This window comes from Streptococcus jiangjianxini (assembly GCF_040225085.1).
In the GTDB taxonomy this organism is placed as follows: Bacteria; Bacillota; Bacilli; order Lactobacillales; family Streptococcaceae; genus Streptococcus; species Streptococcus jiangjianxini.
Genome location: NZ_JBEHGL010000010.1, coordinates 1 through 84,554, shown reverse-complemented (window position 1 = coordinate 84,554; position 84,554 = coordinate 1). Strand labels below are relative to the sequence as shown.

Sequence of the window (84,554 nt, the reverse complement as noted above, 5' to 3'; positions counted from 1 at the left end):
ACTCAGACGAGTTAAGTGACGATAGCCTAGGAGATACACCTGTACCCATGCCGAACACAGAAGTTAAGCCCTAGTACGCCTGAAGTAGTTGGGGGTTGCCCCCTGTTAGATAAGGTAGTTGCTTAGCGCAAAGGGAGTTTAGCTCAGCTGGGAGAGCATCTGCCTTACAAGCAGAGGGTCAGCGGTTCGATCCCGTTAACTCCCATAGATAAGGGAAAACCTTATTAGGTCCCGTGGTGTAGCGGTTATCACGTCGCCCTGTCACGGCGAAGATCGCGGGTTCGATTCCCGTCGGGACCGTCGGAACAATGTTTCGAAAGACAGACTCGTTAGCTCAGTTGGTAGAGCAATTGACTTTTAATCAATGGGTCACTGGTTCGAGCCCAGTACGGGTCATATAGGCGGGTTTGGCGGAATTGGCAGACGCACCAGATTTAGGATCTGGCGCTTAACGGCGTGGGGGTTCAAGTCCCTTAACCCGCATATAGGCAATAGCCGGCTTAGCTCAGTTGGTAGAGCATCTGATTTGTAATCAGAGGGTCGCGTGTTCAAGTCATGTAGCCGGCATAGAATTTAATAATTCTAAATTGGGCGCGTAGCTCAGGTGGTTAGAGCGCACGCCTGATAAGCGTGAGGTCGGTGGTTCGAGTCCACTCGTGCCCATTATGTAATATGGTCCGTTGGTCAAGGGGTTAAGACACCGCCTTTTCACGGCGGTAACACGGGTTCGAATCCCGTACGGACTATTATTATACAGGTTAGTGTTTCTAGCCTGTTTTGTTAGTATCTTTGCCGCTATAGTTAAATGGTATAATAGAGCAATGGTAATGCTCAGTTCCGAGTTCAATTCTCGGTGGTGGCAGAATAATTTAAGAGTGTTGCTTAGCGACATTCTTTTTTCGTTTTTGTCAATTGTAGGCTCATTGTCAACTGTAGTGGGTTGACTTATAACTAACACCGAGAGAGAATCAGATTGGTTCTCTCTTTTGTTGTGTTCAAAGCGAGATAAATCCGTTTTTTGAAGTTTTCATCTTCCTAAAGCCAAAAGCATTTCGCTTAATGACTTTAATAAGGTTGTTGGTCGCCTCTAGTCTGGCGTTGGAATAAGGTAGTTTCAGGTCATTGATAATCTTGTCTTTGTCTTTTAGAAAGGTTGAAAAGACGGTCTTAAATATAGGATGAACTTGTTTGATGGTATCAGAAATGAGATCAAAGAAGTGTTTCTCCTGCTTTTCTTGGAAATGAAAGAGAGGGCATTGGAAGAGGTCATAGTGGTGGCGTAGTTCATCAGAGTAGCCCAAAAGACGTTGCACAATCTCCTGATTGGTCAAGTGCATGCGAAAAGTCGGGCGATAAAATCGTTTATCACTGAGTTTTCGACTGTCTTGTTGGATGAGTTTCCAGTAACGTTTTAAGGCCTTATATTCATGAGATTGACGCTCAAATTGGTTCATGATTTGGATACGGAAACGGTTCATGGCGCGAGATAGGTTTTGAACAATGTGGAACCTATCGAGCACAATCTTCGCCTTAGGAAACAGTGTCTTAGCGATGTCATAATAGGGGCTAAACATATCCATGGTGATGACTTTGACACGACTGCGCACCTTGTGAGAATACCGCATGAAATGATTTTTGATGACAGCTTGCGTCCGACCATCAAGGATAGCAATAATCTTGCTAGCATCGAAATCTTGGGCAATAAAGCTCATCTTTCCCTTCTTGAAAGCATACTTATCCCACGACATATTTTCGGGTAACCAGGTTAACTCTGTCCTACACTCAAAGCGGTTGAGTTGCCGATAGACGGTTGACACAGAGACGGAGAGGTCTTCGGCGATTTTTGACATTGTCTCACGGCTCATGAGTTTGTCGGTGATTTTGAGGTTAATGATGTTGGGAATCTGATGATTTTCTCTGACCAGAGAGGTCTTAGCGACAGCCATTTTCCCACACGATTGACATTTGAAGCGCCCTTTTTGAGACGAATCAGTACTTTACAGCCAGCCATTTCCAGATAGGGAATTTTACACGGCTTTTGGAAATCATACTTTGCCATTTTTCCTTGACAAGCAGGGCATTGTGGGGCATCATAATCTAACTTGGCATGATACTCTCTGTGAGTGAAGAACTTGTCAAATTGCTTTTCAAAAGTGATGTTAGGGTCTTTAATGTTGAGTGAACCTTTGATATCATCTAGTTGTTCCATATGAGTCCTTCTAATGAGTGGTTTAGTCGCTTTTCATTATAGGTCATATGGGATTTTTTATATACTAGACTTGTTCGGAAACTAATCCCTTTCGTCATTGATAATAGCACAAATCAATTCAGCCCTTAATTCAAATCTCTTTTTTCGGTTACGATAAGGTTGTGACATCACTTGGAAAGTCTTAAACGTCGCATTAAAATGCTCTACTTCAATTCTTATCGCTGTCATCTCTTTATTTAGCTTTATCTCTTCATCTGTTAAACAATGATACTTGGAATTTTTACTGGAATAAAAGTATTCTTATGAAAATTCGCTATTCCCAAATATCCCAAATCAATAAATGCGACAGTCTCCTCTGGTAAAGTAGGGCCTATACTTTCTTTAAATAGAGTAAAGTCATGTGTATGTCCATCCGAAAAAGCTAATTGACACACACGATGAGTGCTTAAATCAAGCACAATCTGTGTTTTTAAAGTGTGTCGTTTCTTTTTACCAGAATAATTTGGGATTTGGTTTTTTGGGGACGTTGAATCGGACTTTCTGTGACATCAATGGCAACAGATGTCCTTGGAGCTTCTAAGTGGTCTAAGTCAAAACTACCAGAAGCGCGTAGAATATCCTACGCCCATGTTATTATGGCATTAACAGTAGCGACACCAATCCCAAAGTCAAAAGCTAATAACTGCTGAGTAGAGGAGTATCGCAAATAGCGCAAGGTCATGATAAGTTGGTCTTCCATACTAAGAGCACGTGGGCGGCTACCTTTTTGGTGTTGGGGTTGATAGGCTGAATTGAGGTGCTCAAGCATTAATTGGAAGGTTGATTTTTTGACACCAATCAATAATTTAAAATGTTCTGGATCAAGCTTTTCAGCATTTTCATATACACTTTTCATGATCTTATGATACTACTTTGGGGTTACTGAACAAGTCTCTACTCAAAAACCTATCATCTCTGTGGTCAAGTTAGTCATTACAGAAATGATAGAGCCCATTTTATCATTAGTCGATTAATCATGATATAATAGTTTTATTAATTTAACAGTTTGAGGTAGTTTATGTCTAGGGAAGAACAATTTTTAAATGATTTTAAAGAATGGGTTAACACTCAGGTAATCATTAATGAAGGAGCTATGAAAGCTAGTCAACAGGTTTGGGAAGAAGATGAAGATCTTCGTGCTAAGGAAGCCGTTATTCGATATGAGAGTCGCTTAGATGCTTACCGTTTTCTTCAAGGGAAATTTCAAAATTTTGAAGAAGGTAAAGGTTTCCATGATATTCCTGATGATATTTTTGGGAAACGGTCTTATTAGGAGTTATTAAATGGATGACGAGAACATCATTTGTGAGGCAGAATCTTTTGTGAAAACTGTTTTAGGTGCTGATTCTTCAGGGCATGATTGGTGGCATATTGATCGGGTTCGCAAATTGGCTGTGAGGATTGCTAAAAAGGAAAAGGCTAATCTGTATATTTGTGAATTAGCAGCATTACTGCATGATATAGCGGATGGCAAACTCAATGAGTCAGAGTTTGCTGGCTTGGAAAAAGTTTTGGCCTGGTTAGACGATCATGGGGTTTCGGAAGATGATAAAAAGTCTATTTTAGACATCATTCAATATATGTCATTCAAGGGTGGACTAAATCGTGGTAAGGTTTTATCATTAGAAGGTCAAGTGGTTCAAGATGCTGATCGTTTAGATGCAATTGGTGCCATTGGAATTGCAAGAACAATGGCTTATGCTGGGAGTAGAGGGCATCTTATTCATGTTCCTGGAACTAACATTCGTAGCGAGATGACTTTAGAAGAATACCGTGATCAGGAATCAACAGCTATTGCCCATTTTTATGAGAAGTTATTGTTGCTAAAGGATTTAATGAATACAGCGACTGGTAAGCAATTGGCAGAAAAGCGACATGCTTTTATGGAGGAGTTTTTAAAAGAGTTTTATGCTGAATGGGATGGGCTATTTTAGTTGGTAAAATGAAAATACTCTAGTGACGATGTGAACTGCTGCTTCTTAAGTGGACAATAATAAAATAATTGACGCCGCCTTGCATGCTGAAGGGTAACAGAAAAAAGCTATTTATCTGATGTACTCAAGGGTATATAACTAAGGCAAGGTATGGAAAACTTTGATAAGCATGTCTCTATTGTTAAAACAAGAATGGTCTAGAACTGAAATTATTCGCCAATTTGGTGATTACCGTTCGGCAATTGCACGTAAAATGAAATGAAGTTGCGTTAAACACACGAAAAAGATCAACGAGTGATCATTTATTATCAAGCATACGTTACTGAGATGGTTCAAAGATTTGCCGAAAGGAGATGTAAAAGCTAGTCCTTTGAGACACTTGATGAAGTAATCAACTAACCCTAAGAGATCATACGAGGGTTGGATGTTATTTTAAAATCAATGGTCAACAGACGCTGGTTAAGGAAAGTTTTTTAATTTTGATAGAGATTTAAAATGTGTCTCTGAGGACTTTGTAATAGCTTAGTGAATCTATAATCAACTGAAATAAGAATAAGACAAAAATACCTCAATGAAAGTACCACCAAATGGCAATACTTTCATTGAGGTATTTGGCGAAAATTCAGTGAATACACTATTTCTATGTTATATCAGAGTTGTACTGTTTTTGTTTCATTCTAGTTATGAGGTGAGTTTAATAAAACAGAATGTAATAAAGCCAGTGTAAAGCAATCAAGAAAGAGTAGGAAAACTCAAGCATTGCAGTGAACAAACTGAGCGTCAAAGAAAGTGAGCTTTGTTTTATAATCCTTGGCTAACTTCTTAGTTAAACGGAGAGTCGTGATTTATAAATCAATTTCTAGAACAATTGGTGTATGGTCTTGGCGAGCACCGGAAGAAATCATTTCTGACTTGGTTACTTTATCAGTGATTCTATTGGATGTCAACCAGTAGTCAATTCTCCAACCTGTGTTATTGATTTTACTAGTTTTACTGCGTTGGGCCCACCAGCTATAAACGTTAGGAATATCACCATGGATGTGCCGGAAGGTATCTGTGAAGCCACGGTCGAGGAGATTAGTAAAGCCCTGACGTTCCTCATCTGTAAAGCCAGGCGAGCGCCGGTTTGAAGCTGGGTTGGCAAGGTCGATTTCTTTATGAGCAACATTATAGTCGCCTGTGGCGAGAACGGGTTTTTGGGTGTCCAGCTCTGCCAAATAATCAGCATATTTTTCGTCCCAGATTTGTCTGTCCCCTAGACGCTTTAAGCCATCACCAGCATTGGGTGTATAGACTTGTGTGACAAAAAAGTCATCGAATTCAAGCGTAATAATACGTCCTTCAATATCCATCGTGGTTGGTGCCCCGATTTGAGGAAAACTGATGATTGGGTTCAAGTTATTTTTATAAAGAAACATGGTCCCAGCATACCCTTTACGGGCAGGTTCTTCTGAAGAACGCCAAATATTATGATAGTTGGGAAAATAACTCAGTAAAATGTCTAAATGCTTTTTGGTAGGTCCTTTTGCCGATAATTTAGTTTCTTGAATCGCAATGACGTCGGCATCTTCTTTGACAAGTGTTTCAATAACAGCTCGAGATAGAAGTGCGCGGCTCGAGTCACTAGTTAAGGCAGCATTGAGTGAATCGATATTCCAGGAAATCAGTTTCATGAAGGGGATCCTTTTCTATAAGTAGATTGCTTTTTCTACGAAAATAAATAGTTAGTTTGGTTAGCATGATTGCTTAAGAAGTTAATAATGCTTACTATTGGTTTTCAATGCCTATTATTATAACAAAAATGCTCTGGTATGGCGAGAAGTGAGATTTAGCCTATGGTGCTAACTATTGGAAAAGATACATGTCATTTTATGAAATCTTAACATTTTTTAAAAGGATTTGACATGTAGCTTAAATTATTGACAAGGTCCATTATTATGTTTGAATCGTGTGGATGTCTTAAAAAGCTAGTGAAAAATGAATCGAGACTTTTTACGGATTTAAAAACGAGTAGAGAGATTTGGCATTTTAGGCACTGGCTCTAATTCTATGATTCATCTATTTTATAGTCTTTTGAATTAACTGTGATACATCGTCACTTTCGACTTGCCTTACGCTAGTACTGTCTGCGTCTTTTTTGTTCCTTGTCTGAAAGCTAATTCATTTGACCATATTAAACTAAACGGAAAGTAAATGAGTAACTAGATAAATCACTTTTGGAATCTGATTATAAGATCAGACTTTTGGTGTATTGACGAATAGAGAGACTTTTGGTAAAACTATTAAGGGTAATAATTGTCTTTGATCGATTCATTTGAAGATGATTATGGCCTTAAATTTTGATGGAGGATTACCCAAGTTAGGCTGAAGGGAACAGTTTCGAAAACTGTCAGACGTGTCAAAGCGTGCGTGGGTTCGAATCCCACATCCTCCGTATCTTAGAATGAGTGGAACAATGTTTCGACAGAAACCTTATCATATCTACGAAAGTATATTCTGTGCTTTTTTAGTAACCTTTATTAGTGGTTTTATAAATGCTTTTACCTATCTAACTCAGGGCGGTCGTTTTGCAGGTGTCCAAACTGGAAATCTTTTGATGATGGGAATCAGGCTAGCAGAAGGTAGCTTGATTGAAGCCATTAAGTTTTTAATACCCATTATTGTTTTTATGGCTGGACAAGTCTTAACTTACTTTTTTAAATCTTGGATTCTTAAAAATCGATTTCATTGGCATTTGTTTTCGAGTTTAACATTGACGGTTCTAGGTTTGATTGCTGTGCTGGGATTGGAATTCTTCCATCCTTATGTTATCGTTGGCATCCTGGCACTTTTTATGTCTTTACAGGTTGATACGTTTAAATCGATCCGTGGGACCCCATTTGCAACGGTCATGATGACTGGTAATATCAAAAATGCTGCTTATTACTGGGTTAAAGGATTTATTGAAAAAGACACTAAGGTCAGAAAAGACGGTCGTAATATTCTATTCATCTTAGTTACTTTTTCATTAGGAGCCATGTGTTCAACGATCCTAAGCAAGCAATTTGGGGAATTATCTTTGGTGTTTATCTTAGTTCCTCTCGTTGTTTTAAATGGTTACTTGATGATAGGTGTGAGAAAAGGGCCACTTTATAATCCAAAGAATATTTTAAAAAAATTGTAAGATGTTTAAGTCCTCGCTGAGGACTTTTTTGCCGTCAGCTTAAGTATATCAACACTTACTCCAAAAATTATTTTTAATATAGCAGTTACTTACTGGCTGCTGCCTTATTCGCGATGATTTGATGGTTTAAAAGGTTTGTAGAAACAACACCTCATTTAGCGAATTTTTGATAAGGTATCAAGTGATGGAGCATGGCCAACTTTATCGATTTGGGGTAGACGTATAATCGTAACGTTTGTGATGAATTAAGAGATAATATATTGTCCTGGTGAAGTGGTGCTTGGAGGCAATTGTAGGTGGCTTCGTTGAAGTTACCTGCGGTTGCTTTTTTATGTCTCATACTACGATAGGGATTGGTATGACTTACTGAAGTTATGGATGGCTACGCTTGAGTAGGATCTTTCTAGTATAAGCGTTACCACGCTTAGTACTGTGTTCCAGAACTAGATAGTTTCCTGATTCATAGTGTCTCAAACTAATCGTGATAAAGTCATTGATTGGTGAACTGAAAACGGTGACTGTCTCTGAGATCGTCAAAATTACTTATCGCTGTGGTTTTCGATATTCCAGTAAAAGAGAGATTTCTCAGAGGTTGGGGTGAACTCGTCATCCGTTTAGAGTAGGTTGAAGATGACGTGTATAGAGGTTTCTTGTTTCAAAGGGAGCTCAGAATTTGAGATATTTTTCAAATTACCTAGTCTAATAACTGAGTGAAACCGATGGCATCGTTGACCATGATGGCGTCATGAACCCTTTCGATATTAACCAAAATCGCTACTTTTGAATTTGCCTTATTGATATCAATTCCAAATACTGCGTCTTGAATGCTGCTTTTTAGTGATGTTATTTTCAATACTTGACGTTTAGCGCTTCACATACTTTGATAGGATCTTATCTGAAACAGATGAAACGAAAGGATGTTTCGCTTGCAAACATTTCTGTAGAAAGTAGGTAAATAGTCACAGCTACTTATTTCTAGAAAGGCTTGCTTTTCTTCACAAGAAAGCAGCGATGTGTTCTAAAATAAGTGTCTGGTTAGTTTTGTGATGCCTTCTAGCGTCAAAAATTCTAACGGCTTAACAAGATACCCCACTTTAACATAACGGAAAAGTAGTCAGGAAATCTTAGTATCTTTGCTGTCTTCTAGTGGCAAAGATTGATACGGACAAGTTATAGTACTCAATGACAATCACAAGCGGACTAGGTGACGCCGATTCAGATAGAACTGAAGACATCAAAACAAGTCGACAAGGTCTCCTTTTGATTTCAGAAGAGTATAAGGTAACAGTGAAACAGCCTGCTCAAAGTGATTTTGTGATATAATTTACTCAATTCTATTTGGGAGGTTGTGCAATGCAAAAGAAGTTATTAGGTTTGTGTTGGCTATTGTTTATGGCGGTTTGGTACTGGTTTTATTTACCGCCCTTGTCCATTTTTAGTCAAGCGTTTTGGTTATTTTTAATATTAGGCGCTTGGTTAGCTATTGCTTTGGCTTATCTTTCCAAATTTCCCAAAGATAATTGGCTAAAAAGAGCAAAAATTGGCCAAAAGTCATTTAAAGAAGGTGTGAGATTTGCCATAACGCCAATTCCTAAATTAACCAAGGCATTTAAATGGTTGCTGATTGGGACTATTGGTATCTTGGCTGGTATTTTTCTTTTAAATATGACCCAGTCACGTGTTTTTAGAGCACGAAGTTATGCCAATGTGATTTCTGTTAAAAATGCTTCTTTTGAGAAGGATTTTCCCGAGACAGATTTATCAACCTTGGCTCTTTTGGATCGTAAATCTGCTAAGAAAATTGGGGATACTTATCTTGGAACGATTGACAAGGTATCGCAGTTTGGCATTTCAGATGCTTACCGTCAGATTACGATTGGTAATCAGCCGTTTCGTGTCTCACCACTGGAGTACAAGAGCTTTTGGAAGTGGCTGTCTAATCGGAAGCAAGGGATTGATTACTATGTCAAGGTCAACCAGACAACAGGCAAGGCGCAATTGGTTCGTTTAGATGAAGCCATGCGTTATTCAGACTCAGAATTTCTTTTTAGGGATACCAAGCGTCATTTAAGATTGCAGTTTCCAACGAAAATTTTTGCAGATCCTTCTTTCGAGGTTAATGACGAAGGTCACCCTTATTATGTAGCGACGACTTTTAAACCTAGGTTTGGTTTGACGTTCCAAGACCCTAGCGGTATGGTACTTATGGATGCGGTGACCGGTAAGAGCCGTTTTTATGAATTGAAAGATATTCCTAAATGGGTTGATAGGGTTTATTCAGCTGAAAATGTTATGATGCGTGTTGATGATCATTACACTTATCAGGATGGCTTCTTCAATACCTTGTTTAGTCAGACAGGTGTTAAGGAGACGACTGATTTGTATAATTATATCGCTATTGACGGTGATATTTACCTTTATACGGGTATTACTTCCGTAACAGCCGATTCATCAAATCTAGGCTTTATCTTAGTCAACATGCGCACGCGCCAAGTAACTAACTACAAGTTAGCTTCTGCAACGGAATCAGCTGCTCAAGCTTCTGCTGAAGGTGAGGTACAGGAGAAAAAATATCAGGCGACAGCACCAACTTTAGTAAAACTTGATGGCAAAGCTTTCTATCTAGTGTCTCTCAAAGATGACGCTGGTTTAGTGAAATCCTATGCTTTGGTAGATGCTGAGGATTACCAACAGGTGACGGTCAACAATGATATGGTCAGCCTATTATCACAATTTACAGATGTGAATACAGACCGACTTGCCACTATTGGAAATACTGGAAAGAATGTCAAATTAATCTCGGGTCAGGTGGATCACCTCGCGAGTCAAATCATTTCAGGGACAACCGTTTATTATATATCTTCAGATGCTAATATCTATAAAATCAAGGCCTCTAGCAAAAACTTAGATGATTTACCTTTCTTAACCGTAGGGGATAGCTTTAAAGGCGAGCTTGGAAAAGACAATTACCTTAATCGTGTTGAGATAAATCCTAAAGAAGTAGAAGAAACTAAGGAATAGTCTTATCGTAAGGTTCAGATGTGATTGACCAATGATTAGTGGTTTGAGATTGGTTCAGTTTTTGATGAGGAACTTTATTTATCAAACATTGCTTATATGATAATGCTTGACATCTTTTTTAACTAGTTGTGTCAGTGACAGCATCGAAAAAGTCCTACTTTTCATGAACTCGCATGGCAGAAGCAGGCCGCTCTTACGGATTTTAACTCTGACTGACAGTTGTCATTTCTTTGAAATCTGATACGAAAATATGCTATAATCAAGTGTTACTATAGTCGTGTTTCATTTGCACGGAAAGGATATTAAATAATGACCAAATCATTTTATATTACAACGCCGATATATTACCCATCTGGGAAACTGCATATCGGCTCTGCTTATACAACCATTGCTTGTGATGTTTTAGCACGTTACAAACGCATGATGAACAATGATGTATTTTACCTAACAGGTCTGGATGAGCATGGCCAAAAAATTCAGTCTAAGGCTGAAGAAGCAGGCATTACTCCTCAAGATTATGTTGATGGCATGGCTGTCGGCGTTAAAGAATTGTGGCATTTACTTGATATTTCGTATGATAAATTCATCCGTACAACTGACGATTATCACGAGGAAGTGGTGGCGCAGGTTTTTGAACGCCTTTTAGAACAAGGAGATATTTATCTTGGAGAATATCAAGGGTGGTACTCTGTTTCTGATGAGGAGTTCTTTACAGAAAGTCAATTAGCAGAAGTTTATCGTGATGATGAAGGCAATGTTATCGGTGGTGTGGCACCATCTGGGCATGAAGTAGAGCTAGTTTCTGAAGAATCATATTTTTTCAAACTTAGCAAATATGCTGATAAATTGGTTGCTTTCTATAAGGCTAATCCTGATTTTATCAGTCCCAATGGTCGCATGAATGAAATGTTAAAAAACTTTATCGAACCTGGTTTGGAAGATCTTGCCGTTTCGCGTACAACCTTTACTTGGGGAGTTCAAGTGCCTTCAAATCCTAAACATGTTGTTTACGTTTGGATTGATGCTCTTCTCAACTATGCAACAGCTCTTGGCTATGGGCAAGCTGATTCAGCGAACTTTGAGCAATTCTGGCTGGCGGATACTGTCACCAAATCATGGACGGATGAGGCAGGTAAGACTTGGAACTTTACAGTAAATCCAGAAGTTAATCACATGGTTGGTAAGGATATCTTACGTTTCCACTCTATTTACTGGCCAATCATTCTAATGGCACTAGAGCTACCATTGCCAAATCGTCTAGTAGCTCATGGTTGGTTTGTCATGCAAGATGGGAAAATGTCTAAATCAAAAGGTAATGTCGTTTATCCAGAAATGTTGGTAGAACGTTTTGGCCTTGATCCATTGCGCTACTATCTCATGCGCAGTCTCCCTGTTGGATCTGATGGAACGTTCACACCAGAGGATTATGTTGGACGGATTAACTATGAATTGGCAAATGACCTTGGTAATCTCCTTAACCGCACAGTTGCTATGATTAACAAGTACTGTGGTGGTAGCATTCCTGATTACAAAGAAAATGTGACAGCATTTGATGCTGATTTGGCTGACTTTGTAGCTAACAACATCAAACTCTATCATCAACATATGGACGCAGTGGATTACCCAAGAGCCTTAGAAGCCGTTTGGAATATTATTTCTCGTACCAACAAGTATATCGATGAAACAGCCCCTTGGGTCTTGGCTAAAGAAGATGGGGATAAGGCACGTTTGGCAGCTGTTATGTCACATCTGGCAGCTAGCTTACGTGTGGTTGCTCATCTCCTCCAACCATTTATGATGCAAACATCGAATGCTATTATGGAACAACTTGGATTGGGAAATGATTTTGACCTTGAAAATCTTGAACTTTCAGGGTTGCCAAGCGGTGTTCAAGTTATTGCAAAAGGAACACCAATTTTCCCACGTCTTGATATGGAAATGGAGATTAACTATATCAAGGATCAAATGAATGCTGGCAAACCGATAGCAGAAAAAGAATGGATTCCAGAAGAGGTGGAACTCAAATCTCAAAAGGGCGAGATCAAGTTTGACATTTTTGAGGCGATTGAAATTCGTGTCGCTGAAGTAAAAGAAGTGGAAAAGGTAGAGGGATCTGATAAATTGCTTCGCTTCCGCTTGGATGCTGGAGATGGTGAAGATCGTCAAATTCTTTCTGGTATCGCTAAATATTATCCGAATGAACAAGAACTCGTTGGTAAGAAGTTGCAAATTGTCGCTAACTTAAAACCACGCAAAATGATGAAAAAATACATTAGTCAAGGTATGATTCTCTCAGCTGAGTATGATAACCAGTTGACTGTCTTGACCGTTGATGACAGTGTGCCAAATGGTAGTGTTATTGGGTAATAATTAAAAAATAAGAGGAAGCACCTCTTATTTTTTATTGCTAATGATCGTAAGTATTTTCAAAGGTTCATACCAATAATAAGATAACGTCTGTGCCGTGGTAAAAGCATTGATTTATTAGCCTCTGGGATCCCTATACCCCTTTTTATTGGAATGAGATCATTGCTGACTAAAGACAACAAGAGGAATGCCAAAGGAATAGTTCTTGCTGCTCTTGGAAAATGGGAAGATGCTGTTTTTTCTAACGGTTTGGTTAATTTTACCAAATCATAACAGCTTTTACGGACTTTGTGGGAGTGATTATAAGAGGTTTGGGAGTTTTCAGTTGATTAGAAGTCTTGTCTCGGTCTCATTTTTGTTATAATAATAAAGAGACATTCTAGAAAAGGATTTAAAATGGTATTAGTAGAATTAAGTAAAGAACAATATGGCGATGCTCTATCGCATTTTACAGAGATTTCATTTACGCAGTCTTTGGAAATGGCAGAGCTACTTAGTAAGCGGGGATTTTCAACTCGTTTTATGGGATTTGAAGCTGACGGAGGTATTCAAGTCGCAGGAATTTTATACAGCAAAGCTATGGCTGGCGGTCAGCACATGGAGATGAATACAGGACCAGCAAGTAGTGACTGGACCTATTTGAAACCCTTCTACAAAGAATTACAAGACTTTGCTAAGAAAAATGGTGCGCTGGAATTGATTATCAAACCTTATGATACCTACCAAACTTTTACCAGTGATGGGGAGCCTCTTGGAGAAGAGCGTAAGGATTTGCTAGAAACTTTGACAAGTCTAGGATTTACCCATGATGGTTTACAGACAGGTTATTCTGGTGGTGAACCAGATTGGCTATACGTAAAGAGTTTAGAAGGCATTACACCACAGACTCTACGCAAATCTTTTTCTAAAAAAGGAAAACCCTTAGCTAATAAAGTAGCATCATTTGGTATTAAATTGCGTCAGTTAGAGCGTTCAGAGCTCTCCATTTTTAAAGAGATTACATCGGCAACATCTGAGCGTCGTGAGTATTCGGATAAGCCGCTGGACTATTACAAAGATTTTTATGATGCTTTCGGTGGTAATTGCGAATTCATGGTGGCAGAAATTAATTTTCAAGATTATTTGGCAAATCTTCAAAAAGATTTAGGCGATTTATCAGCTAAGTTAGCAGATTTAGAAGACAAATTAACTACTAACCCTGATTCTCGAAAATACCAAAATATGAAAAAAGAGTATCAGGCACAAGCTGAGACTTTTGAAAAGCGGATTTTAGAAGCTAAAGATTTGATTGCAGAGCATGGATCAGAAGATGTTGTTATGGCAGGAAGTCTCTTTGTATATACGGAGCGTGAAGCCATTTATCTTTTCAGTGGTTCTTATACTGAGTTTAATAAATTTTACGCTCCCGTAGCTCTGCAAGAACATGTTATGTTGGAAGCTATTAAACGTGGTATTACAACTTACAATTTTCTTGGTATTCAGGGAGTGTTTGATGGCAGCGACGGTGTCCTTCGTTTCAAACAAAATTTTAACGGTTACGTCGTTCGTAAAATGGGGACATTCAGGTATTATCCAAATCCATTCAAGAAGAAGGCTATTGATGCTGTCAAAAAACTGTTAGGGCGGTCATAAGCTATAGATACTGGGACGATAAAATCGCATTCTTCCAAATGACTGATTTTTGTTCTAGTCTCTTTTTTTAGAAAATAGTAGTTTGCTTTGCAAAGTAGTTAAAAAGTATTATACTTAAATTGTTAACTAGTAGGTAAAACAAACTAGTGGACCTTTATGAAAACAAATCAAACAATTGGGATAGTTTTTGTGGTGAATGCTATTGTTTTAGGAGTTATCATTAAGATGTGGTTTATTGGTTTACCAATGGCAATCATAGGTCTAAGTTACCTAACAGGAGTAATTTCAGATGATAATGAGTAAAAGTGGAGAATGTATGTGAGAGAAACGCAGTTATTAAAAGGGGTTTTGGAAGGCTGTGTCTTAGAAATCATTGCTCAAAAAGAAATTTACGGCTATGAATTAGTACAAAAGTTGAGGCAATCAGGCTTTGAAAACATGGTTGGAGGAACAGTTTACCCACTCCTTCAAAAATTGGAAAAAAAAGGTTATATCATAGGTCGGATAAAGCCCTCGTCAGATGGACCGGATCGTAAGTATTTTACCATTACACGAGACGGAGAAAGTTATCTGACAGAGTTTTGGCAGGAGTGGTCTAGTCTTTTAGAGAAAGTAGAGCAGCTTCAGAAAGGAGCGCATGATGAAAAATGATACACAGGTATTAAGGGATAAAACGAATAGCATAATAGATAGCTTGAAACCTGAAAATAAAGATTATTTTGAGACTATTCAAGAATACATGATCTTAAAATCTTTTTTTAAAGATGAAAAAGCTATTCTGGAGCAGCTTTATGCTATGGCTAGTGATCTTAGAGTGGCAGAAGGAGATGGTTTATCTGCGATTGACTTTTTTGGTACTGATTCTAAGGAAATGGCGGACCAGCTTTTAGAGAATGCTCCAAAAGTCACCATTAAGGAAATAGTAAGCATTTATTTTAGTGTGGTATTTGTCTTATTTGGTATTGAAATTCTTGTTTTATTTTCTAAGACAGGTCACTTTCAATTGGAATTGTTTATGTTCATGGCGTCTTGTATCAATGCTTCACTGATTTGCTGGATTGTGTTTACAGTGTTACCAAAATTTCTTTTCAATGAGAAGCAGTCTAAGATGCTTGTTGGCTTGGCTGTTGTTGGATCAATTATACTCTTTAATGTTGTTTTCAGCTTGCCTGATATGATTGGAGATAGGGGAATTTATCTTACATTTCCAGAAGCAGTTGATTGGATATTTGTTATCGTGACAAGTATAGTGATGCTCGTTTTATTCGTTAAGAAAAGCGTGTTCAGAGCTTCAGTCTTTCCGATTTTAGCATTTTTACTATTAGGTGTGGTTAAGAAATTAATAACCATGAGAATACTTAGTGGCGAACTGTGGACCACTTGGATACCTATTTGCGCCTTAGGTTTAGGAATATTGATTTTCTATGTGATAAGCTATAGGACTATCAAAGAGTCTGGCAAGTGATAAGATATTTGATACGTTTTGAAAATGCAACTCAAATCTAATTAGTTTGATGATTTTCAGTTCTATCTCTATCGATGTTGACTGCTATGATTATGATTTTCATTGATTATGAGTCATTTATTTGGCACAGTTAAAAGGCTGGGGGTTCCTCAGCCTTTTATTCTTTATTAAAAACAATCCTTTGCACATGGTGCTTGGAGTTAAACACTAACTGTTGACCATGATCCACAACTTTATAAGTGAGGGTGTCTCCTTTTTGAAATTGATTATTTGTTACTTTAGGCGTATTTACCTTGGTAATGGACATGTTATGAAACAAAGGGTCAAGATGTGTTTGAAAGAGTGGTATGGTTAGTTGAGCTGACTGTGGGTTATAAGTGCCATCTAATGAGGTGACGTTTTTAGCGATCGTTTGATCAACTAGTTGATACCAATCATTTATACTTTGATGTTGACTGCTTTGTTGGGATAACTTTTTTGCCAGAACTTTACGATCGAGTTCACAGGTGACGGTAAAACGCCCCTGCGTATTGGAGATAGTAAGGACTGTAGAAATGTCAGTGATGTAGTCATTACCCTGCTCATCATGTGCCCATTTGGATAAATTTTGGTTAAGTTTTTTTTCTAACATTTGACTGATGTAAGGGCTGGACCAGGTTCCCTGGAGATTGTTTTTGGAATAACGAAGGATAAAGATAGAAGCGAGTGATAGGAATAAAAAAGTACTTGCAATAAAGAATTTCTTTTTGAGTTGTTTGTGGGTAAACTTGTTTAAACGCTTATTTTTCCTAGTCATTGAACCTTCCCTTTTTAACCATTAAATCTTATTTAGCATTCCTATCTTATCATAGAATAAATAGAAATTCATGATAAAAATATGATGCTAATACAAAGAATTGTGGTCTTACTTGGAAATTATGATAGAATGACATTAGCTTATTGTAAGGAGAAAAACCATGACATTTGAAGAAATTTTACCAGGATTAAAAGCAAAGAAAAAATACGTTCGCATCGGTTGGGGAGGTGCTGAAAATTATGTGCAACTCTTTGATACCATTGAAGTGAACGGTCAAAAGCTAGAAGCGACACCTTATTTTCTCATCAATGTGACCGGTGACGGAGAAGGTTTTAGCATGTGGAGTCCGACGCCTTGTGATGTTCTTGCTGAAGACTGGGTCGAAGTCCATGACTAAAACCGTTCTTGTCACAGGTGTAGCATCAGGCATTGGTCAAGCCCAAGCAGGTCTTTTTTTGGAAAAGGGCTACGCGGTTTATGGTGTCGATAAGTCAGGAAAGCCTGATTTATCTCATCATCGTTTTCAGTTTTTCCAAATGGACTTGAGGGGTAATCTGGCTGCGCTCTATGAGCAGGTTCCACAAGTGGATATCCTATGTAACACAGCTGGAATATTAGATGACTACAAACCTTTGCTAGATACTTCTGAAGAGGAGTTGCACGAGGTTATGGAGACTAATTTTTTTGCAACGGTTACCCTAACCCGCCACTATTTGAAAAAAATGGTTGAAAGAAAATCAGGGATTATCATTAATATGTGCTCCATCGCTAGTTTTATGGCCGGTGGTGGCGGTGCTGCCTATACCTCCTCAAAACATGCCCTGGCTGGCTTTACTCGTCAACTGGCTTTGGATTATGCCAAAGATGGTATTCAGATTTTTGGGATAGCCCCTGGTGCAGTGAAAACGGCAATGACGGCGGCAGATTTTAAATCTGGCGGCTTGGCTGATTGGGTTGCTCAAGAAACCCCTATTGGAAGATGGACACAACCAGCTGAAATTGCCGAATTAACTCTCATGCTAGCCTCAGGAAAACTGGCTTCCATGCAGGGCGAAATCGTCAAAATCGACGGTGGCTGGAGTTTGAAATAGACTGTCACTTGGAGCTGTTTCTAGTGTTACAGTTTCGGAGTAATCTTTTTTATCATTTTGGGTAGAGGAAGGATTTGACAACTGCTGTTAAGAAAGCCTAGTGGGACCGTGGTATCAAAAGGCATGGTTTTTTTATCTAATGGAGGTAAAGAAACAAGTAGAAGGTATCGAGCAACTTGATATACCACATGTTAAACTATGAAATGGAAACATTGGTAAGAGAAGAGGCTATTGAGTTTTTTGAGAGATAACTAAAACTATATTGGCCAATTAAAAAGGAGATCAAAATGGAAGCATTGGAAATGTGGCAAAAATACCAACAAATAAATCCCAATATTGGTAATGAAATGGATTCTTGGGCCTTTGGGGATGAACCAGACTTACTCGCAAACTTGGTTTTGGAAGGTACAAAAACAGCGACAGCATCGGCTTTTGATTTGTATGAAGTGGATAATGAGCCACTTCCAGAAGCTCGAACTTATGATATTATCTTAGATAGTCAGGATGAGGCGGTTTGTATCATCAAGATCACTAAAGTTTCAGTTCTTCCCTTTAAAGATGTCTCTAAAGAGCATGCTTTCAAAGAAGGTGAAGGCGATAGAAGTTTAGCCTACTGGCGGAAAGTCCATGAGGCCTTATTTAGCGAATGGTTAGCCGAAGCGAACCTAGCATTCAATGAAAACTCCAAAATCGTTCTAGAGGAATTTAAAGTCGTTTATCCTAAATAGTAAGGAAAAACTGTATAGGAATGTTCACCCCAAAGACAATCATCAGTTTTGATGCTTGTTTTTTTGTAGTTTTGACAAAATGGTCAAAAAAGGTCATTAACTGATACTCAATGAAAGTCCAAAGCAGACTAGGCGACGACAATGTAGATAGAACTGAAGGTCATCAAATCAAGTCAACATGGTCTACTTTTGAGTTTTGAAGGGTATCATTTGCTTATCCTAAAGTACAAAGACTTGTATCGGCTAGCTTACTTGTTTTTTGAGTTTGAGGCTTAGCAATGTTGGACGCTACCTCCTTTTCTTTTTTGGACTTTCTTGTTTTCTGGTGTAACGTCAATGATAATCTTTTTTAGAGGCTGGTCTACGATTTCTTATGCCACTTGTAGAAGAGTTTTAATATTTGTCTGGTGCTTAATAACCTCACTAGTCCTCTAATAAGACTTTCAAAGGTGTTGCATGACAACCTTTCGGAGATTTTTTCTTCTGCACACAGCTAGCTTTCCCTTCTTTAACAATTTTGTTGATTTGATTGACTGACTTTCCAGTTTACTTGCATCGACGTGGCCTATCCTAATGTTAATTTTCACGACGTATTGATAAGCAATAAGCGACTCAGATGTTTAAGGCGTCCTTGTTCTTCCAATGGTTATCTCGTGTAGTAGAGGTAAGGTTCCTGTTGATCGATCTGGTTTTTGCCTTTACCGAACTTGTTTTTGGATCGTGTAAGACAGGTGGATTTATGGGGAAAATACTGGTAGAATGAAAAGAAGAAAAGGTTTACAGAAAGGGTAGTATTGTTTTATGAAATTAGCATTATTAGGCACCGGTATGATTGTTAAGGAGGTTTTACCAGTCTTAACAGAGATTGAGGGGATTAGCTTGAAAGCAATTATGTCGACACCGAGGTCTATTGAAACAGCGCGTGATTTAGCAAAAACCTATGATATTCCTCAGGCAAGTAGTGATTACGATGATATACTGAAGAATTCAGACGTGGATACGGTTTATGTCGGACTTCCTAATCATTTGCATTATGACTATGCCAAAAAAGCACTTGAAGCGGGTAAACATGTTATCTGTGAAAAGCCATTTACCTTGCGGTTAGCAGAGTTAGAAGACTTGATTGCTCTAGCAGAAGAGAAAGGACTTTTCTTACTGGAAGCTATTACGAATCAATATTTAGAGAATTTCACCTATATCAAAAATGAGCTCGATCAGCTAGGTGAGATCAAGATTGTGACTTGTAATTACTCTCAATATTCGTCACGTTATGACGCCTTTAAACGCGGAGAAATCGCTCCGGCATTTGATCCAGCCAAAGGTGGCGGGGCTCTACGTGATCTCAATATCTACAACATTCACTTTGTTGTCGGTCTATTTGGACAACCCAAGCGAGTTGAGTACTTGCCAAATATGGAGAGAGGTGTTGATACCTCGGGCATTTTGGTGCTTGATTATGGGAAATTCAAGGCAGTTTGTATTGGTGCTAAAGATTGTAGTGCCGACATTAAGTCGACTATCCAAGGAAATCAAGGTTCTATGGCGGTACTTGGTGCTACAAACACCATGCCAGAGATTAGTCTTACCCTAAATGGGCAAGAGCCAAAAGTGATGGATCATAATAGCAATCATCACCGCATGTATGCAGAATTTGTCGCTTTTGAAGACATGCTAGCAAATGGGAAGGTGGATCAGGCGAAAAAAGCCTTAGCTCACAGCCTATCCGTGATGACAGTTCTAGAAGCTGCAGCAGAAAGCATGACGTCATCGTATTAATAATAGCCTAATTAGCCAAGACTAGTAGCTTGGCTTTTGTATATCCTTTAATTATGCTATAATAATTATCGTTTAAAGATGTATGAAAGGCTGTCAGACGATAGGTCTGATGAGAAAAAATAAAATGACAAATTATGCGATAATTCTGGCTGCGGGTAAAGGAACTCGTATGAAGTCTGATCTTCCAAAGGTCATGCACAAGGTTGCAGGTATTACCATGCTAGAACATGTTTTTCGTGCTGTTTCAGCTATTAATCCTGAAAAAAATGTGACTGTTATTGGGCACAAGGCGGAACTAGTTAAAGAGGTTCTTGGAGAACAATCGCAATTTGCTATGCAGACTGAACAATTAGGAACAGGTCATGCAGTAATGATGGCTGAAGACGAACTGGCAGATCTTGAAGGGCAAACCTTGGTTATCGCCGGTGATACTCCCTTGATTACAGGAGATAGTCTTCAAAGTCTGATTGAGTATCATATCAGTCATAAAAATGTGGCAACGATTCTAACGGCAGAAGCTTATAATCCATTTGGCTATGGACGCATTGTTCGCAACAAAGATCAAGAAGTGACCAAAATTGTTGAACAAAAAGATGCCAATGATTATGAGCAAGCCATCACAGAAATCAATACAGGGACCTATCTCTTTGATAACAGACGTCTTTTTGAAGCCCTTAAAAATATCGATACTGACAACGCTCAAGGGGAATACTACCTAACAGATGTCATCGGTATTTTCAAAGAAGCTGGTGAGAAAGTGGGTGCCTACAAACTTCGTGATTTTGATGAAAGTTTGGGCGTTAATGATCGTGTTGCTCTTGCGACAGCTGAAGGTGTGATGCGCCGTCGTATCAACCACATGCACATGGTTAACGGGGTGTCTTTCCAAAATCCTGATACCACTTATATTGATATTGATGTTGACATCGCTGAAGAAGTTGTTGTAGAAGCTAATGTTACGCTTAAAGGCCACACTAAAATTGGCCGCGGAACAGTTCTAACTAATGGTACTTATATTGTCGATTCAGAAATTGGCGCAAATGCTGTGATAACGAATGCGATGATTGAAGAAAGTGTCCTAGCTGACGGTGTGACAGTTGGTCCGTATGCGCATATCCGTCCAGGTTCTGAGTTAGCCAATAATGTGCACATCGGAAATTTTGTAGAAGTTAAAGGATCGAAACTTGGTGAAAATACTAAATCTGGTCATTTAACCTATCTTGGTAACGCTGAGATTGGCAAGGATGTTAATATTGGTGCAGGTACTATTACGGTCAATTACGATGGTCGCAATAAATACAAGACAGTTATTGGTGACAGCGCCTTTGTTGGTAGTCAATCAACCCTAATTGCGCCACTTGAAGTGGGAGACAATGCTTTGACTGCTGCTGGTTCAACCATCACCAAGGATGTTCCTAAAGATAGTGTTGCTATTGGACGTAGTCGTCAGGAAAACAAAGAGTTTTACGCTCTTAAATTACCACATCACCCAAGCAAAAAATAAGTTATAGTCGTTTGAATTAACTGTGATAGAGCGTCACTTTCGACTTGCCCTACTCAAGTGCTGGTCTCATCTTAGTTCCTTATCTAAAAGTTAATTCATTTGATTATAGAAAGTGGTTTTGAGGATTTATTATGGATTTTGAAGAAAAAACGCTAAGGCGTGAAATGATTTTTGAAGGAAATATCTTTACCGTAGCGGTTGATGATGTCGCCTTGCCCAATGATTTAGGACAGTCTAAACGTGAATTGGTATTTCACAAGGGAGCCGTTGCGACGCTGGCAGTCACCCCAGAAGACAAGATTATCTTGGTCAAACAATATCGCAAGGCGATTGAAAGTATTTCTTATGAGATTCCAGCTGGAAAATTAGAAATTGGCGAAGCAAGTTCTGAAAAAGAAGCTGCTGCGCGTGAGTTGGAAGAAGAAACTGGTTATGCCGGTGACTTAACTTTCTTGTACGAATTTTACACAGCGATTGGTTTTTGTAACGAAAAAATCAAACTGTATTTGGCAAATCATTTAACAAAGGTACCAAATCCACTTCCTCAAGATGATGATGAAGTTCTTGAGGTTTTGGAATTCAGTTACGATGAGTGTATGGCGATGGTAGCTTCTGGTCAAATCCAAGATGCTAAAACCATTATTGCTTTGCAATATTATGGACTTCATATGAGGAAATAATCAGTTATGGGAAAACCGTTATTAACAGATGAAATCATTGATCGTGCCAACCGTGGTGAAGATTTTGATGATCTTTATGATGATGACTTTGATGGTCAGGAGACAAGGGTGATGTCGACAGAGAAGATTATTGAGTCTCCTACAAAAAGGGGGGTCTTTTCCTCCAAGAAGGATAAGCCAGTTATCAAGAGTCGTCGGATTGAGAATGCCAAGAGAAATGCTTTTCAAGCTAAAATCAATCGCATTCTTTTGATTGTCATTTTACTCTTTGCCCTCTTGCTGGCAGCTATCTTTTATTTATAGAAAGTATTTATGAAAATTGGAATTATTGCCGCTATGGAGCAGGAACTGCGTCTTTTAGTGGAAAAACTTGTGGATAGATCTGAAGAAGACGTTCTAGGAAACACCTATTACACTGGATGTCTTGGAAATCACGACCTAGTCTTGGTTCAATCAGGTGTTGGAAAAGTCATGTCAGCTATGTCAGTGGCTATCTTGGTGGATCACTTTCAGGTAGATGCTGTCATTAATACAGGGTCAGCTGGGGCAGTGGCACATGGTCTAGCTATTGGCGATGTGGTTGTAGCTGACAGGTTGAGTTATCATGATGTCGATTTGACAGCTTTTGGCTATGATTATGGGCAAATGTCCATGCAGCCCCTTTATTATGAGTCTGATAGTCAATTTGTGTCGGTTTTTAAAGATGTCTTAAAGCAAGCTGACGTTAATGCTCAAGTTGGCTTGATTGCTACTGGTGATAGCTTTATTGCTGGCAAAGATAAGGTGGATGTTATTAAAGGTCACTTTCCTGAAGTGTTAGCTGTTGAGATGGAAGGGGCTGCCATTGCTCAAGCTGCCGCAGCCTGTGGAAAACCTTTTATTGTCGTTCGTTCTATGAGCGATACAGCGGCACACGATGCCAACATCACTTTTGATGAGTTTATCATTGAAGCAGGAAAGAAATCAGCTGAGGTATTAATGTCATTTCTTGAGAAATTGTAAATTAAAGAGGTTGAGCTTTAAGCCATCCTCTTTAATTTATTTTAGTACAATCAAGTTGACGCAGTATTTGCTTGTTATGACATTCGCTTTTCAAGCTCCGAAGATAGCATCATCAACTGAACCTAGGCTAAAAGAATCTAGTAGATTACTTTAGCCTAGGTTCAGCAATCAAAGAACGAAAAGGCAGGACTATTTTGCACAACTTTCATAAAGTGTTTTCTCAAGTGAGAACTCGCTTGGCACACCAGTTGATTCATCTTTTATTTGCCAATTTACCCGTTGAAATAATGTAAATAAAAAATTTACATCGTTTTGGTCTTTTGGAATAGCATCAAAAAGTGTATCAACTGTCCAAAATGGGGCTTTTAAGATATAAGGTTTGTCTATGGTGCCTTTACGGCCTATTCCAATAGCATCCTTATCTTGCGATAGTGCTTCATTTACACTTAGCATATAGCCACCAGTGCCATATACGGGAATATTACCATCTTCTAAATGTTTATAATCACGCCCTGATTTAACTTGGGTTATCTCCCCCAACTTCCACTGTTCCCAAGCGTTTGTCTAGTCGTCGCTGGTGTAATGTTTTTTACTTTCTAGATTGGTGGCAGCTGTTTTTCTAGGATTGTCAAATGGTAAAAAGACTCGTCCAATTATCAACACTTCCTCGCATGCGCATTTGGTAGTTTTTAGGTATAATGGGCAACAAAATGACGTGGCTATAGGCCCATAATAAGAAATGAAAAATGACGATGTATTGTTCTTTTAATTAGCTGCTTTGACTTCTAAAAAAAACTTTGAACGGCAAAATGTTCAAAGTTTTTTTAATAGTATCAAGTGCCTCATGTAGTCAATGGGCATGGAGCGTAAGTGGTCTAGGTAATTCCTACAATACTAGTTAGTTGGGTTTTGCTGAATCGAGATGCTTCTCGACAAAAAGTTCCTGACAAACGATGTGGGGAAGTGTTAAGGACCATTTTTCAGATATGATGGTCATCGTTTTGGTATAATCATCAATTTCAATCAGTTCGAATGAATCTAATAAGTGAAAGTTATGTTCTTCTAAGTAATTTAATAAGTCAGCATGATCATGATAACGTTTTAAACTATAGCAGCCAAGTTCTGTGACATCTGTTAAACAGTTGGTATAGGTTTCATTAAGGCATTCATTTTTTCGAGGAATACTTCCTCCATGAGGGCAGGTCTCAGGAAAATTAAGAATTTTCTCTAAACGATCGATAAACTTATCAGAAACGCTGTGTTCTAAAATTTCAGCTTCTTCATGCACTTCTTTTTCAGAGTAGCCTAAATCCTTAATCAAAAATAACTCGATTAAGCGATGCTTTCGATAGAGACTAGAAATCAAAACCATCCCTTTTTCAGTAATGAGGTACCCTTTTTGTTTGTCTTTTGTGATCCAGTTTTCATGGATCATTTTTTTTATCATTTCAGATACAGCAGGCGGCGAAACATCCATCTGTGCGGCAATTTCTTTGTTGGTAATCTTGGCGTTGTGCTCACTCAATTCATAAATACGTTTGAGGTAATCTTCTTTATTTGGAGTCATAGTATTACTTTCTTAATTCATATCCTAGATTAAGTATAGCAAAATTTACGGAAAATTGTTGACAAGATAAAAATAAAAGGTTAGTCTATTTATAAAATTAAGTATACCTAATTTATTTTATAAACCTATTTAAGGAGTTTTCAAATGAAGAAAATACTAAAATGCCTATCACTTTTACTTTTAGTTCTTGTTGGTTTGACAGCTTGTGGCTCAAAAGAGACTAGTCAAGCGTCAAACGCTAAGCATGATAAGCCAGTTGTTACCGTTACCACGTCATTTCTAAATGATATGGTCAAACAGTTAGCTGGTGATTATGTCAAACGTGAGTTAATTATACCGGCCGGTGAAGACCCACATCTTTATGTTGCCAAGTCAAGTGATTTAAAAAAATTACAAAAAGCTGATTTGGTCTTGTATCATGGGTTACACTTTGAAGGAAAAATGGTGGATGCCCTAGAACGAAAAGGAACAGCTGTGACGAAAAACTTTACTAAAAAAGACATTGGTACCATGGATGAAGATGGTAAAGAAGTCGTGGATCCTCACTTCTGGTTTGATATTAACTTGTACCAAAAAGCAGTTAAGGAAGCTTCCAAAGAACTGAAGTCATTGCTACCAGAGCATCAAAAAGAAATTGCTAAAAATACTAAAAAATACCTTGCTGACTTAGACAAGTTGGATCAATGGAATAAGGATGCCTTGTCTGTTATTCCAAAAGAAAGTCGCTACCTGGTTACACCACACGATGCCTTTAACTATTTTGCCCGTCGTTACGACTTTACCTTGTATGCGCCACAGGGGGTTAGCACTGATTCTGAAGTCGCTAACAGTGACATGATGGAAACAGTCAACTTGATCAATAAACATCATATCAAAGCTATTTTCACCGAATCAACAACAAATCCAGAACGTATGAAAAAACTACAAGAAGCAGTTGCTGCTAAAGGTGGTAAAGTAGATGTTGTTTCAGGTGAAGGTAAAGAACTATTTTCAGATTCATTAGCACCAGAAGGTCAAGATGGGGACAGCTATATTGACATGTACAAGCACAATACTAAGCTTATTGTTGACTCACTGAAATAAAAAGCGATTGAGGGGAAAAATTAACGTTTCCTCTCAAATTGTCATGACACTTGGGGTATATCTCCCAACGATAAGTGGTACAATTCTCTTATCTCAATAACACTTTGGAAAGGAAGGGCGCTCTGAAAAAGAGTAACTAACTACTATGGAAACAGCTATTCAAATTAAGGATTTATCCGTATCTTATCAATCAAATCAAGCCCTATCTCATCTAAATTTAGAGATTCCTAAGGGGAGTCGTACGGCTATTGTTGGTCCCAATGGGGCTGGGAAGTCCACTTTATTTAAAAGCCTTCTCCAATTGGAGAAGGCTCAAGATGGTCATATTTCCCTACTTGGCAATGACCAACCTTCTCCCCAGTGGTTGGCTCGAAAGGTAGCTTATATTCCTCAGGCGAGTCAAGTGAACTGGCAATTTCCAGCAAGGGTTTTTGATATTGTTTTGATGGGACGCTACTCCTTGATTGACAATTGGCTTAAGAAACCGGGAAAAAAAGATAAGGAAGCTACCTTAGCTGCTCTAGATAAAATGGATTTGCTAGATTTTCAAAAACGCCAAATTGACCAATTATCTGGTGGGCAGAGACAACGGGTTTTTTTAGCTAGAGCGTTAGCTCAAGAGGCTGAATTGTATCTGATGGACGAGCCATTGGCTGGTGTAGATATTAAGACAGAACAGAAGATTATGGATATTCTTCGCGATTTTCAAAAGGAGAAAAAGACTTCGGTCGTTATTCACCATGATCTTCAAAGTGTGGCGACTTATTTTGATTATCTTGTTTGGCTAAACAAAAGAATAGTTGCTCAAGGGACTATCGACCAAGTCTTGACAGAGGAAAACTATCAAGCAACTTACCAAGTTTTGTCACAATCACCATTCTTGACAACGCGTAAGGAGGATTGAGATGTTAGCTGTTTTGACGGACTATTCTTTTTTGACCGTGGCCTTGGGAACATCGGTTTTTGCACTCGCCTCTTGCTTGTTGGGCTCACTTAGCGTCCTGAAGCGCCAAAGTCTTATTGGAGATGCCATTGGTCACGCCTCTTACCCAGGGGTCATCTTAGCCTTTATGGTTTTTGAATCGCGCAATCCTTTGCTTCTGATGCTGGGAGCCATGCTGACAGGTCTTCTCTCTTACAGTTTGATTTATGTTATTAATACTTATGGTGGGCAGAGCTTCGTTAATGCTTTATCCTTGGTATCAGCCTCGTTTTTCGGATTAGGGATGGTCCTGAAGAACCTTCTTCAGGGGAATCATCATTACCAGAATGCTTCTCAAGCTGGACTTCAGACTTATTTATTTGGACAGGCTGCCTTTATTCAAAAATCAGATATTTATTTGATTCTAGGAGTATCTCTTGTGTCATTAGGACTATTTGCTTGTTTTTTCCAACGTCTCACGCTTTATCTTTTCGATGAAGGATTTGCCCAAGTAAGTGGCCTGCCTCTATCCTTGATCAAAGGAGGTCAGGTTATTTTGATGACAGCTTTGATTGCTGTTGGCTTGAAAGTAGTCGGTGCTATCTTGATGAGCAGTTTCCTCATTGCACCGAGTATTTTTGGTCTACTTTTAGGCAAAACCTATAAACAAACCTTAGTTTTAGGCAGCCTGATGGCAATGGCTTCCGCCTTTATGGGGAGTTTAATGAGTTCTAGCATTCGTGGGATGTCTACGGGACCGGCCATTATTGTTTGCATGATGTGTTGTTTAGGGCTCGCTTTTTTCTGGTCTACTTATATTCGAAAGGAGAATCGGCGTGTCTGAAGTACTTTTAATAATGATTGTTATTGCTATGTCTTGTAGTTTGATTGGGAACATTTTAGTGATCAGCAATCAAAGTATGCTTGCAGATGCTTTGTCACACTCAGTTCTTTTGGGAATTGTGTTGGGATTCTTTCTGACACAAGATTTAAATTCTCCCTTACTATTGATTGGTGCTAGTGTATTTGGGGTCCTGACAATTGTCATGATTGAAGGCATTTATAGTCAAAAAATCGCTCAAGATGCAGCGACAGGTTTAGTGTTTACATTCTTTTTCGCACTGGGAGTTATGCTGATTTCTTTATTTGCTAGAAATGTTCATTTGGATTTAGATGTGGTCTTGATGGGAGAAGTTCTTTTTACGCCATTTGTGAGGAGCCAACTTTTGGGAGTTGATTTACCGGTTGCTCTGTTGAGGGGGATTTTACTTTTACTGTTTCTAGCACTCTTTTATTTCCTATATTTTAGACGTTTGTCTCTTTATTTATTCGATAAAACTCAGGCTAGATTGGTTGGAGTCAATCTTGGGCTGCTGAAAATGTCTCTGACCTTTCTAGTTTCTTTGACGATTGTGGCTGCCTTTGATAGCTTGGGCTCAATCACTGTCATTAGTTTTTTGGTTGCCCCTGCCATGATAGCTAGCCTATGGTCACAGACTTTTCTGAGTTTTACGATGCTTAGTCTCCTTTCATCCATTCTATTAGCTAGTTTGGGATATTACTTGGGAATGTTGTTTGATGTGACCGTTTCTGGTATGTCGGCAGTAGTAGCTCTGATCAGTTTTCTAGTTCTTTTGTTAGTTAAAAATATCGTAGGCCTCATTTCAAAGAGAAAGCCAATCTAAAAAACACAGGCAGAAGATGATGTTAGTGCATCTTCTGCCTGTGTTTTTTGATGAAAACCTATTTCAAAGGTAAAAAGTTTGATACTCTTGATGATCTTGACTTATATCTGGATCTAGTGGACCAATCCTGTATTGGGTTTATACTCTTCGAAAATCAAAAGCAGATATTGTCGACTTGTTTTGATAAACGTCACAGTTCTATCTGCATGTCTGCCTCTGATTTTCATTGACTATTAACAACTATTACTTGGTTTTGGCTTCTTGTTTAACCGTAATTTTTTTAATGGTGATATCTTCTTTTGGCTTGTCGCCATCGCCAGTTTCGACGGCAGCGATTTTGTCCACAACATCCATACCAGAAATGACTTGACCAAAGACGGTATAGCCACCATCTAAATTCAAATTCCCCCCCTCTTTGTAGGCGTCAATGATTGGAGCAGGATAGTCTCCCTCTTTGATCTGATTGGCTTGGTTCTTAGGATTTTGATTGATGAAAAATTGGCTGCCGTTAGTACGATCTGACCCTGCATTAGCCATAGAAAGCGCACCTCTGAGATTGTAGAGGAAGGGTGTGATTTCATTTTTAAAACCAGTACCTGAGTCAATGTTAGAATCTTTCCCATTCCAAATAGATTGGCCTCCAGTACCATCGCCATTTGGATCACCGGCTTGGATCATAAATTCTTTAATAACCCTGTGGAAGGTTAAGCCATCATAGTAACCTTCTTTAGCGTGAGTGATAAAGTTTTCCACAGCTAGTGGAGCGTATTTAGGGAAAAGTTTGATGTTAATATCTCCCATACTTGTGGATAAAATAACTTGACTCTCATCTTTGGCTACCTTATTAGATAGCTGAGGAAAGGCCTCTTGACCTGATTTCAAGGCTTTTTGAATATCTTTTTGATAGTTAGCATCGGTTTCTTTGGCTTGTTGAAGTGACTTTTTTTGATTGACGTAATCATCGCCTTTGAGGGTTCGCTCCACCTTGTCACAACCTGTTAAAAAAACAAGACCAACTAAACTGATTAGCAATATTTTTTTCATAGTAACCTCTATTTAACAAATGAATTAGTGAAATTATACCATAATTGCGCTTGAATGTGATGAAAAACCTATGAAAACGATTTTAATCATGGTAGAATGTATGAAAATGGTAAAGGAGGCTCTCATGGCTACAAAAGAAGAGTGGGTAAGACTATTTGAGACGGTTGTGGGACGTAAACCAAGGGCGGATGAGTTTAGGGCAGCGAAAGAAGTGGGATTTGACCCTTCTCAGATACTGCGCATTGCTGGTTATCATCAGGACCAATCGGATGCAACGAAAGCAACTTCTGTTCAGAACAAGGAAGTAGAGACAGAACCTGTAACTGGTCCTGGTTGGCAAGTTCCAGAAGCAAGTCAAGCAACAAATGAGACCACGCAATCAACTGTTAAACTTGGCATCATTTTAGCGATTGTGTCATTAGTCTTGTCATTGGGTTTGCTATTGGCAGCTTGGCTGACGCCGCTTGCTGTTAGTTTCTTGGTGCTCTCTGTTTTAAATCTTAGTTTTGCTGGGGTGCTTCTCTTCTTAAATCTTAAGAAACCAGGAAAACTCTTATCTATTGTAGCAGCAGTGGTAGCTGGGCTTGTTCTTCTATCTTCATTGGGGGCATTAGCGTTTCAACAGTATCAAGAAAAGCAACTTGCTGTTCTTGACCAAAAAAACAGCCAAGAAATGAGTAAAGATGACGCTCTTGATCATTCTGATAAGGGCGATAAGGCAGATAGCACAGACGTTAATGATTATATTGATAAAAAGGCGGCGTTTGCTTGGACTGAAAAGGATTTTACAGCCTTAACATTTGCTGGTTATGATAATAAAGAAGCTACTAGCCTAAAGGAAATCATCAAAGAACATGGTAAAGCAAATGATGCTGAAATTTCAGGAGATGCTCTGACTCTGACTTACAAATCAGGAAGTGGCGTTAACCGTAAGGAAACACGTCTTCGTTTTGAAAAACAATATGATGGGCGCTTTATGTTATTCAGTGGTAGTGCTTATGGTATCAGCGAAGCGATTAACCTTAATCACAATTACAAATCAAATTGGCCTAAAGCAGAGTATGACAAGTTAATGCTGGGGGATTATGAAACAGGTAAAGGTGGAAGCAAGTGGAGCCATATTCAGAAGAACTATGGAGATCCAAAAGATGCCTTTGTTCATCTCTCTAACTATGGAGATGGTGTTTCAAAAATGTTAGATGTCACTTATAGTGATTATGACTCGAAGGATGATAAGCTAAGCTATGTGGCTCTCGATTTTATAGAAAATGACGGAGAATACTACCTTGTTCATAAATACTCAGATCAAGATGACTTTTAGTAAAAGCAGGCTGCGGTCTGCTTTTTTATGGTGTGTCAGGAGATACAAACAAAGTTAAATAGTGTATAATAGAAAGGATTACATAAACAGAGAAATAGCTAAAAAGGGTTACAAAAACCCAACTTGGCTGATAACAAGAAAGGACTTGCCTTGCGAAAAGAAGTGTCACCAGAGCAACTTAATTATAATAAATTTCCAGGACCTAGTTTTCTTCATTTTGGGGATATAGTCAAGAGTGAAGACGGCGCTATTCATTTTAAGCTGGTTCAAAATAAGAAGGATGCTTTTAACCCAGAAACGTTTGGGCAACGTTTCTCAGAGATTCTTTTAAAATATGATTACCTTGTTGGTGATTGGGCGAGTGATCAGTTACGGATTAAAGGTTTTTTTAGAGATAATCATAATATCCGAAGATCCAGTCGATTGTCTAGAATTGATGATTATTTGAAAGAATACTGTGCCTTTGGGTGTGCTTACTTCATATTGGAAAATGAACAACCTGTGGAAATAGCTTTTGAAGAAGAAAAACCTTCTAAACGAAAACGTAGTCGTAGACGCAAATCAACTAAAGCCACAATGACTAATTCTGCTTCCCAAAAAGAGACCGAGAAATCTCGAAAAGTAAAAACATCTAAAAATAAGTCTAAACAATCAGAACTTTCCAATGACAATGAGCATTTTTCAAGTCGAAAACGTCGACCAAAAACGCAAAGTCAAAAGCAAAAAAGAGACAATCCAGCTAAGGCTTCTGGCAAGTCAGGCGGACAAAATCAGCATTTTACTATCCGCAAGAAAAGTTAGGGTGATAGAATAGTGTTAGGACATGTGTTTAACGAAAAAACCCAATTACATGAAAACTATCGTAAGCCTATTTATGTTGCATTATTGATTTACGCAGGCTTAATTGGTGTTATGTGTTTTGGGCCTCAATCATCAGTATCTGGCGTTACAACCCCTAATATCATTTATCTTGGTCGCCTGAGGTTACTCCTTGTTCCCTTTAACTCTTTTGTGAATTTTAATGAGTTGGAAACGCTGCGAGAAAAGGTTTGGGTTGTTGGGCAAAATGTGGCCAATGTTTTCTTGCTCTATCCTTTGGGGATTTGTATTCATCTGCTTTGGGATAAATGGTCAACGTCACGAAAAGCCCTGTTATTAGGTTTTTGTGTGAGCGTCTTTATTGAAACAACCCAGCTTGTTCTAGACCTGTTATTTGATGCCAATCGCGTATTTGAAGTGGATGATTTGTGGACAAATGCCTTAGGAGTATTTTTAGCCTACCATACTGTAAAGTGGGTAAAACAAAAATGGTTGTCAACCAAGTATCATATAGATTGACTTGCTATCATTAAAAAGCTAAAAAAGCTATAATGATGGTAAAAGGAAAGTTGCTTCTCACTAAGAGCCTATGCTTGGAGAAAGTGTGATCGTTATCAAAAGGATTTGTGCTATCGTTGTCTTCGGTTATTAGGAAAAATGGAAAGTGCTTGTCAAAAGATTTCTGAAATAGAATCAAATCTAACGTAAAAATGGGAAGTGGAGATCTGCTCAGCATTACTGAGATCAATCCACTCCCTTTTCCTATGGATGAAAAGGAGAGTTATGAAAAATAAAGAGAAAAAAGCTAGACCAAAGAATATCTTGGTTAGGTTAGGCTGGTTTTTTAAGCTTGAGAAAAAAGCCTATCTAATTGGAATTACTTCTTTGATGTTGGTTTCAGTGCTTAACTTAATTCCCCCAATGATTATGGGGAAGGTCATTGATAGCATTACAACGCAGAGCTTAGAAGAGTCTGCACTTTTGTGGAATCTCTTTCTACTCGTTTTAGCGGCGGTTGGTATGTATGCTTTACGCTATGTTTGGCGCATGTACATTTTGGGAACTTCCTACCGTTTAGGACAAATTATGCGGTCACGCCTTTTTGAGCATTTCACACGTATGTCGCCATCTTTTTACCAAAAACACCGTACAGGGGATTTGATGGCTCATGCAACCAATGATATCAACGCCTTAACACGTTTAGCAGGTCCTGGGGTTATGTCTGCTGTGGATGCTTCTGTTACAGCGGCAGTGACCCTTTTAACCATGTTTTTAAGTATCTCATGGCAAATGACCCTAGTGGCGATTATCCCCTTACCATTCATGGCTTATGCAACTAGTCGACTTGGTCGAAAAACGCATAAAGCTTTTGGGCAATCCCAAGCAGCTTTTTCAGAACTCAATAACAAGGTCCAAGAAAGTGTCTCGGGGATCAAAGTAACCAAGTCTTTTGGCTATCAGGCTGAAGAGTTAGCGTCATTCCAAGAAACTAATGAAATGACCTTTAAAAAGAACATGTACACTAAAAAGTACGATGTCCTCTTTGATCCACTAGTTCTTTTGTTTATTGGAGCCTCCTACACCCTTACTTTGGTTATGGGATCTGTTATGGTATCGAAAGGGCAGGTGACGGTTGGTAATTTGGTGACCTTTATCACTTATCTTGATATGCTAGTATGGCCTTTGATGGCGATTGGTTTTTTGTTTAATATGGTACAACGTGGAACAGTGTCTTACGATCGTATTGAACATCTCTTGAATCAACAATCAGATGTTCAAAATCCAGAAAATCCTCTCCCCAGTATTCAGAACGGGGATATTACCTTCGAGATCGATCATTTTGATTATGACGACTCTTCTTATACAACCTTAGAAGATATTCATTTCACTTTGAAAAAAGGTCAAACTTTAGGTTTAGTAGGTCAGACGGGTTCAGGTAAGACAACTCTTATTAAGTTACTTCTGCGAGAGCATGATGTTACAGAAGGTCGGATTATCTTGGATGGAAATGATATCAAGGATTATAATTTAGCTGATCTGCGTCAATTGACAGGATATGTTCCCCAAGATCAGATGTTGTTTGCGACAAGTATTATCAACAATGTTCGCTTTGGGGATATCAAATTAGGCATTGATAGTGTAGAGCGTGCCACACAACTATCACATGTTTACGACGATATTAAAGCCATGCCAGAAGGCTTTGACACTCTAATCGGAGAAAAGGGCGTATCACTTTCAGGAGGTCAAAGGCAGCGTATTGCCATGAGTCGTGCGATGATTTTGGATCCTGAGATTTTGATTTTGGATGATTCCCTATCAGCAGTGGATGCTCGAACAGAACATAGCATTATCGAAAATCTGAAAGCCAGTCGTCAGGATAAGACAACTATTATCTCTGCCCATCGTCTCTCAGCAGTGGTGCATGCGGATCTTATCTTGGTAATGCAGGATGGGCATATCATTGAGCGAGGAAATCATGAAGAACTCTTGGCACAAAATGGTTGGTATGCAAGAACTTATGAATCACAACAATTAGCTGAAGCAGTAGAAGAGGAGGTGGGGTATGACATCTAAAGGCCAACAATGGCAAGTTTTTAAACGATTAATCGGTTATTTGAAGCCTTATAAATTATGGACAATCTTAGCGCTAGCCTTACTCTTACTCACTTCAGTGGTTAAGAGCTTGATTCCTTTGGTTGCTTCGCATTTTATTGACCAGTACCTTTCCAATGTAACAGGTGTTGCTGTTATGGTTTTGGTTGGTTATTATGGTATGTATCTTTTGCAGACGGTTATTCAGTATTTGGGGAACTACTTCTTTGCGCGGGTATCATATAGTATTGTACGCGATATTCGTCGCGATGCTTTTTCTAATATGGAAAGATTAGGCATGTCTTATTTTGATCAGACGCCAGCAGGTACTATTGTATCTCGTATCACCAATGATACTGAAGCTGTCAGCGAGATGTTCTCAGGCATCCTGTCTAGCTTTATTTCTGCCATTTTCATTTTTACCGTAACACTTTACACCATGTTAACGCTGGATATGCGTTTGACAGGGTTTGTCATTCTTTTTTTACCACTCATCTTTATTTTGGTGAATCTTTACCGTAAGCGTTCGGTAGTCATTATTGCTAAAACACGTGCCTTTTTGGGTGAAATTAATTCTAAGTTATCTGAGAGCATTGAAGGTATTCGCATCATCCAAGCTTTTGGTCAAGAAGTGCGCTTGCAAGAAGAATTCGATGCTATCAACGACCAACATTTTGAATATTCAAGACGGTCAATGTCGCTAGATAGTCTCTTTCTGCGCCCAGCGATGAGTCTTTTAAAACTCTTGGCCTACGCTGTTTTGATGGCTTACTTTGGCTACCGAGGTAATGAAATTGGTATTACAGCTGGTATGATGTATGCCTTTATACAATATATTAATCGTCTCTTTGATCCGCTAATCGAAGTGACACAAAATTTCTCAGTCCTCCAGACTTCCATGGTATCTGCTAGTCGTGTCTTCGAACTCATTGATGAGAATGGCTATGAACCCAAGCAGAATGCGCACGATATTCAGATGGTTGACGGAAATATTGAATTTAAGAATGTCTCTTTCTCATACGATGGGAAACATCAGATTCTTAAAGATATTTCCTTTAAAGTGAACAAGGGGGAAACCATTGCTTTTGTTGGTCCGACTGGTTCTGGCAAATCGTCAATTATTAACGTTTTTATGCGTTTTTATGAGTTTCAATCCGGTCAGGTATTGATTGATGGCATTGACATTCGCAATTACCCAGCTCATGAGTTAAGAAATAATGTTGGTCTCGTTTTACAGGATCCTTTCTTATACCATGGGGATATCAATTCCAATATTGCTATGTATAAGGATCTAACAGATGAAGAAATTAAAGCGGCGGCAGAGTTTGTGGATGCGGACCACTTTATTCAGAAACTACCAGACAAATATGACCACGCTGTTGCTGAACGTGGCTCTGGCTTTTCAACAGGCCAACGCCAGCTTCTGGCATTTGCAAGGACAGTTGCCGCCCAACCTAAAGTGCTAATCTTAGATGAAGCCACTGCCAATATTGACTCTGAAACTGAAATCCTAGTGCAACGTTCTCTTGAGAAGATGCGACAAGGTCGAACGACCATTGCTATCGCTCACCGTCTATCAACTATCCAAGATGCCGATTGCATCTATGTTTTAGACAAGGGTCATATCATTGAAAGTGGTCGTCACGAAGAGCTCCTTGCTCTTGGAGGAACCTACCAGAAAATGTATCAATTACAAGCTGGTAAAATGGAAGAATAACAAAATCACATAAGACAAGCTGAGGTAGGGGACAAATGCTAGTTCCCTATCTTTTTTAGTCATCAATATCAAGATCCCTAAAAGCGAGGCGATTTGAATAATCCATAAAATAGCTTGAAAAGATATCGTTAAAGAGAGGAGAGCAAGGTAGAGAAAATCACCGCTACCCATTTTAATATCTTGGATGTCTGCCAAAACACCTAGAAGAATAAAGACAGTTGTCACAGGCTGCCAATGGTTTGTGACTGCCATAGGAACAAAAACCATCAACCAGATGACTAAAGGAAAAGAATGTGATTTGATATCGTAAAGAGACAAACAGATGCTGGTCGCCAATAACATAGCTTGACTAGCAGTTAGGATTTGCCAAAAAAACAATAAGGCCAATAGACCGTAGCTTGCTTCGATAACAGCATAATGGATGGGGAGCCTTGTCTGACAATAGCGGCAGCGACTCTTGGTGAGAAGTTGAGAGAGGATAGGAAAGAGATCGTACCACCTTAGGCGGGTATGGCAAGAAAAGCAGTGACTGGAAGGTGAGATAATAGATTGTTCAGGAAAACGGTCAAGGACAAGTCCTATAAAAGAACCGATTGTAGCACCGATAAAAAAGATTAAGATAGTCATACTTTATTATTCGAAAATAAAAAAAGTAATTGCTTGACTTTTATTTAGAATGATTCTAAAATAGAATTATAATTAATAAAGGAGGCCTTTTAGATGGTATACGAAAAAACACAAGCAGTTCTTAATCAAGCCGTTGCAGATCTTTCAAAAGCAGCATCAATTATTCACCAAACACACTGGTACATGCGTGGACCTGGTTTTCTCCATTTACATCCTAAAATGGATGAATTGATGGATGACTTGAATGACATCCTTGATATTATGAGCGAACGCTTGATCACTATTGGTGGTGCCCCATACTCTACTTTGAAAGAATTTGATGACCATTCTAAATTAACAGAAGAAGTGGGATCTTACGATAAGTCAATGGCAGAACGTCTAGAGAAGTTAGCTGATGTTTATTCTTATCTTTCAGACCTCTTCCAAGAAGGTTTAGATGCTAGCGACAAAGAAGGGGACGACCCATCAAATGGCATTTTTTCAGATGCTCAGGATACTGTTCAAAAAACTTTATGGATGTTACAAGCAGAACTTGGTCGTCCTACTGGATTGTAAGAGCAGACGGTAATATCATCCAGTTTTAAGATGTGGTCCTGTGTCCCGATTTTAGAGGTGTTAGCCTGTTATGGTTTTCTTGAATCTCTTGATGATGTTAAGCGCATTTGAAACAAGCATAGAACAGAAGTACTCAGAAAAGTATGACCAATTGGTTATGCTTTTCTTGAGGTGTTTTTTTCTAGGTTTAGATAGATGAAAGCAGGTCTTATGGATGGAATGAATACGATTTTCTCATTGTTTGTTAAAAGGAGAATCGGTTAGTAATGTTTTTTGCGACTGAAAGTGCAAACGATTGCAAAAAAACTTGAAAAAAGCACCTAATTTTGCTAAAATTTTTCTATGAAAACTCTCTACGATGTTCAACAATTACTTAAACAATTTGGGATATATGTTTATGTCGGCAAGCGTCTTTTTGATATCGAACTCATGAAATTAGAATTGGCTAGACTTCATGATAATGGTCTGATTGAACGCGACCAATATTTGCAAGCTGAGTTGGTTTTAAGGCGAGAGCATCGTTTAGAACTAGAAAAGGAAGAGAAAAATGAGTAAAAAATTATTAGGTATTGACCTTGGTGGAACAACTATCAAATTTGGCATTTTGACAGAAGCGGGAGAAGTCCAAGAAAAATGGGCGATTGAAACCAATGTTCTTGAAGACGGAAAACACATCGTTCCAGATATCGTGGCTTCAATCAAGCACCGTTTGGACCTGTATGGGCTAACGAGTGAGGATTTTGTTGGTATTGGCATGGGTTCACCTGGTGCGGTTGATCGCGATAAAAAAACAGTTACAGGAGCCTTTAATCTTAACTGGAAGGAAACTCAAGAAGTGGGTTCTGTTATCGAAAAAGAAACCGGTATTCCCTTTGCCATTGATAATGATGCTAACGTTGCTGCTCTTGGGGAACGGTGGGTAGGTGCTGGTGCTAACCATCCAGATGTGGTTTTTGTGACACTAGGAACTGGCGTCGGTGGTGGCGTTATTGCTGATGGCAATCTTATCCACGGTGTCGCAGGTGCCGGTGGTGAAATTGGTCACATGGTTGTTGAGCCTGATACTGGTTTTGAGTGCACTTGTGGCACTATTGGCTGTCTTGAAACGGTTGCGTCAGCTACTGGTGTGGTTCGTGTGGCTCGCCGTTTAGCAGAAGGCTATGAGGGTGACTCATCTATTAAGGCAGCTATTGATAATGGGGATAGCGTGTCAAGTAAAGATATTTTTGAAGCGGCTCAAAACGGTGATAACTTTGCCAATAGTGTTGTTGATAAAGTTTGCTTCTACCTTGGACTAGCAGCTGCTAATATTGCCAACCTTTTGAATCCCGATTCAATCGTTATTGGAGGTGGCGTTTCTGCGGCTGGAGAATTCTTACGTAGTCGTGTCGAAGCTAACTTCAAGAAATACACTTTCCCTCAAGTTCGTCAATCAACACAAATTAAATTGGCTGAGTTGGGAAATGATGCAGGGATTATTGGAGCAGCCAGCTTAGCAAGAAGTGAGAATTAAGAAAGAGGTTGTTTAAATAATGTTTTGGATTAGTTTAATTACCGTCAGCCTGGTGATTCTTGCTTACTCAGCCTGGAATTATTTCCGTTTAAAAAAAGCAGCCACTTTTGTGGATAATGCAGAATTTGCGCAGCTTATGCGAGTTGGTCAGCTGATTGATATTCGTGGACCTAGTCGCTTCCACCAAAAACACATTCTGGGAGCACGTAACTTTCCTTTTCAACAATTTGAAGCATCGCTTGGAGCCTTGACTAAAGAAAAACCAGTTCTTATCTATGACGACAACCGTGGCGCCTTAATTCCCCGCGTTGCTAATATCCTCAAAAAAGCTGGGTTCGAACGAGTTTATGTTTTGGAAAATGGCTTTGATGGCTGGGATGGTAAGGTAAAATAATAAAGTATGTCGAAAAAGAGCTACATCATTAGCTCTTTTTTGGTTAAATGTCAAAATTCTGATGATATTTTTGGTGAAAAGTAGTACAATACTCTCATTATCAAAAAAGTAAGGAGAATGGTATGCAGAAAAGTTTCATTCATCAACAAGAAGAGATTTCTTTTGTCAAAAATACATTTACGCAGTATCTAAAGGATAAACTTGATGTTGTTGAAGTACAAGGTCCGATTTTAAGCCGTGTGGGAGACGGCATGCAGGATAATTTATCCGGTATTGAAAATGCGGTTCGTGTTAACGTGAAATTGATTCCTGACGATGAGTATGAAGTTGTCCATTCTCTTGCTAAATGGAAACGTCACACACTGGCTCGCTTTAACTTTGGTGAGGGTGAGGGGCTATTTGTCCATATGAAGGCTCTTCGACCAGACGAAGATTCACTTGACCCTACCCATTCTGTGTTTGTTGATCAATGGGATTGGGAAAAGGTTATTCCTAGTGGACAGCGGAATTTAGCTTATTTGAAAGAAACCGTTGAGCAGATTTATAAGGCCATTCGATTGACAGAGCTGGCTGTCGAAGCCCGTTATGATATCGAGTCCATTCTTCCTAAAAGGATTACTTTTGTCCATTCTGAAGATTTAGTCAAAGAGTATCCTTTTATGACACCGAAAGAACGTGAAAATGCTATTACTAAAAAACACGGAGCGGTATTCTTAATTGGTATCGGTGGTGAACTCAGCGATGGTCAACCTCATGATGGACGTGCGCCAGACTACGATGATTGGACGTCAGCGTCTGAAGGAAATTACAAAGGTTTAAATGGGGATATTCTTGTCTGGAATGACCAACTAGGATCAGCTTTTGAATTGTCTTCTATGGGTATTCGTGTTGATCAAGAAGCCCTTCAAAAACAAGTAGCCATTACAGGTGATGAAGACCGTCTTCGATACGATTGGCACCGATCGCTACTCAATGGTGAGTTCCCCTTGACTATTGGTGGGGGGATCGGTCAGTCTCGCTTGGTAATGTTTTTACTTCGTAAACAACATATCGGTGAAGTTCAATCAAGCGTTTGGCCGACAGATGTCCGCAATGCTTTTGAACATATTTTGTAAATGGAAACTCAAAACTCTGTAAGGTCATGTAACTTATGGAGTTTTTTTCGGTGCAATTACCATAAATAGACGTGAAAACATTTACACTTGACTTGATTCAGCTTTTTAAACATTTTTGTGATATACTTGTACAGTTAATAAAACACATTTATAGAGGAAAACATGACAAATTTAAGAACAGACATCCGTAACGTTGCGATTATTGCCCACGTTGACCACGGAAAAACAACCCTTGTTGATGAGCTTTTGAAGCAATCACAGACGCTTGATGCTCGTAAAGAACTTGAAGAACGAGCAATGGATTCTAATGATATTGAAAAAGAGCGTGGTATTACCATTCTTGCGAAAAATACAGCGGTCGCTTACAATGATACGCGAATCAATATCATGGATACTCCAGGGCACGCGGATTTTGGTGGTGAAGTAGAGCGTATCATGAAAATGGTTGACGGTGTTGTTCTTGTCGTGGATGCTTATGAAGGGACAATGCCTCAAACACGTTTTGTATTGAAAAAGGCGCTTGAGCAAAACCTTACTCCAATCGTCGTTGTTAACAAAATTGACAAGCCATCAGCTCGTCCAGCAGAAGTGGTTGACGAAGTTCTTGAGCTTTTCATAGAGCTTGGTGCAGACGACGAGCAGTTGGACTTCCCAGTTGTTTACGCTTCAGCTATCAATGGAACATCCTCACTTTCTGATAATCCTGCAGATCAAGAAGCTTCAATGGCGCCAATCTTTGATACCATTATTGATCATATCCCAGCTCCAGTTGATAACTCAGATGAGCCACTTCAATTCCAAGTGTCTCTTCTTGACTATAATGACTTTGTTGGTCGTATCGGTATTGGACGTGTCTTTCGTGGGACTGTAAAAGTTGGTGACCAAGTTACCCTCTCAAAACTTGATGGTTCCACTAAAAACTTCCGTGTTACGAAACTCTTTGGTTTCTTCGGACTTGAACGCCGTGAAATCCAAGAAGCTAAAGCAGGTGATTTGATTGCTGTTTCAGGGATGGAAGACATCTTCGTTGGTGAAACAGTCACACCGCAAGATGCCATTGAGCCACTTCCAATTCTTCGAATTGATGAGCCAACGCTCCAAATGACATTCTTAGCTAACAACTCACCATTTGCTGGCCGCGAAGGTAAACACGTGACATCGCGTAAAGTGGAAGAACGTTTATTGGCTGAACTTCAGACAGACGTGTCTCTTCGTGTTGAAGCAACGGACTCACCAGATAAATGGATCGTGTCAGGTCGTGGTGAACTTCACTTGTCCATTTTGATAGAAACCATGCGTCGTGAAGGCTACGAGCTCCAGGTATCAAAACCTGAAGTTATTATTAAAGAAGTTGATGGTGTTCAATGTGAACCATTTGAACGTGTCCAAATCGATACACCAGAAGAGTACCAAGGAGCTATTATTCAAGCCCTTTCTGAGCGTAAGGGTGACATGCTTGATATGACAATGGTCGGTAACGGGCAAACACGTTTGATCTTTTTGATTCCTGCTCGCGGTCTGATTGGATTCTCAACAGAATTCCTTTCAATGACACGTGGTTACGGTATCATGAACCATACTTTCGACCAGTACCTACCATTGATCCCAGGTGAAATCGGCGGACGCCACCGTGGTGCTCTCGTTTCCATTGATGCTGGTAAAGCAACGACTTACTCAATCATGCGTATTGAAGAACGTGGTACTATCTTTGTTAATCCAGGAACTGAAGTTTACGAAGGAATGATTATCGGGGAAAATGCTCGTGAAAATGACCTTGGCGTTAACATCACCACTGCTAAACAAATGACCAATGTCCGTTCAGCAACGAAAGATCAAACATCGGTTATCAAAACGCCACGTATTTTGACTCTTGAAGAATCTATCGAGTTCTTGGATTATGATGAGTACATGGAAGTTACGCCAGAATCAATTCGTTTGCGTAAACAAATCTTGAACAAAGCTGCGCGTGATAAAGCAAACAAAAAGAAAAAATCAGCTGAATAAGAATCGGTGATTGAAAGGTAAGATAGTAAGGAGGAACATGTTTTATTTATTAGTATTACTTGCCATAGTTCTTTACTATTTCTTCATGGCTCCCAAAACTATTCGCAGCACCATTAATTCTATTGGATTTATGATTGTTATGGCTCTGTTACTTATCTTAGCGGGCATGAGCTTCATGAAGCTCATTAGGTCTCCAGGTGAAGTTTACATCATAGCCATCATGCTAGTTTTTGGTTTTTTAGCGATTAGAGATGTGCTCCGCTTGTCTTCTAGGCCACTTCAGATTCGCTTGCCTTTCAAAAAAGAAAAATAAGAGAAAGCGCCTAACCTATGTTGGGTGTTTTTTCTCAGTTTTTCAAGAAAACTAGTCTTCTTGAAAAATGCCTTGATAAAGGGTAAAATAAGACAATAGTATTGAATGAAAAAAGGAAATAGACAGTTGTGATAAATGCAGTAAATATCAACGGACTGACAGGTTTTATTATAATATGAAAACTATCTCAAATTTTGAAAACAAAAAAGTTCTTGTTTTAGGTCTAGCTAGGTCTGGTCAAGCAGCAGCTAGACTTTTGGCTAAATTAGGTGCTATTGTTACTGTTAACGATGGAAAACCATTTGATGAAAACCCTTCTGGCCAAGCGCTTCTAGAAGAGGGAATCAAGGTTGTTTGCGGAAGTCATCCTTTGGAACTACTGGATGAAGACTTTGCCTTGATGGTTAAAAATCCTGGAATCCCCTACACTAATCCAATGGTTGCCAAGGCCAGTGAGAAACAAATCCCAATTTGGACAGAAGTAGAGTTAGCTAGCCTTGTTTCTGATGCTCCCATCGTCGGGATAACTGGTTCAAATGGTAAAACAACTACAACAACTATGATTGCTGAGGTTTTTAACCATGCTGGTCAATCTGGTCTTTTAGCTGGTAATATAGGTTTTCCAGCATCAGAAGTGGTAGTGGAGGCTAGTGCCAATGATACCTTGATTATGGAACTATCTTCTTTTCAGTTGATGGGGGTAAACTCTTTTAAGCCGCATATCGCTGTCATTACTAATCTTGAACCAACGCATTTGGACTACCATGGTACTTTTGAAGACTATGTGGCTGCCAAATGGAATATCCAAAATCATATGACGGCTTCTGATTATATTGTCCTTAATGCCAACCAAGGCATTACGCATCAGTTGGCGAAACAAACAAAAGCTACTGTTATCCCTTTTTCAACAATTGAAGAGGTTGATGGGGCTTATCTCAAAGAAGGTCAGTTATTTTACCAAGGTGAGTTAGTCATGGCAGCTAAGGACATTGGTGTACCGGGTGACCATAATATTGAAAATGCTCTAGCCACAATTGCAGTTGCAAAGTTGTCAGGTATTTCAAATCACGTTATCCAAGAAACTCTTTCAACTTTTGGGGGTGTGAAACACCGCTTGCAAGATGCCGGATCAGTCAGAGGGGTTTCTTTCTTCAATGATTCCAAATCGACTAATATTTTGGCAACGCAAAAAGCCTTGTCAGGTTTTGATAATAAAGACTTGATTTTGATAGCAGGAGGCTTAGATCGTGGGAATGGTTTTGAGGAACTTTCGTCTCACATCACCAATCTAAAAGCAATGGTTGTTCTTGGGGAAACAGCAGATAAGTTAGCTGAAATAGCAAAAGTAGCCAATGTTCCGGTAGAATATGCCAAAGATGTTGCTGATGCGACAAGAAAAGCTTACGAGTTGGCTGAGGTTGGTGACACTGTATTGCTAAGCCCTGCTAATGCTAGCTGGGATATGTATAAGAACTTTGAAGTTCGTGGAGATGAATTTTTGTTAACGGTTGACTCCTTGAAAGGGGCTACTCATGAATAAACGCAAAATTGTTTTAACAGGTGGCGGTACGGTAGGGCATGTGACGCTTAATTTACTGTTGATTCCTAAATTGATCCAAGATGGATGGGAAATTCATTATCTTGGAGACAAACATGGGATTGAATTTGAGGAAATCCAACGTTTGGATGAAGAAGTAACGTTTCATGCCATTGCAACTGGAAAATTAAGACGTTATTTTTCTTGGCAAAATGTATGGGATGTTTTTAAAGTTGGTTTTGGTGTCCTACAATCTCTCGTGACTATTGTCAAAATAAGACCAGAAGCCCTCTTTTCCAAAGGTGGGTTTGTCTCTGTGCCGCCAGTCATTGCTGCTAAATTGTTAGGGGTTCCTGTTTTTATTCATGAATCTGATTTATCAATGGGTCTAGCAAATAAAATTGCTTACAAGTTTGCGACAAAAATGTATACTACTTTTGAACAGGATGCTGCTTTAACAAAAGCTGAACATATTGGTGCTATCACTAAGGTTGAACCTTATTCTGTCCAATATGATCAGATGGTTGAAGAGATCAAAGAGCAGTTTGATGATTCTAAAAAGACGCTTCTTTTTGTTGGCGGATCAGCTGGGGCCAAAGTATTTAATGATTTTATCACTGAGCACTTAGCTGAATTAACAACACAATACAATATCATCAACATCTCTGGAGATTCTGACTTAAATAGTTTAAATAAAAATGTATACCGTGTCGATTACGTTACGGATTTATACCAACCGCTGATGAATTTAGCTGATCTAGTCGTTACTCGGGGAGGATCAAATACTATATTTGAACTAGTAGCTCTTCAGAAATTGCATTTAATTATTCCTCTGGGAAAAGAAGCTAGTCGTGGTGATCAATTAGAAAATGCTGCTTATTTTCAAAAAAGAGGTTACGCTCTTCAGCTCGCAGAAGAAGAGTTGAGTTTGGAGAGTTTAAACCAGAAAATTCAAGAGCTACTGGGGCATGCTTCTAAATTTGAAGAAGCTATGAAAAATAGTCAAGAGTTAACATCTCAACAAGCCTTCTATAATGAATTGACAGAATCTATCAAGAAGGCAAAGGGATAAGAATATGACAAAAGATAAGGAAACAACTAAAGATTCTGAAACAAAAGAGCCGGTTTTAACCGAGTGGCAAAAACGCAATCAGGAATTTTTAAAGAAAAAAGAGCAAGATAAAGCTGAGCAAGAAGAGGCTGAAAAGCGTCTTCAAGAGCTTAGACGTTCTCAATTTTTAGGGGATAAATCAGAGGAAAAAGATCCAAAACCCAAATCTAAAAAACGAAAGAAACGAAAAGAAAAGAAGAAAAAAGAGCCTAAACCTAAAAAAGTTAGAAAAAAGAATCCACATCTTAATCGTTTCATTACAGTGGTTTTGTTAGGAATTATTGTGCTATTGTTCTCTAGTTTCATGGTTAGCCCTTTGAGTACAACAAAAAATGTCACTGTCTCTGGACATCATTTTACGAATACGGCTTCTATTATGAAAGCCTCTGGGATTCAAAAAGATGATTATTTAACTAGTGTCTTTGCGAACCGGCACCAGATCGAAAAAGCTATCGTCAAAAAAGATCCTTGGGTTAAGGGAGCTAAGGTGACCTTTGAGTTACCCAATCATTTTAACATCAAAGTCACAGAGGATCGGATTATAGCTTATCGTCAGGAAAAGGATTTGTATTATCCCATTTTATCGAATGGTACAGTAGTTAAAGAAAACGTTCAAAAACTACCAGCTACGTATTTGAATGTTAATCTAGATACCCAAAAAGAGGTTAAAGAATTTATCGAGGCGAGAAATACTTTGGCTAAAAGAATTCGGAGAAATATTCAATCCGTTTCAAAAGAAGCTTCAAAATCAACAGATGATTTGATAAAGTTAACGATGTATGATGGCAATACAGTTATTGTTCCCCTTTCTAAGATTAAAGAACGCTTGCCCTACTATTCTCAGGTAAGCACTAAACTAGAAGTGCCAAGTGTTATTGACATGGAAGTTGGCATTTATGTTACAAATGAAACGGCAGATACCTCTGAAGAGGAACCGAGTCAAGCGTCAAGTGAAACACCAGCAGAAAATGCGAATTCTGAAGAAAATCCTCCAACACCATCTGAAAATCAAGAAGTTGAAGGGGCTCCAGAACAAGAAGCTGAAACCGCGGTGCAATAATAGTTGAAAACCGATTTTACTTGTTTACATTTCTATAACAAAAAGCACAAAATCTATTCATTTTGTGCTTTTTTATGATATAATATGCTTTGAATAATTCCGCCCTTGTGTGGTTTTTAGAATAGTAAGTAATGGAAAGAATGAGAGGTTGGGTAATGGCAAGAAACGGCTTTTTTACGGGCTTAGACATTGGTACTAGCTCGATTAAAGTACTCGTTGCAGAATACATTGATGGCGAAATGAATGTCATCGGTGTTAGCAATGTTAAAAGTTCTGGTGTGAAAGATGGTATTATCGTTGACATCGATGCAGCAGCAAAAGAAATTAAATTAGCAATTGAGCAGGCAGAAGAAAAATCAGGAATTTCAATCGAAAAAATAAATGTTGGTCTACCAGCAAATCTTTTGCAAATTGAACCTACGCAAGGAATGATTCCTGTTACTAGCGAGTCAAAAGAAATAAAAGACGAAGATGTTGAAAGTGTTGTAAAATCTGCATTAACTAAAAGCATCACCCCAGAACGTGAGGTGATTTCTTTAGTTCCTGAAGAGTTTATCGTTGATAGTTTCCAGGGCATCCGCGATCCACGTGGGATGATGGGGATTCGCCTTGAGATGCGTGGTCTTCTTTACACAGGTCCAACCACAATCCTGCATAACCTTCGCAAAACTGTTGAACGTGCAGGCATTACAGTTGAAAATATCATCATTTCTCCATTGGCAATGACTAAGTCGGTTCTTAATGAAGGAGAACGCGAATTCGGTGCTACTGTTATTGATATGGGTGGTGGTCAAACGACTGTCGCTTCAATGAGAGCTCAGGAACTTCAATATACCAACATCTATCCAGAGGGTGGAGAATACGTCACTAAAGACATTTCAAAAGTCTTAAAAACGTCGGTGCAAATTGCAGAAGCTTTAAAATTTAATTTTGGTAATGCCAATGTTAAGGAAGCAAGCGCGACAGATAGTGTTCAAGTTGAAGTTGTAGGGAGTGATACCCCGGTTGATGTTACTGAAAAATATCTCGCAGAGATTATCTCAGCCCGTATAAAGCATGTCTTAGAGCGGGTAAAACAAGATTTGGAACGTGGTCGCTTGCTTGAACTTCCTGGAGGAATTGTCATCGTTGGAGGTGGCGCGATTCTCCCAGGTGTCGTTGAGATAGCACAAGAAGTATTTGGAACTAAAGTTAAACTTTTTGTACCACATCAAGTTGGAATCCGTAACCCAATGTTTGCGAATGTCATTGGGTTGGTTGAGTACGTCGGAACGTTAACTGATGTCGACATTATTGCTCAGTTAGCAGTTACTGGAGAAGAAATCCTTCGCCGTAAACCTATTGATATTGGTCCAAATGATACAATGCCAAAACAAATACAACAACCTATTCAAAATGATTTTTCTTTGAATGAAGCAGATCATTTTGATCAAGATGAGAACATCCAAGAAGCGCCTAAGCCACGCGAACCTAAACAAAATATTGGAGATAGAGTTCGAGGGATCTTCGGCAGTATGTTTGATTAAAAAAAGTGAGGAATTAAAATGCCATTTTCATTTGATACAGCGTCTATGCAAGGTGCCATCATCAAAGTTATCGGAGTCGGTGGCGGTGGAGGCAATGCCATCAACCGTATGATTGATGAAGGACTTGCTGGCGTAGAATTTATTGCAGCAAATACTGATATTCAAGCACTAAGCTCATCTAAAGCGGAGACTGTTATCCAGTTAGGTCCAAAATTAACACGTGGACTTGGTGCTGGAGGACAGCCTGAAGTTGGACGCAAAGCAGCTGAGGAAAGTGAAGAAGTTCTAACAGAAGCGCTTACTGGAGCAGACATGGTTTTCATTACCGCTGGAATGGGTGGTGGATCAGGTACTGGTGCAGCACCTGTCATTGCACGTATTGCAAAAAGTTTAGGAGCTCTGACCGTTGCAGTAGTCACTCGTCCTTTCGGCTTTGAAGGAAACAAACGTGGTAACTTTGCAATTGAAGGCATTCAGGAATTGCGTGAGCAGGTAGATACTCTTCTGATTATTTCAAATAACAACTTGCTGGAAATTGTTGATAAGAAAACACCACTTCTTGAAGCACTTAGTGAGGCTGACAACGTCCTTCGTCAAGGTGTGCAAGGTATCACTGACTTGATTACAAGTCCAGGTCTTATTAACCTAGACTTTGCGGATGTGAAAACCGTTATGGCCAATAAGGGAAATGCCCTTATGGGGATCGGTATTGGTTCAGGTGAAGAGCGTATTGTTGAAGCAGCTCGTAAAGCAATCTACTCACCATTACTTGAAACAACAATCGATGGTGCAGAAGATGTTATTGTTAACGTAACAGGCGGCCTTGATATGACCCTTACTGAAGCTGAAGAAGCGTCAGAAATTGTTGGTCAAGCAGCTGGTAACGGTGTTAATATTTGGCTTGGTACCTCAATTGACGATACGCTTAAAGATGAAATTCGTGTAACTGTTGTTGCAACGGGTGTTCGTCAAGATCGTACAGAACAAGTGACGGGGATGCGTTCAACACCACGTACGTTTAATAATCAAACGTCAGGACAGTCATCATCCTCTCAATATGATAATCAACGTTCTGAAGAACCAGCTCCATCATTTGATCGTCGTCAAATGAACTTTGATATGGCGCAAAATGTTGACATGCCTTCTTCTCCACGACCATCTCAAACTGATTTTAATCAACCCAACCAAAATTCTGCCTTTGGGAACTGGGATCTTCGTCGCGATAACATTGCTCGCCCAACAGAAGGTGAACTTGATGGCAAACTAAATATGTCAACCTTCTCAGGTGGTTCTGAAGAAGATGATGAACTGGACACACCGCCATTCTTTAAAAACCGTTAAAATGCGATGGATTTAGCAAATAATAAATCAAAGATTTTCAACAGTGTAGCAGATGCCATTGAGTCTTCCAATAACACTCAAGAAGTCAATATTATTGCAGTAACGAAATATGTCGAAGCAGAAGTAGCTCATCAGTTGGTTGAAACGGGTGTTAGACATATTGGTGAGAACCGTGTTGACAAATTTTTGGATAAATACCATGCGTTGGCGGATCAGTCAGTTACTTGGCATTTAATTGGTAGCCTTCAACGCCGAAAAGTTAAAGATGTGATTAATCTAGTGGATTATTTTCACGCCTTGGATTCAGTAAAATTGGCTAAGGAGATTAATAAACGAGCAGATCATCCGATCAATTGCTTTCTCCAAGTTAATTTATCAGAAGAATCTAGTAAGCACGGTTTCCTAAAGAGCGAGATCGAACAAGCCTTACTGGAATTAGCAGAGTTACCTAATATCAATCTCGTTGGATTGATGACAATGGCTCCGCTAAAAGCGAGTCAAGCGGAATTAGACATTTTGTTTGAAGAAGCTTACCAATTAAAAGAAGATATTAAAGCTAAAAATATAAAGAATATGCCGATGACAGACTTAAGCATGGGAATGAGTGGTGATTATCTAATCGCTATCAAGCATGGTGCAACATTTGTTCGAATTGGTACAGCTTTCTTTCAATAGGAGAGACATATGGCATTTTTTAAAGATATGATTGAAAAAGCAACTTTATACTTTGCTACAGATGAAGTTAGTGATGTAGAAGAGTTTGAGCAAGCATTGCCTCAACAAGAACAAAAACGAGGTTCATCCGCACAAACGGGCACTATGTCACAAGAACGACCATCGCAGCCAGCTAGTCAATCAGCAGCTTCGATGCAACGGCAAACACAAATGCGCGGTCAAAGACAGGTGAATTCTGTCTCATCAGAACACGCTCATCGCGACAGTGTTGCTCCCACACAACAATATAGGAAAGAGCAAATGAGTAATTCATCCCAACCGACTATCGCCTTAAAATACCCACGTAAATACGAAGATGCAACAGAAATTGTTGATTTGCTAGCTGGTAATGAATGTGTTTTGATTGACTTTCAATACATGCTGGAAGCCCAAGCGCGCCGCTGCTTAGACTTTGTTGATGGGGCTAGCCGTGTTTTATCAGGTAATCTTCAAAAAGTGGGTTCTTCAATGTATTTATTGACACCACAATTTGTTATAGTTGACATTGAAGAAATGACAATTCCAAATGCTGGTCAAGATGTTAATTTTGACTACGATATGAAACGACGTTAATATGTTTTTATTTTATATAATACTAGTTAGACTCGTACGAGTTTATTCGACACTTTTAGTAATCTATGCTTTACTCTCTTGGTTTCCAGGAGCCTATCAAACGAAGCTAGGGCAAATTTTAGTTGCAATTGTTGAGCCAACCTTGGCTCCGTTTCGACGCTTAAGACTTCAATTCGGTGGAATCGATTTTACCATTGTTGCCGTTTTCTTGGTACTTCAATTATTACTTAGACTCTTTTCATACTTACTATTATTCTAATGGAAAAACCATCGAAACACTTATATCAACATTACGATGTCAGTGAACATGCCTTTATAGATAAAGTTCAAGATATGATTCATTCTGTTGAGAATACTTACAGCATGTATTTAACAGATTTTCTTGATCCTAGACAAGAAGTCATTGTTAATGAGCTGGTTTCTCAAACAACTTTGACATTTTATTCAAGTCGTGATATTCTTACCGAGGAGTATCATAGGGTCATTATTGCTCCAGATTATTATCAACTAAATGTCGATGATTTTGAAATAAGCCTGCTCAACATCCAATATGCTAAAAAGTTTAATCGCCTTAACCATTCGCAAATTATGGGGACATTGATTAATCAATTAGGCATTAAACGTTCCGTTTTCGGTGATATTTTAGTTAATGGTGATGATGCGCAAATATTTCTTGAAAAATCAATGGTTACTTATTTTGAAACAAATGTCAGCAAGATTGCTAAGGTCCCTGTTAAACTTCAAGAAGTTGACTTTAGTCAGAAGCTTGAATTTCTTGAAGAAGGGCAAGAGCAGCTTTACCTTGTCTCGAGTTTAAGATTGGATAAAGTGATTGCAGCAGTCCATCAATTACCGAGACAGACCAGCCAAAAGTTGATTCAGTCTCAGAAAGTAAAAGTTAACCATAAATTAACGACGAAAACGACTGAAATAGTACTGGTTGATGATTTACTCAGTGTCCGAGGATATGGCAGGTGCCGTATCATTTCAGACAGTGGTGTAACGTCGAAAGGGAAACATAAATTAGTCGTCAAAAAAATTAGACAGAAATAGGGGAGGTTGTAATGGCTATTACAGCACTTGATATTAAAGATAAAACATTTAAACTAAAATTCCGCGGATATAGCGAAGAAGAGGTTAATGAATTCTTAGACATCGTTGTTGATGACTATGAAAAATTAACCCGTGAAAATCGTGAGCAAGAAGCAAAAATCAAAATGCTTGAAGAAAAGTTGGCTTATTTTGACGAAATGAAAGAATCATTGAGTCAGTCAGTTATCTTGGCACAAGAAACTGCCGATAAAGTGAAAGCATCTGCTCGTACAGAGTCTGATAACATTTTGACACATGCTAACAATCAAGCGACACTTCTTTTAGAAGAATCAAAACAAAAAGCGAGCGACATGCTTCGTGACGCCGCTGATGAGGCTAAACGCGTTGCTATTGAGACAGAAGATTTGAAACGTCAAACGCGTGTTTTCCATCAACGTCTATTGTCATCTGTTGAAAGCCACTTAGCATTAGTTAATTCACCTGAATGGGATGAATTATTACAACCTACTGCTTCCTATATTCAAAATTCAGATGTTGCCTTTAGAGAAGTTGTAGAGTCAGTGCTTGATGCTGATCATGAGGCACCCCAAGTGGCTGATGCGGCAACTATCGATGCAACTCGTCAATTCTCGCCTGAGGAAATGGCAGAATTACAGCGTCGTGTTGAAGAAAGCAACCGTCAATTGGAAGAAACCATTGCAGGTCAAGATCCTTTATTAACAGATGATCTTTTATTTGGAACAAGTTCTTCTGAAGACTTTACTTTTGAATCAGACTTAGCTGAAGAGGAATCTTTAAGTTTTGAAACGGAACCAGAATTCTTTGAGTCTGAGTCATATTCTAGCCATTCAACATATGCTAGCGATGAGTCAGAAGCAAGCTTAAATGAAACACAAACTTTTAAATTGAATTTCGAAGATTAAGAAAAACACGATTTTTTAAGTATATGCTAAGCGAACAGGAGAGGGTGTGAGTCCTGTCATCACTGCTTAAAAGATTATCATTTTCGATCTTTCTAGCTGAAGTCAGTAAGTTAGGAGGGGTGAGCTCCCTTATCGGCTCAAGAGGGAAAATATCGCCATTTTTAGTGAGCTTTACGCTTTAACATTTGGTTTGAAATGATATTTTCTGAATTAAGGTGGTACCACGAGCTTTCGTCCTTTTTGGATGAGAGCTTTTATTTTTTAAGGAGTTTTATATGAAATTAAAAGATACATTGAATCTCGGCAAAACAGCATTTCCTATGCGTGCTGGTCTTCCCAATAAAGAGCCACAATGGCAAGCAGCTTGGCAAGAGGCAGACATTTATCAAAAACGTCAAGAATTGAATGAAGGAAAACCGGCTTTCCACCTTCACGATGGTCCTCCCTATGCCAATGGCAATATTCATGTTGGACATGCTCTGAACAAAATTTCAAAAGATATCATTGTTCGTTCAAAATCAATGTCTGGTTTTTCAGCACCATATGTGCCAGGTTGGGATACGCATGGTCTTCCAATTGAGCAAGTACTAGCAAAACAAGGTGTTAAGCGTAAAGAAATGGATCTGGCTGAATACCTAGAAATGTGTCGCCAGTATGCTCTGTCCCAAGTTGATAAACAACGCGAGGACTTTAAACGTCTCGGTGTTTCTGCCGATTGGGACAATCCTTATATCACACTTGATCCTCAATTTGAAGCAGATCAAATCCGAGTTTTTGGTGCGATGGCTGATAAGGGATACATCTACCGTGGTGCTAAGCCTGTTTACTGGTCTTGGTCTTCTGAATCTGCTCTTGCTGAAGCAGAGATTGAATATCATGATATTGAGTCAACATCACTCTACTATGCCAATAAAGTAAAAGATGGTAAGGGTGTCCTTGACACAAATACTTATATCGTGGTGTGGACAACTACCCCATTTACCATTACAGCTTCACGCGGATTGACAGTTGGTGCTGATTTGGATTACTTACTGGTTAGAACTCCAAATGATGATCGTAAATTTGTCGTAGCAGAAGCTCTTGTTGATACACTTGCTGAAAAATTTGGCTGGGAATCATTTGAGGTTCTTGAGCGCCATAAAGGTTCAGCCTTAGAGTATATTGTCACTGAACACCCATGGGATGAAGCTGTCGAAGAATTAGTTATCCTAGGTGATCACGTAACAACAGATTCTGGTACGGGTATCGTCCATACTGCACCATCATTTGGTGAGGATGACTACAATGTTGGGACAAAATATGACCTTGAAGTTTATGTAACAGTGAACGAACGTGGTCTTATGAATGAACTTGCTGGACCTGATTTTGAAGGACAATTCTACGATAAGGTTGTCCCAACTGTTCTAGAAAAATTAGGTGATTTGCTACTTGCTAAAGAAGTCATCAGCCACTCCTATCCATTTGATTGGCGCACTAAAAAACCAATCATCTGGCGTGCAGTGCCGCAGTGGTTTGCTTCAGTCGCGAAATTCCGTCAAGAAATCCTTGATGAAATTGAGAAAACAACCTTCCATCCGTCATGGGGAAAAACGCGTCTCTACAATATGATTCGTGACCGCGGCGATTGGGTTATCTCTCGTCAACGTTCATGGGGTGTCCCTCTTCCAATTTTCTATGCTGAAGATGGCACAGCAATCATGACCAAAGAAGTAACGGACCATGTTGCTGATTTGTTTGCGGAACACGGCTCTGTTATCTGGTGGCAACGTGAGGCTAAAGACCTTCTTCCTGAAGGCTTTACGCATCCAGGCTCTCCAAATGGTGAATTTACTAAGGAAACTGACATCATGGATGTTTGGTTCGACTCTGGTTCATCATGGAATGGTGTTATGAACGCTCGTGAGAATCTTTCTTACCCAGCTGATCTTTACCTTGAAGGATCTGATCAATACCGTGGCTGGTTTAACTCATCATTGATCACTTCTGTAGCTGTTAATGGACATGCGCCATATAAAGCTATCCTTTCACAAGGTTTCGTTCTAGACGGTAAGGGTGAGAAAATGTCTAAATCAAAAGGTAATATCATCTCACCAAATGATGTGGCTAAGCAATATGGAGCTGAGATTCTCCGCCTTTGGGTAGCCTCTGTTGATACTGATAACGATGTTCGAGTATCTATGGACATTTTAGGTCAAGTTTCTGAGACATACCGTAAAATCCGTAATACGCTTCGTTTCTTGCTTGCTAATACACATGATTACAACCCATCGACGGATGCTGTTGCTTATCAAGATTTAGGTGCAGTCGATAAATACATGACCATCAAATTTAACAAGCTTGTTGAGACAATCAACAAAGCCTACGACAATTATGATTTCATGACCATCTATAAAGCAGTTGTTAACTTTGTGACGGTTGATTTATCTGCCTTTTATCTTGATTTTGCTAAAGATGTGGTATACATCGAAGCAGCGAATAGTCCAGAACGTCGTCGGATGCAAACTGTTTTCTATGATATCTTGGTAAAAATCACTAAGTTATTGACCCCAATCTTGCCTCATACGGCTGAAGAAATCTGGTCATACCTTGAACATGAAGAAGAAGAATTCGTTCAACTATCTGAGATGCCTGTGGCACAAGCATTCGAAGGGCAAGAAGTTATTTTAGAAGAGTGGGATACCTTTATGGAATTCCGGGCTCATGCTCAAAAAGCACTTGAAGAAGCTCGAAATGCTAAAGTTATTGGGAAATCATTAGAAGCCCATATGACAGTTTACGCCAGCGAAGAAGTGAAAAACTTACTAGATTCACTGGATAGCGATATCGCTCTTTTATTGATTGTCTCACAATTGACGATTGCTGATGAAGCTGATAAGCCGGCGGATGCTGTTGCTTTTGATGGTGTTGCTTTCAGTGTAGAGCGTGCAGAAGGAGAAGTTTGTGAGCGTTCTCGTCGGATTGATCCAACAACTCGTATGCGTCCATACGGAGTGATGGTCTGCGATGCTAGTGCAAAGGTCATCGAAGAAAACTTCCCAGAAGCAGTAGCAGAAGGATTCGAAGTCAAAGCTTAATATCAAGGAAATCAGTTTAGAACATCTGACAATGATGAGTAGTTATGAAAGCTTAGGTCCGCTACTATATGTGGTGAAATGATTCTAAAGAAGTAAACGAGAAGACCGTTTGGTCTTCTCGTTTTGTCCTATTTATTAAAAAACAAGCCATGGTGGTGGCTTGTTAAACAGTTGTTGGAATAGAAATATTAATGAGATTTTCAGTGTGTGATGTTCTCAATTGTTCTTTTAAAACAATAGTCTTATCTATTTTGCGTTTAAGGAAGAATTCCCGAATAGCTTCTAATTCAGAATCTTTGATAGCACGGTATTTGTTTGAAATGAGGATTTCATAGTGTTTTGGTGCTTGTGAAAAGATAACGTCAGTGTTACCTGCAGAGTAGACTTCGACTAAAGTTGCATCAGTGTTTCGGAGTTGGTTTTTTACGAGTGTAGGGTGGCTGCTTGTCACATTGATAAGTCTCATGTTTATCCTCCAATAAAACTTTTTCTGTCTATATTATAACACTTATTGACCTGAAAAAATTATTTAATATGTTTTTTTTCCCACATTTCAATGCCCCATTTGTGGCTGCCACGTTTTAATTTAGCTTTAGCTTCGTGGATAGGGAACCAAGCCAGTTTATTAAAATCTTCCAAAGGATTTCCTAACTCTTCAAAGGAAGTGACTTCGTAGATATAGGCAGGATTGTAAAAATGTGTATCGCGATGGCTAGAGTAGAAGTATTCGTCAGCTTGTCCAAAATAGTCTCCAAGTTGTGCCTTAAAACCAAGTTCTTCGATCAGTTCGCGTTCAAGCGCTTGAAAATGGTCTTCGTTTCCCTCGATTTCTCCACCAGGGAGAAACCAGGCTCCATTTGGCGCTTGAACCAGAATCATTTTATCCTGCTCTTTATTTGGGATAACAGCATAGACGCCATAACGATTTTGATAGACAACATTGTCTTCTTTGTGGCCGAATGTAGGATTTACCATAGTTTTCCTCGATAGTTTTTTCTCTTATTATACTAAAAATTAGCCTAATAAACTAGAAAAGTTTCCAAAAATTTTGACATTTTCTGAAAATATTGGTATAAATGGTGGCAACAGTTAAAGCTTGGAGAGGTTGGTTATGTCAGCAAGAAAAGTCACAATTTCAGCTCTTTTTATGGCGGTGATCATTATTTTGAGTGCTAGTTTCTTATCGATTCCTGTACCGGGCGGGCATTTTTATATCAATGGTATTGTTATCTTTTTAGTAGGGCTTTTATTTCCACCTCTGGAAGCGATGGTGGTCGCGGGAATTGGTTCGTTTTTAGGAGATTTTTTCTTTTATCCGACACCTATGTTTGTCACACTTGTAACGCATAGTTTACAAGTAGCTACGATATCAGTTGTTGTTGGACCCAAGAAGACGAAGGCCAACAAGAATCGTGTCTGGCTGGCGATGTCTCTAGGGGCAATGATTGATATTATTGGTTATGGACTAGGTAGAGCTTTTCTTTATGCTAATCCTCAATATGCGATGCTGAAATTACCCTTTGACGTGTTAGCAGCTGTTCTCTCGATGTTGGTTGTTTATTGTCTTTATTTTAGAACATCAATTGTTAAGGATTTTCAGACTTATTGGAACCTCCGATAATGCAAAAGGTTGCGTCAATCATGATTGACGCAACCTTTTTTCTAGTTTTCTTCAATAACAGCTTCAGCTTTTGTGTTTGATTTGATGACGATATGTCCATTTGAAGTCATGATAGCACGGAGATTTTTTTCTGAAGGATTTTCAAGGTAATAATCTGTGATAGCATCTTCGATATGGTCTTGGATAGTTCGGCGCAGTGGTCGAGCCCCCATTTTTGGATCATAGCCAAGGTCAACCAGTTTTTCCTTAACTTTATCGGTTACCTCGAGGTGGAGGCCGTTGACAGCGAGACGGTCGTTAACATCTTCAAGCATAAGGTTAACAATCGTAAGAAGGTTTTCTTTTTCAAGGGCCTTGAATTCGATAATACCGTCAAAACGGTTCATAAACTCTGGACTGAAGAAATCACCAAGCTGGTTAAGTACAGAATTGGTGCGACCTTCACGAGCAGCACCGAAACCAACAGAAGCTTCAACTTTGCCAGTACCGGCATTAGAAGTCATGATAATGATGGTATCTTTGAAGCTGACCGTACGACCTTGACCATCAGTTAGGCGACCATCATCAAGGACTTGGAGAAACATATGCATGACATCTGGATGAGCTTTTTCAACTTCATCAAGTAGGATAAGTGAATATGGGTTGCGGCGGACTTTTTCAGTTAATTGCCCAGCCTCTTCATAACCAACGTATCCTGGAGGAGCACCGACAAGTTTGGCAACAGCGTGCTTTTCCATGTATTCAGACATGTCGAAGCGGATCATGCTGTCAGCGGAACCGAAGAGTTCGATAGCTAATTGTTTGGAGAGTTCTGTTTTACCAACACCAGTTGGCCCTACAAAGAGGAAGGAACCGATGGGGCGATTTGGAGAGCCAAGACCGACTCGGTTACGACGGATAGCTTTTGCAATTTTATCGACAGCATCATCTTGACCAATGACATGTGATTTAAGGTCATCCGCCAAATGAACCAATTGGCTTTGTTCTTTTTCTTTGAGATCGCCAACGGGGATATTAGTTTTTTGCTCAATAATAGCTTCGATATTTTTTTCCGTAATAATAGGGATGTCTTGATCGTCTATTTTTTGAGCTTGCATTTCCTTGTACTTAGCGATTTGATCACGATAGTAAGCGGCACGTTCGTAGTCTTCATCATGTGTTGCTTGGGTCTTAAGATTCTCAGCTTCAACTAGGCGCTGATCTATTTCTTGCGGATCAACAAAATTCAAGGTTAAATTCATCTTAGAACCGGATTCGTCAAGAAGGTCAATAGCCTTATCGGGAAGGAAGCGATCTTGGATGTAACGATTGGAAAGAATGGCTGCCGCTTCGATAGCATCAGAGCTGTATTTGACATGATGGTAATCTTCGTATTTGGGTTGAATTCCCTTTAAGATGGTGATGGTTTCTTCAACACTTGGTTCATCGACTTTAACCGGTTGCATACGACGTTCCAAAGCAGCGTCTTTTTCAATAATACGATACTCATTAAGAGTTGTTGCCCCAACTAATTGAAGCTCGCCACGTGCGAGAGCAGGTTTTAGGATATTACCAGCGTCCATATTGCCATCGCCAGCACTACCGGCACCAACAATTTCATGGATTTCATCGATGAAGAGAATCACATCTTGGCGATTGCGAATTTCTTCCATGAGCTTTTGCATACGCTCTTCAAATTGACCACGGATACCAGTTCCTTGAACAAGGCTGACAACATCTAAACGAATGACTTGTTTACCCTGGAGTTTTTGTGGAACATCAGCATCGACAATTTTTTGAGCTAGGCCTTCCACAACAGCTGTTTTACCAACTCCGGGCTCACCGATAAGAACAGGATTGTTCTTAGTACGACGGTTTAGAATTTCAATGACACGAAGAATTTCATCGTCACGGCCAATAACAGGATCAATGTCACCTTGACGAGCGATTTCAGTAATATTGATACCGAATTCCTCTAGGAGACCTTGGTTCTTTTGCTGAGCAGGTCCTTGAGGACCGTTTGGTTGACGGTTTCCTGGGCCCTTGTTGCCACCTTGACCACCAGCTTGTGTTTTAGGACTATTTGGTAAATCACCGCTAAAGGCGCGGAAGTTATTGAGATCACCAAAGAAATCATCGAAAAATGGATTCATAGACGATGACGCTCTTTCTTGGCCTAAATTTGACAAAAGACTGTTTTTAGGATCCGTTTTCATGATTTGATAACAGTTTTGGCAAAGATCGACTTGTTTTTGCCTTCCATTAACATTAGTGTATAAATGGATAGTTGATTCATTTAATTGACAATTTTGACAAAGCATAGATATACCTCGCTTTTTGAGAGATTTTTAAAAGTGAAATGTTTAAATAGATATAGGACTTTTATCGAACCAAATTCATTTTGGTCAAATATAGTCAAACTTTATCTGACTTTATTATAGCATGATCGTTCTGCATTGCAAGTAAAAAGTTCAAAAAATTGGCAGTCTAACTAAAAGAGTGCTAACGAATTTTTTAACAGCTTAATATCAGGAAAATAGTTGATTTAGTGTTACTTTGAAAGCTTTTGTGGTAAAATAAGAGAAATCAATAGAAATAGAGGAGTATGATATGGAATCACATTTAGTGAGAATCATCAATCGTCTTGAGCTTATGGCCACAGATGGCGGTAATTTAAAACGTAATTTTGAGCGAGAAGGAGTTGTTGTTGCAGAAGTATCATTCAGTAACGATCCAGAAAACGGACCAGTTTTCACTTTGCGCGATGTTGAAGCTAAGGAGTTATATTCGTTTGATAGCATTGATTTGATTGCAATGGAAATTTATGATTTACTTTATTAAGTTAGTAGAAATGAGTCTGGGACATGGTGGCAGGCTCATTTTTATTTTGCCTTTAAAGGGTAGTATTAGGGGGATATTAGAGAGGTCGCTGGTAGCTAATGTAGAAACTCAGGTGTTAGAACTGATATGGCTTGAATTGAATATTTCAATGGATTTTCGCCTTCTTTATACAAAAAAAGAGGTTTTATTGTATAAAAATACCGAAAAACATTGTATTTTTAGTTTATCTATGCTATGATGGTTCTTATCTTTTAGTAAATAGGAGTTCGTTATGGATTTTTCTTTCCTTCCCAAGTATTGGGCTTATTTTAACTACGGTGTCATAGTCACCATTATGATTTCTGCTTGTGTTGTCTTTTTTGGAACCATTATTGGTATTTTAGTGGCATTTTCAAAAAGGAGTTCCTTTAAGCCTTTAGCTTGGCTAGCCAGTTTTTATGTTTGGGTATTTCGGGGGACTCCTATGGTAGTCCAAATTATGATTGCATTTGCCTGGATGCATTTTAGCGGAGCACCGACTGTTGGTTTTGGTGTCTTAGATATGGACTTTAGCCGTCTTTTGCCTGGCATTATTATTATCTCATTGAACAGTGGCGCCTATATTTCGGAGTCTGTTCGTGCTGGTATTGAGTCTGTACCAAAGGGACAGCTGGAAGCAGCCTACTCACTAGGTATTAAGCCTAAAAACGCTATGCGTTATGTTATTTTGCCTCAAGCGATTAAAAATATCTTGCCGGCTTTGGGGAATGAATTTATTACCATCATCAAGGATAGCTCACTTTTACAAACCATTGGGGTAATGGAACTTTGGAATGGTGCGCAGTCTGTAGTAACAGCAACCTATATTCCTGTCGAACCACTCTTGTTTGCGGCATTCTACTATTTAATGATCACAACAGCAATGTCTAGATTATTGCAAATCCTTGAAAAACGAATGGGTAATGGAGGAACACTATAATGACAGAGACATTAATTTCAATTGAGAATTTGCATAAACACTTTGGCCAAAATGAAGTGTTAAAGGGAATCAATCTAGACATTCACAAGGGAGAAGTTGTGGTTATCATTGGTCCTTCTGGATCAGGAAAATCAACATTTCTTAGGACCATGAATTTACTAGAAATACCAACTAAAGGTAGTGTTACTTTTGAAGGTATAGACATTACTGATAAAAAGAATGATGTTTTCAAGATGCGTGAGAAAATGGGAATGGTTTTCCAACAATTTAACCTTTTCCCAAATATGAGTATTTTAGAAAATATCACTTTATCGCCAATGAAAACAAAAGGCTTATCAAAGAGTGAAGCAGAAGCAAAAGCTTTTGAACTCCTAGATAAAGTTGGTCTTCGTGATAAAGCAGATGCCTATTCGTCCAGTTTATCGGGTGGGCAACAGCAACGTATCGCCATAGCGCGTGGATTGGCTATGGATCCAGATGTTTTACTTTTTGATGAGCCAACATCAGCTCTTGATCCCGAAATGGTTGGAGAGGTTTTGGCCGTTATGCAAGACTTGGCGAAGTCTGGAATGACAATGGTTATTGTGACACATGAAATGGGGTTTGCGCGTGAGGTAGCTGACCGCGTTATTTTCATGGATGGTGGCGTTATCGTAGAAGATGGCACACCTCAACAAATCTTTGAAAATACTCAGGAAGATAGAACGAAACATTTCTTGAGTAAAGTATTATAAAAAAGACGCTAGGTATCGGCCTAGCTTTTTGGTATAATGGTCAAAAAGTATAGGAGTGTATGATGGTAAGATTGATTGATGGTAAGGGCTTGGCCCAAAAGATGCAGGCTGAATTGGCTGAAAAAGTTACTCGCTTAAAGGAAAAAGAGGGACTTGTTCCAGGTTTGGTGGTTATTTTGGTCGGAGAAAATCCTGCCAGTCAAGTTTATGTTAGAAATAAAGAACGTTCTGCTAAAAAGGCTGGATTTTTCAGTGAAACAGTTCGTTTATCAGCAGATATTTCTCAAAAAGAGCTTCTGGATGTGGTTGACCAGTACAATCGAGATGATCGTTTTCATGGGATTCTAGTGCAGTTACCCCTGCCAGATCACATTGATGAGGAAGAAGTTGTCCTAGCAATTGACCCAACTAAGGACGTTGATGGTTTTCATCATGTTAATACGGGTCGTTTGTGGTCTGGAAAACCAGCTATGATTCCTTGCACACCGGCTGGTATCATGAAGATGTTCGCAGTTTATGGCGTTGATCTAGAAGGAAAAAATGCGGTTGTTGTTGGTCGTTCCAATATCGTTGGTAAACCGATGGCTGCTCTTCTCCTAGAAGCTAATGCTACCGTAACCTCAACACATTCTAGAACGAAAAATTTGGCTGATATTACCAAGACAGCAGATATTTTGGTGGTTGCTATTGGGCGCTCAAAATTCATCACAGCTGATTATGTCAAACCAGGTGCGGTTGTTATTGATGTGGGCATGAATCGCGATGAGAATGGAAAACTATCGGGGGATGTCGATTTTGAAGCAGTAAAACCAATAGCTGATCTGATAACGCCAGTTCCTGGTGGTGTTGGTCCTATGACGATTACGATGTTATTAGAGCAGACTTACGAGGCTGCATTAGCCACTCTAAAATAAAGTTGAAATCTTGTCTGTGGGCAAGGTTTTTTCTTGTCTTAAATTATATAAATGATATAATCTAGTTATGAAAACTAGATATAATATTTTTGAAGAAATAAAATTAGAAAAAATACCGCTATGGAAAGAGTTACCAGAGTTGGACCTCTATTTAGACCAAGTGCTTTACTATGTTAATAAGGTCAGTCAGACATGTGTTGATAGGGATGCTAAAGGGATTACCTCTTCTATGGTAAACAATTATGTCAAGCATGGTCATTTGGAAAAGCCGTTTAAGAAAAAATACCAACGTCATCAGGTAGCCCGTTTAATTGCTATTGCTTTTTTGAAAAATGTTTTTAGTTTGCAAGAAATTGGTGAAACTTTAAGTATTTTGAAGCAGAACTATAGCTCGGAAGAGTTATACAATTGGTTTGCCACTTGTATGAATGAAGAAGCAGAAGTGCCAGAAGTTATTGCTTACTCTTGTTTGGCTGTAAAGTCTTATTATAAGGCTCGCTTATTGACAATTGAGTTGGGAGGAAAAAACAGTGAATCAAACCTTTAAATTAAATCATCCGTTATCGTTTGGAGAAGAAATTGCCAATGCTACCACGCATGGGGTGGGATCAGCCGTTATGCTAGGTCTTCTACCTGTTACAGCTATTAGGGCCTACCAAGTCTATGATGCGACAGCAGCAGTAGGGATGTCCATTTTTGTTATCAGCCTTTTCTTGATGTTTTTGTCATCAACGGTTTATCATTCGATGACTTATGGAACGCCGCAAAAATACGTCTTGCGGATTATTGACCATAGTATGATTTACATCGCTATTGCGGGTTCTTACACACCCGTAGCCCTATCCTTGGTTGGCGGTTGGCTTGGTCTTACCATTATCGTTTTACAGTGGGGAGCCACCATTTTTGGGATTCTTTATAAAATTTTGGCTAAGAATATTAATGAGACATTTAGTCTTTCTCTTTATCTATTTATGGGCTGGCTAGTTGTCTTTATTCTCCCAGCCATTATTCAAAAGACTAATCTTATTTTTGGTCTGCTCATGCTGGCAGGGGGCTTATCTTATACGGTCGGAGCTTTCTTTTACGCTAAGAAAAAACCTTATTTTCATATGATTTGGCATCTCTTTATCCTTCTAGCTTCAGCCTTGCAATACATAGCTATCGTCTTTTATATGCTTTAACAGTCGGATATTATCTGATTGTTTTTGTTTTATCATGAAAACGCTTGACTTGGAGTTGACTCTAGGGTGTATAATAGGTTCACATTAGATAAATGGAGGTTAATGATGGAATACACAAGATTGGGAAATACAGGCCTTGAAGTGTCAAAATTATGTTTGGGTTGTATGAGTTTCGGAGATGCAAGCACTGGTTTTCATTCTGGTTGGTTACTTAATGAAGCAGACAGTCGTCATATTATCAAAAAAGCTCTGGATATGGGAATCAATTTTTTTGATACAGCCAATACCTATGCCCAAGGGACTAGTGAAGAATATCTAGGTCGCGCCCTAGCTGACTTTGCTAAGCGTGATGAGGTGATTATTGCTACCAAACTCTTTTTCGGCGATGGTCACTCTGATAGTCCAAATACCAAAGGTTTGTCTCGTAAGGCTATTTTTAATCAAGTAGAAGCCAGCTTAAAACGTTTGGGAACAGATTATATTGATATCTTATATATTCACCGTTGGGATTACCATACGCCGATTGAAGAAACCATGGCAGCTTTGAATGATTTGGTGCGTGCTGGTAAAGTTCATTATCTCGGTGCTTCAGCCATGTATGCTTGGCAATTCCAAAAAGCACAATATGTGGCTGAAAAGAATGGATGGACAACCTTCTCAGTTATGCAGAACCATTACAATATGCTTTACCGTGAAGATGAACGTGAAATGATCCCATTCTGTAACGATTATGGCGTTGCCTTAGTGCCTTATAGTCCTTTGGCGGCTGGACGTGTTGTTCGAGATTGGACAGCAGATACAGCGCGGAGTAAAACAGATCAAATTGCGCATGCCAAATACGATGCTACAGAAGATCAAGATCGTGTTATTGTAGAGCGAGTTGCAGAGTTAGCAGGTAAAAAAGCTGTTTCTAGAGCGCAAATCGCCCTAGCATGGTTATGGCAAAAAGGCATTCATTCACCTATTGTTGGTGTGACTAAAGAGAAATACTTGGACGATTTTATGGGTGCCTTTGATGTTTATTTGACAGAAGAAGAGGTGTCTTATTTGGATGAGTGCTACCAACCTCATGCTATTGTGGGTGCCTTATAGATAGAGTTATCGAAAAGATGATTAAAAATAGAGTTAGGAGTGTTCTACTACAACAGTGCTTCTAACTTTTTTTGTCGATTTCTTCTGCTTGATTTTTCTGCTTATTTGGTTGAAAAATGGTATAATGAATAAAGAATTTTGCATAAAAATGGAAAGGGAGCAGATGTCGGATTATCTAACGGTTAGTCATTTAACCAAGTATCTTAAGCTGAAATTTGATCGTGATCCGTATTTGGAGCGGGTTTATTTGACTGGACAGGTCTCTAACTTTCGACGTCGTCCCAATCACCAGTATTTTTCGCTTAAAGATGAGCATGCGGTTATACAGGTTACCATGTGGGCAGGTCAATTCAAAAAGTTAGGATTTGACCTTGAAGAAGGCATGAAAATTAATGTTATTGGTCGTGTCCAACTCTATGAGCCTAGCGGTTCTTATTCGCTTATCATTGAAAAAGCAGAGCCCGATGGAATCGGTGCTTTGGCTCTTCAGTTTGAGCAACTTAAGAAGAAACTGACGGCAGCAGGTTATTTTGATGATAAACATAAGCAACCTCTACCTCAATTTCCTAAAAAGATTGGGGTTGTGACTAGTCCAAGTGGTGCCGTTATTCGAGACATTATCACGACCATCTCGCGGCGTTTCTCTGGAGTTGAAATTCTGTTATTTCCGACCAAGGTTCAAGGAGATGGTGCTGCTCAGGAAGTGGCAGTTAACATCGCCAAGGCCAATCAAAGAGAGGATCTAGATCTCTTGATTATTGGGCGTGGTGGTGGTTCTATTGAAGACTTGTGGGCTTTTAATGAAGAAATTGTTGTAGAAGCTATTTTTGAATCGCGGTTACCTATTATCTCAAGTGTCGGACATGAGACAGATACAACTTTGGCTGATTTTGTGGCAGATAGGCGTGCGGCTACCCCAACAGCAGCAGCTGAATTGGCCACGCCAATTAGCAAAGCAGATGTTTTGGCTTGGATTGGTGAACGTCAGCAGCGGGCCTATCAGGCTAGTCTTAGACAGTTGAAATGGCAAGAAGACCGTTTGAATCAACTACGACAGTCCGTTATTTTTAGACAACCTGAACGTCTTTATGATGGTATTTCTCAAAAGTTAGACCATTTGACCAGCCGTTTGACACAGTTAATGGTTAATAAACTCAATCATGCGCAGCAACAAGAACGACTGTTAGAGCAACGATTCTTGACAACAGGATTGTCTGAAAAAATAAATCGATATGATGAACGTCTAGCCATATTAAATCGACTTCTCATGTCAAACACGACGAGTGTTTATGACAGCAAGATTAGTCGATTTGAAAAGGTTCAAGAAACGCTCTTATCGCTTGATACAACTAGGATTGTCGCGCGTGGCTATGCCATTGTCCAAAAAGACCAAAAAGCCATTACAAGTATTAGTGACGTCAAAAAAGGAGACCATCTCTCCATTCAAATGAAAGATGGTCAGATAGAAGTAGAGGTAGCAAATGCCAAGCAAGAAAAAAACATTTGAAGATAATTTAAAAGAGTTGGAAACTATTGTGGCTCAATTGGAAAATGGAGATGTGCCTTTAGAAGAAGCTATTGAACAATTTCAAAAAGGCATGCTTTTGTCTAAAGAACTCCAAAAAACCTTGCAGGATGCTGAAAAAACGCTGGTTAAAGTTATGCAGCCAGACGGAACAGAAGTGGAAATGGATGCCTAATGGATAAGATGTGGCAAATTGATCAAGCTATTCGCACTTATTATCAGAGTCAAGATGTTGTGTCACCGGAGTTGATTGAGGCTATCCTTTATTCGATTGACAGCGGTGGCAAGCGGATTCGTCCGAGAATTTTATTAGATTTGTTGGATGGTTTTGGTCTCGAATTAACAAAGGCACATTTTGATGTGGCAGCAGCTCTTGAGATGATTCATACGGGCAGTCTCATTCATGATGACCTGCCTGCTATGGACAATGACGATTATAGACGGGGACGTTTGACCAACCATAAAAAATTCGATGAGGCGACGGCTATTTTGGCTGCTGACTCTCTCTTTTTGGACGCTTCAGGCTTGATTGCTGAAGCGGATTTGGATAATGACATTAAAATCAGGTTGATACAGCTGCTGTCCCGTTTGTCAGGTACTTTTGGTATGGTTGGTGGGCAAATGCTTGATATGAAAGGTGAAGGTCAGAGTTTGACACTTGAGCAAGTTCAGTTGATTCACGCCAACAAAACAGGTGCTCTTTTGGCTTTTCCGTTTATCGCGGCTGGTCACATTACCAAACAATCGGATAGGATCATTGCAGATTTAAGCACAGCAGGTCAATTAATTGGTCTGGCCTTTCAAGTTCGTGATGATATTTTGGATGTTACAGCAGATTTTGAGGCTTTAGGCAAAACGCCTAATAAAGATCTCGAGGCTGCTAAGTCAACTTATCCAGCTCTTTTGGGCTTGGGTAAATCTTATGAGGTTTTGGAAAATTCGCTAAATCAAGCAGTAGCAATTTTTCAAAAAATGGAAGAAGAAACAGTCTTTAAAGCTGATGGCATGATGACCATCATAGAAAGGTTACGACTTCATGCCTAAAGAAAGAGTGGATGTGTTAGCCTATAAACAAGGCCTTTTTGAAACACGTGAACAAGCCAAACGTGGGGTTATGGCAGGCTTAGTCATTAATGTCGTTAATGGTCAACGCTATGATAAACCAGGTGAGAAAATTGATGATAGTACTGAGTTGAAACTAAAAGGTGAAAAGCTCAAATATGTCAGCCGCGGTGGGCTTAAACTAGAAAAAGCTTTGACAGTTTTTAATATCTCAGTTGAGGATGCGACAACAATTGATATTGGTGCTTCGACAGGTGGTTTTACCGATGTCATGCTACAAAATGGTGCCAAACTGGTCTATGCTGTTGATGTGGGAACCAACCAATTGGTCTGGAAATTACGTCAAGACGAGCGTGTGTGCTCGATGGAACAGTACAATTTTCGTTATGCTGAAACGAAAGATTTCACGAAAGGTTTACCATCATTTGCCAGTATTGATGTAAGTTTTATTTCGCTCAACTTGATTTTGCCAGCGCTAGCTAATATCTTAGTTGATGGCGGTCGGGTAGTTGCTCTTGTTAAACCGCAATTTGAAGCGGGGCGTGAGCAGATTGGCAAAAAAGGTATCGTCAAAGACAAGGCTGTTCATGAAAAAGTTTTAGAAAAAGTGACTACTTTTGCAGTGGATTACGGATTTACTATTAAGGGACTCGATTTTTCACCAATCCAGGGGGGTCACGGTAATATTGAATTTTTAGCCTATATGGAAAAATCAGCGACACCTGAAACGCTAGTATCAGCTGATATTGGTCAGGTTGTTGCGAGAGCACACGAGGAATTTAAGAAAAATGCGGAAGAATGAACGATTAGAGTTGATTCGAAAAATTGTTACTGAACAAGAAATTGAAACACAACAAGAATTGGTAACGATTTTAGAGTCAAAGGGAGTTACAGCAACTCAGGCAACGGTTTCTAGAGATATTAACAGCATTGGTATTATTAAGGTAAAAGGCAATCGTGGTGGCTATGTCTATGGCCTATCGAACGAAGCTGCTAAACGTTACATGAGCCCCTTGCAACGTGCAGCTGAGGAGAATATCTTGACAGTGACTCTAGGGCAGTCGGAGATTGCTGATATGATTAATATTGTCGTGGTTCCTGGATCGACAAAATATTTAAAACGACTGATTTTAGAGGATTATGCTGATCAGATTTTTAGCTTAATTGGTGACGATGATAGTTTGCTTTTGATTGCGACAACTGAAGAGAACGCTCGAGAACTTGCAGGAACGTTTCGAAGTTGGATAAGAAAAAAATAGAAAACGAGGAAGGTCATGTTATTAGAAATTTCCATTAAAAACTTTGCTATTATTGAGGAGATTTCATTGACTTTTGATAATGGAATGACAGTCTTAACTGGTGAAACAGGTGCAGGTAAGTCTATTATCATTGATGCTATGAACATGATGCTTGGCGCGCGTGCTTCAACAGAAGTGATACGACACGGACAGCGAAAAGCTGAAATCGAAGGCTTGTTTTCAGTGGAAAAAAGTCCTCAATTGGTTGCCATTTTGGAAGAAAATGGCATTGATTTTGAAGATGACCTCATTATTCGGCGTGATATTTTCCAAAATGGTCGTAGCGTTAGTCGTGTCAATGGTCAGATGGTGAATCTGACAACCTTGAAGTCAATTGGACAACATTTGGTGGATATTCATGGGCAGCATGATCAGGAAGAATTGATGAAACCAAGTTTGCATATCCGTATGTTGGATGAATTTGGTGACGCTGATTTTTCTGGCATCAAGGCAACTTATCAAGAAACCTTTGAAGCCTATCGTTTATTACGTAAACGAGTTCTTGAGCAGCAAAAGAATGAACGTGAGCATAAAGCTCGCATCGAGATGTTAGAATTTCAAATGGCAGAAATTGAGGCAGCAGTCCTCAAGTCAGGTGAAGATGACAAATTGGTTCAAGAGCGTGATAAGTTGATGAATCACAAACAGATTGCTGACACCTTGACCAATGCTTATACCATGCTTGATAACGAGGAAATGTCTAGTTTGTCAAATGTTCGCTCTGCTATGAATGACCTCGTGACCTTAGAAGAGTTTGATCCAGACTACAAAGACTTATCACTCCATCTTTCTGAGAGTTACTATATTTTAGAGGATGTGACTAAGCAGTTGGGTGACCTCGTTGATCATTTAGACTTTGACGCAGGACGCTTGTTAGCTATTGAAGCACGTCTAGATGTCTTAAACACTATTACGCGTAAATATGGCGGTAGTGTGGACGATGTTCTGGAGTATCTGGATAATATCACTAAGGAATACAATCTCTTGACTGGTAATGATGGTAGCTCAGAAAGTTTAGAGAAGGATCTTCGCCGTTTGGAGAAAGATCTATTAGTTGCTGCTGCGAAATTATCTGAAGCAAGACATGACATTGCCTTGTCACTTGAACAAGAGATTAAGGCTGAACTAAGAGAGCTGTATATGGAGAAGGCAGACTTTCGAGTGCAATTTGACAAGGGAAAATTCAGTAAAGAGGGCAATGAGTTGGTTGAGTTTTACATTTCAACCAACCCTGGAGAAGGATTTAAACCGCTTGTCAAGGTAGCCTCTGGTGGAGAGTTATCCCGCCTTATGTTAGCGATTAAATCTGCCTTTTCCCGTAAAGAAGATAAGACCAGTATTGTCTTTGATGAAGTGGATACTGGGGTCTCGGGACGCGTTGCTCAAGCGATTGCTCAAAAGATCTATAAAATCGGCAGTCATGGGCAGGTTCTTGCTATTTCACATTTACCACAAGTTATTGCAGCAGCAGATTATCAATTTTATATTTCCAAAGAAAGTGATGAAACGTCAACGGTATCTACTGTGCGACTTCTTACGCAAGAAGAGAGAATTGAAGAGATTGCTAAAATGATTGCTGGGAGTGATGTGACTGCTTCAGCGCGTGAGCAGGCCAAGGAACTGCTTCGAAAATAAGGTTTTCACCGCTTGATGACTGCTCAAGGAGCGTCAACGGTTCCTAAACAGATCGTTTTTTGATATAATGTAGTTCACAGAATAAAGAAAATAAGATTAGAACAGGTTTTGATATGAGTAAGATAAAAATCGTAACAGATTCCTCTATTACAATAGAACAAAGCATTGTAGAAGCATTGGATATTACTGTTGTTCCGCTTTCTGTAATGATTGATGGTGAAGTTTTCTCAGATGCTGACTTAAAAGAAGAAGGAAAGTTTCTTTCATTGATGAAGTCTGGAAAGGCATTGCCCAAAACAAGCCAACCACCAGTAGGACTCTTTGCGGAGGTTTATGAAGGTTTGGTATCAGAAGGTGCCGATCACATTGTGTCTATTCATTTATCTCACTCTTTATCTGGAACTGTAGAGGCCTCTCGACAAGGAGCAACGATTGCTGGCGTTGATGCAACCGTTATTGATTCTAGCTTTACTGATCAAGCCATGGCATTTCAAGTTGTCGAAGCGGCTAAACTTGCGAAAGAAGGCGCTAGTTTGGAGGCAATCCTAGCTGGCATCGAACAGGTTCGCCAGAAAACGGAACTTTATATTGGTGTGTCAACTTTGGAAAATCTGGTTAAAGGTGGTCGCATTGGGCGTGTGACAGGGCTTTTGAGCTCCTTGTTAAATATCCGTGTTGTCATGGAAATGACAAATCATGAACTTGTTCCGATTGTTAAAGGACGCGGAGCTAAAACCTTTACTAAGTGGTTGGATAGTTTTCTGGCTAGCGTTGAGGGTCATCCGATTGCAGAAATTGGTATTTCCTATGCAGGAAAGAAAGATTTCGCTCTAGCATTGAAAGAAAAATTACAAGCTTTTGTCAATCAAGAAATCTCTGTTTTAGAGACGGGATCCATTATCCAAACTCACACGGGTGAGGATGCTTTTGCGGTGTTAGTGCGCTATGACTAAGACGATTAAAAGTGGACTTGCTGTATTTTTGGCAAGTCTTTTAGTGTTTACCCTTATTTTTTGGTTCTTGTTTCCAGCTTCAAATGCTCAACTGAAGAAGTCGGATTTTTTAAAGGAAAAGCAGGAAAAATTCCATTTGTTAGCTATTGGAGACTCATTGACACAAGGCGTTGGTGATACAACCAACCAAGGCGGCTTTGTGCCTCTCTTAGCCAAACGGTTGGATGAAACTTACCGCTATCGAACGGTCACTAGTAATTATGGGATTTCAGGGAATACCAGTCGGCAGATTTTGAATCGGATGAAGAAACAAAAAGCGATTCAAAACAATTTAAAGACTGCGAATATCATGACTTTGACAGTTGGTGGCAACGATGTTATGAAAGTGGTTCGAGAGAATTTGGATCACCTAAATGAGGGAAGCTTTACAGTTGGTTCAAAGACTTACAAAAAAAATCTTAGACAGATTATTGATTTAGCTAGGAAAGAAAATCCAGACTTACCCATTTATGTGGTTGGTATCTATAATCCTTTTTACCTCAATTTCCCTGAAATGACCCAAATGCAAGATATTGTTGATCAGTGGAATCTTGGAACCAAAAAACTAACAACCGAGTATGATAAGGTTTATTTCGTCGGTATTAATGATCAATTATATAAAGGGGTTGATGGAAAAGAAGGTGTTGTGTCAGTATCAGGTGATCAAACAACTGTTGTCAATGATGCTCTCTTTACAGAAGATCACTTTCATCCCAACAATACTGGCTATGGTATCATGGCAGATGCTATCATGGAAAGGATAAGTCAAACACATGAAAAAAAATGAGCTTAGTTTATGGAAGTATCTCTTCCTGATTTTATTGGCGATGAACCTAGCCTTTGTGGGTGTTGTTGGTTACCGAGTCATACAACCTCGTGAGCAAAAGATCAGTCAAAAATCAGAGTCAAAAGACAAGACAACGGCCATAAAAGCTGGGACTTTTGTCACGACAAGAGAAGAGTTGAATAATACAGCAGCTGCTTTTTTGGAAGATTATCAAACCAAGGGATTGAAGTATGAATTTTACACGACCTCAAGTCAGGTTCTTTTTCAAGGTTCCTATCGATTACTAGGTTATGAAATCCCGCTTTACGTTTACTTTGCACCTTACGTTTTAAAGAATGGTGATGTTCAACTAGAAGTAACCTCCGTCTCTGCTGGTACTCTAACCTTACCAAAGAAGGAAATCTTGAGTTATATTTCAAATGCTTATGATATTCCTAAGTTTCTCGCGATAAAACCTAAGAAATCTGAAATCATTTTGTCATTGAAAGATATTAAATTGTCAAATGGTCTTTATGCCAAAGCAACCGAGTTTGACTTAGCAAATGATCGAATAAGTTTTGATTTATTTAAAGAACCTTAAAGGTATGAAAAATGGGAAAATAACATCCATAAGAGCGTTAATTACTTGACCTTATAAGGTTTTTCCGATATGATAGAGACTGTTAATAAGCATTAAGCTTAAAATTTATGGAGGATTTGTTCAAAATGGCAAATAAACAAGATTTGATCGCAAAGGTTGCTGAAGCAACAGAATTGACTAAGAAAGATTCAGCTGCAGCAGTTGATGCAGTGTTCGAAGCAATCGAAGGATTCCTTGCAGAAGGTGATAAAGTACAACTTATCGGTTTTGGTAACTTTGAAGTTCGTGAACGTGCAGCTCGTAAAGGCCGCAACCCACAAACTGGTGAAGAAATCTCAATCGCAGCTTCAAAAGTTCCAGCATTCAAAGCTGGTAAAGCACTTAAAGACGCTGTAAAATAATTTAATAATAAAGAGCTTATTGTATCAATGTTTTGACGTTGTGCAATAGGCTTTTTCTATGTTTTAGGACATAGAATCAGTATTTTTTCAAGATTTCAGCCATATTTTCTTTGAGTTTCTTGGTGACGTGGGATGGGGTGGTGTTGAGGTCTTGGCACCCATGTTGGGACTTCACGGTCCCTAAGAGCTGTTAAAGAGATATTGTTTTCAGCTAGATGACAGATCACGGTATGGTGAAAGATGCGGCTGATAAGATTCGTCTGGATTGGTTTTTAAAGCTACTTATTTGCTTTCTGTAAGGTCAAATGGAGTGAATTGGTCTGAATTAAGCTACTGTTTTTTGTTGTGAAAAGATAGACGATTGCCGTCTTTTTTGTTATCATCTAAAGAGTTTAACTAGTTTAACTGCTCTGGTTTTTTGGTGGAAAGAAGGCGCAGTCATAGACTGTTTCCGTAGTATTTTTGGAGAAAATACGTTATAATGATGAGACTAAAGAAGAGAGAAGCGCAATTTATTGGCTGACAAACGAAATAAGCAGGAGGTAAACGGTTGTATGGAGGGAGAAAAGTCTCGTTCCAATTTTGTGTTGCCGTTATGTTTTGGAAAATATAGAACCACTCGAAGCCTTGCTGCATTATTTACGATGGTAGCTCTTTCAGCGGGAATGATATCGGGGCAAGGGTATGCAGATGAGTTAACAGAGTCAGATGAGTCTGTTGTTTCTGTAATGAGTGAGACGGTAATTTCAAATAATTCGGAAGAAGGCCATCTTGAGAACAGAACTAATCAGGATATTTCTAAAACGATAGATAGTACCCTTGAGTCGACTGCTGACGCTGATGAGAAGGTTTGGAGTGATGATAAGAGCTCATTAGCCGATCAAACACTAGCTGAACATACTGCTGAAACAAGTGATGCTTCAGACTTAGTAAGTGGATCCTCTGTTCAAGATACAAAAACGATAACAGATAAAGAAGTGAGTCAATTTGATTTGTGGAACGCGGTTGGTTTTGATCAAGAAGCTGCTAGTGATCCCACAAAAATAGCATTAGCTAATTTTCCCATTTCAACAACTAGATCTGATATTCCTTTATTAATGTCGCCAAATGTGAAAGCTGTCGTTCTTGAATTTTCAGGGGCTAGCTATTATTCTGAAACTGAAGGGATATTGGTTGAAAGAGATAACAGACACGACCTGCTAATCACTTATGATGATGTCACAGACACTTGGCGAGGGCAGCCTTATGTTCATCAGTCTCAAATGGGAAATAGCACATTTGTTGTTAAATCTATTCAAAATGAGAATGGCTCAATTGCCCTTTATGTTCCTGTGACGAAAGAGCAAATATCTGTTTTTCAAAAGGGTTTATATACAGTGACAGCTACGTATTCAGAAAAGTTGTATGCCACTGTTAGTGATTGGATTATAAATACGGCACCTACTATTGACATTGCTACGGAAACAGTTACAGCAAAAGTTGATGAGGTTGTTGATTTATTGTCGGCAGTCACCATCTTTGATAAGGAAGATGATTTTTCAAATAGTGATAGCTACACAACACGTATTGAAACCTTATCGTATGAAAATCTATCCACAGGTGAAATCACTAGTTTAGAAGATGGTACGACTTCAGTGCAACTAAGTAATCCCGGGGATTATCGAGTGCGGATTTCCGTCAAAGATTCTGATGGTCAAAGTGCCCAAAATGAGTATATTTTGACTATCTCACCGCCTCCGCAAGATCCTACCGACCATGAAGAATCCTCCCCTAGAGACGATGGCTTGATTGATGGCGAGTCTCCTCTTTCACCCGAGTTACCTGGTACTCTTCCGGATAAAGATTCTGAACACCCGATACCTGCAGATGATGTAGAAGGGTTTCCGGAGCCTCAGGCTCCCAACGATGGTTCTGAAGATTCTTCAGTTATAGACGATGGTTTGCTTGATGGCGAGCCTTCTCCTTCACCCGAGTTACCCAGTACTCTTCCGGATAAAGATTCTGAAGCCCCAATAACTGCCGATGATGTAGAGGAGCCTCTTTCTCCTCAGGATCCTAGCGACGGTTCTGAAGATTCTTCAGTTATAGATGATGGTTTGACTGATGGCGAGCCTTCTCCTTTACCAGAGTTACCTGATACTCTTCCGGATAAAGATTCTGAAGCCCCAATAACTGCCGACGATGTAGAGGAGTTTCCGGAGCTTCAAGATTCCAACAACGGTTCTGAAGAATCCTCGCCTAGAGACGATGGTATGCTTGAAGGCGAGTCTCCTCTTTCACCCGAGTTACCTGGTACTCTTCCGGATAAAGATTCTGAAGCCCCAATAACTGCCGATGATGTAGAGGAACCTCTTTCTCCTCAGGATCCTAGCGACGGTTCTGAAGAATCCTCCTCTATAGACGATGGCTTGATTGATGGCGAATCTCCTCTTTCACCTGAGTTACCTAGTACTCTTCCGGATAAAGATTCTGAAGCCCCAATAACTGCCGACGATGTAGAGGAGTTTCCGGAGCCTCAGGCTCCCAACGACGGTTCCGAAGAATCCTCCCCTATAGACGATGGCTTGCTTGAAGGCGAGTCTCCTCTTTCACCTGAGTTACCTGGTACTCTTCCGAATAATGATTCTGAGCACCCAATAACTGCAGATGATGTAGAGGAGTTTCCATCTCCGCAGGATTCTATTGATAATAGTGATGATGATAGTGGTGAGGAGTTTATTCCTGCTAGTTATCTTCTTTTAGACACTGTACCAGATAGTGAAGCTGCTGATCGGACGGATAGCCGTTCAGAGGAAGAAATGGAAGTGATTGAGTCTCCTGTTTTGGAAAGAGAGACTTCAAAGATAATGCAGGTTGGACTCGCTACTTCTGAAGATAATAGTAGTCAAACGCAAGACCGATGGTTTAATGTAACAAGAGTTCCTACAACCTCTACTTCGAGTAACTTAGATGTGTCAGTCAAAATAGCTCAAAAAGTGTTAGAACGCTTTAGTGATTCGGTTTATTCTTCAGAGGGGAGGAATGCTACCTTCTTTGACCAATCTGAATTAGAGCCAATGACTAATGATAAATCGCAACATTTAGCAGAAGCTAGAAAAGTTACTGTTGGAGATGATGGTGATATAGGCCTATTTGATGGAACAGTAGACAATTTTTTCTCTATCAAAAAGAAGGATGACTTAGGTTCGCTGCTAGTTCATCTGTTAATGGTTGTCATGATTATTGCCTATAGTTTGGTCGGATTTTATTTTCTGAGAAGAGATCACTAAACGATAATGTTTCCTGTTACGAAGCGATAACATATAGTAAAAAATGATAAGGTGAAAGGTTAAAAGTAATGATTGACTTAACTGAAGAGTTAGAAGCAGAATATCAGGCTGTTCTAGCGCATTTTCGTAAAAAACACAGTCGCATTACTGAGTCTAGAAAAGCGATTTTAGCGTATATGATTGCTGCTAATCACCATCCTAGTGCTGAGCAAATTTATAAGGATTTGAGTCTCTGTTATCCCAATCTCAGTCTGGCAACTGTTTATAATAATCTCCGTGTCTTGGTTGATGAGGGTTTTGTATCAGAGATAAAAGTGACCAATGATCAAACCACTTATTTTGATTATAAGGGACATGACCATATTAACGTTATTTGTGAGATTTGTGGAAAAATCAGTGATTTGGAAATCGAATTGCCGGATATTGCTCGAGAGGCAACCTCTCAAACAGGTTATAAAATTACTAAGAGTCAGTTTATGATTTACGGTATTTGTAGCAATTGTCAAAAAGAACAAGCAGAAAGGTTATAAGAAACATGTCATCTATTCAAATTATTGCCCTCATTCTACTTGCTTTTTCAATTGTAAAAGCTGTTGCTTTAGTTAAAGTGTTCAATATTTTTAAGCCAGATCCTAATGCTAAGGTAGAGGAAGTACCGTCCAAAACGGAAGAGGAGCGATGTCAAGAAGAGGACGATTTAGAAGATGACTCCCTATTTTAAGATGAAATAAGTATAGACAATATTGGCTTATTCTCATGGTTTGTAGTGATTGATAAACTAGAGAGCGACGCACCCCTAACGCTAGACGCAATATCTAAGATTAGGGGTGTTTTTCTACTATTTTGTCAAGTGTATTCAGGCGTTAAGATAGCAAATATCTTCAAGACAGCTGTCAATGATCTGCAGCTGTCTCATTTTTGAGGTCTGATGAGTCTTAAAACTACATGCCAAAACAACACCTTATTTTGTGATTTTTTGATAAGATGATATAACAGTAGGGTATGAATGGCTTTAGTGATTTTGGGTAAAAGGATAATCGTAACGTTTGTTATGAATTACGAGGTAATATATCGTTCGAATGAGACATATACATCGGCAATCGTAAGTGGCTTAGTTGAAGGCACTTGCGATTGTCGTTTTCGTTTTTGATGAAATTAACTGGTGAAGCTTACCTAAAGATACGCAATCGAGCATGAAGGAGAGGTAGAGCTTTAGAGTGAGATAAAACAAAAACAGTGCCACAGGATGCTATTGGTATGGTATATTCACTAGATTGGTGTAAAGCAGACTAGAAGAATCTTAGATAAAAAGGTGTTTCAGACTCATGCTTGATGAGATTTCTCCGTAGAGATGTTGTAGTAGAACAATTATCTATATCGGACAAGATTAGCCAATGGCGACAGCAGCTTATTTTCGCTTTTTGGAAACTAACGTGGTTCGCCATGTCATTAAAGGGCAATAAATCCGATACGGCTTAACGGTGTCGTTCTCATTATCCTTAAATTTGATCGTGTCTATGGATTTGGGACATCTTATCAATCGCTGAGTAACCTTGAACAGTCGCTTATAGCTGCTGTTTTTATTCGGCTCAGATGCAACCCTGTCGATTATTGTATTATTTTTTTAACATCTAGAAATGAAAACGTTTTTATTGTACAATGTTGGTAACAATTTTAACCGTGAGGATAATGAATATGTGGGCACATTACAATCAAAAAATGAATCAAAAGCAGACATTGAAGGAACACTCTTTCAACGTGGCTGTTGATGCTAGACAAAGTGCTTCATCAATTGGACAAGGGGATATTCTCTTTCTTTTAGGCCTGTATCACGACCTAGGAAAATCTGATCCTTTGTTTCAAACTAAGCTTTGTCAGAAGCCTAACTTGCAGGTAGACCATTCTTATGCAGGTGCCAAGTATCTCTATGGTATGATGGCTCAGATTTTTCCGAAAGCAGCATTCGCTGATAAAAAACGCTCCTTTTTTAAAGACACCATAACCTATGTTATCGCGGCCCATCATGGCATGTATGATATCCCATTTGACGACGGTCAGAGCGCTCAAAGGTTTAGTTATAACAAAACTTTTCAGCGGATAATGCAAGCTCGAGAAAATTACGCTTTTAACCCAGATGTTCTCCATTATGCCGAGGAGTTGGAAACATCCTTATCTGATTATGGGTACCCTTGTTTGCAGGACCTACTGGAGCGATCTTGGAGCAATTTTCGATTATTGTGGGAAAAATTATCACCTAGAGATGAGAGTGAGGAAGCTTTCTATGCGGGTTGCATAGTGAGATTGTACCTGTCCTTGCTTAAAAACGCGGATATTTTAGACACCATTAATGCCTACGGTTTCATTCTAGAACCACCCAGCTTGACTAAAAAACGAAAACTCATTCAAGGTTATCGGCAATCAGTTGAAGACTTGTATGCTAGTTTTGGGCAACCTAAGACACCTCTAAATCGTATTCGTACTGCAATTGCAGATCGTGTAAAGGCGCGTGGTGGTACTGATACGACGGGTGTTTATCGCCTCAATTTGCCGACAGGTGCAGGTAAAACGAATCTTAGCTTGCGCTATGCGACACAACAGATGACGAAGCAGGGTAAACAGCGATTCTTCTACATTACACCATTCTTATCCGTTTTGGAGCAAAATGCTAGCGCGATCAAAGGCGTTATCGGTGAAGAAGGGGTGCTTGAGCACCACTCTAACGTTGTGAAGGAAAGTACCACCAAAGAGGAGCAAAGTGATGAAAAAGCAGCGCTATTGACGGATTATCTTTTAGATAGCTGGGATAGTCCTGTTGTTTTGACATCCATGGTACAGTTTTTTCAAACGCTTGTTAAGACAAAGTCTAGCAATATTCGTCGCTTTTCTAGTTTGATTGATAGTGTTATTATTTTGGATGAAGTCCAATCCTTGCCCGTTGAGGTGACGACGCTCTTTAACCTAACTCTTAATTTTCTCAATCAAGTGATGAACGCAACGATTGTTTTGTGTACAGCAACGCAACCTACATATGGATCTGATGAGATTAAACACCGGCTTTCTTATGCAAATGAGGCAGATATTGTCACATTGTCAGCGGAGGAATTAGAAGGATTTACACGAACAGAACTTTGGAAATTTGATGAGACTAATGGTAAAACCAGTCTTGCTGAAGTTGCTGATTTTGTATTGAGTGAGGAGAAATCAAGCTTGGTTATTCTTAATACCAAAAAATCTGTGGATAACCTTTATCGGATTCTGGAAAATCAAGTTAATCGTCCGCTCTACCAACTCTCAACCAATATGTGTCCCCAGCACCGCTTGGACGTGATTAAGGAAATTAAAAAACAACTTAAAAAAGAGATACCTGTGATTTGTGTCAGCACTCAGTTAATCGAGGCAGGAGTTGATGTTGATTTTGAACAAGTTGTGCGGTCTTATGCAGGGATTGATTCCATTGTTCAAGCCAGTGGTCGTTGTAATAGGGAAGGTAAACGTCATAAGGGGCGTGTCACTTTGGTCAATCTGACCGAAAATGAAGAAAGCTTATCACGTCTGAAAGAAATCAAGCATAAGAAAGATGTGACAGAAACTATTATTAGACAGTACCATTCACCTATTGATGTTGCATCGCTTAACGATTGCTTTTTTGAAACATATTATGCCAATCATAAGAATGATATGGATTACCCTATCGGAGATAACGAAACAGGTTATGATTATCTCAGTTGCAATGAGTTTTCTGGTGGTAAAACAAAAACGATACTGCGACAGTCGTTTAAGACAGCTGGTCATAACATTAATCTCATTAAAGATGACAGCGTCAGTGTTTTGGTAAGTTATGGTGAAGCCAAAGAGACAATACCAGTTTTAGAAGATATTTTAAGCAGCACAGATTATCCAACAAGTGAAGAATGGTTTCGTATTAAGCAGCTTCTAAAGGAATTGCAGACCTATACTGTCAACCTTAGAAACGGTGATGAGTTATTGGCTGCAACCAAATCTTATTTAGATGGGGAAGTATTGATTTTACAAGAAGAGTATTATGACGAGGTCATTGGGGTAAAAAAAGAAGCAGCTAGTTTTATCTTTTAAGAAAAGTAAAACTAGCTGCTCAGATTGAAGACAAAGTCCTTAGAATTTTATTGGCTCATTGTCAACTGTAGTGGGTTGACTTGAAAAGGCAACCCTTTTCTGTACAAAATTTATAAAGTGTTATTGTCAAAAAATACTAAGTTAAAAAAATTTTATGAAAGTTCAATCTTGGGATTGTAGAAAGGATGAGAATATAAACATGATTAGCATTAGTAATTTGAATTATCAATATAAGAGAAGTTCAAAAAAAATCCTTGATAATATTTCATTAGAAATAAAGCCAGGAGTATATGGCTTGATAGGTGCTAATGGAGCTGGAAAAACAACTTTATTAAAAATTATTGCAACTCTTTTACCCTTTGATAAGGGGAGTTTATTTATAGGCGATTTTAATGCAAAAATCGATTTGAGTAAAATCAGATCTCAGATTGGATACGTTCCTCAAAGATTTGAATTTTTTGAGATGCTTACAGTATATGATTTTTTATACTATATAGGATTAAATAAGCAAATACCATTAGAAGAACTTGATAATTCAATAGTATATTGGTTGGATAAATTTAATCTCATTGATAAAAAAACAGAAAGGATAAAAGCACTTTCTGGAGGTATGAAACAGAGAGTTGCTATTATTCAATCATTAATAGGAAGCCCTAAAATTTTGATTTTTGATGAGCCTACTGTGGGTTTAGATCCTATAGAACGTTTGAGGTTTAAAAACATTATAAATGAAATAAAGAAAGATAAAATAATCATCATATCGACGCATATAATATCTGATGTATCTGCTCTATGTGATATGTTAGGAGTAATGAGTGGTGGGAAGATTTTATATTCTGGGTCTGTGGATGAGCTTATTGAGGAAGCCAAAGGAAAGATATCGACACTTGTAATTGGAGAAGGTGATAATATTCCAGAAGTAATTATGGAGAGAATTATATCCATAAAACGATTTGAAAATAAAATCTATTTAAAAGTTATAGACGAAGGGAACTCAGGTAATAGTGTAACACCAGATTTAGAAGATGCTTATTTTTTAAGGATCAAAAAAGAGGTGTTGAATATATGATAATAGAAATGAAATATATTCTTAAAATTCAAATGCAAGAAATATTTAGGAGTATTAAGAAGTATATATTTATATATGCTCTAATAATTATTCTGTCAAATGTTTTATACAAACAAGATTTTAGTATGAAAATAACTTCGAATTTAGTGCTTTTAACATGGATAAGCTTGATGAGTCTTATGGGTATTAAGGTATTTACAGAAAGCGAAAGAGGAAGTTTATTTGTCATTAATAAAATACCTAATTTTTTTAAATATGCCAAACTAATATCAGCGCAAATGATTTTTAATTTGCCGTTATTCATGTGCATGTATGTCCAAATTTTTTTTCTTGGACAAGAATCTTTTAAAAGTTTAGGTTTGACACTCCTAGCATATTTATTTGCTATTATGCTTGGAGTATTTTTGGGAAATACATTCTCAAAAACAAGTTCGTTGATTATTTTGCTGCTTATATTTGCATACAATTTTTTGGGGGTTAATCCGTATAAACAGACTGAGTATACTTATTTTCTGGGAATGAATGAGTACCTCTTTAATTTAAGTAACATCAATGTTATTAATTTAGGTAAGATGATGCTAATTATATTATTGGGAGTATTTACTATATATCTAAAAAGAAAACACTTGTATCTAAAAATTGGGAAGTATATTTCATGTTTAACCTTATTTCTAGGTCTATTTATTTTAGAGATGACCCAGTATAGCCTGTATGTAAGTGGTGAGAATACATCATTACAAGTTAGAAATATTGAAAATAGAGAAGTTGTTTTTAAAAACATCAATTCCCTAGAGTATATGGAGGGAGTGAAGCTTTTAGAGAAAACACAAGATTATTATATCGACCTTGGTGGAAGTTCGGTGAAATCTTATGTTATCAAGAAAGATTTTTTGTCATCTCTTCAGTGGAAATTGATAGATCAACCCCCAAATTATATATTAGAAGAAAATGATTTAATAGTAAATATATATAGTTTGGCGGAATTAAATTTTCATGAGTCAGATATTATATCTAAAAACTGTGATGATATGATTGATATGTGGAAGAGCTCTATTCCAAATTACATTGATGGAAATAGATACTTTCGTCATATTATTGATGGTAGCGGTAACGTTTTTAAAATAAAAGCCATAGAAGCAACTTTTGGAGAAAATAGTTCAGTATCAAATTCCATAAATAAAGAATTGGATACTATTATAGAATCGCCTATAACAAAAAATAATTATGTAAAAAGAGTTGGTATTTTGGTGGCTAATAATCACAAACAGGATTTGGTAAAGTTAGTCAGAATGCTTGATGATATTAATGTGGAAACAGATAGAGAGTTTATACAAATATTAAAGAACAAGTTTCCAGATATTTATCAGGATCCTTATATGTATAGTTTTTTTAAAGATATATTGAGGGGGTGAAAAATAGTGGGCTTTAGGAATATTTTAATAAAAAACAAAAATTTTATAACACTTACTTTTGTATCATTTTTCATATTATGTTTTGTCGATATGAAATCTTTTGGGATGATTAGTACAGAAGAAGCAATGTTATTTAGATTGTTAAGTCAGCAAGTATTTTTGATATTTTTACTTCCTTTGTGTATATTGAGTGTATTGAATCAAAAATTCATTCAAATACAGAAAAACTATTTGGTTATATATACAAATAATGAGGTTTTAATTATAAAAAACTTGGTAAATCTGATGATACTTGTTCAATTAGTTTCTTATACTATAGGACAATTATTTTTTTGTTTTGTTAATTATGTTTATACTGGAAATTTATATATTAGATACCTTAATTTTCATCTCGTTACTATCCTTGAAATAATGGCAATGAGTTATATAATTGTATCTTTTTTGTTGATATTGAAGAAAAACCTATTTGTATTTACTGTTTATTATGTTTTGATATTGTTGTTACTTGTATATAATAATGGGTACATTTCAATACCAATGACTGTAAAAAATATACATTTGCTTAGTGACACAACATTCCAGCTTTTTTTATCAAGAGTAGTTTGGATATTTGTCTCATTTATAAGTTTTAGAGTATCATTAATTTGGTATAAAAATTGTTTTTATGAGGAATGAAGATGGAAGAACTAGTATATATTGGTGCAGTATCTAATGGAAAAATTGATGAGCATAAAATAAATATTTCTATGGATGCTATCTATGAAGTTGTTTGTAACGTGGATACAAATTGTAAAATTATCACACATGAGTCGCCTTTTAAAGGTGCTATGATGGTGTGAATACAGGTTGTAAATAGATAGAAAGGGACGTCAATGCTATCAATCGTAATAAAATTATTATTTGAAAAGGCAACCCTTTTCTGTACAAAATTTATAAAGTGCTTTTTGTTAAGCGATAACTCGCCTAGCCATTGGTGTTTGATAGTTGAGACTGCCGTGAATGCGATGATGATTCCACCAGTGGACGTAGTCCTTGGTTTTAAGATTTAGTTCTTCAAGTGAATGAAAACTTTCTTGATTAATAAACTCCAGTTTGAAAGACCGGTAGGTGCTCTCAGCTACGGCATTGTCATAAGGACATCCTGCTTGACTAAGTGAGCGGGTAATGCCAAACGTCTCTAACATCTCATCTATCAGCTGATTATCAAACTCCTTGCCACGATCAGAATGGAAAAGATTGACCTGGGTTAGTGCATAAGGGATACTCTGAATAGCTTGCTTTACGAGCGCTGCAGTCTTCTGCCAACCGACTGACAGACCAATGATTTCACGATTATAGAGGTCTATTATCAAGCAAACATAAGCCCAGCGCTTGCCAACACGAACATAAGTCAAGTCAGTTACAATCGCTTCAAGTGGTCTTTCTTGGTTGAATTGCCTGTCTAAGAGATTTGGAATGGGTGCTTCATTTTTCCCTTTAGAACACGGCTTGAAGCTAGTCTGCTGGTAAACAGATACGAGAT

General features: G+C 38.8%; 80 protein-coding genes, 9 tRNA genes, 1 rRNA gene and 5 pseudogenes. 81 read left to right on the top strand and 14 right to left on the bottom strand.

Features of this window, described 5'->3' with window-relative positions; translation table 11 throughout:
* The first annotated feature begins 11 nt into the window (after positions 1-11).
* The 9 genes from rrf (at position 12) to ABP870_RS05865 (ending at position 862) form a co-directional block, all read left to right on the top strand.
* Positions 12-127: ribosomal RNA gene (gene rrf / locus ABP870_RS05905) — 5S ribosomal RNA — on the top strand.
* 5 nt (positions 128-132) lie between these two features.
* Positions 133-205, top strand: a tRNA-Val gene (locus ABP870_RS05900).
* A 22-nt stretch (positions 206-227) separates the two neighbouring features.
* A tRNA-Asp gene (locus ABP870_RS05895) sits at positions 228-300 on the top strand.
* Positions 301-323: 23 nt separating this feature from the next.
* A tRNA-Lys gene (locus ABP870_RS05890) sits at positions 324-396 on the top strand.
* A 5-nt stretch (positions 397-401) separates the two neighbouring features.
* Positions 402-483, top strand: a tRNA-Leu gene (locus ABP870_RS05885).
* Between the two features lie 11 nt (positions 484-494).
* Positions 495-567, top strand: a tRNA-Thr gene (locus ABP870_RS05880).
* A 22-nt stretch (positions 568-589) separates the two neighbouring features.
* Positions 590-663: transfer RNA gene (locus ABP870_RS05875), tRNA-Ile, on the top strand.
* An 11-nt stretch (positions 664-674) separates the two neighbouring features.
* Positions 675-746 (top strand) — tRNA-Glu (locus ABP870_RS05870).
* Positions 747-791: 45 nt separating this feature from the next.
* Positions 792-862, top strand: a tRNA-Thr gene (locus tag ABP870_RS05865).
* A gap of 89 nt (positions 863-951) precedes the next feature.
* Here ABP870_RS05865 and ABP870_RS05860 read toward each other — a convergent pair.
* A pseudogene (locus ABP870_RS05860) lies at positions 952-2,209 on the bottom strand (ISL3 family transposase).
* A gap of 81 nt (positions 2,210-2,290) precedes the next feature.
* Positions 2,291-3,104 (bottom strand): annotated as a pseudogene (locus ABP870_RS05855) (IS5 family transposase).
* Between the two features lie 162 nt (positions 3,105-3,266).
* Between ABP870_RS05855 and ABP870_RS05850 the strand changes: the two are divergent.
* Positions 3,267-3,521, top strand: coding sequence for a DUF1912 family protein (locus ABP870_RS05850; RefSeq protein ID WP_350014524.1), 255 nt, complete (start codon positions 3,267-3,269; stop codon positions 3,519-3,521).
* Positions 3,522-3,531: 10 nt separating this feature from the next.
* Positions 3,532-4,182, top strand: coding sequence for an HD domain-containing protein (locus ABP870_RS05845; RefSeq protein ID WP_350014523.1), 651 nt, complete (start codon positions 3,532-3,534; stop codon positions 4,180-4,182).
* An 845-nt stretch (positions 4,183-5,027) separates the two neighbouring features.
* On the opposite strand, the gene ABP870_RS05840 is transcribed toward ABP870_RS05845, so the two are convergent.
* Positions 5,028-5,855 (bottom strand): exodeoxyribonuclease III, encoded by an 828-nt coding sequence (locus ABP870_RS05840; protein WP_350014522.1) that lies wholly within the window; start codon positions 5,853-5,855, stop codon positions 5,028-5,030.
* A 671-nt stretch (positions 5,856-6,526) separates the two neighbouring features.
* On the opposite strand from ABP870_RS05840, the gene ABP870_RS05835 reads away from it, so the two are divergent.
* Together ABP870_RS05835 and ABP870_RS05830 are read left to right on the top strand one after the other, a co-directional pair.
* A tRNA-Ser gene (locus ABP870_RS05835) sits at positions 6,527-6,616 on the top strand.
* A 21-nt stretch (positions 6,617-6,637) separates the two neighbouring features.
* Positions 6,638-7,345: a YoaK family protein gene (locus ABP870_RS05830; protein WP_350014521.1), complete on the top strand. Its 708-nt coding sequence runs from the start codon at positions 6,638-6,640 to the stop codon at positions 7,343-7,345.
* A 201-nt stretch (positions 7,346-7,546) separates the two neighbouring features.
* Here ABP870_RS05830 and ABP870_RS10690 read toward each other — a convergent pair.
* Positions 7,547-7,925 (bottom strand): annotated as a pseudogene (locus tag ABP870_RS10690) (transposase); the annotation flags it as partial.
* Between the two features lie 602 nt (positions 7,926-8,527).
* Between ABP870_RS10690 and ABP870_RS05825 the strand changes: the two are divergent.
* From ABP870_RS05825 to ABP870_RS05795, 7 genes are all read left to right on the top strand, one after another.
* The gene (locus ABP870_RS05825) at positions 8,528-8,668 is read left to right on the top strand and encodes a hypothetical protein (protein ID WP_350014520.1); all 141 of its coding nucleotides are present in this window, start codon (positions 8,528-8,530) and stop codon (positions 8,666-8,668) included.
* A 30-nt stretch (positions 8,669-8,698) separates the two neighbouring features.
* A complete protein-coding gene (locus ABP870_RS05820) occupies positions 8,699-10,366 on the top strand; it encodes a hypothetical protein (protein ID WP_350014519.1) in 1,668 nt (555 codons plus the stop codon).
* A gap of 309 nt (positions 10,367-10,675) precedes the next feature.
* Complete coding sequence (gene metG / locus ABP870_RS05815) at positions 10,676-12,733, top strand: methionine--tRNA ligase (protein ID WP_350014518.1); 2,058 nt, start codon at positions 10,676-10,678, stop codon at positions 12,731-12,733.
* A gap of 396 nt (positions 12,734-13,129) precedes the next feature.
* Entirely contained in the window at positions 13,130-14,365 is a 1,236-nt protein-coding gene (locus ABP870_RS05810; RefSeq protein WP_350014517.1) for an aminoacyltransferase, read from the top strand.
* A gap of 156 nt (positions 14,366-14,521) precedes the next feature.
* The gene (locus ABP870_RS05805) at positions 14,522-14,668 is read left to right on the top strand and encodes a hypothetical protein (protein ID WP_350014516.1); all 147 of its coding nucleotides are present in this window, start codon (positions 14,522-14,524) and stop codon (positions 14,666-14,668) included.
* 15 nt (positions 14,669-14,683) lie between these two features.
* On the top strand, positions 14,684-15,016 hold the full coding sequence (locus ABP870_RS05800; protein ID WP_350014515.1) for a PadR family transcriptional regulator: 333 nt from the start codon (positions 14,684-14,686) through the stop codon (positions 15,014-15,016).
* Entirely contained in the window at positions 15,006-15,830 is an 825-nt protein-coding gene (locus ABP870_RS05795) for a hypothetical protein (RefSeq protein WP_350014514.1), read from the top strand. The genes ABP870_RS05800 and ABP870_RS05795 overlap by 11 nt, the downstream gene beginning before the upstream one ends.
* Positions 15,831-15,987: 157 nt before the next feature.
* Here the strand turns inward: ABP870_RS05795 and ABP870_RS05790 are convergent, their stop codons facing one another.
* On the bottom strand, positions 15,988-16,626 hold the full coding sequence (locus ABP870_RS05790) for a hypothetical protein (protein ID WP_350014513.1): 639 nt from the start codon (positions 16,624-16,626) through the stop codon (positions 15,988-15,990).
* A gap of 160 nt (positions 16,627-16,786) precedes the next feature.
* On the opposite strand from ABP870_RS05790, the gene ABP870_RS05785 reads away from it, so the two are divergent.
* The 8 genes from ABP870_RS05785 (at position 16,787) to ABP870_RS05750 (ending at position 23,407) form a co-directional block, all read left to right on the top strand.
* Positions 16,787-17,023 (top strand): DUF2829 domain-containing protein, encoded by a 237-nt coding sequence (locus tag ABP870_RS05785; protein WP_350014512.1) that lies wholly within the window; start codon positions 16,787-16,789, stop codon positions 17,021-17,023.
* Entirely contained in the window at positions 17,016-17,717 is a 702-nt protein-coding gene (locus ABP870_RS05780; protein WP_350014511.1) for a 3-oxoacyl-ACP reductase, read from the top strand. The genes ABP870_RS05785 and ABP870_RS05780 overlap by 8 nt, the downstream gene beginning before the upstream one ends.
* A gap of 287 nt (positions 17,718-18,004) precedes the next feature.
* A complete protein-coding gene (locus tag ABP870_RS05775; RefSeq protein WP_350014510.1) occupies positions 18,005-18,445 on the top strand; it encodes an ASCH domain-containing protein in 441 nt (146 codons plus the stop codon).
* An 801-nt stretch (positions 18,446-19,246) separates the two neighbouring features.
* Complete coding sequence (locus ABP870_RS05770; protein ID WP_350014509.1) at positions 19,247-20,221, top strand: Gfo/Idh/MocA family protein; 975 nt, start codon at positions 19,247-19,249, stop codon at positions 20,219-20,221.
* Between the two features lie 124 nt (positions 20,222-20,345).
* Positions 20,346-21,725, top strand: a complete 1,380-nt coding sequence (gene glmU, locus ABP870_RS05765) for a bifunctional UDP-N-acetylglucosamine diphosphorylase/glucosamine-1-phosphate N-acetyltransferase GlmU (RefSeq protein WP_350014508.1) — start codon at positions 20,346-20,348, stop codon at positions 21,723-21,725.
* A 131-nt stretch (positions 21,726-21,856) separates the two neighbouring features.
* Positions 21,857-22,405, top strand: coding sequence for an NUDIX hydrolase (locus ABP870_RS05760; RefSeq protein WP_350014507.1), 549 nt, complete (start codon positions 21,857-21,859; stop codon positions 22,403-22,405).
* 6 nt (positions 22,406-22,411) lie between these two features.
* Positions 22,412-22,708, top strand: a complete 297-nt coding sequence (gene macP, locus ABP870_RS05755; RefSeq protein WP_350014506.1) for a cell wall synthase accessory phosphoprotein MacP — start codon at positions 22,412-22,414, stop codon at positions 22,706-22,708.
* 9 nt (positions 22,709-22,717) lie between these two features.
* Positions 22,718-23,407 carry a 5'-methylthioadenosine/adenosylhomocysteine nucleosidase gene (locus ABP870_RS05750; RefSeq protein WP_350014505.1) on the top strand — a complete coding sequence of 230 codons (690 nt, stop codon included), beginning with the start codon at positions 22,718-22,720 and terminating at the stop codon, positions 23,405-23,407.
* 189 nt (positions 23,408-23,596) lie between these two features.
* Here the strand turns inward: ABP870_RS05750 and ABP870_RS05745 are convergent.
* Positions 23,597-23,950: pseudogene (locus ABP870_RS05745) on the bottom strand (restriction endonuclease subunit S); the annotation flags it as partial.
* A gap of 355 nt (positions 23,951-24,305) precedes the next feature.
* Entirely contained in the window at positions 24,306-24,974 is a 669-nt protein-coding gene (locus ABP870_RS05740) for a metal-dependent transcriptional regulator (RefSeq protein WP_350014504.1), read from the bottom strand.
* A gap of 144 nt (positions 24,975-25,118) precedes the next feature.
* Between ABP870_RS05740 and ABP870_RS05735 the strand changes: the two genes are divergently transcribed.
* The 4 genes from ABP870_RS05735 (at position 25,119) to ABP870_RS05720 (ending at position 28,664) form a co-directional block, all read left to right on the top strand.
* Positions 25,119-26,057, top strand: a complete 939-nt coding sequence (locus tag ABP870_RS05735) for a metal ABC transporter solute-binding protein, Zn/Mn family (protein ID WP_350014503.1) — start codon at positions 25,119-25,121, stop codon at positions 26,055-26,057.
* Positions 26,058-26,202: 145 nt separating this feature from the next.
* Positions 26,203-26,961: a metal ABC transporter ATP-binding protein gene (locus ABP870_RS05730; RefSeq protein ID WP_350014502.1), complete on the top strand. Its 759-nt coding sequence runs from the start codon at positions 26,203-26,205 to the stop codon at positions 26,959-26,961.
* Position 26,962: 1 nt separating this feature from the next.
* On the top strand, positions 26,963-27,823 hold the full coding sequence (locus tag ABP870_RS05725; protein WP_350014501.1) for a metal ABC transporter permease: 861 nt from the start codon (positions 26,963-26,965) through the stop codon (positions 27,821-27,823).
* Positions 27,816-28,664 (top strand): metal ABC transporter permease, encoded by an 849-nt coding sequence (locus ABP870_RS05720; RefSeq protein ID WP_350014500.1) that lies wholly within the window; start codon positions 27,816-27,818, stop codon positions 28,662-28,664. The genes ABP870_RS05725 and ABP870_RS05720 overlap by 8 nt, the downstream gene beginning before the upstream one ends.
* Positions 28,665-28,907: 243 nt before the next feature.
* On the opposite strand, the gene ABP870_RS05715 is transcribed toward ABP870_RS05720, so the two are convergent.
* Positions 28,908-29,708, bottom strand: coding sequence for a peptidylprolyl isomerase (locus ABP870_RS05715; RefSeq protein WP_350014499.1), 801 nt, complete (start codon positions 29,706-29,708; stop codon positions 28,908-28,910).
* Between the two features lie 124 nt (positions 29,709-29,832).
* Between ABP870_RS05715 and ABP870_RS05710 the strand changes: the two genes are divergently transcribed.
* The 5 genes from ABP870_RS05710 (at position 29,833) to ABP870_RS05690 (ending at position 36,157) form a co-directional block, all read left to right on the top strand.
* Entirely contained in the window at positions 29,833-31,029 is a 1,197-nt protein-coding gene (locus ABP870_RS05710; RefSeq protein WP_350014498.1) for a hypothetical protein, read from the top strand.
* A 150-nt stretch (positions 31,030-31,179) separates the two neighbouring features.
* On the top strand, positions 31,180-31,830 hold the full coding sequence (locus ABP870_RS05705) for a YutD family protein (protein WP_405054643.1): 651 nt from the start codon (positions 31,180-31,182) through the stop codon (positions 31,828-31,830).
* A 24-nt stretch (positions 31,831-31,854) separates the two neighbouring features.
* Positions 31,855-32,367, top strand: coding sequence for a VanZ family protein (locus tag ABP870_RS05700; protein WP_350014496.1), 513 nt, complete (start codon positions 31,855-31,857; stop codon positions 32,365-32,367).
* 264 nt (positions 32,368-32,631) lie between these two features.
* Positions 32,632-34,422 (top strand): ABC transporter ATP-binding protein, encoded by a 1,791-nt coding sequence (locus tag ABP870_RS05695; protein WP_350014495.1) that lies wholly within the window; start codon positions 32,632-32,634, stop codon positions 34,420-34,422.
* Positions 34,412-36,157, top strand: a complete 1,746-nt coding sequence (locus ABP870_RS05690) for an ABC transporter ATP-binding protein (protein ID WP_350014494.1) — start codon at positions 34,412-34,414, stop codon at positions 36,155-36,157. The genes ABP870_RS05695 and ABP870_RS05690 overlap by 11 nt, the downstream gene beginning before the upstream one ends.
* On the opposite strand, the gene ABP870_RS05685 is transcribed toward ABP870_RS05690, so the two are convergent.
* A complete protein-coding gene (locus tag ABP870_RS05685; RefSeq protein WP_350014493.1) occupies positions 36,131-36,784 on the bottom strand; it encodes a prepilin peptidase in 654 nt (217 codons plus the stop codon). The genes ABP870_RS05690 and ABP870_RS05685 overlap by 27 nt on opposite strands.
* Positions 36,785-36,877: 93 nt before the next feature.
* Between ABP870_RS05685 and ABP870_RS05680 the strand changes: the two genes are divergently transcribed.
* From ABP870_RS05680 to ileS, 18 genes are all read left to right on the top strand, one after another.
* Complete coding sequence (locus tag ABP870_RS05680; protein ID WP_350014492.1) at positions 36,878-37,339, top strand: Dps family protein; 462 nt, start codon at positions 36,878-36,880, stop codon at positions 37,337-37,339.
* A 342-nt stretch (positions 37,340-37,681) separates the two neighbouring features.
* On the top strand, positions 37,682-37,894 hold the full coding sequence (locus ABP870_RS05675; RefSeq protein ID WP_350014491.1) for a YqgQ family protein: 213 nt from the start codon (positions 37,682-37,684) through the stop codon (positions 37,892-37,894).
* Positions 37,887-38,852 carry an ROK family glucokinase gene (locus ABP870_RS05670; RefSeq protein WP_350014490.1) on the top strand — a complete coding sequence of 322 codons (966 nt, stop codon included), beginning with the start codon at positions 37,887-37,889 and terminating at the stop codon, positions 38,850-38,852. Before ABP870_RS05675 ends, ABP870_RS05670 begins: the two co-directional genes overlap by 8 nt.
* Positions 38,853-38,871: 19 nt before the next feature.
* Complete coding sequence (locus ABP870_RS05665; RefSeq protein ID WP_350014489.1) at positions 38,872-39,246, top strand: rhodanese-like domain-containing protein; 375 nt, start codon at positions 38,872-38,874, stop codon at positions 39,244-39,246.
* Positions 39,247-39,368: 122 nt separating this feature from the next.
* Positions 39,369-40,361 (top strand): aspartate--ammonia ligase, encoded by a 993-nt coding sequence (gene asnA, locus ABP870_RS05660; RefSeq protein ID WP_350014488.1) that lies wholly within the window; start codon positions 39,369-39,371, stop codon positions 40,359-40,361.
* A 162-nt stretch (positions 40,362-40,523) separates the two neighbouring features.
* On the top strand, positions 40,524-42,365 hold the full coding sequence (typA, locus tag ABP870_RS05655; protein WP_350014487.1) for a translational GTPase TypA: 1,842 nt from the start codon (positions 40,524-40,526) through the stop codon (positions 42,363-42,365).
* Between the two features lie 37 nt (positions 42,366-42,402).
* Positions 42,403-42,678, top strand: coding sequence for a DUF3165 family protein (locus ABP870_RS05650; protein WP_350014486.1), 276 nt, complete (start codon positions 42,403-42,405; stop codon positions 42,676-42,678).
* Between the two features lie 175 nt (positions 42,679-42,853).
* Positions 42,854-44,218 (top strand): UDP-N-acetylmuramoyl-L-alanine--D-glutamate ligase, encoded by a 1,365-nt coding sequence (gene murD, locus ABP870_RS05645; RefSeq protein ID WP_350014484.1) that lies wholly within the window; start codon positions 42,854-42,856, stop codon positions 44,216-44,218.
* Entirely contained in the window at positions 44,211-45,287 is a 1,077-nt protein-coding gene (locus tag ABP870_RS05640) for a UDP-N-acetylglucosamine--N-acetylmuramyl-(pentapeptide) pyrophosphoryl-undecaprenol N-acetylglucosamine transferase (RefSeq protein WP_350014483.1), read from the top strand. The genes murD and ABP870_RS05640 overlap by 8 nt, the downstream gene beginning before the upstream one ends.
* A gap of 4 nt (positions 45,288-45,291) precedes the next feature.
* Positions 45,292-46,386, top strand: coding sequence for a cell division protein FtsQ/DivIB (locus ABP870_RS05635; protein WP_350014482.1), 1,095 nt, complete (start codon positions 45,292-45,294; stop codon positions 46,384-46,386).
* A 155-nt stretch (positions 46,387-46,541) separates the two neighbouring features.
* Positions 46,542-47,912, top strand: a complete 1,371-nt coding sequence (gene ftsA / locus ABP870_RS05630; RefSeq protein WP_350014481.1) for a cell division protein FtsA — start codon at positions 46,542-46,544, stop codon at positions 47,910-47,912.
* A gap of 18 nt (positions 47,913-47,930) precedes the next feature.
* Positions 47,931-49,253, top strand: a complete 1,323-nt coding sequence (gene ftsZ / locus ABP870_RS05625) for a cell division protein FtsZ (protein ID WP_350014480.1) — start codon at positions 47,931-47,933, stop codon at positions 49,251-49,253.
* Between the two features lie 6 nt (positions 49,254-49,259).
* Entirely contained in the window at positions 49,260-49,928 is a 669-nt protein-coding gene (locus ABP870_RS05620; RefSeq protein WP_350014479.1) for a YggS family pyridoxal phosphate-dependent enzyme, read from the top strand.
* Positions 49,929-49,937: 9 nt separating this feature from the next.
* The gene (locus ABP870_RS05615) at positions 49,938-50,540 is read left to right on the top strand and encodes a cell division protein SepF (protein WP_350014478.1); all 603 of its coding nucleotides are present in this window, start codon (positions 49,938-49,940) and stop codon (positions 50,538-50,540) included.
* 1 nt (position 50,541) lies between these two features.
* Positions 50,542-50,799, top strand: coding sequence for a YggT family protein (locus ABP870_RS05610; RefSeq protein WP_350014477.1), 258 nt, complete (start codon positions 50,542-50,544; stop codon positions 50,797-50,799).
* Positions 50,799-51,593, top strand: a complete 795-nt coding sequence (locus ABP870_RS05605; protein WP_350014476.1) for a YlmH family RNA-binding protein — start codon at positions 50,799-50,801, stop codon at positions 51,591-51,593. The genes ABP870_RS05610 and ABP870_RS05605 overlap by 1 nt, the downstream gene beginning before the upstream one ends.
* An 11-nt stretch (positions 51,594-51,604) precedes the next feature.
* Positions 51,605-52,516, top strand: a complete 912-nt coding sequence (locus ABP870_RS05600; RefSeq protein ID WP_350014475.1) for a DivIVA domain-containing protein — start codon at positions 51,605-51,607, stop codon at positions 52,514-52,516.
* A 275-nt stretch (positions 52,517-52,791) separates the two neighbouring features.
* Positions 52,792-55,590, top strand: coding sequence for an isoleucine--tRNA ligase (gene ileS, locus ABP870_RS05595; RefSeq protein WP_350014474.1), 2,799 nt, complete (start codon positions 52,792-52,794; stop codon positions 55,588-55,590).
* Positions 55,591-55,753: 163 nt separating this feature from the next.
* On the opposite strand, the gene ABP870_RS05590 is transcribed toward ileS, so the two are convergent.
* Together ABP870_RS05590 and ABP870_RS05585 are read right to left on the bottom strand one after the other, a co-directional pair.
* The gene (locus ABP870_RS05590; RefSeq protein WP_062709659.1) at positions 55,754-56,056 is read right to left on the bottom strand and encodes a DUF1827 family protein; all 303 of its coding nucleotides are present in this window, start codon (positions 56,054-56,056) and stop codon (positions 55,754-55,756) included.
* Between the two features lie 59 nt (positions 56,057-56,115).
* Complete coding sequence (locus tag ABP870_RS05585; RefSeq protein ID WP_062709656.1) at positions 56,116-56,565, bottom strand: NUDIX hydrolase; 450 nt, start codon at positions 56,563-56,565, stop codon at positions 56,116-56,118.
* Positions 56,566-56,701: 136 nt separating this feature from the next.
* Between ABP870_RS05585 and ABP870_RS05580 the strand changes: the two genes are divergently transcribed.
* A complete protein-coding gene (locus ABP870_RS05580) occupies positions 56,702-57,211 on the top strand; it encodes an ECF transporter S component (protein ID WP_350014473.1) in 510 nt (169 codons plus the stop codon).
* A 41-nt stretch (positions 57,212-57,252) separates the two neighbouring features.
* On the opposite strand, the gene ABP870_RS05575 is transcribed toward ABP870_RS05580, so the two are convergent.
* Positions 57,253-59,511 (bottom strand): ATP-dependent Clp protease ATP-binding subunit, encoded by a 2,259-nt coding sequence (locus tag ABP870_RS05575; protein WP_350014472.1) that lies wholly within the window; start codon positions 59,509-59,511, stop codon positions 57,253-57,255.
* Positions 59,512-59,800: 289 nt separating this feature from the next.
* On the opposite strand from ABP870_RS05575, the gene ABP870_RS05570 reads away from it, so the two are divergent.
* From ABP870_RS05570 to ABP870_RS05470, 21 genes are all read left to right on the top strand, one after another.
* Complete coding sequence (locus ABP870_RS05570) at positions 59,801-60,031, top strand: DUF1797 family protein (protein WP_350014471.1); 231 nt, start codon at positions 59,801-59,803, stop codon at positions 60,029-60,031.
* Positions 60,015-60,269, top strand: a complete 255-nt coding sequence (locus tag ABP870_RS05565) for a hypothetical protein (protein ID WP_350014470.1) — start codon at positions 60,015-60,017, stop codon at positions 60,267-60,269. Before ABP870_RS05570 ends, ABP870_RS05565 begins: the two co-directional genes overlap by 17 nt.
* A gap of 33 nt (positions 60,270-60,302) precedes the next feature.
* Entirely contained in the window at positions 60,303-60,989 is a 687-nt protein-coding gene (locus tag ABP870_RS05560; protein WP_350014469.1) for an amino acid ABC transporter permease, read from the top strand.
* On the top strand, positions 60,989-61,723 hold the full coding sequence (locus ABP870_RS05555; RefSeq protein WP_350014468.1) for an amino acid ABC transporter ATP-binding protein: 735 nt from the start codon (positions 60,989-60,991) through the stop codon (positions 61,721-61,723). The genes ABP870_RS05560 and ABP870_RS05555 overlap by 1 nt, the downstream gene beginning before the upstream one ends.
* A 62-nt stretch (positions 61,724-61,785) precedes the next feature.
* Complete coding sequence (locus tag ABP870_RS05550; RefSeq protein WP_350014467.1) at positions 61,786-62,637, top strand: bifunctional methylenetetrahydrofolate dehydrogenase/methenyltetrahydrofolate cyclohydrolase; 852 nt, start codon at positions 61,786-61,788, stop codon at positions 62,635-62,637.
* 67 nt (positions 62,638-62,704) lie between these two features.
* On the top strand, positions 62,705-63,184 hold the full coding sequence (locus ABP870_RS05545) for a DUF1836 domain-containing protein (protein WP_350014466.1): 480 nt from the start codon (positions 62,705-62,707) through the stop codon (positions 63,182-63,184).
* On the top strand, positions 63,168-63,818 hold the full coding sequence (gene trhA, locus ABP870_RS05540) for a PAQR family membrane homeostasis protein TrhA (protein ID WP_350014465.1): 651 nt from the start codon (positions 63,168-63,170) through the stop codon (positions 63,816-63,818). Before ABP870_RS05545 ends, trhA begins: the two co-directional genes overlap by 17 nt.
* Positions 63,819-63,923: 105 nt before the next feature.
* Complete coding sequence (locus ABP870_RS05535) at positions 63,924-64,910, top strand: aldo/keto reductase (protein WP_350014464.1); 987 nt, start codon at positions 63,924-63,926, stop codon at positions 64,908-64,910.
* Between the two features lie 163 nt (positions 64,911-65,073).
* On the top strand, positions 65,074-66,417 hold the full coding sequence (gene xseA / locus ABP870_RS05530) for an exodeoxyribonuclease VII large subunit (protein WP_350014525.1): 1,344 nt from the start codon (positions 65,074-65,076) through the stop codon (positions 66,415-66,417).
* Positions 66,392-66,610, top strand: a complete 219-nt coding sequence (locus ABP870_RS05525; protein ID WP_062709624.1) for an exodeoxyribonuclease VII small subunit — start codon at positions 66,392-66,394, stop codon at positions 66,608-66,610. Before xseA ends, ABP870_RS05525 begins: the two co-directional genes overlap by 26 nt.
* Positions 66,610-67,479, top strand: coding sequence for a polyprenyl synthetase family protein (locus ABP870_RS05520; RefSeq protein ID WP_350014463.1), 870 nt, complete (start codon positions 66,610-66,612; stop codon positions 67,477-67,479). Before ABP870_RS05525 ends, ABP870_RS05520 begins: the two co-directional genes overlap by 1 nt.
* Positions 67,472-68,299 (top strand): TlyA family RNA methyltransferase, encoded by an 828-nt coding sequence (locus ABP870_RS05515; RefSeq protein WP_350014462.1) that lies wholly within the window; start codon positions 67,472-67,474, stop codon positions 68,297-68,299. Before ABP870_RS05520 ends, ABP870_RS05515 begins: the two co-directional genes overlap by 8 nt.
* The gene (locus ABP870_RS05510) at positions 68,286-68,756 is read left to right on the top strand and encodes an arginine repressor (protein ID WP_350014461.1); all 471 of its coding nucleotides are present in this window, start codon (positions 68,286-68,288) and stop codon (positions 68,754-68,756) included. The genes ABP870_RS05515 and ABP870_RS05510 overlap by 14 nt, the downstream gene beginning before the upstream one ends.
* Before the next feature lie 15 nt (positions 68,757-68,771).
* The gene (gene recN, locus ABP870_RS05505) at positions 68,772-70,430 is read left to right on the top strand and encodes a DNA repair protein RecN (RefSeq protein WP_350014460.1); all 1,659 of its coding nucleotides are present in this window, start codon (positions 68,772-68,774) and stop codon (positions 70,428-70,430) included.
* A 113-nt stretch (positions 70,431-70,543) separates the two neighbouring features.
* Entirely contained in the window at positions 70,544-71,383 is an 840-nt protein-coding gene (locus tag ABP870_RS05500; protein WP_350014459.1) for a DegV family protein, read from the top strand.
* On the top strand, positions 71,376-72,209 hold the full coding sequence (locus tag ABP870_RS05495) for an SGNH/GDSL hydrolase family protein (protein ID WP_350014458.1): 834 nt from the start codon (positions 71,376-71,378) through the stop codon (positions 72,207-72,209). Before ABP870_RS05500 ends, ABP870_RS05495 begins: the two co-directional genes overlap by 8 nt.
* Positions 72,196-72,789, top strand: a complete 594-nt coding sequence (locus ABP870_RS05490) for a YpmS family protein (RefSeq protein WP_350014457.1) — start codon at positions 72,196-72,198, stop codon at positions 72,787-72,789. The genes ABP870_RS05495 and ABP870_RS05490 overlap by 14 nt, the downstream gene beginning before the upstream one ends.
* Before the next feature lie 125 nt (positions 72,790-72,914).
* A complete protein-coding gene (locus ABP870_RS05485; RefSeq protein WP_350014456.1) occupies positions 72,915-73,190 on the top strand; it encodes an HU family DNA-binding protein in 276 nt (91 codons plus the stop codon).
* 554 nt (positions 73,191-73,744) lie between these two features.
* Positions 73,745-76,459, top strand: a complete 2,715-nt coding sequence (locus ABP870_RS05480; RefSeq protein ID WP_350014455.1) for a hypothetical protein — start codon at positions 73,745-73,747, stop codon at positions 76,457-76,459.
* A 68-nt stretch (positions 76,460-76,527) separates the two neighbouring features.
* On the top strand, positions 76,528-76,989 hold the full coding sequence (locus ABP870_RS05475; protein WP_350014454.1) for a Fur family transcriptional regulator: 462 nt from the start codon (positions 76,528-76,530) through the stop codon (positions 76,987-76,989).
* A gap of 5 nt (positions 76,990-76,994) precedes the next feature.
* Positions 76,995-77,180, top strand: coding sequence for a hypothetical protein (locus ABP870_RS05470; RefSeq protein ID WP_350014453.1), 186 nt, complete (start codon positions 76,995-76,997; stop codon positions 77,178-77,180).
* Between the two features lie 291 nt (positions 77,181-77,471).
* On the opposite strand, the pseudogene ABP870_RS05465 reads toward ABP870_RS05470, so the two are convergent.
* A pseudogene (locus ABP870_RS05465) lies at positions 77,472-77,614 on the bottom strand (IS110 family transposase); the annotation flags it as partial.
* A gap of 534 nt (positions 77,615-78,148) precedes the next feature.
* Here ABP870_RS05465 and cas3 point away from each other — a divergent pair.
* From cas3 to ABP870_RS05445, 4 genes are all read left to right on the top strand, one after another.
* The gene (gene cas3 / locus ABP870_RS05460; RefSeq protein ID WP_405054642.1) at positions 78,149-80,551 is read left to right on the top strand and encodes a CRISPR-associated helicase Cas3'; all 2,403 of its coding nucleotides are present in this window, start codon (positions 78,149-78,151) and stop codon (positions 80,549-80,551) included.
* A gap of 154 nt (positions 80,552-80,705) precedes the next feature.
* A complete protein-coding gene (locus tag ABP870_RS05455; RefSeq protein ID WP_350014451.1) occupies positions 80,706-81,620 on the top strand; it encodes an ATP-binding cassette domain-containing protein in 915 nt (304 codons plus the stop codon).
* Positions 81,617-83,032 (top strand): hypothetical protein, encoded by a 1,416-nt coding sequence (locus ABP870_RS05450; RefSeq protein WP_350014450.1) that lies wholly within the window; start codon positions 81,617-81,619, stop codon positions 83,030-83,032. The genes ABP870_RS05455 and ABP870_RS05450 overlap by 4 nt, the downstream gene beginning before the upstream one ends.
* A 677-nt stretch (positions 83,033-83,709) precedes the next feature.
* On the top strand, positions 83,710-83,871 hold the full coding sequence (locus ABP870_RS05445; RefSeq protein WP_350014449.1) for a hypothetical protein: 162 nt from the start codon (positions 83,710-83,712) through the stop codon (positions 83,869-83,871).
* Between the two features lie 108 nt (positions 83,872-83,979).
* On the opposite strand, the gene ABP870_RS05440 is transcribed toward ABP870_RS05445, so the two are convergent.
* Positions 83,980-84,554 (bottom strand): IS3 family transposase (locus ABP870_RS05440; protein WP_350014448.1); only part of this gene is annotated, 575 nt, incomplete at its 5' end.

Bases quoted from the DNA above. Each gene is read 5' to 3' on its own strand.
- ABP870_RS05615 (WP_350014478.1), top strand. From the start codon at position 49,938: ATGGCATTTTTTAAAGATATGATTGAAAAAGCAACTTTATACTTTGCT.
- ABP870_RS05575 (WP_350014472.1), bottom strand. From the start codon at position 59,511: ATGCTTTGTCAAAATTGTCAATTAAATGAATCAACTATCCATTTATAC.
- ABP870_RS05450 (WP_350014450.1), top strand. From the start codon at position 81,617: ATGATAATAGAAATGAAATATATTCTTAAAATTCAAATGCAAGAAATA.
- ABP870_RS05850 (WP_350014524.1), top strand. From the start codon at position 3,267: ATGTCTAGGGAAGAACAATTTTTAAATGATTTTAAAGAATGGGTTAAC.
- ABP870_RS05500 (WP_350014459.1), top strand. From the start codon at position 70,544: ATGAGTAAGATAAAAATCGTAACAGATTCCTCTATTACAATAGAACAA.
- ABP870_RS05570 (WP_350014471.1), top strand. From the start codon at position 59,801: ATGGAATCACATTTAGTGAGAATCATCAATCGTCTTGAGCTTATGGCC.
- ABP870_RS05510 (WP_350014461.1), top strand. From the start codon at position 68,286: ATGCGGAAGAATGAACGATTAGAGTTGATTCGAAAAATTGTTACTGAA.
- ABP870_RS05740 (WP_350014504.1), bottom strand. From the start codon at position 24,974: ATGACTCCAAATAAAGAAGATTACCTCAAACGTATTTATGAATTGAGT.
- ABP870_RS05635 (WP_350014482.1), top strand. From the start codon at position 45,292: ATGACAAAAGATAAGGAAACAACTAAAGATTCTGAAACAAAAGAGCCG.
- ABP870_RS05845 (WP_350014523.1), top strand. From the start codon at position 3,532: ATGGATGACGAGAACATCATTTGTGAGGCAGAATCTTTTGTGAAAACT.
- ABP870_RS05605 (WP_350014476.1), top strand. From the start codon at position 50,799: ATGGAAAAACCATCGAAACACTTATATCAACATTACGATGTCAGTGAA.
- ABP870_RS05550 (WP_350014467.1), top strand. From the start codon at position 61,786: ATGGTAAGATTGATTGATGGTAAGGGCTTGGCCCAAAAGATGCAGGCT.
- ABP870_RS05710 (WP_350014498.1), top strand. From the start codon at position 29,833: ATGGCTACAAAAGAAGAGTGGGTAAGACTATTTGAGACGGTTGTGGGA.
- ABP870_RS05830 (WP_350014521.1), top strand. From the start codon at position 6,638: ATGTTTCGACAGAAACCTTATCATATCTACGAAAGTATATTCTGTGCT.
- ABP870_RS05750 (WP_350014505.1), top strand. From the start codon at position 22,718: ATGAAAATTGGAATTATTGCCGCTATGGAGCAGGAACTGCGTCTTTTA.
- macP (WP_350014506.1), top strand. From the start codon at position 22,412: ATGGGAAAACCGTTATTAACAGATGAAATCATTGATCGTGCCAACCGT.
- ABP870_RS05580 (WP_350014473.1), top strand. From the start codon at position 56,702: ATGTCAGCAAGAAAAGTCACAATTTCAGCTCTTTTTATGGCGGTGATC.
- ABP870_RS05480 (WP_350014455.1), top strand. From the start codon at position 73,745: ATGGAGGGAGAAAAGTCTCGTTCCAATTTTGTGTTGCCGTTATGTTTT.
- asnA (WP_350014488.1), top strand. From the start codon at position 39,369: ATGCAGAAAAGTTTCATTCATCAACAAGAAGAGATTTCTTTTGTCAAA.
- murD (WP_350014484.1), top strand. From the start codon at position 42,854: ATGAAAACTATCTCAAATTTTGAAAACAAAAAAGTTCTTGTTTTAGGT.
- ABP870_RS05555 (WP_350014468.1), top strand. From the start codon at position 60,989: ATGACAGAGACATTAATTTCAATTGAGAATTTGCATAAACACTTTGGC.
- ABP870_RS05690 (WP_350014494.1), top strand. From the start codon at position 34,412: ATGACATCTAAAGGCCAACAATGGCAAGTTTTTAAACGATTAATCGGT.
- ABP870_RS05825 (WP_350014520.1), top strand. From the start codon at position 8,528: ATGACAATCACAAGCGGACTAGGTGACGCCGATTCAGATAGAACTGAA.
- ABP870_RS05565 (WP_350014470.1), top strand. From the start codon at position 60,015: ATGATTTACTTTATTAAGTTAGTAGAAATGAGTCTGGGACATGGTGGC.
- xseA (WP_350014525.1), top strand. From the start codon at position 65,074: ATGTCGGATTATCTAACGGTTAGTCATTTAACCAAGTATCTTAAGCTG.
- ABP870_RS05445 (WP_350014449.1), top strand. From the start codon at position 83,710: ATGGAAGAACTAGTATATATTGGTGCAGTATCTAATGGAAAAATTGAT.
- ABP870_RS05675 (WP_350014491.1), top strand. From the start codon at position 37,682: ATGAAAACTCTCTACGATGTTCAACAATTACTTAAACAATTTGGGATA.
- ABP870_RS05670 (WP_350014490.1), top strand. From the start codon at position 37,887: ATGAGTAAAAAATTATTAGGTATTGACCTTGGTGGAACAACTATCAAA.
- typA (WP_350014487.1), top strand. From the start codon at position 40,524: ATGACAAATTTAAGAACAGACATCCGTAACGTTGCGATTATTGCCCAC.
- ABP870_RS05715 (WP_350014499.1), bottom strand. From the start codon at position 29,708: ATGAAAAAAATATTGCTAATCAGTTTAGTTGGTCTTGTTTTTTTAACA.
- ABP870_RS05695 (WP_350014495.1), top strand. From the start codon at position 32,632: ATGAAAAATAAAGAGAAAAAAGCTAGACCAAAGAATATCTTGGTTAGG.
- ftsA (WP_350014481.1), top strand. From the start codon at position 46,542: ATGGCAAGAAACGGCTTTTTTACGGGCTTAGACATTGGTACTAGCTCG.
- ABP870_RS05685 (WP_350014493.1), bottom strand. From the start codon at position 36,784: ATGACTATCTTAATCTTTTTTATCGGTGCTACAATCGGTTCTTTTATA.
- ABP870_RS05680 (WP_350014492.1), top strand. From the start codon at position 36,878: ATGGTATACGAAAAAACACAAGCAGTTCTTAATCAAGCCGTTGCAGAT.
- ABP870_RS05790 (WP_350014513.1), bottom strand. From the start codon at position 16,626: ATGACTAGGAAAAATAAGCGTTTAAACAAGTTTACCCACAAACAACTC.
- ABP870_RS05495 (WP_350014458.1), top strand. From the start codon at position 71,376: ATGACTAAGACGATTAAAAGTGGACTTGCTGTATTTTTGGCAAGTCTT.
- ABP870_RS05535 (WP_350014464.1), top strand. From the start codon at position 63,924: ATGGAATACACAAGATTGGGAAATACAGGCCTTGAAGTGTCAAAATTA.
- ABP870_RS05640 (WP_350014483.1), top strand. From the start codon at position 44,211: ATGAATAAACGCAAAATTGTTTTAACAGGTGGCGGTACGGTAGGGCAT.
- ABP870_RS05730 (WP_350014502.1), top strand. From the start codon at position 26,203: ATGGAAACAGCTATTCAAATTAAGGATTTATCCGTATCTTATCAATCA.
- ABP870_RS05545 (WP_350014466.1), top strand. From the start codon at position 62,705: ATGAAAACTAGATATAATATTTTTGAAGAAATAAAATTAGAAAAAATA.
- recN (WP_350014460.1), top strand. From the start codon at position 68,772: ATGTTATTAGAAATTTCCATTAAAAACTTTGCTATTATTGAGGAGATT.
- ABP870_RS05735 (WP_350014503.1), top strand. From the start codon at position 25,119: ATGAAGAAAATACTAAAATGCCTATCACTTTTACTTTTAGTTCTTGTT.
- ABP870_RS05590 (WP_062709659.1), bottom strand. From the start codon at position 56,056: ATGAGACTTATCAATGTGACAAGCAGCCACCCTACACTCGTAAAAAAC.
- ABP870_RS05485 (WP_350014456.1), top strand. From the start codon at position 72,915: ATGGCAAATAAACAAGATTTGATCGCAAAGGTTGCTGAAGCAACAGAA.
- ABP870_RS05820 (WP_350014519.1), top strand. From the start codon at position 8,699: ATGCAAAAGAAGTTATTAGGTTTGTGTTGGCTATTGTTTATGGCGGTT.
- ftsZ (WP_350014480.1), top strand. From the start codon at position 47,931: ATGCCATTTTCATTTGATACAGCGTCTATGCAAGGTGCCATCATCAAA.
- ABP870_RS05810 (WP_350014517.1), top strand. From the start codon at position 13,130: ATGGTATTAGTAGAATTAAGTAAAGAACAATATGGCGATGCTCTATCG.
- cas3 (WP_405054642.1), top strand. From the start codon at position 78,149: ATGAATATGTGGGCACATTACAATCAAAAAATGAATCAAAAGCAGACA.
- ABP870_RS05840 (WP_350014522.1), bottom strand. From the start codon at position 5,855: ATGAAACTGATTTCCTGGAATATCGATTCACTCAATGCTGCCTTAACT.
- ABP870_RS05620 (WP_350014479.1), top strand. From the start codon at position 49,260: ATGGATTTAGCAAATAATAAATCAAAGATTTTCAACAGTGTAGCAGAT.
- ABP870_RS05585 (WP_062709656.1), bottom strand. From the start codon at position 56,565: ATGGTAAATCCTACATTCGGCCACAAAGAAGACAATGTTGTCTATCAA.
- ABP870_RS05775 (WP_350014510.1), top strand. From the start codon at position 18,005: ATGGAAGCATTGGAAATGTGGCAAAAATACCAACAAATAAATCCCAAT.
- ABP870_RS05520 (WP_350014463.1), top strand. From the start codon at position 66,610: ATGGATAAGATGTGGCAAATTGATCAAGCTATTCGCACTTATTATCAG.
- ABP870_RS05560 (WP_350014469.1), top strand. From the start codon at position 60,303: ATGGATTTTTCTTTCCTTCCCAAGTATTGGGCTTATTTTAACTACGGT.
- metG (WP_350014518.1), top strand. From the start codon at position 10,676: ATGACCAAATCATTTTATATTACAACGCCGATATATTACCCATCTGGG.
- ABP870_RS05610 (WP_350014477.1), top strand. From the start codon at position 50,542: ATGTTTTTATTTTATATAATACTAGTTAGACTCGTACGAGTTTATTCG.
- ABP870_RS05760 (WP_350014507.1), top strand. From the start codon at position 21,857: ATGGATTTTGAAGAAAAAACGCTAAGGCGTGAAATGATTTTTGAAGGA.
- ABP870_RS05470 (WP_350014453.1), top strand. From the start codon at position 76,995: ATGTCATCTATTCAAATTATTGCCCTCATTCTACTTGCTTTTTCAATT.
- ABP870_RS05475 (WP_350014454.1), top strand. From the start codon at position 76,528: ATGATTGACTTAACTGAAGAGTTAGAAGCAGAATATCAGGCTGTTCTA.
- ABP870_RS05490 (WP_350014457.1), top strand. From the start codon at position 72,196: ATGAAAAAAAATGAGCTTAGTTTATGGAAGTATCTCTTCCTGATTTTA.
- ABP870_RS05600 (WP_350014475.1), top strand. From the start codon at position 51,605: ATGGCTATTACAGCACTTGATATTAAAGATAAAACATTTAAACTAAAA.
- ABP870_RS05515 (WP_350014462.1), top strand. From the start codon at position 67,472: ATGCCTAAAGAAAGAGTGGATGTGTTAGCCTATAAACAAGGCCTTTTT.
- ABP870_RS05455 (WP_350014451.1), top strand. From the start codon at position 80,706: ATGAAAGTTCAATCTTGGGATTGTAGAAAGGATGAGAATATAAACATG.
- ABP870_RS05795 (WP_350014514.1), top strand. From the start codon at position 15,006: ATGAAAAATGATACACAGGTATTAAGGGATAAAACGAATAGCATAATA.
- ileS (WP_350014474.1), top strand. From the start codon at position 52,792: ATGAAATTAAAAGATACATTGAATCTCGGCAAAACAGCATTTCCTATG.
- ABP870_RS05780 (WP_350014511.1), top strand. From the start codon at position 17,016: ATGACTAAAACCGTTCTTGTCACAGGTGTAGCATCAGGCATTGGTCAA.
- ABP870_RS05805 (WP_350014516.1), top strand. From the start codon at position 14,522: ATGAAAACAAATCAAACAATTGGGATAGTTTTTGTGGTGAATGCTATT.
- ABP870_RS05665 (WP_350014489.1), top strand. From the start codon at position 38,872: ATGTTTTGGATTAGTTTAATTACCGTCAGCCTGGTGATTCTTGCTTAC.
- ABP870_RS05725 (WP_350014501.1), top strand. From the start codon at position 26,963: ATGTTAGCTGTTTTGACGGACTATTCTTTTTTGACCGTGGCCTTGGGA.
- ABP870_RS05525 (WP_062709624.1), top strand. From the start codon at position 66,392: ATGCCAAGCAAGAAAAAAACATTTGAAGATAATTTAAAAGAGTTGGAA.
- ABP870_RS05785 (WP_350014512.1), top strand. From the start codon at position 16,787: ATGACATTTGAAGAAATTTTACCAGGATTAAAAGCAAAGAAAAAATAC.
- ABP870_RS05770 (WP_350014509.1), top strand. From the start codon at position 19,247: ATGAAATTAGCATTATTAGGCACCGGTATGATTGTTAAGGAGGTTTTA.
- ABP870_RS05650 (WP_350014486.1), top strand. From the start codon at position 42,403: ATGTTTTATTTATTAGTATTACTTGCCATAGTTCTTTACTATTTCTTC.
- glmU (WP_350014508.1), top strand. From the start codon at position 20,346: ATGACAAATTATGCGATAATTCTGGCTGCGGGTAAAGGAACTCGTATG.